This window comes from Bordetella tumulicola, from assembly GCF_054779135.1.
Window position 1 is genome coordinate 113154 of the sequence record NZ_BAAGYU010000011.1, and the last position, 115343, is coordinate 228496.

A 115343-nucleotide genomic window follows, 5' to 3' on the forward strand; every position below is an offset into this window, starting at 1 on the left:
AGTTGGTCTTCGGCGCGGTGTGCCGCAAAGTACGCGATCTGCGGCTTGAAGCTGCATGCGTAGGGCGCGGTGGCGTCCACGATGTCGCGGCAGAACTGAAAAATCGCATCCGGTTTACCGTCAAGCTCACGCGGAAAGCGTTGCGGATCCGGGTCCAGGCCCACCTGCAGCAGGGTGTTGCCGGTAGCCCAGGCTTGTTCGAGTTGTTGAATGAAGGTCATGGGATCAGTGTAGTTTGACGCGTGGATGCGTACGGCGCAGCAATAGACGTGCCAAAGCGAGCGTGCCCGTGCGCCAAATACCCAGCACTGCATGGTGATGCATCAGGTGCAGGCTCATGTACATCAGACGCGCCAGTGTACCGCTGACAAATAGCCCACGTCCTGCCAGTTTGCCCATCAGGCTGCCCACCCCCGTGTCTTGGCCCAGCGATACCAGCGAACCGTGATCGCGATAAACGTACGGTTCCGTGGGCTCCGGCGTTTTACGAATGCGGGCCGTCAGCTTGCGGACTAAATAGCTGGCCTCTTGGTGTGCAGCCTGCGCGCGAGCGGGTACCGTACGACCCTCTTCGCCCGTGGGCACGGCGCTGCAATCGCCCAGTGCCAGAATATTCGGGTCCGGAGATTCGAGCTGGCCGTTGACGATCAACTGGCCAATGCGATTGACGGGCATGTCCAGAGTCGCCATCAATGGCAGGCCCTGAATCCCCGCCGCCCACATACACAGGCCCGCTGCAAACTCGCGTCCATCAGCCGTTCTGACGTGATCGGCCGTGACCTCGGCCACCCGGCAATCAGTCTCTACACGGATGCCCAGCTCTGTCAATCGCGTATGGGCGGCGTTGGAAATCTTCTCGGGTAGTGCGGACAAAATGCGCGGAGCGCCTTCGACCAGCGTAATTATCAAATCCCGATCCGCACGGAAATTCTGCAACCCGTAAGCGGCCACCATGCCGCCAGCCTCATGCAGCTCGACCGCCAACTCGACGCCCGTTGCGCCGCCGCCCACGATGACCACGTTCAATTCGGCAGAGGGGTTTTGCACCTTGGCGTTATCCACCTGCACCATGGCCTTGAGCATGGTCAGGCGAAAAGCCTCGGCGCTTTCGGTTGTGTCCAGCGTCACCGCATGCTCGGCCGCACCCGGTGTATTAAAGAAGTTGGAAACACTGCCCAGCGCCATCACCAACGTGTCGTACTGCAACTCGCGTTGGGGAAGCACGACATCGCCTTGTGGATCTTGTACCTCTGCCACCGTAATGCAACGCCGTTCGCGATCCACGGCCTGGACTTCACCGAGCGTGAACGTGAACCCGCACAGGTTGGCCAGCATCAAGTACGACAGGCCCTCTTGGTAAATATCCAGCGTCCCGGCGGCCGCCTCGTGCAACGAGGGTTTCCATATATGGATAGGCCGGCTATCGACCAACGTGACGTGTTTGGGACCGTGCTTGCGGCCGAGCTTGGCGGCAAGCTCTAACCCACCGGCGCCACCGCCGATGATGATGACATGATGGGGCTCGCCAGAGGTAGCCCGAGAGGACGCTTGGTTCATATGCGAAGTATAAAGTGCGTTGGCTCCAAGCGTGCTGACGCAATAGTCTTTTGACTGCTTCCTTCCCTAAAGGAAAAGGGATTCCCACTTCACAGAACCGAGCCATTTGCGCATCAACACTCATGCACTCAGGTCTTGCCGTTTCTCCATGGGCTAACACCGCCAGCCCGGCGGCTAATACGTTATGTACTGCGTTAAGGATAGAACCGGAACCGGACGCTCAAGTCGGTAGACAGCCGAGCCATCAACTGTTTGCCGTAGCCGGCCCGTCGCTTGCCTTTCCGCTCGGCTTCGACGATCCGGCGACCGATCTCCCACTAACTGGCCGTCATCAGGGCATTAACTCTGCGTGCTGCTGTCTGGCACGAGGCATTGAGCAGCTCCACAATGCCGCCATGGCAGGGGTTGGCAGGGTTGGCGGCTGAACTACGACATCACAAAGCGGCTGATCGCGACGCCTACCCACACCGCGACGGTGAACAACAGCATGAGCATGACTGCCGCGCTACCGAGATCTTTGGCGCGCCCCAACAGCGTATGCGTCTCGACCGATAGGGCATCGGCCACGGCTTCAATTGCGGAGTTCAGCAATTCCACGACCAGCACCAGAATGACCGAGGCAATCAGGATAAAGACCTCGTCCGTGGTGCGCCCCAGAAAAAAGGCGGCCGGGATCAACAAAATCGCCAGCACGAGTTCCTGGCGGAACGCGGCTTCGTACTTAATCGCGGCATGCAGACCCTGCAGCGAATAACGCAAGGCATTCACGATGCGGCGTAGGCCGCCCGAGCTTTTATAGGGCGAAGGATGCGGAGATTGGGACATGAAGGCGACACATAGAAGTAGGCGGGTCGTTTTTAACAGATTCGTATTGCTTGCGTCAGAGGGGGGCGGTTGACGCCTAGCGCAAACCCTAATTGTGAGGCTTCCCCAGTTGGGTGCAAGATGCGGAAAAATTGGTAAGGCCACTTTACCTCTTTGCCTGTTCTCTCTTTTTCCCTTTTTATGCCTTTTCAGCCCATCGAGCCTCGCCGCCTGTACCGCCAGATTGCCGATCAACTGCGCCTGTTGATTCAGAGCGGTGAGTTTCCTATCGGTGCGCGCCTGCCGCCTGAACGTGACTTGGCGCTCAAGCTGGGCGTGTCCCGACCGTCCGTGCGCGAAGCCCTGATCGCGCTGGAGGTCGAAGGCCTGGTCGAGGTCCGCATGGGCTCGGGTATTTATGTGCACAGCCGCGATGCGGCGAACAGCGTGGTGGCCGAAAGCCCGCTGGAAACCATTCGCGCCCGTCAGTTGGTCGAGGGCGAATTGGCTGCTCAGGCCGCCGAGTTAGCGCAACCGACCCAAGTGGCAGCATTACGCGAGGCGCTTCAAACCATGCGGGATGAGGCGGCCGCCGGACAGGTGCCTATTCAGGGGGATCGCCTGTTTCACCTGCGCGTCGCTGAAATGACGGGCAACTCCGTGTTGCTGCGCGTGGTAGGTGATCTATTCGACGAACGTCACAATCCGCTCTCGGTCAAGCTGGGCGACTACTTTGAGAACCCCGCAAGCTGGAAGGCGGCGATCGCCGAGCATGGCCTGGTCGTCGAGGCCATTGCGGCGGGCGACGCGGTGCGTGCACGCGATGCCATGCGCCATCACTTGTCGTGTTCATATGATCGCCTGATGGCCAATTGGGTGCCCACATCAGACAAGGTGAAAACATGACGCTGGCATGCAGAATTCATGGCGCGCGCGACCTGCGCCTGGAGGCCGATGACGAGGCCCCTCTGGCGCCAACCGACGTCGAATTGCGGCTGGGGGCGGCGGGCATCTGCGGATCTGATCTGCACTATTACCTGCATGGGCGTGTCGGCGCCTTTGTGATTCGAGAGCCGCTCATTCCCGGCCATGAGGCATCGGGCGTGGTGCTACGCGTGGGCGCCGCGGTCACGCGGGTACAGCCCGGCATGAAGGTCGCCATTAATCCATCCCATCCCTGTGGTCAATGCGACTATTGCCGCGTCGGCCGCGACAACCTGTGTCGCAACATGCGTTTTCTAGGCAGCGCCAGTGTCTATCCACACGTGCAGGGAATGTTTCGTGAGCGCTTCGTCATGGGCGAACGTCAACTCACGCCCGTGCACGAGGATATTTCACTGGGGGAGCTGGCCTGTGCCGAGCCGCTCTCCATTGGTCTGCATGGTGTGAATCGAGCGGGCCCATTGTTGGGTAAAACCGTGTTGGTCGCGGGGGCAGGCACCATCGGTTGTATGACGGTGATCGCGGCTCGACTCGCGGGCGCGGCGCGCGTGATTGTGACGGATATCGCCGATCGTCCGCTGCGGATGGCGACCGAAGTCGGGGCCGACGAGTCCATACGGTCCGACCAGGTGGCGCCTGCAGATTTAGTAGAACTGGCCGATGTCGCCATCGAGGCCGCTGGCAATCTGGGCGCACTGCAGACCTGTCTGAGTGCGACTCGCCGAGGTGGCCGCATCGTACAGGTGGGAACATTACCCGCAGACGATATTGCTTTTCCCGCCAACAACATCATGGCACGCGAGCTGGATTACGTCGGTGCGTTTCGCGCGGGTCTCGAGTTTGATTGGGCCGTCTCGTTCCTGCGTACGCGCCGGGTCGATGTGCGGCCATTAATGAGTGCGCAATTGCCACTCGAGCGTGCGGTCGAGGCCTTCGAATTGGCGGCCGATCGCAAGCGCAGTACCAAGGTGCAACTTGTATGTGATTCCTGACCACCACCAAAGGCAGCGGCCATTATTAAAAGACACGCCGCCACCTGCTCAACCTCAAGAGAGGAGACAACAATGAAGCAAGGCAACGCCATCAAGTCGCTACTGGCCATCGCTGCCCTGACCGTATCAGGCAGTGCATTGGCGCAGACAACGTTGAAGTGGGCACACGTCTACGAGACCTCCGAGCCATTTCACACCAGCTCGGTTTGGGCTGCAAAAGAAATCGAAAAACGCACCAATGGCCGCTATCACATTGATGTGTATCCCGCCTCGCAACTGGGCAAGGAAAACGACATCAACCAGGGCCTGACGCTAGGCACGGTGGATATGATCATTTCCGGTTCCAGCTTTGCCGCCAAGAGCTTTCCGCGTATCGGCGTGACGTATTACCCGTATACCTTCCGCAGCCCCGAGCATCTGCTGGCCTATACCAAGAGTGATATCTACAAGACGCTGACCAAGGGGTACGAGGAAAAAAGCCGCAACCATATCGTCGCGACGACCTACTACGGCACGCGTCATTCCACCTCCAATCGCGCGTTCACGACCTGCGAGGGCATGCAGGGCCTGAAAATGCGGGTGCCCGACGTGCCCGCTTATTTGGCCATGCCGCGCGCTTGCGGCGCCAACACGTCGCCCATTGCTTTTGCGGAGGTGTACCTTGCCTTGCAAAACGGTACGGTCGAGGCCCAGGAAAACCCGTTGACCACCATCGAGGCCAAAAAGTTTTTCGAGGTTCAGAAGAACATCGTTCTGACCGGCCATATCGTCGATCACCTGAATACCGTCATCTCGGGAAAATTATGGAAAAGCCTGTCCGAAGAAGATCGCAAGATTTTTACGGAAGTGGCTCAGGAGGCTGCCGCCACGGCCTCAATGGAAGTCGTCAAACGTGAAAAAGAACTGGTCGATGTGTTTCGCAAAAAAGGCCTGAACGTTGCGGAAGTCGATACCAATGCGTTCCGCGAGATCGTGCTGAAGAAAGTGCCGTTCGAGCAATACGGCTACGAAAAAGCCGATTGGGAAGCCATTCAGGCGATCAAGTAGATCCGGTGGGGTGCCGCGGTCTGCGGCACCCGCGATACGACATCGATAGGAGGAGCACATGCACGTGAACGCCGGGGCCAGTACGCCCCCCATAGTTCAGTACGGTGCCGATGGCGACGACGATACTGCGGCTCATTCGCACGAAACATCCGTTGAGTCCATTGTCCACAGCTTCGAGGAAGCCGACCAGCAGCATGACGTCGATCTGTCTGGCTACGCGTTTGAAGACTGGTTTTGCCTGACGCTGTTCTGGATCATGGCGGCATTGGTATTTCTGCAGTTTTTCACGCGCTACGTGTTGAACAATTCGTTTGCCTGGACGGAAGAACTGGCCGTCTACGCATTGATCGGTGTGGTGTTCATGGGCTCCGCTATGTGTGTCCGTATCTGCCGTCATATTCAGGTTGATTTCCTGTATCGCTATTTGCCCAAAGGCCTTGCCCGCGTGTTGGCCACGCTGATCGATGTCTTGCGCACGGTGTTCTTCGGCTATGCCGTGTGGCTGGTGTATGTCTACATCGATTTGGTGGGTGTAGAACCCATGACCACCATTATGTGGAACAAGTCCTATGTGTACTGGCTGGCGCTGGCCGGCTTTGTCATGATGTTTGTGCGCTCGATACAGGTCAGCGTGCAGAACTGGCGCCAGGGCTACTCGTCGCTGGAAAACCCCGCCGCCTATCAATCGCTGGACTGACCCACGGCCAAGGAGCTCGTATGGGAATTCTGATCGGAACCTTCCTGTTGTTGATGATCTTTGGCGTGCCGGTGGCCGTGTCGATGGCTGGTGCTTCATTGTTGTTTGTATTGTGGTCGGGCAGCGTGCCTGATGTGGTGATCGCCCAACGCATGATCGCCGGTGTCGAGTCGTTTCCGCTCTTGGCCGTGCCGTTTTTTATCCTGGCAGGCAATTTGATGAATATCGCTGGTATTACCGGCCGTATTTATAACTTCGCGGTCGCGTTAGTGGGTTGGATGCGTGGTGGGCTGGGTCAGGTCAATATTGTGGGCTCGGTTGTGTTCGCTGGCATGTCGGGTACGGCCATTGCCGATGCCGCTGGTTTGGGCACGATCGAAATCAAGGCGATGAAAGATCATGGCTACGACACCGAATTCGCCGTGGGTGTGACGGCGGCCTCGGCCACGCTGGGTCCGATTCTGCCGCCGTCGTTGCCCTTTGTGATTTACGGCATGATGGCCAACGTGTCGATTGGGTCGCTGTTCTTGGCGGGTATCGTGCCCGGTCTCGTATTGACCCTGTTGATGATGTTTACCGTGGCTTATTTTGCCCGCAAGAATAACTGGGGCGGCGATGTACCGTTCGACTGGAAACTGCTGGGCGCCGCCGCGGTCGAGGTGGCGGTGGTGCTGGCCTTTCCGATGTCTATCTGGGGGATGACGGAGTTTGGCGTGTCGGCCAATACGGCGACGCTTGTGGCATTCGTCGCGTTGTTGGCTGCTGACTGGTATTTTGATTTCTCGGCCGTGATGGCGCTGATGGCGCCTGTGATCCTCATCGGTGGCATGACGATGGGTTGGTTCACGCCGACCGAGGCGGCTGTCGCCGCCGTGATCTGGGCACTGTTCCTGGGCCTGGTGCGTTACCGCTCGATGTCGCTGCGCACACTTGCCAAGGCGACATTCGACACCATTGAAACCACTGCGTCAGTGCTGTTTATCGTGACGGCCGCCTCGGTATTTGCGTGGTTGTTGACGACCACCCAGGCGGCCCAGACATTGACCGACGCGATTTTGGCGGTGACGCAAAACAAATGGGTGTTTTTGTTGTTGGCGAACCTGCTGATCCTGGTCGTGGGGTGTTTCATCGACACCATTGCCGCCATCACCATTTTGGTGCCGATCTTGCTGCCGCTCGTGTTGAAGCTGGGTATCGATCCTATCCATTTCGGCTTGGTCATGACCTTGAACCTGATGATAGGCCTGCTGCATCCCCCATTGGGGATGGTGCTGTTCGTCTTGGCGAGGGTGTCAAAACTGTCGGTCGAGCGCACTACCATGGCTATCTTGCCCTGGCTGGTGCCCTTGTTCCTGGCGCTGATCGTCATTACCTACGTGCCCAGCGTCAGCATGTGGCTGCCTGATTTGGTCGGAGGCGGTCGTTAATGGACAGCTTCGGCGATACGCCCGTCATTCGTATTCATCCCGCCGACAATGTCGTGATTGCGCGTCGGCAATTAGTGGGCGGCACACGGTTGCCCACTGAAAACGTCACCGTAGCCGGGCTGGTGCCACCCGGCCACAAGGTGGCGATCAGGGCGATTGCGGCCGGACAACCGGTACGCCGCTACAACCAGATCATCGGCGTTGCGCGGCAAGCGATCGCACCCGGCCAGCACGTACATAGTCACAATCTGGCGTTCTCCGATTTCGAGCGCGACTATGCAGTGGGCCAGGATGCCCATGCCACCGACTACGTGGCCAAGCCCGCTACCTTTGATGGCATTGTGCGCGCGGATGGGCGTATCGCCACGCGCAACTACATTGGCGTGTTGACCTCGGTGAATTGTTCGGCCACGGTGGCGCGCGCGATCGCCGATCATTTTCGTCGCGATGTCCATCCCGATGCGCTGTCCGCTTACCCTAATGTTGACGGTGTGGTGGCGCTGACTCACGGCGCGGGCTGTGCCACCGGTAGCGATGGCGAGCCTCTGCGGGTACTGCGCCGCACGTTGGGGGGGTATGCGCGACATCCGAACTTCGGTGCATTGATGGTGGTGGGCCTGGGATGCGAAACCAATCAAATCGGTGGCTTGATGGAACAAGAGCATCTGCAGGAAAGCGGCCGTCTACACACGTTCAGTATTCAGGGCACTGGTGGCACACGACTTGCCGTGGCGCGGGGCATTGCGCTCATCGAACAGATGCTCGATGACGTTAATCGCGTGCAGCGCGAACCTGTGCCGGCTAGTGATCTGATCGTGGGTTTGCAGTGCGGCGGCTCCGATGGCTATTCCGGTATCAGTGCCAACCCGGCGTTGGGCGCTGCCGTGGACTTGCTCGTACGTCACGGCGGGGCAGCGATCCTGTCCGAGACGCCGGAAATCTACGGCGGCGAGCACCTGCTGACGCGTCGAGCGGTATCGACGGGCGTTGCGGACAAGCTGCTGGCGCGCCTGCGTTGGTGGGAAAACTACTGCGCCCGTAATGATGCCGAAATGGATAACAACCCCTCTGCCGGCAATAAAGCCGGTGGGTTGACCACTATCCTGGAAAAATCACTGGGCGCTATTGCCAAAAGCGGCACCACCAATCTGGTTGATGTCTACGAATACGCGCAGCCCGTCACTGCACGCGGGCTGGTGTTCATGGATACGCCGGGCTACGACCCGGTGTCAGCCACGGGGCAAGTGGCCGGTGGCGCCAATTTGATTTGTTTTACGACGGGCCGCGGGTCGGCCTATGGCTGTGCGCCGTCGCCATCGTTAAAGCTCGCGACCAATACCGAACTGTGGCGACGTCAGGCCGACGACATTGATATCAACTGCGGTGAAGTCGTCGATGGCGAGTGCGATGTGCAAGCCATGGGCGAGCGCATTTTCCGTTTGATGCTGGACACCGCCTCGGGCCGCCGCAGCAAGAGCGAAATCCATGGCTATGGACAGAATGAATTCGTGCCCTGGCAGTTGGGGGCCGTGATGTAGCAAGCACGCAGTACGGGTAAGCGGCGCGGGGCCGCGGATTCATCTACTCAGGTTCTCTATGCAGATCACTAACGCACGTGTCATCGTTTGCAGTCCGGGACGTAATTTCGTCACTCTGAAAATCGAAACCGATCAAGGCCTGACGGGTATAGGCGACGCCACCTTGAATGGTCGAGAGCTCGCCGTGGCCAGTTACCTGACCGATCACGTGGTGCCTTGTCTGATCGGGCGCGATGCACATCAGATCGAAGACATCTGGCAGTTTTTATATCGCGGCGCGTATTGGCGGCGTGGGCCCGTTACCATGTCGGCCATTGCCGCGGTCGATACGGCGCTGTGGGACATTAAGGCCAAGGCGGCCGGCATGCCATTATATCAGTTGCTGGGGGGCAAGAGTCGCACCGGTGTGATGGTGTATGGCCATGCCAATGGCCGCGACATCGAGGAAACCGTCGACGAAGTGCTGCGTTACCGCGACATGGGCTACCGTGCCATTCGCGCCCAAAGTGGCGTGCCCGGCCTGAATGCCGTGTATGGCGTGGGTCGTGGCCGTATGTTCTATGAGCCTGCCGATGCCGATCTGCCGTCTGAACATGACTGGTCAACGGAAAAGTACCTGGACCATGCGCCCAAACTATTTCAGCACGTGCGCGATGCGGTCGGTTGGGACACGCATTTGCTGCACGACGTGCACCATCGATTAACGCCTATCGAGGCGGGGCGATTGGGCAAGTCGCTGGAGCCCTATCGGCTATTTTGGATGGAGGACGCCACACCTGCCGAGAATCAGGAGGCATTCCGGCTGATCCGCCAGCACACGGTGACGCCGCTAGCGGTGGGTGAAATCTTCAATTCGATCTGGGACTGCAAAGACCTCATACAGAACCAACTGATCGACTATATCCGCACCACCGTCGTCCACGCCGGTGGTATCAGCCATCTGCGTCGCATCGCTGATCTTGCCGCCCTGTATCAAGTCCGCACGGGTTGTCATGGCGCTACCGATTTGTCGCCCATTTGCATGGGCGCAGCCTTGCACTTCGATTTGTGGGTCCCCAACTTCGGTATCCAGGAATACATGCGCCATACCGAGGAGACCGATGCCGTGTTTCCGCATGCCTACAGCTTTGCCGATGGCATGATGGTCCCGGGTGATACGCCCGGTCATGGCGTGGATATCGACGAGGCACTCGCCGCCAAGTATCCTTATCAGCGCACCTACCTGCCGGTGAATCGTCAGGCCCACGACGGTACGTTGTGGCATTGGTAGCAGGATGTTTGCGCGTCTGAACAACGCTGCTCTGGGCAGCCTGCCTGCCGACATCGGCCGTCCAGCATACGATCGCACACGCTTGCGGCCCGGCATTGTGCATCTGGGGATCGGCGCATTTCATCGCGCGCACCAGGCGCCTGTCACCGATATGGCGTTGGCGGCTACCGGCGATTTGCGCTGGGGTATCGTGGGCGTATCGCTGCGCAGCGCGGATACGCACGAGGCGTTGGCGCCCCAAGACGGCCTGTACACTTTGTCGCTGCGCGATTCTGACGCAGAAGGGACGCCACGCGAGCAGTTGTCCGTTGTGGGGGCAGTGCTGCGTGTACTCGTGGCGGCCAATGATCCTGACGCCGTATTGGCCCAGATCGCGCACCCCGATACACGCATCGTCAGCCTGACCGTGACAGAAAAAGGCTATAGCTACGAACCGTCCAGCGGACGTCTGCGTCGCGATGATCCCGATATCGTGCACGATCTAGCCCATCCCGAGGCGCCACGCACTGCTCTGGGCATGCTCGTGTATGGTCTGGCGCGCCGCCGCCATGCAGGCCTGCCGCCTATCACGCTGATGTCGTGCGACAACCTGCCGTCCAATGGCAATACTCTGCGCGGCCTGGTGCTGGAATTGGCGAATGCCTGTGATCCCGCACTGCATGACTGGATCGCGGCGCACTGTACGTTTCCGAACGCCATGGTTGATCGCATCGTGCCGCGTACCGTCGATACCGACCGGCAGCGCATCTCTGCGCGTCTACACAGACAAGACGCGTGGCCCGTCGTCGGCGAGCCTTTTCTTGAATGGGTCATCGAAGATCGCTTTGTCGCCGGTCGTCCCGCCTGGGATCAGCCTGGTGGCGCGCGTTTCGTGAGCCACGCGGCGCCCTTCGAACAGTTGAAGTTGCGCATGGTCAATGGCCCACATTCCGCGTTGGCCTACCTGGGGGCATCCGCGGGGCTTAGCACCGTCAGCCAGGTGATGGCCGATCCGTTGCTACATGACTACCTTGATGCCCTGATCAAAGAAGAAATCGTGCCCACGTTACCGCCCGTTCCGGGCGTGGATCTAAAGATGATGCGCACGCGTTTGCTGGCCCGCTTTTCGAATCCGGCATTGCCGCATCGTACGCAGCAGATCGCCATGGATGGCTCGCAGAAACTGCCGCAGCGCTTGCTGGGTACGTTGCGCGATCGTCTGCGCGCGGGCGCCGGTTTTGAGCGTCTCGCACTGGCGGTGGCGGCGTGGATGCATTATCTGCGCGGCTACGACGAGCAAGGCAGGGCCTATCCTATCGAGGATCCGTTGGCTGGTGAACTTCAAGCGTGCTTGACGGCCGCGGCACAAAACGAAGGAGCCGACTTGGCGCGTGCGCGCGCATTGATCGGCTATGAACCGGTGTTCGGCGATCTGGCCGGGCACGGCGAGCTTATTAACGCCGTCGCGCGTCACGCGGCTGTCTTGCGGCAAAGCGGTGTGCGTGCCGCCGTGCTGCAAGTGAACGGAGGGCAATAATATGAATGATGCCGCCACATTGCGCCGCTGCCATGCACCCGCTTTGCGAGACTGGGGCCGTCGCTGCTTGCTTGCCATGGATCTTTCCGATACCGATGCGGGCTGTCTGGCCGACAGCTTGGTACAGACGAGTTTGTGGGGGGTAGACTCGCATGGTATCGCCCGTTTGCCTCACTATCTAAATCGATTGGCGCATGGTTCCATTCTGGCGAGACCCGATCTGCGCATTGTGCGCAGCGGTCCCGCTACCGCTCAGGTGCACGGAGGACAGGGACTCGGCATCGTGGTGGCGCATCGCGCTAACCGGCTGGCTATGGAGATTGCGCAGGAAACCGGGGTGGCTGCCGTTGGGGTCAGCGATTCTTCCCATTGCGGTGCGGTGGGTCTATACAGTCGTGCCGCCGCCGAGCGCGGGTTGATCGGTCTGGCATTTACCCATTCCGATTCCGTCGCGGCCCCCTTCGGTGGGCACCGGCCGTTCTTGGGCACGAATCCCATTTCGGTGGCTGTCCCGAGGCAGGATGGTCCTCCTGTGTGCCTGGATATGGCATCGACCGCAATCCCCTGGAATCGCGTCATGAATGCTCGTCGAGAAGGACATGCGCTGCCCCCTGGCGTCGCCCTGGACGAGGCCGGCGAGGACGCCACCGATCCACAACTCGCGCGCGCCCTACGGCCGTTGGGTGGCCTGGAGCAAGGCTACAAGGGCTATGGGCTGGCGTTGATGATCGAACTGCTGTGCGGCCCATTGAACGGCAATCCCTTTGGCCCGCATATTTCGTCCATGTATGATCAGCTCGATGTCGCTCGGCGCCTGGGCGCTTTTTTCATCGTGATCGACCCCGCCCGTTTTGCCGGTGGACCCATGCTGGCCGCCGTAGTGGCTCAAATGGCCGGTGAATTGGCCGCCCAACCTGGCCAACCCCGCATGCCAGGTGACCCCGAACAGGCCGCCCAGGATCAACGACTGCGTGATGGCATTCCCATCGAGCCCGGACTATGGCTAGAGTTCCAGCAGTGGAGCGCGCGTCTGGGTATAACGCTACCCGATGCGGGCGAGGCAGGCGCGGCTTAAGCGTGCACGATTCGTGCACGCCCGTTTTTTCCGGCTTTACTTTGAGGCCGCCATCAGATCCACCAAGGTTTTCATCCGTTTTTCCAGCTCTTTCAGTCGCTGACTCCATTGCGCACCCGGCATAAACGCCAGCACCGGTGCATCGGCCTTGCCGGCCTCCAGGAAGCCAGGGTCTTTCATCGTGGCCTCCACCGCATCTTGGACACGTTTTGCGATGTCGTCGGGTAGCGCGAGCGGCCCGGCGATACCGCGTTCAGACGAGATCTGCAAGTCATAGCCCTGTTCCGCCAGCGTAGGCACGCCGTTGGCCGCACGCTTGGCGCCCCACAGCGCAACGCCCACTAACGGTGTGCCGGGTTGTCCGAGTTCCAGGGCTTCACCGGTCGTCATCATGACGTAGTCGACATGCTTGCCGATGAGCGAAGCCTTGGCTTCCCCATTGCCTTTGTAGGGGATCGAGGTGAATTTGAATCCCGCGTCCCGGCCGAGTTCCAGCATGCCCAGATGACCCGTGGTGCCGTCGCCCGAGTGGCCTATCGAAAATGAGGTGTTCTTGGCTTGCGCGATGAAATCTTTCAGTGTGATGGGCTTGCCCGCATCGCGATTGCCCACCAGCATGGCCGGGTCATCGACAATGCGTGCGATCGGGCGGATCTGGTCGGGTTGATAGATGGTCTTGCGGTACATCGGCAAAAAGACATAGCCGGGTACGTTGATCATGCCCAATGTGTAGCCATCGGGTTTGGCATTCTGGATATAGTTATTGGAAATCTCGCCGCTGGATCCGGGTTTATTGACGACGACGATGCGGGCCGACTCGCCCAGGCGTTTTTCCATGAAACGCGCCAGGTTGCGCGCCATCACATCCGTGCCGCCGCCAGGCGCGAAACCGACTACCAATTCAATTGGCTTGTCGTCGGGCCACGCCGCCATCGCTGTCTGCGACAGCATGCCAGCACCTATGAAGATGATACTGCCGAGCGTCTTGCCCATGGATTTGTCTCCTGTATGGGTATAGTGAAGGCCAAGCGTTAAGTGACTGGACGGCAGGCGGAGTGCCTGCCGCGTCGTCCGTGCACGTCGTTTTTCTTGATTGCGCTTTTATCAGAATGGTTGCAACCCTAGGGCGGTCCGGAAACGGTTTTTGATGAACGGGCCATCGCGCGGCGGCAGCTTGCGGGGCGGCTCCTCGACTTCAATGAAAACCTGTGCAAAAGCCACGCCGGCGCGAGCCTGAATGCGATCGGTGATGTCATTGCATCCCGCCAGGCTGTCGATGGTGAAGGCGTCGGCGATACCAAACCCCTTGGCGACCGCCACGAGATCGGTACCCAGGCTGGAGTGGCTGCGCTGCATACCTGTCTCGCCAAAATGGCCGTTGTCGAGCACGACGATGGTGAGGTTCTTCGGTTGCTTGGCGCCGATGGTGGCCAGGCTGCCGATGCCCATCAGTTGTTCTCCATCCCCCGTGATGACCACCACGGGCTTGTCGGGCTGCGCTAATGCCAAGCCTAACCCCATGGGAGCGGCGCCGCCCATGGCGCCCCATAGATAGTAGTTACGGTCGCGATCGCCGGCGGCGAATACATCGTAGGCGGCCGACCCCAGCCCGGTGATCACCAGCGCATCGGGAACGCCGACCAGCAATCGGGCGACGAACTCGCGGCGGTCGGCTCGCTGTTGGGTGGTTTGATTCATTATTTGCGCTCCCACTTTTTTCGGCCGATCAGGTTCTGACTCAGCAATACGGCCACTTTTTCACCGGCCTCAAAGGCGGCGTCGAATCCCGCACTTACGATTTCCTCGACCTCGTCCGGATGGGAAACGCGTAGCACGTGGATGCCCATCAGTTCCAGGGCGGCCTGCGTGGCCTTGCCCATGGGGCCCTGCCAAGGGTTGAACTCGGCATACTCGCCGCGCATCGTGACCAAGGTAAAGAACGGAAAATCCGCCGCTTGCAGCAGCGAGAACATGTTCACGCAATTGCCCACGCCGCTGCTTTGCATCAGCAACACGGCCCGCTGGCCGCCCAGCCAGGCGCCACAGGTGAGGGCCACACCTTCTTCTTCGGTGGTCAGCACGATGTCTTCGATATCGGGATCGCCGACCGCACTACGGATAGCGTGGGAGTGTCCGGCATCGGGCACATAGGCAATCTGCCTGACGCCGCCTTGCTTGAACACTTTAAAAATAGCTTCCTGCCAGGCAGGTGACGCAACGGATGCTGGGTTCATGGGATGAGATAGGGTGGTTTAATGACAGAGTCATCATAAAATATGATGACTAAGTAAATAAAATAGAAAATTGGCATGGAACAATCACACTTTTTGATCGGACCATAGCAAGATGGATTTGAAGCAACTACGTGCTTTTCTGACCGTGACGGAGACGGGCAACGTGACACGGGCGGCCGAGGTGCTGAATCTCGTGCAGCCCGCCGTGTCGCGCCAGATACGCCTACTGGAAGAAGACATCGGGGCTCCGCTGTTCGAGCGAGAGCGTCGCGGCATGGTGTTGACCGAGGCGGGCGAGGTCCTGGTGGGATACGCCCGTCGAGCCCTGCTGGAGCTGGATCGGGCCCGTGTCGAAGTCGGCGGCGTCGGGCAGGGCGTGACTGGCCTGGTCACACTGGGGTTACTGCCCAGCAGTATCGACATGTTGTCCAGCCCGTTGGCCTCGGCCGTGGCGGCGGCGTATCCCGGCATACGGATTCGCATCGCCATGGGTTATGCGGGTACGCTGCAGCGCTGGCTGGTCACTGGCGAGGTCGATGCGGCGTTGCTGTACGGCGTCGAGCAAATGGCCCATATCCAGACCATGCCCCTGATCGAAGAGCCGTTGTGGGTGATCGGGCCCAAGAACAGCGACTTGAGCCCTGAGCGGCCGGTGCCGTTAGCTGCGTTGACGCATCAAAAACTGGTGCTGCCCAGCGCGCCTCATGGCATACGCACACTGGTCGAGCAGGCCTGCGCGGCCGCGCAAGTCACGCTGGACGTCTCGGTCGAGACCAATGCGCTGAGTGTGCAACGTAGCCTGGTTTTGGGTGGGCATGGTTTGACGATCTTGCCCCCGATCGCGGTGGCCGATGATTTGCGCGGGCGCAAGCTGAAAGGCGCACCGCTGACAGCGCCGGATATCACGCGCACGATTGTTTTGGCGCTGCCGACGAACCGTCCTACGGCACGGGCTGTACGCTGCACGGTGGATCTGCTGGTCGATGAGGCACAGCGGGCCGTCTCTTCAGGCACCTGGCTGGAGGGCCGCTGGCGGGGGTGAGCGACGCATGCCACATGCTTTTTCCTGCCAGGCGATCGCCTTGGCACGCTTTACCAGTGCACGCCCATACCAGCACTGTAGATCGACTCATTCAGGCTTTCGAATGTGCTGCTGACCTGATTACGGGCATACTTCAGGTACATCGATAGCCAACTATTGACGTTGTAGCGCACACCGACTTCGCCGTTGACGGCGAACTTGGCATCACCCTCCAGGGGGCGCATCAGTTCTCCCTTGGTGAAGAGTTCGAATTCTTTGCCGCTCAAGTATCGCGAGTAATCCCAGCGCAGGCTGGCTGCAAACGATGAATCGCTGCTGCCGTCGCTATAGCCATAATCCACTTTTCCCAGCAACGCCGACATCGAGAAGGCCCCCAGTTCATTGTCCCAGAACTGATAGCCTGGTCCGGTCCCGTAGGCGGTTTGGCGGTTCAGGTCTTCGACCCAATCACGCCGGTGTGCCAGACGGGCCTGCCAAAATGCCTTTTCGGTAAAGAAGCGATCCAGCGTGTAGTCCACCCCGTAGTTGTTGGTATTGACGCTGCCGTCTTCTTTGCTATGCAGATAGATGCCATTGAACTGATGTCGCCACCAGTCGTGGCGCATGGTCGTGTTCAAGGTGACGGAATAGTTCTTGGTATCGGTCGACGCGGTGCGCTGGGTGGCCGACACATCGATGTGCCCGGTGAAAGAGACGTCACGCAAGAAAGGCCGTGGCCGCACCACGGTTTCCAGGGATGCCAGCGGCACATCGACTTTTACGGGCTGGGCGCCGTGCGCATCATGTCGTACACCCTCCAGTATGACTTGCCCGTCCTTGGCGCCGATCAGCTTGGCGCGGTAGTCGTGTTGTACCGACTTGTCGTTGATGACGAGCGGTGTGTCGCTTTGCAAGGTTTTCACATGATCGAACGCAATGCGCAAATCACCGCCGTACTCGGTATTGACGCGCAGATAGCCATTGTCCAGCGACTGAATCTTGCCGGTAATGCGGTCGCCGTTATTCAACCATACTGTATCGGCATGTGCCGGATTGACTGCCAGCGCCAGAGTCAGGGCCAGCAGTGCTGTGTGGGGCCAAAGTGGCCGTGCCGTCACGTCGCCGAAGGGGGCGATTGCGCAGTCTCGTCCTCGGCTTGCCTGCTGCCGAATCGCTCCGCAAACTGCCGCGTGAATACTGCCCCAAAAAAGAAAATCTGCGCGGAATAATAAATCCACAACAACAGCGCAATCAGCGAGCCTGCCGCCCCATAAGCCGATACCGCGGCGCCACGGCCCAGATATAGGCCAATTCCCCATTTACCCACTAAAAACAGGGCGGCGGTCACAATCGCGCCCGGAATGACGTCGCGCCAGGGAATGGTGATGCTGGGGAGCAGCTTGAACACCACGGCGAACAGGGCTGTCACGACCGCAAAAGAAAACAGATTGGACATCCACTCGGCCACGGTGGCAAAAACTGAGCTCGTCCACAGATCGCCGTAATAAGCCTTGGCGCCGCCCAACGCGGCGTTGGTCGCCAACGACAGCAACAAGAACAGCGCCAACACCAGCACCAGGCCAAACGCCACCATGCGGCTGCGAACCATGCCCTGGATACCCGATTTGCGTTGCTGTCTGGCGTCCCACAGTTCATCCAGGCTAGCCTGCAGTTCCGCAAACGCCGTCGTCGCACTGAAGACCAGGATCGCAATTGACAATAGGGCGGCAATCCAGCCTCCGCCGGACTCGTGTGCGCTGGCCAGTACGGTCTGAATGACTTCGGCACCGCGCGCGCCTATCAACCCGTGTACTTGTTCAAACAACTCAGAACGGACGGCCTCTTCACCAAAAAACACGCCCGCGACCGCAATCACCAGAATCAACATGGGCGCCAGCGAAAACACCATATACAACGATAGCGCGGCCCCTTTACTTGATGCGCGGTGCGACGACCATTGTTTGGCCGACTCGACAAGCAGCCCATAGATTTCCGAAGGGCGCAGTAATTTCAACAAGCGAGGCGGGATGGGCATGTCGTACAACGGGTGCGATCAGATTCTTTGCATTGTAGGGGGCGTTTTTGTCGAGTTACAAACCGATCTCTGATGTTTACGCCTGGATACGTCTCGTATGACCCAGCCACTCACTATAAATAAGACCTCCACGCGGCAGCCACTGCGTAGTCTGGCTTGCCCAGCATCGTCCATTAATCCGCGCCTAGCCCAGCACGAAAAACGCGCAACACCGGGCTGCGCGCCGACGAATCGTTAACGCTTTATCGCATCCTCAACGAAGGCGGACAGATCACGATTAAAGCGTTCAGCTTCCTCCAGGAAGGGAGAGTGGCCCGAGTTTGGGTAGAACTTGCCGATCACCCTTGGGTTCAACGCCTTGGCCCGGTTGAAGGAAGGTTCCACTTGAACCAGTGCGTCACGCGCGCCATAGATCAACAACAGCGGTTTGTGCATTGCTCCCAAGCCCTTGGGGGCGTCTAGCGACATTCCATGTACTGCATTTTGCATGTTCTCGGATGCCATGGCCGCATTGGCCAACAGGCGCTGGAAGGTATCGGCGTCAGGCTGCGTGGCAAAGCACAGTCCCACAAACTCACGCTCGGCATCGAGATGGGTCTTCAGATCAGGCGAAGCCATCCTACTGTATGCATGGGGCCGCGGAGTAATTTGTTCAGGTTTCAGCTCGATGACGCCGCCCACATACACAGCGCCAGCGATCTTCTCGTCACCATAAGCCGCCAGGTAATTCGTCGTCACGGCTGCGCCCAGCGACCACCCCACGACGACGGGTTGCCGGGCCCCAGATCCAGCGATTACCGCCGCCAAATCATCGGCCCAACGTCGTCCATCGCTGTAGGCATCGGCACGCTCAGGCTGACCAGAAATGCCATGGCCACGCATATCGTAGGTAATCAGACGGTAACGCTGCAGTTCAGCACTATTGACCTGCTTTTCCCAGCTCAGATGACTGCCAAGCAGGCCGTGAATGAAAATGATGGGCTGGCCGTTCGGGTCTCCCGCTTCTTGCACTGCGATGGATACCCCGTCAGGAGCGGTCACTGTGTAGGGTTCTACACCAGCCCGTGCCAATACGGAGGCGCTCATGAGGGCCAGTCCCACAAACCAGCTGCGCCAGTGGTTGATAGCTTTGAAGGACGTCATTTTTGAACTCCATTGAATTGAAAAATCGCAGCCTAAACCCTGACATCAGTGTCACAGTCAAGGAGGAAGTGATATCGTTCAATCCATGAGCCAAACATTGCCAACAACCATGTTGAAGATCGGTGCTCTGGCACAAGCTACCGGAGCCAGCGTACGCTCCATTCGTCACTATGATCGGCACGGCTTGCTCGCATCCACGCGGGCCGAGAATGGTTACCGCGTATTCCAGGCAGTAGCCATCACGCAGGTGAAGCAGCTGCAGCGTCTGATCGCGGCCGGCTTCAGCCTGGAGGAAATTCGTAGCTTTCCCGATTGCATGCTGTTGATCGAAGGGGCGAAGGCATGCGCGAACATGACTGATGCTCGGCGCAAGCGGCTTGCGATGATCGAACGACAGATAGACGCGCTCGAAAATCAACGCCAACGCTTGCGCGCTATGCTGATCTCAGGCTCTGAGCCTGATCAACCGCCATTGGCATAGCTGAAAAATTCAGGATTTACCGAACTGGCGCGCCGCTCGACGAATTCCCCAACCTCATTGCCTGGCAGGAGCGGCTACTCCAACCCGTGCCAGCGTGGGCAGCGACGAGAGACGAAGTTGAGCAACGTATGACAGGCGTACTTAACGCCGCAGGCTGAATCGGGCTGAGGTGTAGCTCAGCGAAAAAAAACACCCTCGAACGTAAGCTCGAGGGTGTTGATTCGGCATATCCCCGGCACGCCGGGGATACTTCGCGACAATGACGTGGACTTAGAAGTCCATGCCACCCATGCCGCCCATGCCACCAGGCATCTGGGGAGCAGCGGGCTTGTCTTCAGCCAGTTCAACCACAGCGGCTTCCGCCGTCAGCAGCAGGCTGGCCACCGAAGCGGCGTTTTGCAGTGCAGTGCGGGTCACCTTGGTGGGATCCAACACGCCTTGCTCGACCAGATCGGTGTACTCGCCGGTTGCGGCGTTGTAGCCGTAGTTGCCCGTGCCGGCCAGAACCTTGTCGACCACTACGCTGGCTTCTTCGCCGGCGTTGGTAACGATGATGCGCAGGGGTTCTTCGACAGCACGCAGGATCAGCTTGATACCTGCGTTTTGGTCAGGCGTATCGCCTTTCAGGCCAGCGATGGCTTGCTTGGCACGCAGCAGAGCCACGCCGCCGCCAGCAACCACGCCTTCTTCCACAGCAGCGCGGGTAGCGTGCAGGGCATCTTCGACGCGGGCCTTCTTTTCCTTCATTTCGACTTCGGTGGCAGCACCGACGCGAATCACGGCAACACCGCCGGCCAGCTTGGCCACGCGTTGTTGCAGCTTTTCACGATCGTAGTCCGACGTGGCTTCTTCGATCTGCACGCGAATTTGCTTCACGCGGGATTCGATCGACTTGCTGTCGCCAGCGCCGTCGATGATCGTGGTGTTTTCCTTGGCGACTTCGATGCGCTTGGCTTGACCCAGGTCTTCCAGGGTGGCCTTTTCCAGCGACATGCCGGTTTCTTCGGAGATCACCACACCACCGGTCAGGATGGCCAGGTCTTCCAGCATGGCTTTGCGGCGATCGCCGAAGCCAGGAGCCTTGACAGCGGTGGTCTTCAGGATGCCACGGATGTTGTTCACAACCAGCGTAGCCAGGGCTTCGCCTTCGACGTCTTCGGCGATGATCAGCAGAGGACGGCTCGACTTGGCGACTTGTTCCAGCACGGGCAGCAGATCACGGATGTTGCTGATCTTCTTGTCGAAAATCAGAACGTACGGATCGTCCAGAGCGGCAACTTGCTTCTCGGGGTTGTTGATGAAGTAGGGCGACAGGTAGCCACGGTCGAATTGCATGCCTTCGACCACGTCCAGCTCGTTGTCCAGCGACTTGCCGTCTTCGACGGTAATGACGCCTTCTTTGCCGACCTTGTCCATCGCGTCAGCGATGATCTGGCCGATCGACGAGTCGCTGTTGGCCGAGATCGAGCCGACTTGAGCGATTTCCTTGCTGGTGGTGACCGGCTTGGATTGCTTGGCCAACTCAGCCACGGCAGCAGCCACAGCCTTGTCGATACCGCGCTTGAGGTCGATGGGGTTGAAACCCGCGGCAACGTACTTCAGGCCTTCTTGGACGATGGCTTGAGCCAGCACGGTGGCGGTGGTGGTGCCGTCGCCGGCGTTGTCCGAGGTCTTCGAGGCAACGTCTTTGACCAATTGAGCGCCGATGTTTTCGAACTTGTCTTTCAGTTCGATTTCCTTGGCAACCGACACGCCGTCTTTGGTGACGGTCGGGGCGCCGAACGAGCGCTCGAGCACGACGTTACGGCCCTTGGGGCCCAGGGTGGTTTTAACAGCATTGGCGAGAACATTCACGCCACGAACGATGCGAACGCGGGCGTCATCGCCGAACAGGACTTGCTTGGCAGCCATTATGAGCTTCCTTCGAAAATTCGTTCAGGTAATTACTGGATCACGGCGAGGATTTCTTCCTCGCGGATGACGAGCAGCTCTTCGCCGTCGACCTTTACGGCTTGGCCGGCATATTTGCCGAACAACACCTTGTCGCCGGCCTTCAGATCGACCGGCAGAACTTTACCGTCTTCGGTCTTCTTGCCCGGGCCAACGGCCACGACTTCGCCTTGATCCGGCTTTTCAGCGGCGCTATCGGGGATAACGATGCCCGAGGCAGTTTTGCGCTCGTTGTCCAGGCGTTTGACGATCACGCGATCGTGCAGGGGACGCAGGGCCATGAGGAACTCCTGTTTCTATATAAGAAGGTGAAAGTGATCGGGTTCAGGCCGGAAAAGCAGTGTTAGCACTCACCGGCAGCGAGTGCTAATTATAGGGATGATGTCGGCAGGTTCAAGGGGGGGAGGGGGTGTTGTTACATTTTTGATGCAATTAGCGCTGATATCGAAATTCAGCCTAAGTGGAATGTTTCTGCTCTTCGCCGACCAACAATAATATTGGAGATGGCGATAGAAGTGATAACACTCGCGAGGAAACGATGGCTTGCGCGCGAGATAGCCTGCTCAACGATAGTCGATGATGCGCCGCCGCTTCAAACGGGCGGCACAGGCCGCGCAAACTCGGCAATCAGGCGGCCCACCGCGCTCCAGTCTTCATCGGCATGGCCCGTGTTGCACAGGGCCTCGAGCCATTGCAGCGTCGTGGCGGCCACTGGCAGGCAGGCGCCGGCATCGCGCGCGGCTTCCAGCGCCAGGCGCAGGTCTTTGCGCATCAGACTGGCGCGAAAGCCCGGTTGGTAATCGTTTTGCAGCAAGCGCAAGGCGTTTTTTTCCAGAATGGTACTGCGCGCGGCGCCACCCAACAGGGCTTCGCGCACTGCCGCTGGGTCTACCCCACTGGCGCGGGCCAGCGAGAACGCCTCGGCCACGCCCAGCATCACCGCACTGACGGCCACCTGGTTGCAGGCCTTGGCTACCTGGCCGGCGCCGTTGCCGCCCACGTGCACCACGCGCGAGGCAATAGCCTGCAAGTACGGCAGGCACGCCTCGAAATCCGCTTGCACGGCGCCCACCATGCAACTAAGCGTGCCCTGTTCTGCGGCCTGCTGTCCGCCGCTGATCGGCGCATCCAGCAACGCCACGCCCTGCTCGGCCAGGCGCCGCGCATGGTCGCGCGTGGCCGACGCCGAGATGGTGCTGGTATCGATGATGTAGCTGCCGGCGGACAGCGCCGGCGCCAGGCCCTGTGGGCCGAACAGCACGGCCTCGACCGCAGCGGTATCCGACAGGCACAGTATCACCACCCGCGCCATGCCGCCCAGTTCGGCCGGCGTGGCGGCACGGCGGGCGCCAGCTGCGGCCAGTGCGACCTCGGCGTCGCGGCCGCGGTTGTGCACGACCACGTCATGGCCCGCACGCAGTAACGATGCGGCCATGCCTCGGCCCATGATGCCCAGGCCGATGAATCCGAGGGTGGGCTTGGCGTGCGGGGTCATGATGCGGGTCTCCTGTTGCTATTTCGTGGCCGAGCGCGTGGCTTCGAGCGAATTGCCGATCAGCGTGTAGCTGTCGTCGATCTCTTTCTGGAAAGTGGGGCCGTCGGCATAGTCGGTAGTCAGTCCGCTGCGTTCGGCATAGGCCTTCCACGACGGGCTTTGCAGGGCATCGTGGAATACGCGGTTCAGGTAGCGGTACACCGGCTGGGGCAAGTCCGCCGGCGCCAGCAGGCCTTTCATGTTGTCCAGCGCAATGGAGTAGCCCAGCTCGGTCATGGTGGGGGTGTTGGGCAGCGACGGCACGCGCGATTTCGAGAACAGGGCAATGGGCCTGATCTTGCCTGCATCGATCAGGCCGCGCACTTCTTCGGGCGCGCCGAAAGCCATATCGATCTCGCCGGCTGCCAGTGCGGTCAGCGAAGCGGCCGCCCCCTTGTAGGGCACGTGCAGAAAGCGCAAGCCGCTATTGGCCTCGAATGCCAGCATGGTCGAATGGAACAGGCTGCCGTTGCCGGTGGACCCATAGCTCAACGCTTCGGGCTTGCCTTGCGCGGCGGCGATCAAGGCCTTCATGTCGGGGTACGGCGAATTCACATTCACTGCCAGCACCGATGGCAGGCGCGCGGCCTTGAGCACGGGTGTGAAATCGCGGCGCGGGTCGTACGAGATTTTCTGGTGATTGCCCACCGAAGTGGTTTCGCTGCCGCCGCCCACGAACAGTTTGTAGCCATCGGGTTCGGCCGCGGCGATTTCCTGGGCGGCCAGCACCCCGGCCACGCCCGGCTTGTTGATCACCACGACCGGCACCGGCACGGTGTTTTTCACCGCTTCGGACAGTTGGCGCGCAATCTGATCGGCCGAGCCGCCCGGCGCGAAGCCGACCAGTATCTCGATGGGCCGGGTGGGGGTCCAATCCTGCGCGGCGGCAGGGCCGGCCAAGGCGACGGCCAGCGCGGCGCCGGCCAGCCAAGTGAAGGCTGTGCTCATGATGTCTCCTCCGCTTTCAGGAAGCAGGGTTGTCGTTATAGGCCCAGGCACTCTAGCAATAACGATACTCAGAAGAAAGTGATAAATTTCCCTCAACCTTCATCGATTTTCGGCATCAATGCCACGTCCGCCCGCGCAGGCGGCAATCTGGAACCGCCCGCATGACTTTCAAGCAACTCGAGGCCTTCTATGCCGCCGCGCTATCTTCCAGCTTTGCGGCGGCCGCGATGCATATCCATGTGTCGCAGTCATCGCTGTCCAAGCGCATCACCGAGCTGGAAGCCGACCTGGGCAAGGCGCTGTTCGATCGCAGCGGTCACCGTTCGATACTGACCCGCGAGGGCAAGACCCTGCTGCCGCTAGCGCGCGAAATGCTCAGCACGGCCAACCGGGCGCGCGCAGCAGTGGGCACCGACGACGGCCTGCAAGGCGTGTGCCGTTTCGGCATGGGCGAACTGGCCGCCATGAGCTGGCTACCCAAGTTCGTGGCCCGCTGTCGCAAAGACTATCCCGACCTGCGCCTGGAACCCCACGTGGATGTGGGTCAGAGCCTGGAACGCCGGGTCGAGGCCGGCGAGCTGGATTTCGCCGTGGTGGCGGGCTGGTCGTCGCGGCCCTCCATTGCCTCGCATACCATCGCCGAGGTGCGCTATACCTGGGCGGGCGCGGCCACTCAGCTCGAAGGGATCAAGGTGCTGACGCCCGCCAGTCTGCAAGACATGACTGTCATCACCATGCCTCCGGGCGCGGGGTCGACTCGCATCTTCGAAGCCTGGCTGCAAGAAAACAACCTGAGCGTGTCGCGCCAGCTGGCCTGCAACAATATGGGTGCCATCGCCGGCATGGTGGCCGCCGGCGTCGGCGTGGGGTTCTTTCCGGAAGGCTGGATGCGCACCCTGTACGACAAGCATGCCATCCGCGCCATCGAAAGCGATCCGCCGCTGCAGCGGCTGCACTATTCGTTCCAGTGCCGGCGCGACGACATCCGGCCCCTGGTAGCCGCCATGCGCGAACGCGTCATGAGCGAAGTCGATTTCGCGGCCCCCCACCCCTTGTGGTGAACGCAGTGCGCCGCCTACCCCATGGCATGAACCCATGGACATGCGCGCCATCATCGGCACATCGTGGGGGGATTACCCTACAATAATCCGAGACTCTTCAACCAACCCCTTAGATCGTACTTTCGGTCGCTTTAAACGAATGCCATTTGCTCTTTCCCGCTTTATCTTCGGGTTTGGAATGGTCCTGATTATCGCCGTCATCTTGCTGGTAGTCACGATCGCTTGTCTGAAATTTATCCGCTACGCCGTCGGGCACTTAGTCGACGAACGAGATCAGGATATCGCCAACGGTATTGCCGTGTTTGCCGCGACCGTATTGATACTGTTGGGTTGCTATAGCGCGGCTCACATGCTGTCCGAGTTGTTGGGGCAGGGAGCGCTGGCGCAAGGCGTCTCACAGCAGTTCGCAGGTGGCAATCAGATTTCGGCCGCCGTTGCGAGCGGAGCCGCGGTTGCGGTGGGGTTGATGGCTTGCTTACCCAGTTTGCTGCGTCGTCGATACCGTCGGACAGAGGCTTCGAATTCGACACCTGCCAAGAAACCGGCGCGAATCTCCGACAAAAAAGACAAGCAGATCAAAATCCGCCAACCTATACCCAGAACGTCGTACTCGGCAACATTGAACTGGATGGCGATTCTTCTGATGCTGCTGGGTGTCTGTCTGCTTTTATTTGCCTATGTTGTGACCCCATCGGAAATTCGGGCAATGCTTCTTCAAAGCGCAGATGTACTTGATACTGAACAAATCGACAATGTCTCACGCGCGCGATTTGTTTTTTATGTGGCGGGCGCGGTTTTGGGCGTTGGCGCTTTGCTATTGTTGATCTTGCGTTCCGTATATAGATCCGCGCGAGTTTGACGCTGTGTGCTCTCGGGCAAGTTGGAGGTATTCAGTAACTCGCTAAATTTGTGCCCGGCAGGAAATTGCGGATAATCTGACGTATAAGAACAAAGGTCTAGATGGGGATCCATGTAACCATAGCCCTTGAAGTAGGAACACAAGATGCCTGACTCGCTTCCCCCAAGTCGCAGAACCTTTCTGCTTGCATCCAGCGCCAGCATGGCACTCACCGGCCTTGCCATGCCGTTTCATGTCAATGCCAAAGAAGCCCCCATTCAGCTTGATACGTACAAGCCTGAGTATTTCACGCCTGAAGAGTGGAGCTTTGTACTCGCAGCTACAGCCCGTCTGATCCCCTCTGACGGGGATGGCCCAGGGGCGCTGGAAGCCCATGTTCCGGTATTCATCGATCGCCAATTGGCGGGTGAATATGGAAGTGCCAAGGACTGGTACATGGTTGGTCCGCACGACCCAACGGCCAGTCCGGATCGGGGTTGGCAAACCCCACTGAACCCCGCAGAGCTCTATCGCAAGGCGATACCCGCGGTCAGTGCATGGTGTAAGTCGCGTTGGAGTAAGGACTTCAAAGATCTGTCAGCGCAACAGCAGGACGAAGCCCTCACTGCGCTTCAAAAAGGCGAAGTGGAGTTGGACCCAGAGCTCAGTATTTTTTTCGCTACTTTGCTGAGCAACACCAAAGAAGGCTATTTCGCCGACCCCATGCATGGCGGAAATTACGGCATGCAGGCTTGGTCGTACATCGGCTTTCCAGGTGCGCGCGCCAGCTATAAAGAATGGGTGGATCAGCACAACGTGAAGTACCCGTTGGGCCCCGTTTCCATCAAAGGCGAAAGGGCTTGAACCATGGCACGTATCGAGAAAAAGAAGGACGTGGTCATCGTTGGCTTGGGTTGGACGGGCGCTATTGCAGGTATTGAACTGGCCGCTGAAGGGCTGGAGATCGTGGCGCTGGAGCGTGGCCGCGACCAGAGCACGGTGCCTGAATTCAAATACCCCAACCAGATAGATGAGCTGACCTACGGCGTGCGGCTGAAGAACATGCAGCACCCCAGCCAGCAAACAGTGACCATTCGTCGTACAGAAACTGAAACGGCTTTGCCTTACCGGTCCATGGGTTCATTTTTGCCTGCCAATGGCGTGGGCGGTGCTGGTGTCCACTGGAACGGCCTTCTGTGGCGGCCGCAACCTGAAGAAATCCAGTTGTTCAGCTACGTGAAAGCGAAATGGGGAGAGTCCATCATTCCAGAGGGAATGAATTTGATGGATTATCCCGTTACCTACGATGAGCTGGAGCCGTTTTTCACGCAGTTTGACCTGGTCGCCGGCATTTCCGGCAAGGCCGGTAACCTGAAAGGCAAGATCCAGGAAGGTGGTAATCCCTTTGAGGGTTGGCGGTCGCAGGACTATCCCATGCCGCCCATGCCGCCTACTTTTGACTCGACCAAGTTCGAGGCTGCCTGTAAGAGCATGGGGTATCACCCGTTCCCAGCGCCGGCAGGGATCGCGTCCACCGCCTACGTGAACCCGTATGGCATGCAGATGGCGCCCTGTAATTTCTGTGGGTTCTGTGAGCGCTACGGTTGTTATCAGTATTCCAAGTCGTCGCCGCAGACCGCCATCCTCGATGCGCTCAAGCGCAAGCCGAATTTCACATATCGTACGCATGCGGAGGTGCTGCGCGTCGAGAGTTCGTCCGATGGCAAGACCGCTACTGGCGTGACGTACTTCGATGCCACCAATCAGGAAGAGGTATTTCAACCCGCAGACCTGGTGATTCTGTCGTCGTTCCAACTGAATAACGTGCATCTGCTACTGGTGTCCGGCATTGGCAAGCCTTATGACCCGGCCACCAACGAAGGCGTGACCGGCAAGAACTACGCCTATCAGATGAACGGCGGCGTGAACATGTTCTTCAAGGACGCCAATTTCAACCCCTTTATTGGCCACGGTTCGAACGGTATCTGCATTGATGACTTTAGTGTCAACCAGAACGACTTTGGCAAGCTGGGCTTTATCGGCGGCGCCTACTGGCGCTCGGGTACCTTCAATGGACAGCCGATTCGCTCCATGATTTTGCCGACTGACACCCCCACGTGGGGCGCGGGCTGGAAGAAATCCATCAAGGAATGGTATGGCCGCACCATGTCGATCGGCTCACACGGCTCGCACATGTCCTATCGTGCCAACCACCTGGATCTGGACCCCACGTACAAGGACCCGCATGGTCGCCCGTTGATGCGCATGACCTTCAACTGGCAGGAAAACGACCTCAAGATGAACCAGTACATGAAACTCAAAGCCGGAGAGGTGGGCCGTGCTATGAAGCCCGACATGATGCGGCTGGGTTTCAAGGATATAGGCGCGCAGTACGACGTGCGCCCCTATCAGACCACGCACAACACGGGTGGTCACATTATGTCCGACAGCCCGCTCGAAGGCGTGGTGAACCGCTACTGCCAAGCCTGGGACAAGCACAACGTATTCGTCATGGGAGCAGGCAATTTCGTACAGAACACCCAGTACAACCCCACCGGCATGGTTGGCGGCCTGGCTTTCTGGACGGTGAACGCCATCCGCACGTTATACCTGCGCAACCCGCGTCCCCTGGTCTGAGGAGCACACCATGAAAACAGCCCTCCGTATCTTGGGTGTCTTGGTTGTGCTGGTTGTCCTCGCGGCACTTGCTTTCATCTACGTGCCCGTCAAGACCACGCCACCCAACGAAGACCTGGCCTCCGACTGGAAGCCCGAACTTGGCCGTGGCGAATACGTCATGCGCGCTGGTGACTGTATGGCCTGTCACACGGCCGAGGGCGGTTCGCCCCTGGCGGGTGGGCGGGGCATCGCCAGCCCCATGGGCACCATCTGGTCGTCCAACATCACACCCGACAAGGAAACGGGCATCGGCAACTGGACACTGGATCAGTTCCGCGCCGCGATGGTCGATGGCGTCGTCAACGGCAAACACCTGTACCCGGCCATGCCCTATGAGAACTATCGCTTCATGAGCGAGAGCGATATCCGGGCCTTGTACTCCTACCTGATGAACGACGTGAAGCCGGTCAAAAACGAGGTACAAGCCACCGAACTGGACTTCCCGTTCAACCTGCGTTTTGGCATCCGGGCCTGGAACTGGTTGGCCTTGACCGGCGATTCGGCCTTCAAACCGATGGATGGCAATGAGCAGCAAATCCGAGGCCAATACCTGGTCGAAGGCGCAGGCCATTGCGCCGCCTGCCATAGCCCGCGCTCGGCCTTGATGGCACAGGATGGCACCCGCTTGGGTGATGCCAATTTCCTGACTGGCGGTGAACTCGACGGCTGGAACGTTTCCGCGCTACGAGGCTCAAATTCTTCCATTGAAAACTGGTCCACCGCTGATCTGGCAGCCTACCTGGCCACCGGGCGCAATGTCCACTCTATCGCCAACGGAGAAATGGCACTGGCCGTCGAGCATTCACTGCAGTACCTGAATGATCAAGACCTGAACGCCATCGCCATATTTCTCAAGTCCATGGATGGACAACCCATACAAGACGCACCCAAGCAGGTAGCTGCTCCTGGACCTCACGCTATGCCCCCAAGGCCTGCCAATGAGGCCGGGCTGGCCACAGCCAAGCTGCTAACGGCCGCTTCACCCGATATGCCTCTGGGCGCACGTCTGTACCTGGACAACTGCGCCGGCTGCCACTTCGTCACAGGCAAGGGAGCGTCCGAGATATTCCCCGAGCTGCAAGGCAACGCGATGGTCCTAGGCAAGGACCCGAGCCCGCTGGTGTCGACGATATTGAACGGCACGTCCGTGCCGTCGACGAGTCGTCGCCCTATGCATCTGGTCATGCAAGGCTATTCTGACCGTCTGAGTGACGAGGAGGTTGCGACGCTGGCGAGCTTCGTGCGCTCGGCTTGGGGCAATAAGGCCGGTGAAGTGACACCAGATCAAGTGGCCAAGGTCAGATCGGCCAATCAGCATTGAAAGGATGCGGCTTGGTGCGACCACGTCACGCCAAGCCGCACCACAGAAGTTTGCTGAAGCACAATCTCAAAAGCTCCCTGTTTGTACAGCAGTGCTGATTAGTGACGAGCTCACGAGCGCAGGCGAAATTTGCACTCCAGTGACTTTCCATCGTAGTGGCTGTAAAGCGCTTCGATATTCAATGAGAATGCCGGCTAGACGTTATCGAATCTCACGAGGCGGTCGAGTTTCAGGCCGCCCGAGAAGGCTCGATAAACCCACGGACAATCTCCAAAATGCTGGCCAATAGCGGCGATTCGTTATTTTTCAGATAGAAGCAGTGCAAATCCATTGAATACGCCTCATCCACGTTCAATGGTCGATAAATCACGCCCGGCAGTTGCACATTGGTCATCGATTCGGGAACGAGACTGACGCCCACGCCAACTCCGGCAAGTAATGTTGCGGTGACCACGCTATTGGACGGCGGCGTCATGCGCGGTATAAAGCCTGCCTTGCGACAGATCTCGACGAGCTGCGATGCTGCAGTGACTTCGGTGCCTGGAATGAAGGTTTCATGCCGCAGTTCTCCGATGTCAATCCATTCGCTGCGCGCCAGTGGATGCTCCTCGTTCATGGCAACGTAGAGGCGCTCGCCACAGACCCGCAACACCTCGATATCGGATTCCGTGGGCAACATTCTCTCAAACACAATAAGCACCTGATTTCGACGCAACGCCTTTACCTGCTCGGGCGTTTGAGCGTAGTGCAGATTCAATTCGACATCCGGATGCGAGATCCTGAATTGGCGCAGCACCCGGGGAACGGCACCGTAGATCGAAGACCCGTAAAGCCCGACGCTCATCTGGCCAGTCTGGCCAAGTCCGGATTTGCGCACCTTTTCGCGGGCTTGTCGAAACAGTCCCTCAATGCTGCGCGCATCGTCGAGTAAGGCTGCCCCTGCCTGTGTCAGCGACATGCCCGTGGCTGTGCGATCGAACAAACGCACGCCCAGCTCGCTTTCCAGCGCGTGGATATGACGGCTGAGTGGTGGCTGCGACAGACATAGCCGCACCGCGGCGCGACTCAGTTGCCCTTCCTCGGCAACCGCGATAAATGAGGTCAACTGTTTAAGATCCATACTCCTGCCCGTTACGGAATCAGTAAGGCCCATTACTTTTTTAGCATTGGCGAACCGCTTGGCGATGCACCATACTCAATAGCATATACGGCAAAACCCTGGGCCACACACCATAAAATCGCATCCGAGCCCATTTTCGGATGCCTCATTCATCGGAGACTGAAACCTGGGCGCACTCGGTCGCAGGTTGCATAGCAGATACTATGGCCATCCCCATTAAAATTGCCCTGAGTGGCGCAGCGGGAAATCTGGGGCGTATTTTGCGCACAGCATTGCCCGAGCTCGGATACAAAGTACGCAGTGCGGGAGGTCGCACCGAGCTGAGGCTTCTTTTCCCGGATGAAGACATCATGCATGGCGACCTGCGTGAGCCCGAGGTCGTGGACAAACTGCTCGACGGCATCGATGTCTTGGTTCATATGGCCGGGACCAGCGTCGAGCGGCCCTTGGCGGAAATCATCGAAAATAACCTGATTGCGCTGCATGCCGTCTACGAGGGGGCACGTCGGCATCGCGTCAAGCGTATCATTTTCGCCAGCTCGAACCACGCCTTCGGAATGCATCCGGTCGAGCACACGTTGCATCAAGGTACGTGCTATCGGCCAGATGGGTTTTATGGCCTGTCGAAGATGTGGGGTGAAGGCATGGCGCGGATGTACTGGGACAAGCACGGCATCGAATCAGTTTGCCTGCGTATCGGCAGCGCCTCGGAGACCCCACCGGCCAATCGCCGGCATCTGAGCACCTGGCTGGGCGTCGAAGACCTCATCCACTTGGTGCAACGCGCGATTGAGGCCCCCGATGTGGGCTACGCCGAGGTATGGGGCGTATCCGCCAATAGCCGCGCGTACTGTGACATGTCCGAGCCTAATCAGATCGGCTACGCTCCACGGCAGAATGCGGAGCAATGGGCCAGCCAAGCCGAAGGCATCGCCGTGCATGCCGATCCTGTCGCGTCTCAGTATCAGGGCGGCCCATTTGTCGTGCATGACTACACGCCAATGGAGGCACGGCCTGGCCGTGCCTTGGGGGCAGCACCAAGTAAAAAGGACGAATCGTGATCAAATTTGCGGTTATCGGACTGGACCACCGCCACGTCTATCATCTCATCGAAGAACTTCTCGCCGTTGGTGCCGAGTGCATAGGCTATTGGACGCAAACCTCTGATCCGCGTGTGCTAGAGGGCGTACGGGAACGCTTTCCGCAGATCCCGCCCATTGACGACCGTCAGGCGCTGCTGGAGAACCCTGATATCGACCTGATTGTGACGGCCGCTGTACCGTGCGAACGCGCGGCTATTGCCGTCGAGGCGATGCGGCTCGGCAAGGACGTTCTCACTGACAAGCCTGGCATTACCGATGCCGAACAGCTCGCCCTCGTTGAACGTACTACCCAGGAGACCGGTCGGATATTTTCGATTTGCTTTTCCGAACGCATGATTGTGCCCGCGGTGCAAACTGCGCTGCGGCTGGTGACTGAGGGTGCGATTGGCGAAGTCATTCAGACCCTCGGCCTGGGCCCGCATCGGTTGAACCGCGATATCCGCCCCGAGTGGTTCTTTGACACGGCGACCTATGGCGGCATTCTGGTCGACATCGCCTCACATCAAATCGATCAGTTCATGATGTTCAGCGGGTCTAGCGATGCAGAGATATCGCACGCCGCAGTGGGGCATTTCGGTGCAAAGACACCGAACTCGTTCCAGGACTTTGGCGAGATCGCTCTGCGCTCGCCCTCGACAGGGCGGCGCGGCTATATCCGTGTCGACTGGTTCACGCCCGATGGATTGCCGACTTGGGGAGACGGTCGCTTGTTCGTCCTCGGGACCGAAGGCAGTCTGGAGCTGCGCAAGTATCTCGACATTGAGGGCCGTCCTGGTACAGACCATCTTTTTCTCGTCGACAAGAAAGGGACCCACCACATCGATTGCCAACAAGAGCCTTTGGTGTTTTTTCGTCAGTTGGTCAATGACGTACGCGACCGTACCGAGACGGCCATGGGCCAATCGCACGTTTTCACTGTCAGCCGACTGGCACTGGAGGCCGACGCGATCGCGCGACAAGGAGATAAACAATGACCAAGCTCGGCGTTGCGCTCATCGGGCTTGGCCCCGGATCCCAGCCACACGTTGCCAGTCTGAAGGACCTGCGCGACGAGCTCGATCTTCGATGGGCCATTTGTCGCGACCCCGCACGCGTGCCGCCGGGTCTGCTGGACAATTGGGTGACAGCCACCACCGATATCGACCGCGCTCTGAGCGATCCACAGGTCGATATCGTCATCGTTGCAACGCCGGCCGCCACGCATTTAGACATTGCGAGCCGCAGTCTCGCTGCCGGAAAACACACCCTGGTCGAAAAACCACTCGAGGTGTCGCTTGCCCGCGCCGAACAACTTGTCCAGCTTGCGCAGTCCAGCGGCCTGCGCTTTGGCGTGGTTCTGCAACATCGGCTGCGTCCCGGCGCCCAACGCCTGCGTGAACTATTAACTATCGGTGATCTAGGTGAAGTGCAGGCAGCAACGCTGACCGTTCCCTGGTGGCGTTCGCAAGCGGGGTACTACGATGCGGCGGGCCGCGGTACCCGCGCCCGGGACGGGGGAGGCGTCTTGCTTACGCAAGCCATCCACGCCATTGATCTGTTTCGCAGTCTGCTGGGCGTCAGGCAAGTACTCGCGGCGCGGGCCATCACCACCGATATCCACGCGATCGAGACCGAAGACTATGTCACCGCTCTGCTCGATCTGGACAACGGTGCTCCGGGCTCGATCATTGCGACGACGGCCTCTTATCCAGGCCGAGCCGAATCGCTCGAGATCATCTGCCTGCAAGCGACCGCGCGACTTGAGGGCGGGCGGCTGGACGTGAATTTTCATGATGGCAGGCACATCGGTGTAGAGGCCGAGGGCAAGTCCGGTAGCGGCGACAGCATCATGGATTTTTCTCCTGCGGCACATAAGGATTTGATCCAGGACTTTGCACAAGCGGTCAAAGAAGGCCGTCCTCCTCTCGTCACCGGCGGCGAGGCATTGGAAACCCATCGTTTGATCGAATCCATTATTGAGGCCTCGAAGCAGATGAAATAGGAATGGCGCAAACGCGTTTGAAATTTATTAAATAACGAGAGGAGACACAACATGAAGCGCATTGCCATATCGGCTGCCATGATTCTGGCTGCGACCATCACCGCCAGCCCTGCGGTTGCCGCCAGTACTGATTACCCAGACAAACCCATCAGACTTATCGTGCCCTATCCGCCCGGCGGCACGTCGGACGTTCTGGCCCGACTCTTGGGCACCAAGCTCAGTAGTGAACTCAAGCAACCGATCATCGTCGAAAACCGGCCTGGCGCGGCCGAGGCCGTTGGCGCCGGCGCGACAGCCTCGGCTCCCGCTGACGGCTACACGCTGATGCTGGCCACGCTGTCCAGTCTGGCCGTTAACCCCGCGCTGTACAAAGGGTCTCTGACCTACAACCCTGAAAAGGACTTCAAGCCGATTGTCCACATCGCAAGTGTTCCCGCGATCTTGACTGTCAACCCCAAGGTCCCGGCGAATACGCTGCAGGAGTTGACCGCGTACTTCAAGTCGCACTCTGAAAATACCTACGCGTCACCGGGCGTTGGGTCTCCGGGTCACCTAGGCATGGAGATGTACAAGCAAAACGCGGGCATTGATGTATTGCATGTACCTTATCGTGGTGGCGCGCCTGCCTTGCAAGATCTGGTATCCGGCCAAGTTGATGCCATGCTTGTCCTGGTTCCAGAAGGAATGCCGTTTGTTCAGGCAGGGCGAATAAAGGCGTTAGGCATATCGACATTGGAGCGTTCCGCTCAGTATCCGGATCTGCCTACCATGAGCGAGGCCGGCCTCAAGGATTTCGAGATTTTCCTCTGGTATACCTTGGTCGCCCCGAAAGCGACACCGGATGATATCGTCAACAAGCTGAATCATGCCGTGAATGCGGCGTTGAAAGATGATCAGATCCGGGCAAAACTGAAAGAGTTGAGTATTGACCCGGCAGGCGGATCTCCAGAAGACGCGCAGGCACTGATCAATCAAGAGTCGATCAAGTGGAAAAAATTGATCGACGCTCGTGGCATCACGGCTGATTGATAGAGCTGACCCTGCCTGGCTTTCACGTACAGCACGTCTGCAGCCCGTAAACATTCTTCGCTGTTGACAGGGATGAGGCTCCGATGGCTGACTGCAGACGCTGGTGGGGAGAGTTTCTCGCACTAACCACGTTGGTTCAACGCACGGCTGATGTAGTTGCGCGCCACCGTGGTTCGCGGCACCTTGAAAGGAAACCAGGTGCGCACGTCCTCGTCCAGGCCGATACCGTGCATGTAGTTGTAGATAGCCTTCTTTAGTCCTTTCCCGAGCGCGTCATGATCAACCCCCGTGGGATCATGAAAACCGATATCGTTCTTCGCAAACGTGACGGGAGGCAATGGCTCCAACGTCACGCCGTATTCCTCGGGGTTCATGCCTACCGGTGAATGGACGGTACAGACGAAGCGGTGGAAGAAGCCGCTTTGAATGCAATCATTCTCAAATAGTTGTCGCACGTACTCTAGTGCATCGACGGTATCCTGCACCGTTTGCGTGGGGAAGCCGTACATGAGGTAAGCATGCACCAGAATGCCGGCATCGGTGAACGCGCGGGTCACCCGTGCCACTTGCCCGACGGAGACGCCTTTTTTCATCAGGCTCAGCAGCCGGTCCGAGGCCACTTCTAGTCCGCCCGATATGGCGATGCAGCCGCTATTGGCCAACAGCTCGCATAACTCGGGGCTGAAGGTTTTTTCGAAGCGGATGTTGCCCCACCATGAAATGCCGGCGTTGCGTTCGATCAGCTCGGTCGCGAGTGCCTTCAGCGACTTGGGGGGTGCCGCTTCGTCGACGAAATGAAAGCCGGTCTGCCCTGTTTCGTTCACGATGGTGTCGATCCGGTCCGCGAGCACTTTCGCCGAGGCGCCTTCGTAACGGCCGATATAGTCCAGATTGATATCGCAGAAACTACATTTCTTCCAATAGCATCCATGCGCTACGGTCAGCTTGTTCCAGCGCCCGTCGCTCCATAAACGGTTCATCGGGTTCAGCATGTCGAGCAGCGACAAGTAGCGATCCAGTGGGAGGCCGTCCCAGGTGGGCGTGCCCACTTCCGCGAATGCGATATCGGGCTCGACCATGTTCACGTACTGTACGGTTCCAGTGTCGTGATCACGAAGGAAGGTTCGTACCAGACGCTGACGCGAACGCTTGCCTTGCAGATGTTCCAGCAAAGACTGCAAGGGCCGTTCACCGGCGTCTAGCGTGACATAGTCGATGTAATCGAACACGCGCGGGTCTTGCAGTTCGCGTAGCTCGGTATTGACGAAGCCGCCGCCCAGCACGGTGACGATGGTCGGGTCTTGTGCCTTGATGGTTTGGGCGATACGAAAGGCGGCATAAACGGTGCCGGGAAATGGCACCGACAACAGCACCACTGTGGGCGCATGGCGCGTGAGCGCCTCCGTGGTCAGATCGCGCAGGGTTTCGTCCACCAGATTCAATGGGGCCGATAGCGATTGGGCCAAGGGGTCGAAAGTGGGCTGGCTGCCGGCCAGTGATTCGGCATAGCGCACGAACTCGAAACGCGAATCGATGGCGTCCCGCAACACGTCCGCGAGATCATTCAGATACAACGTTGCCAGGTGTTTGGCGCGGTCATGCAAGCCCAGCGCGCCAAATGCCCAAGCCAAAGGGTCACCGCCATCTTCGTCCAGGTACACGTCCAAGGAACTGAAACGCGGCCCCTCGGGTAGAAAGTTACGACTGACGATGCGGTGTGCCAAGGTGGAATCGCGGCCTTGCAAGAACGCGATCACCGGTCCTATTGTCGCCAGGTAACGTGGTTGCTGGGCTACGAACGCTTGGACCGTCGGGCTGTATGTTTTGGCCGGTAGCGCGGCGACACGTTCCGCCACGGCACGTAGGCCGTCAGACGAGAGCAAGCGCAGTACCAGAGCAAGCGCGAGATCCTCTTGGAACGCCGTTATTCCGCGCGACCGCAGAAAACCGGTCAAATAGGCAGTGGACGGATAGGGCGTGTTCAACTGCGTCATCGGCGCAATGATGGACAGCACGCGTAAAGGCAAGGTGGGCATGAGGCACGGCAAGATTGCCGTCGAAGCAAGGATCGTGGCAATTATAGGCAACCGCGGCGCGAGAGCGTGGAGCTCGTGATTCCAATATTGATCCCGAGTTGATCGAAGCCTGTATTCTCGGCCCCTTGTATACGCAAGACTAAAATGAGAGGCTTTTTCCGGCAAAAGGCAGATTTTGGCGATTTTTACGTGCCGGGCTTATTCGGTAAGCGCACGCTGCACCCGTAGGGATGCACGCTGGACTGCGTCGGCGTAATAGTCGCGCCGCTCGTGCACGCGTTGTTCGGGCAACACGATCGAAATGGTCGCCACACACGCGCCCGAGGCATCGCATATCGGCGAGGCGACACATGCCACAGAATAGTCCGACTCCCCGATCTGAATAGATAGCCGATCGCGGAACGCCTGGCCGGCGGCTTGCGCAAGATGCTCTGCATCGGTGTCGGCACGCCCGGTATGTGACGCTTTGGCCGCCAGCGTGAACAATGCCACCCGCTCTTCCTTGGGTAAGTGGCCGACGAGCAATCGGCCCGACGCGGTCCAGTTCAGCGGAATGCGCGAGCCGACCCGGGAGCTAACGTGAAAATGGCCTTTGCCTTCCACCATGCCTACCACCACCATTTCGTAGCCTTCACGAGTACATACTTGCACCGTTTCGCCTACTTCATCGGATAGCCCTTGCATCTGTTGCTTGGCGAGTTCAAGAAAATCTAGCGCCCGCGCATAACTTAAGCCGTATCGGTACATTCGTACGCCGAACCAGATTTTTCCATCGTTTTGCCGTGACAGCAGCTCGCGCTCAACCAACGACTCGATCAGAGGGTAGGCTGTGGATATAGGCAAACCCAACGATTTGGCCATGGCATACGGCGCGGCCGGTCCGTTCGAGGCATGCAGGTAGTCGAACACCTGAATGGCACGGTCGATACCGCTTACGCGCGAACGCGTTGCCGTGGGGGATGGTCGTTCCGAAGAGGATTTGCTCATGATCGATGGCGGGTAGGAGGCAGACGTTCGGAATGAACGCTGATTCGATATTGTGGCATTACATAATCAATTTCGGCTCGGTTTCGGCATCCAGTGGCCACAGCGGATGTGTGATTTTGGTGAACGGAATTTTTGTGAAGTCGCTTACCATGGGGCCGTCCGAATCGATGTAGATCACACTTGCCGCGATAGGGGCATAAGCGGCCATGAAATGATTGTTCGATTTCACCACTACCAGCTTGCGTTGGGTAGGGTCGATACCAACGTTGGTGAACAACTGTAGGCCTAATGCCTGAGTGCGCATGGTCGTTAGCACGACCTCCACACCGCCCACGCGGATGGCGGCGCAATCGCCGAGATCGTTGACGGCCTTAACCAAGGTCTGCTTGCAGTCTGTGCCTAGCCCGACCACCTCTACATAGGCATCGATGGGCATGCCAGACGATGCACCCGTCTTTCCACCAAAACGCAGTTGGAGCCTGCCACCGATCCCCGCCGCAAAGCATAGTTGGACCGCGATCGGGTCCCACAGCGGGCCGACGATAGCGCCTTGTATGTTGCGCGCGACCAATGATCGGATAATCGTCGTGTTGTCGCTGCCTGCCCCTCCGCCGGCGTTGTCGGCGGGATCTGCGATCACGACGGGCCAGGCCGTCGAAGCGAGGGCGTGATCGAGTCCCGCCTCGACTTCGAAATATTCCGGCATGCTGCGACCGCGCAGCGCGATCAGGCGTTCGCCGACTAGCGTAGCGACACGATCGGCCGCTGCTTTGTCGCCATCGGCTATTACCAGAATGCGTGCGCCCAGTTCGGGCACATCTGCATAGGGAAAGGAATGGCAGATCGAAATCGACAGGATATTGTCATGGCCTTCCATGGCGATGATGTCGTCGACCAATTGGCGCATTAGCGTGAGGGTGGTGCGATAACTCCCTAACTGCTGACAATCGAACACTGATGATACCGGCTTGATCTCGCCACGAATGGTTCGTAACACCAGATCCAGAATTTCCTCTGCCCGCTCGACGGTGTCGGTATGTGGATGTTCCTTGTAGAGAATGGTGATGTCAGCGTTCGCGATTCGCTTGCGGGTCAGATGACAGTGCGGATCGAGCTCCACCCCGATGACGCAGGCTTTGCCCACCAACGCACGCACACGCTCAAGGATGTCGCCTTCAACGTCATCGTAGCCATCGGCCACCATGGCGCCGTGCAAACCGAGCAATACGCCATCGAGTGGCAAGGCCGCACGCACTTGGTCCAGAATTTCGTCGCGCATGAACTCATAGGCGGCGCGCGTTGTCGTGCCCGCAGGCGAGGTCTGGAAGCAACTTCCCTCGATCAGCTCGAAGCCATCGATAGCAGCACGCTTGCGCGCCACCCAAAGCGGTGCCGTTTGCGCCAGCGGATGTTCGTCGGGGTGTTCGCCAGGGCGTAGAAATGTACCCGTGCGATAGGCTTCAAGCGAGCAAATGAGCGGCGAGAATGTATTGGTTTCTGTCGCCAGTGATGCCGAAAAGAGTTTCATGCAAGGCTCCAATAGAGGTGTTATTCGGGCCAGTTCAACAGCGCGGCGGCGTTGCGATTGCGTCGCTCATGGACGGGCGTAGGCTTGTGCGTCGACTGCGTGGCAGCGGTCGCGATCGCTGTGCGTAGTGTCTTGGCGACGATGTCAGTCTCGTTATCGCGGACATTGCACGGATCCATTTCGAAATATCCCTGATCGATCTCGTCGTCACGCACAATGACGGGACGCTCGGCTTGCGAAAGTAGGTCCGCTAGCTCCCAGGCAGTGACCTTCGCCTGTGCCGGATCGACGCTGACGCGCAGGCGGCTCAGCGGATTACCGGTGGGATCGGGCAGGATCTCGGTACGTATGCCTGCAAAACCCGCTACCGCGTCTTGCCAGCACACCAGATTGGCGTTCTGACGTTGGCGATCGGCCGCATGATCACGCTTGACCCACGCCTGCAAGGTGGCGGCGGTGGCTAGAATGCCTTCCTTGCCGACCTTCATGCCGCGACCAATGCCAATGTTTTGCAAATATGCGTGACGTACATGTTCACGTTTACCCACCACGATGCCAGCGGTGATTCCGCCCATGAACTTATGTGCGGAGTACAGGCAGATGTCGGCGCCTAGCGCCAGGAATCGACGCAAATCGTATTCCGAAGCGGCATCCACGATCACCGGCACATTGCGTGCATGGCAGACCTCGATAAACTCGTCGAGTTGGATCAATCCGTATTGAACCGCGTGGTGCGATATGACAAAGACGGCTGCTGCCGTGCTTTCGGTTATCGCAGATTCGAGCTGATATCGGCGGCCTGTCGTTGATTGACCCACGGGCACGATGCGCGCGCCCGAGATGCGGATGGCTTGATCCACCGGGGCGCCGTAGTTAATGAGATGCCCCGTCTGAATGAGCACCTCGTTCTTGAGTCGACTCGTATCGGGCAGCCGTTCGACCGCGCCCAAGTCCGGGCCGGTCATCGTGCCTGCCACGGCGATGGTCAAACCCGCGGAACAGGATGCCGTCACAAAGCCGGCTTCGCTTTCGCACACCTCGGCAATGACGCGGCTGGCATACTTTTGCAGTGCGCCAATTTCAACGAATTGCGGCAGGATTTGCGATGCGGCCTCGATCGCCTCCGGAACGGCAATGGATGCGCCCAAGCTGGTCATTGTGCCCGAGACGTTGATGACGCGCCGCAGCCCCAGAGATTCTCTTATGTCTTTCAATGCAGCACCCCAATTCAGTCTGTGTGATCTAAAAAAATAACTTGAATGGCTATGGCTTGATCTCGACGATGGCCTCGATCTCGATCGTGATGTTGTTGGGCAAGGAGCCCATGCCTACTGCAGAACGTGCATGTGTACCCACCTGCGGGCCGAAAACTTCGATCAGGAGGTCCGAGCAGCCATTGACGACGCTGGGATGTGCCACGAAGTCGGGCTTGGCGTTTACCATGCCGAATAGCTTCACTACTTTCACCACGCGACTCAGATCTCCTAGCACTTCATGCAGCACCGCGATGAGATTCACACCCGTCAGGCGCGCATGTGCGTAGGCCTGCTCGGCAGTCACATCGATCCCGACCTTGCCGGTATGCAGAAAGCCCTCGTTCGTGCACGGGCCCTGGCCTGACAGGAACAACAAGCTGCCCACTCTGGTGTGACTCACAAAATTGCCGATGGGCGGCGGTGATTCGGGTAAAACGATACCCAGCTGCGCCAAGCGTTGATAGCAATCGACTACAGGGGTTTCGGGAACTGCGGCGTTCAGATTCAAATCGACTCCAGGGGTCATACAAGTTCAGTCAGTCGGATACAGGCGGCCTTGTGTCCGGGCGTGAGTTGCTCAAGCGCTGGACGGGTCTCGGCGCACGCATCGATGGCGTGCGGGCACCGCGTGCGGAACACGCAGCCTGAAGGGGGATTCAAGGGGCTGGGAATGTCGCCGCGCAATGCGATGCGTTGCGTTTTTCGGTACGGGTCGGCTACGGGCGATGCGGATAGCAGGGCGCGTGTATAGGGGTGGCGAGGCGTGCTGTAGACCTGCTCGCTCGGACCGCTTTCCATGACGCGGCCGAGATACATGACGACAATGTCATCGCAAAGGTGTTCAACCACCGAGAGGTCGTGTGAAATGAAAAGCACACTCAGACCTCGCTGTTGCTGCAAATCCTGGATCTGATTGATGATCTGTGCCTGTACCGATACATCCAATGCCGAGACGGGCTCGTCCGCAATAATGCAATCGGGCTCAACCGCGAGCGCGCGTGCGATACCAATGCGCTGGCGTTGGCCACCCGAGAACTCGTGGGGGTAACGGCGCGCATGATCAGGGCTCAAACCCACCTGTGTGAGGAGGTCGGCAATCCGCGCTTTCTTCTCTGCGCCTTTTGCCAGTTTGTGGGTATCGATTGCCTCGCCAATGATGTCGGCCACACGCAGTCTTGGATTCAGGCTCGAATACGGATCCTGGAAAACCATTTGTAGGCGTCGTCGGTAGGCGCGCATCTGGCGGCTGGTCAGCGAAAAGAGATCGACGCCCTCGAAGTCCGCACGACCGCTGGTCGGCTCCACCAGCCTGAGCAAGCTGCGTCCAACGGTGGTCTTGCCCGAGCCGGACTCTCCCACCAGGCCGAGGATACGGCTGCGACGAAGCTCGAAGCTCACGCCATCGACGGCACGAACCGCACCCGATGGTCCGGGAAATTGCTTGACGAGATCGACCACGTTCAAAAGAATCGACGATGCGGCTGCTTGATTGGAATTGCTCATAGGGCTTCGTGTTTCCTGCAACTGGAGAGGTGGTCCAGTGCACCTGCGCGAACCAGGGGCGGGGCGACTTGCGTGCATACGTCATCGGCATACTCGCAGCGGGGCGCGAAGGTACAGCCTTCGGGCCAGCGACCCGCTGGCGGCACGTTGCCCATGATGGGTCGCAAGCGGATCCGCGTGCCATCAGCGGCACGATCGCGCTTCGCATCGGGAATACAGGCCAGAAGGCCACGCGTGTAAGGATGCTTTTGGTGGTCGAAAAGATCGTGCACCTTGGCATGCTCGGCCACACGACCGGCATAGAGCACCACCACTTCGTGTGCAATCTCGGCCACCACACCCAGGTTGTGCGTGATGAACATAATGCTCATCCCTCGATCTTCTTGCAGCCGGCGCAGCAAGGCGATGATCTGTGCCTGCACGGTCACATCGAGCGCTGTCGTCGGTTCGTCCGCAATCAGCAATGTGGGATTGCAGACCAACGCCATCGCGATCATGACGCGTTGGCGCATGCCGCCGGACATGTGATGCGGATAGTCGCTCAGGCGTTGACGGGCCGCGGGAATTTCGACCAGTTCGAGCATTTCGGCGGCGCGGGCCAAGGCCTTTGCACGTGTCACCGGCTCGTGCAGCATTAGCATTTCGGCGATCTGGTCACCCACCGTGAACAGCGGGTTCAGGCTGGTCATGGGCTCCTGGAAAATCATGGCGATGTGTCTGCCTCGTATTTTCCGCATGCGGCGCTCTTCGAGCGCGGCAAGATCCATGACGTCTTCGTTGCTGTGGCGATATAAAACCTGGCCGCCGGTAATACGGCCGTTATTGGGCAACAGGCGCAACATTGACAGGCTTGTGACCGATTTTCCCGAACCGGATTCGCCCACAACGGCCAGTGTTTTACCTCGGGGTATATCGAAGCTGACGTCGTCGACCGACTTGATCCAGTGTTTGCCATGCGAGAAGCTCGTCTGCAGATTCTGGACGCGGCAAACGACGTCGTCGGGAAGATGAATGGCGCACGGGTTAGCGGTCATCTCTGGTCCTCGGTGATCATAGGGACTTTTGAACAGTCGGATCCAGCAGATCGCGTAGGCTGTCGCCCAGCACCTGTAGACAGAGCGCTGCGATAACAATGGCCAGCCCGGGGTAGAGCATCAGCCATTCGGCGCGCCCGCTGTATTGGCGGCCAGCGGCAATCATCGTCCCCCAGGTGGGCACATCCGGATCGACGCCGACGCCTAGAAACGACAGGCCAGCTTCGGCCAAAATGGCATAGGCGAAGATGAAACTGCCTTGCACCAGCAGAGGCGAAACCAGATTGCGCAATACATGGCGGATCGCAATGCGGACTGTCGATACGCCCAAGGCCCGCGCGGCCTCGATATAGGGCAGCTCGCTGATCACAAGCGTGGACGCGCGCACCACGCGCGCCAGCCGGGGCGTGTAGACGATGCTCAAGGCGATGATGACCGTATGCAACGATGGTCCCAGCGCCGCCACCAACGCGATAGCCAGTAGCGTATCGGGAAATGCCATCATGGCATCCAGCAAACGCGAGAGCAGCATGTCCAGGCGTTTGGACATGCCTGCGATGATGCCCAGGACGACACCGGCCAACATGGATATGACGACCACTGCCAACCCTACGGCCAACGATACTCGCGCGGCAAACACCGTGCGTGTGAACACGTCGCGTCCGAACGCGTCGGTGCCGAACCAAAATTCTCCGGAGGGTGGCTTGAGCCGGTTGACGATGGACAGCTTGTTCGGAAGATAAGGGGTGACCCAGGGTGCCAGCACTGCCGCGAGAATCAGCAGGCAGAGTACGGCCAGCGCCAGTGCGGCCATTTTGCGTGCCATGACGAATGCACAAAATTTTGATAGCCGCGAAGGCGGTGGCGGCAAGATCTGGATGGCGGTGATAGCGCTCATTGGTAGCGTACCCTCGGGTCGACTGCCAGATACAGCATGTCGACACAGAAATTGAACAGCACATAAAGTGCAGCGATCACCAGCAGCGCACCTTGTATGACCGGGTAATCGCGCCGCATGACGGCCGACACCACCAGATTTCCGATGCCTGGAAGGCTGAATACCGTCTCGGTGACTACTGCGCCCGAGATCAGCGCCGCAGCGGTTAATCCGAGCACCGTGATGATGGGAATCAGCGCGTTCTTCAAAGCATGGCGAATGACCACACGCAGTTCACTCATGCCCTTGGAACGTGCCGTACGTACGTATTGATCGTTCAGCACATCAAGCATGCTGGAGCGCGTCGATCGCAGGATAATGGCGCTGGCGCCCGTACCCAGCGCCATTGCGGGAAGAAGCAAATGACTCAGTCGGGTTGTGAACGAGGCGTCTGGTCCGCCATAGCCCGCCACGGGAAGCCAGCCCAGTTGGGCCGCGAATAATTGGATCAATAGCAAACCGAGCCAGAAACTGGGTACGCTGGCGGCCAACATCGCGAAGGTGGTGACGCCCCGATCGATCCAGGAGTCCCGCCGATAGGCCGCCAAAATGCCCAACGGTATCGCAATTGCTGTCGCGATCACCATCGTAAATAAAGTCAGAAACAGCGTCGGTTCACTGCGTTCGTACAAGGCGGTGGTGACCGGACGATGCAAAAAAATCGAGTTGCCCAAGTCGCCTCGTGCCAGTTGTGCGAGGAACAGGGTGTACTGCTTGATCAATGGCGCATCCAAACCGAGATTAGTGCGCAAGGCTGCAATCTCGGTGGCCGTGGCATCGGGCCCGAGCATGATGGCTGCTGGGTCGCCCGGCGTGATCCGCACGATCAAAAAGACGATGGTCAGCACGAAGAGCATCACGACCAGCATGCCCCCTACGCGCTTGAGTATATATTTACTCACTCTTTGTACGCATTCCAGAAATAGGGCCACGGTGAAGGCTTCATGCCCTGGAGCTTGGTGGACTTGGCGGCGAGCGTGTTCAGGTCACCGATTTTCATGAACGGTGCCTGTTCATAGATGACGGCTTGCAAGTCGGCCCATAAGGCTTTGCGCTTCTCGGGATCGATCTCGCGATTCATGGCATCGAACGTGGCGCTGCGCTCTGGCGAAACCCACCAACCTGGATAGCTCTCCGAAAGGGTCGCCATCAACGCCGGATCGGGCAAATAGGGTGTGCTGGTGGCGAAGATATCCCAGAGATCGGGATTGGCACGACGTCCCAGCAGCGTTGCCCAGTCCATGACTTGCAGGTCCACCTTGAAACCGACTGCTTTCAGGTACTCGCTCGCCATCAAAGCCACTTGGTAATTGATCTCGTTCTGGCGTGTAGCGATGATGCGGATTGGCGTGCCGTCGTAATTCTCTTTGACCAGCCGAGTGGCTTTGTCCAGGTCGCCCGTGTTGTAGTGACCGCCCACCCCTTTGTCGGTATGCCAGACGTAGCCCTCGGGGTAAAGTGCGCCATTGGCCGAGTAAAACTCTTTACGCCCGATGGCCACGGCAAGCGTGTCCTCCATGTTCAGAGCGGCCTGCATCGCCTGGCGCAGTTTGACATTGGCGAAGGGCCCCTTCTGAGTATTGAGCACGTACAGATAGAACACAGCTGGCTTGAGCACAAAGGGCTCGGCCTGGCCCTTGATGCGATCTACCGCTTCTGCGCCAATCACCTCGGCATAATCGTATTGGCCTGTCAGCGCACCTTCGATGCGTGTGTTGACATCGGGCACCGGCACGAAACGAATCTCGTCTAAATATTGATGACGCGCGCCGCCAAAATTATTGGGCGCTTCTTCTCGCGACGCATAGTTGTCAAAGCGTGTGAGTTGAAGGTATTGATCGGGCCGGTACTCGTGAAAGGTGTAAGGTCCGGTTCCTATGGGTTGCTTGGGTGCGGCATCGGATGTGCCGGCCGGCATGATCACCGCGGCCGCGTTATTGAAGGCGAGCAGCGAAAGCAGGGGTACGTAAGGCTCTTTTAGCGTGATCCGTACATGGCTGCTGTCGATGGCCTCTATCGTCTCGATGTTGTCGGCGACCTGTTTGCCCCGTGGCGCGACACGGGTCCACCGCTTCAAGGAGTCAACCACATCTTTTGATGTCATCGTTGCGCCGTTGTGAAACGTCACGCCCGAACGTAGTGCGATGGTGTATTGCTTACCGTCGGCGCTGATCTCCGGCAGGGTAGCGGCCAGTAGGGGAGTGACCTCCCACTTTGAATCGAAGGTGAACAGTGTCTCGTAGTAATGCTGGGTGATGACACCGACCAGATCGGCGGTCGATGCCATGGGATCGAACGTCGGCACCTCGCCGATGACCGCTACGTTGGCGACGCCGCCGCGTTTCTGAGCACTGACTGTCGCTGGTGCGAGTAAGCACGCCGCCACTGCCATTACACATGCAGCTTGCCATCGTTTGAGATATCGCTTCATGACTTCCCCTGAGAACACTGGTTTAGGCTTACGTTATTACGGATGTTCAGGCGTTATAAGGGAATATTATCTAAAGCAGTTGCTTATGAATAGGCCGGGATTACACCAATGCCTTGGTGGTTGCGTAGACGTGTGCTCGGTCTAATCAGGCGAACGTTTAGGTGCCACTTTTGCAACCCGTCGACGCTTTACTCGAATGTTTTTGAATTTACCGGCAGAGGCGTTAACGAAGTCGCAGCAGGTATGGACGGGCACATCGCGAGATCGTGCAAAAATTTGGTACTTTGCAGGATGGTCAATGAGAATTTCCCCCGTAGTCCGGTTCATCGTCTGAACCTTGTCCTTCGGTCTCGGTCTATCCCGCATCGACAGGGGGAATGAGCGCATGGATACGACATATCGAGTGCAGGCGAGGTCGCTGCAGCCACTGGTGGGCAATGGGCACATCCACGCGCATCAGCCCGATGGGCAGGCGCTGCAGACGCATTCGTTGTATGGCGGACGGGTTACCGTCGATCGTCGTCGCTGGACTTGCCGCGAGGCGGAATTTAGCTGGACGGCGCCACAGCATGTCATTATCTTGACCGAGCGGGGGGCCACCGCCCGCACTCACATCCGTAGCGGCACGAAGCCGATTTATGACGGACGTGACCGCTCAGGGGCGGTTAGCTTCGTGCCCGCCGGGGTCGAACGTAATGGTTATTTCCGCGATGCCGACCTGGTCTATACCGCTTTGTGGGTCGATCCCGGTTTGGACCTGCCGGGCTGTTCGCAGCTATCCGCCCTGCCGCTGCGCGTCAATACCAGCGACCCCGTGATTCGGACCCTGCTGGCCTCGCTCGGTGCCGAAATGGCCGCGGGCCAAGTGCCGGAGGCTGTCTACCTGGAACATCTGCTGGCCTTGATGTCGCTGCGCCTGGGCGGCGGCGGTGGCGTCAGGGGGCGTGCTTGTGCCGATCCTCCGGCCAAAGTGCATCGCTTGGGCCGTGGGGTTGTCAAGCGACTGGACGAATACATCGAATCCCATATCGACGCCGGGATTTCGCTAAGCGAACTGGCCCAGTTGGCCGACATGCCTGTCGATACTTTTGCACGGCGCTTCAAAGCCGAGACCGGTATGGCGCCCTATGCCTATGTCATCGAGCGGCGAGTGTGGAGGGCCGAAACGCTACTGCGTGCCGGTAGTATGCCGATCAGCGCCATGGCTTTGGAATTGGGCTTCTCCAGCCAAAGCCACTTTACGTCGACCTTCCGGCGCCTGACCGGCATCACCCCCCATGCCTACCGGCAAGGCATGGGTTTCCAGGATTCTGACATCGCTTCCTGATTCCTGAAAGAGCGGCGCGGCGATCTTCCTCATACTGGGCGCCTGCTACCTTCTTTCAGGAGATAATCATGGATGACAAGGCTCCAGCGCGTCCGTCGCGACGCGCTGTTCTGCAGGCCGGCGCCGCGACAGGTCTGCTGGTCGCAAGCGGGGTGCCGACCATGGTTCGCGAGGCGCTCGCCACCCACGCCGTGCCAGACACTGCGAGCTCGCTGCCGACTCGCCCGGTGACTTTGCGCATCAATGCCGCCATGTATGAGCTGTCGCTTGATCCGCGCACCACCCTACTGGACGCGCTGCGCCACCAGATCGGCCTGACAGGTTCCAAGAAGGGCTGTGACCACGGCCAGTGTGGCGCTTGCACCATATTGGTCAATGGCCGCCGTATTAATGCCTGCCTGACGCTGGCGGTCATGCATGAGGACGATGACATCACGACCATCGAGGGGCTTGCCAGCGGTGACACGCTGCATCCTATGCAGGCCGCTTTTATCGCGCGTGACGGCTTTCAGTGCGGCTATTGCACACCCGGCCAGATCTGCTCCGCCGTGGGCATGTTGCAAGAGGTGCGCGCCGGCTGGCCCAGCCATGCCAGCCAGGATGTGGCAGCGCCCATGGCGAGACTGACCGATGTCGAGATCCGTGAGCGCATGAGCGGCAACATTTGTCGCTGCGCCGCGTATCCCAACATTGTTGCCGCCATCCATGACGTGGCCCAGGAGGCCTGATCCCATGATGCCCTTTACCTACGAGCGAGCCTCCAACCCGGCTCAGGCTACAGGAGCCGTCGCGGCCAATCCGCAGGCGCGCTTTATCAGTGGCGGCACTAACCTTCTGGACCTGATGAAGCTCGAAATCGAAAAGCCCGATCATCTCGTCGATATCAGCCGCCTGCCCATGGCCACGATGCAAGACACCGCCGAGGGTGGTCTGCGTATCGGGGCCCAGGTGCGCAACAGCGACTTGGCGGCTGACAGCCGTGTGCGCAGCCGCTATCCCTTGCTGTCGCAGGCGCTGCTGGCGGGCGCGTCGGGCCAGATTCGCAACAAGGCCAGTACCGGTGGCAACCTGCTGCAGCGTACGCGCTGCCCCTATTTCTACGATCCCAATATGCCCTGCAACAAGCGTGAGCCGGGTGCCGGGTGCTCGGCCCTCGAGGGCCATAACCGCATGAACGCGGTGATAGGAGCCAGCGGCGACTGCATCTCGGTGCACCCGTCGGATATGGCCGTGGCCCTGACCGCATTGGATGCCACGGTGCAAACGATCATGCCCGACGGTCAGACGCGTAGCCTGCCCATTACCGAGCTATACCGCTTGCCGGCGACGACTCCGCATATCGAAACTCAGTTGGCCCAGGGCGAGATGATTGTGGCCGTCACGCTGCCGCCCGCGCCGCCGGGCCATCAGCTCTACCGCAAGGTGCGCGACCGCGCCTCGTATGCTTTTGCTCTGGTCTCGGTAGCCGTGGTGATGGATGCCGAAGGCGGCCAAGTGCGAAGTGCACGTATCGCACTGGGTGGCATTGCCCCCAAGCCATGGCGTGCCGTGGCTGCCGAGCAGGCTCTGGCCGGGCAGCAGGCCGCCGCACGGTCGTATTCTGCTGCTGCCGAGGCCGCCCTGGCGGGGGCACAGGGCCACGGTGGCAACGATTTCAAGATTCCGCTGGCCAAACGGACCCTGCAACAAGCGTTGGCGACTGCCGCTCAGACCCCGAGAGCCTGATCATGACGACATCCACGCAAGACTCGCGCTTCATCGGCCAGCCCGTCGACCGCGTCGATGGCCGGCTCAAAGTGACCGGCCGCGCGACCTATGCCTACGAACAGACCGAAGCCGGGCAGGCCGTCCACGGCTACATCCTGGGGGCGTCCATCGCCAAGGGGAAGATCCTGGACATCGATGACCGCGACGCGCAGCGTGCGCCGGGGGTCTTATATGTAATGACTCATCGCAATGCGCCCGCACAGCCGGCGTTCGGCCCTGCCGTGCCGCCTAATGTGCCGGACGTTTTCACGCGTGCCCGACCTGCATTGGCCAACGATCGCGTGCGCTATTACGACGAACCCGTTGCCCTCGTCGTGGCCAAAACTTTTGAGGCCGCACGCGCGGCGGCCCGCCTGATACGCGTGCGCTATGCCGAGGAAAAGGCTGATTTCGATTTGGTTTCGCGCCTGGGACAGGCTTATACACCGCCACGCGTCAATGCGGGCATGGCGCCCGATAGCGCGGTGGGAGAGTTCGAGGGCGCGTTCAAGGGAGCAGCGGTCGCATTGGATGTCACCTACACGACCCCGTATCAAAGTCATAATCCCATGGAGCCGCAGGCCACCATCGCGGTATGGCGGAGCGATGACCTGACCGTGTACGCGTCAGCGCAGACGTTGAATAATTTCCGCGCCACCCTGGCCAGCACACTGCGCATCGCGCCTGAGCGTATCCGTGTTATCAGCCCCTACATCGGCGGAGGCTTTGGAGCCAAACTGATCCCCCATGCCGATGGCATTCTGGCGGCCCTGGCCGCGCGCGTGTTGCAACGTCCCGTCAAGGTCGCCCTGACGCGGCAGCAGATGTATGCCAATGCAGGCTATCGCGCGGCCATGGTCCACCAGTTGCGCCTGGGCGCCGAGCCGGACGGCAGGCTGATTGCGATGGGCTACGACGTTTACTCCGCCACCTCGCGCTTTGAGGAGTTTTGCGAACAGACGGCGGTATTCGCACGCCACTTATATGCTGCGCCCAACCGTCTGACACGGCATCGTCTGGTACCGGTGGATCTGAATCGTGGCGAATGGATGCGTTCGCCCGGAGAGGCACCCGGCATGCTGGCCTTCGAGTGCGGCATGGACGAACTGGCCGAGCGCGTGGGATTGGACCCGATCGAGCTGCGCGTGCGCAACGAACCCGACCAGGACCCCGAACGCGGCGTGCCGTTTTCCACTCGCAACCTGGTCGAATGCATGCGCACCGGTGCCGAGCGCTTTGGCTGGGAGCGCCGTCATCCCAAGCCCGCCAGCGTGCGAGAGGGCCGCAAGCTGATCGGCATCGGCATGGCGGCCGCCATCCGGCCTAACTACATCGGCGCCTCCAGCGCCCGGGTGGCGATCGACGCGCAAGGGCGGGTCACCGTCAGCATGGATATGACCGATATCGGTACCGGCACCTACACGATCCTTACACAGGTTGCCGCCGAAAGCCTGGGTGTACCCATGTCGGCGGTGCGAGTGCGGCTGGGTGACAGTCGCTATCCTCGCACCGCTGGTTCGGGTGGCTCGTGGGGCGCCGCCAGTGCCACTAGTGCGGTGCTAGCGGCCTGCCAGGCGATCAAGCGCCAGATTGCTGAGGCCGCTGGTTCGCCTTACCGAGAGGCCGACGTGGCCACGCTGCGCTTTGCCGGCGGTAATGTCAGTGTGGGCGATCAATCCGAATCTATTGCCGCGCTGATGGCTCGCGTGGCGCCCGGCGGCCTGCAAGCCGACGGCAGCGTGGGGCCGATGGGTGAACCGTACAAAGCGTACTCGCAGCATTCTTACGGTGCGCATTTTGTCGAAGTCGAGGTTGATATCGACACCGGCGAAATCCGCATGCGCCGCATGCTGTCGGTCATCGGTGCAGGGCGTATCCTCAATGCCAAGACCGCGCGATCGCAGATATTGGGTGGTATGGTCTGGGGCATAGGATCGGCGTTGATGGAGCAGAACCTGCTCGATACGCGCCACGGGCATTTCGTCAATCATGATTTGGCCGAGAACCTGGTGCCAGTCAATGGTGACATCGCGCAGATGGAGGTGGTGTTTCTGGAGTTGCCCGATGAGAATGCCAATCCGTTGGGCGTCAAGGGCTTGGGCGAGCTGGGTGTGTGCGGCGCGGGGGCGGCGGTCGCCAATGCCGTCTACAACGCCACGGGTGTTCGCGTGCGTGAGTTCCCGGTTACGCTGGACAAGGTAATGGCAGGCTTGGGGGAGGTGGCCGCCTAGGGAAGGTCTGCATGGTGCCGAGTTACCCGGTTCAAGAGCCCGACATATATCAGTGGGAAGTATCCGTTTTTTCTTGACTGGAGATGGACATCAGCTTTTATGGCAAACGCTATGTTCGATGAGTATTTGGAGCGATGGGGGCTGACCCTGGACGGCGAGGCTTTCGGTTCCATGAATGGAAATCTGCTTCCCGTTCGGCAACGAGGTTTGCCAGCCATGCTCAAAATCTCAGAAGAGGTCGAAGAACAGGCAGGTAGCTTGCTTATGGTCTGGTGGGACGGTGAGGGTGCGGCGCCAGTGTTGGCTCATGACGGTGCGGTCTTACTTATGGAGCGTGCATGCGGCTCGGCGTCGCTTACGCATATGGTGAACTGCGGTCAGGATGACGAGGCCACTCGTATCCTCAGTGCTGTAGCTGGTCGTCTTCACGCCCCACGCGAAAAGCCGCTTCCCACTTTAGTTCCACTGACGCGATGGTTCGAAGCGCTATGGAGCACAGCGGCTACGCACGGGGGAATTTTTGAGCAGTGTGCAATGGCCGCCCGTGAACTGTTGGACGCTCCTCGCGATATGACAGTGCTACATGGCGACATCCATCACGGCAATGTGTTGGATTTCGGACCGAAGGGATGGCTCGCGATCGATCCAAAAGGGCTTTACGGTGAGTGTGGCTTCGATTACGCGAACATTTTCTGCAACCCCGATGGGAAAAGCGCTTTGGCACCAGGCCGTTTTGTGCGCCGGGTCGAGATCGTGGCACAGGCCTGCGGCATTGATCGTCGCAGGCTACTGCAATGGGTGCTTGCATGGACAGGGCTATCAGCCTCTTGGATGCTGGAGGGGAACCATGAGCCGGGCACTCCACTCGAGGTGGCGAAGCTCGCAGCATCGGCGCTTGGTTCTTGATTCTTCAGAAGCCACACCGGCTAATTGGCGGGGCGATATCTGTCCACACGCTCCCGGCAGAGACTCACAATGTGACTGACTGGCGGAGGCTGCGTCACGTAACGCCTACCGCCAGGCCAAATCATCCGGCCGGCACTAGCCCCGTGATGCCAAGCTCCTTGGCCGTGGTCGACGTCGGCATGTCACCGCCCCAAACCGACCGTGGAGACTAGCTCGTTGGTGGCGTTGCTTTCGTTGGTGCAGGATCGCGACTATATTGCCACATTGGCGAGTTCTGTTGCGCACATGTATGAGCAGCTCAGTCTCATCAGCATCGTACGAATGCCCTCCCGCTTGGAGTTCGGTCCCATCGGAATGTTGTGAGCAGCTGATTCCCCAAGCATCGTGCTACCGGCCTTGCGCGAAACATTGCGAGGTATTGCCGTAGAGCTGACCACCGGCGAATCCGGAGATACCAATCTGTTCGGTCGGTGTTTTCTGGACTGAATCATTAACAAGCAATTCTCCTGGAGCATCTGATGACTGAACCGAAGAAGCCTGAATGGCGGCTTGAAACCGTGGCTGTGCATGGCGGCTACCGTCCCGATCCGACCACGCGCGCCGTGGCGGTGCCCATCTACCAGACCGTGGCGTACGCGTTCGACGATACGCAGCATGGCGCGGACCTGTTTGATCTGAAGGTGCCGGGCAATATATACACGCGCATCATGAATCCGACGACCGACGTGCTGGAGCAGCGCGTAGCGGCTCTGGAAGGCGGCATCGCCGCGCTGGCGCTGGCGTCGGGACAGGCCGCGGTGACTTACGCCATACAGACGATAGCCGAAGCGGGCGACAACATTGTGTCGTCCAGTACGCTGTACGGCGGTACTTACAATTTGTTCGCGCACACGCTGCCGCAGTATGGCATCACCACGCGCTTCGCCCAGCCCGCCGACCTGGCCGCCTTCGAAGCGCAGATCGACGAGCGCACCAAGGCTATCTTCGCCGAATCCGTCGGCAATCCGCTGGGCAACATCACTGACATTGCCGCGCTTGCCGAACTGGCACACCGTCATGGTCTGCCGCTGATCGTGGACAACACCGTGCCATCGCCGTATTTGTTGCGTCCCATCGAGCACGGTGCCGACATTGTGGTGCAGTCGTTGACCAAGTATCTGGGCGGCCATGGTACCAGTCTGGGCGGCGCCATCATCGACTCGGGCAAGTTTCCTTGGGCCGAGCACAAGGATCGCTTCAAGCGCCTGAATGAACCGGACGTCAGCTACCACGGCGTAGTCTATACCGAGGCCTTCGGCCCGGCGGCCTACATTGGCCGTGCTCGCGTGGTGCCGCTACGGAATACGGGGGCGGCGATTTCGCCATTCAACTCGTTCCAGATCCTGCAAGGGATAGAAACCCTGGCGTTGCGGGTGGATCGCATTGTCGAGAATGCCGTGAAGGTCGCGAACTACTTGCGCGAACACCCGAAGGTGGAATGGGTCAACTATGCTGGATTGCCGGACCATCCGGATCACGCGTTGGTTCAGAAGTATCTGGGTGGTAAGGCGCCCGGGCTGTTTACGTTCGGGGTCAAGGGCGGTCGCGATGCCGGCGCGCGCTTCCAAGACGCGCTGCAGCTCTTCACGCGCCTGGTCAATATCGGCGATGCCAAGTCGTTGGCCACGCACCCTGCCTCTACGACGCACCGCCAGCTGAATTCGCAAGAGCTGGAAAAGGCGGGTGTACGCGACGAAACCGTGCGCCTGTCCATCGGCATCGAGCACATCGATGACCTGTTGTTCGATCTGGACCAAGCGCTGGCGAAGGTGTAATCGGAGTGACGCTGCGTCCCACAGCGTCTTATTGAAATTTGCCACGAGAGGACCACTAGCGCGTATTCATTCCGAGGACATCCGGGTTTATAGGTGTATTGATCGGGCGAGTTTTCCTTTACATTGACTGGCCTGACCACTCGACCACTGGGATGTGCTGGACATGATTCCCCTTCAAGCCGTCAGTTCTCCTCGTCTCTATCGGATCATCGCGGGGCAGATCGCCGGGCGGATCCGCGAGGGTGAGTTCGCGCCCGGCGATCGGCTTCCTTCGGAACGAGACTTGGCCGAGCATCTGCAGGTCAGCCGGGCGTCGGTGCGCGAAGCCTTGATTGCGCTGGAGCTTGAGGGTTATGTCGACGTCCGGGTGGGAACCGGTGTTTTCGTGACGAACACACAGGCGGGCGAGCGGCGCGAGATCAAGGGGGTCCCCTCCATCCATGATGCCGGCGGCAATGATATGGGGCCGTTCGATCTGCTGGAAACGCGCCTGCTGCTGGAACCCGAGTCCGCCTCGCTGGCGGCCCAGGTGGCCTTGCCCGCGCAGATTGTCGCAATAGAAGCGGCGCATCGGGCGATGAATACGGCCGACGCGCCGGGGCGTCATGATCGCGCCTTTCATCTGGCGATCTCCGCTTCTTGCGGCAATGCGGCGTTGGCTTCGGCGATTACGCATTTATGGAGCCTGAGCCAGAGCAGTCCGGTTTATTCGCGTATGGAGACCCATTTCGTCACACGGCACGTATGGGAGCAAGCCAAGCTGGAGCACGAGCAGATTCTCAACGCTATCGCGCAGCGCGACCCGGGACGAGCACGCCATGCCATGCATGATCACCTTGTCGGCATCCTGGCGCGCCTGCGGGCGGATTTTGGACGAACGTCGCTGTAAAGCGCGTATTCAACCCGACACATGGATCAGCATCATGTCGCTCCCTAATCCCCCCGGCAATCATTCCAGTCTCGTGAGCCATGAGGCCCGCGCCTGCCTGCCTGACGGCGTTTCATCGAGATCTCGAAGCTGGCTGTTCGTGTCGGCGCTGGACAGTGCCGCCCAGCGTCGCGCATTGGGCTCTGGCGCCGACGTCCTGGTAGCCGATCTGGAAGAATTGACAGCGCCGCAAGATAGACAGGCGGGATGCATTCGCGTGGTGGATTTCATGGCGGAATGCCGGCAGGCTGGCGTGGTGACGGCAGTGCGCATCAATTCCCTGGACGAGGGTGGCCAAGGACAGCTCGAGAAAGTCATCGAAGGCGGGCCGGCCGCCGTGTTGATATCGCAGACTGAGGCGGCGCGGCATATCGAGGAACTCGATGCGTTGCTAGGGGCGTGTGAAACCCGGCTGCGGTTGCCACTGGGGCATACTGCCATCGTGCCGGTGCTGGCTTCGCCGTTGGCCGTCGTGCGCACATTCGAGGTGCTCGCCGCCAGTTCGCGCGTCAAGGCAGGTATGCTGGCGGGCAGGAGGCTGGCCAAGGTCTTGCAAATGGAAAATCCGGACGACGCGACGGCGCTCAGACATGTGCGTAGCCGTTTCGCACTGGAATGTGCAGCCGCCGGATGCCTGGCGGTCGACAGTGGGTACGCTTATCCGGACGCCCAGGCGCTGGCGGACGATCTGGCCTGGGCGCGCGGCGTCGGCCTGAGGTCGAAGCACGCGATATCTGAAGATCAGGTGGCCGCGCTGAACCAGGCGTTGTTGTCGTCCAGGCAGATACCGGAGAATTAGCTTGAACGCCTGCGCTGAAGTGAGGCTGACGATATGATCATCTCTGATCTGTTGGCTTTTTCCCTTGAAACTTTGGACTATAGATTGACGTGAACATCATTTTTGCCTCTACCATGGATCTGGACGGTGACGCCTGGATCAAACCGCTGCAGGCCGCCATCCCGTCTGCCCGCATTCATGGCTGGTCTGCTAACAGTGCCTCAGTGGGCGCGGATATCGCGATTGCCTGGAATCCTCCCAAAGACCTGTTCCAGCGCGAAACCGGGATACGGGCTGTGTTCAATCTGGGAGCCGGGGTCGACGCGTTGTTTCGCTTGCCGGGTCTGGGCGACGACGTCTCCGTCGTCCGCATCGAAGATGCGGGTATGGCCGTGCAAATGGCGGAGTACGCGGTATATGCCCTGGTGCGGGCGTCGCGCCAGTTCGACGAGTACGAACGTCTGCAAAAGCTCAAACGCTGGGATCCGCAACCCGATATACAACGCGCTACATGGAGCGTAGGGGTATTAGGCATGGGCGTGATGGGGACACGGGTGGCTCAGACGATCGCGAGCCTGGACTATCCCGTGGCGGGCTGGTCGCGCAGCGGCAAGGAACTGCCGGGCGTACAAAAATTTGCGGGTCCGGATGAATTGCCCGCGTTCCTGGCGCGTACGCGTGTCCTGATCAATACCTTGCCCCTTACCGATGAAACGCGCGGTATTCTTCGCCGGGAAACCTTGCAGCAATTGCTGCCGGGCGCTTATCTGATCAGCATGGGGCGCGGCGCCCATCTGGTCGAAGAAGACCTGCAGCCATTGTTGGATTCAGGTCATCTATCGGGGGCGACGCTCGATGTTTTCGGAGAGGAGCCTTTGCCGCAACAGCATCCGTTCTGGTCGGATCCACGCATTACCATCACCCCGCACGTGGCTGCCGCCAGCCTGCGCGAGGAAACCATTGAACAGGTATCGGACAAGATCAATCGTTATCTGCGCGGTGAGCCGCTGACCGGTGTGGTGGAGCGCGACAGGGGATATTGAGATTTGGGATTTACAGTATCTGTATAAGGAAAGGGCGCGAATTTCAGCGCAGGTTGAAATAGGTAAGACCCGCTGTAAATCAGTGGGCGATGCCGTTTCGCCGTGCCGATCCACGGATGGGCTGCTTCGCTAAAATCATGTTTGCGGCTTCGAGGCCTCTCGAGAGTGTTTCAGCACCTGCGTTGCGCCCAATAGAAAGCTGTCAACACGCATGTCGATCACTCGTCCGAGATCCTTCGGCACTGGCAATCCATAGATCCACCTGCGCATACCAATATAAAAGACGCCCGAGTGCATGGACCAAATCAATTCGATTTCGTCTTCAAGTTCGTCTGCATTGCGCGGTTCAGGAATGCCGAATTCTTTGCGCATTTCACGCGCGATCACAATGAAGTGGCGCTCACGCAGCAGCGCCACGTATCGCTGGTTGATGCCTTCACGGGTCAGACCTGCCGAGATAAAAATCCTTATCCAATCGTTCTTCAGAACAAATTGCGCATAGTCTTTTAAATAGTGCTTCAGCCTATCTGCCAACGGCCGGCTGCTATCCGAAAGCCAGTCTTCCCAGACTGGATCCCACCTGCGAACGAATACTTCGTCGTAGACACGATCAACCAGTGCTTCCTTGGTCGCAAAGTGGTTGTAGAGAAGCGGTTGGGTGATGCCTAGTGCGCGGGCGATCTCGTGCGTGCTGACACTGAAACCACGTTCAGCGAACAACTGGATGGCCTTCTGAACGATCTGTTGTTCGCGAGCTTCCTTGGACAGTCGCGGCTTGGAAACACGCGGTGCGTCGACTGTTTTTTTCCCTGCTGCAGACTTATTTGGTCCTCGTTTGGCAGTGGTGGGCTGCTCGATTTGGTCTGTTGTCATTCCGGTCCCAGTGGGTTTTTTCCCAAAGAAGGGCGTGAAGCTGTCATCCAAGTTCAGTATAGCCCGGCTCCCCACTGCGTTCGTGATCGACTCATTAGCAATACACGCGTTTTCCCTAGTTAAAAAGTGCTTGGTCATCATGAAAAGCAGAAGTATTATTTATCGAATGATAAATTAAATAGTGGATACTGCTTTGAGGCTTTCGACTAAAAATTGGTGCTTATAGAAATAAATCATCTATAGAACTGATGTTTTATTTTATATAAATTATCAATCAATCAATAAAAGGATTCTTTCGTATGCCAATTCGGAAATTGGGCCACTTCTCAGTCCGAACGCCCCATCTCGAGGAGTCGATGCGCTTCTATGTTGAGATTCTGGGTCTTCATATCGGCTACCGTCCTCCATTGCATTTTCCTGGTTATTGGCTCTATCAAGGCGGAGACGAAGCAGATTTTGGCGTGGTCCATCTCATCGGCACCGGAGGAGGCGGGTCAGGCCTTGCGGACTACCTAGGCGAAAGGAAAGAGACGGGGCACGGCACCGGTGCGCTTGACCACCTGGCTTTCCTAGCAGATGACATCGATGAGTTTCGTGAGCGTCTCGATAGCAACGGGATTGCTTATCAGCAAAGGAATGTGCCTGGTCTGGATCTTCGCCAGTTGTTCTTTGCAGATCCCTCTGGAATCACGATCGAGATGAACTTTTCTGGTGCTCAAGGAGTGTGAAATGGACCCTTTGGTAAGAAAACAAATAATGAACTTATCCAGTCAACTTGATGGCGTTGATCTCGTTGCAAAAGCGACGGCAATGATCCCCTTCCTTCGTGAAAAGGCGGATGAAACCAATTCGCTGCGACACCCGCCTGAGGAAGTCAGGCTACGCCTGAAGACTGACGGCGTGGCGCGTCTATGGCAGCCAAAGCGATATGGTGGGGCGGAGGGCGGACTGATCGAAGGCGCAGACATCTTGCGAGAGATAGGTCGCGGTTGCGGTTCGACAGCGTGGATTCTCGCTCAGAACATTATGCATAACCTGATGCTTGCGAACTGGCCGCAGCAGGCTCAGGATGAGATCTGGGCTGGCAGCCCGGACGCGCTTGTCAGTGGGATACTGATCCCGGGTATCGGCAAGGCAGTGAAGTGCGATGGCGGTTATATGCTCTCGGGCCGGTGGCCATTCGTCAGCGGATGCGAAATCGCTGACTGGATTATTTTCACGGGTGAATGTGTCATCGACGACACTGCAGAAAAGAAAGAACTTCATTTCGTTCTGCCCAAGGACCAAGTCAACATTCTAGATACTTGGTACACGATTGGACTACGAGGCTCATCGAGCCAGGATTGTGTTCTGTCGGACGCTTTTGTGCCCGAGCACATGGCTGTCACGCTGGACGATCTCAAAGGGAAAGGTTCTAGTCCCGGCTCCAAGGTCAATACGGGCTGGCTCTATAAGGTTCCCCTTTACAGCTTATTCGGCTGCTATATCGGCAGCGCGGCACTTGGCGTTGCTGAGGCTGCGGTCGACTACTTCCTTGAGAATGCCCGAAAGCGCGTATCGACCGCGTCAGGCAGCAGTGTCTCAAATTTCACCACGCAGCAGGTAAAGGTTGCTGAGGCGAAAACCGCTGTGCTGGCAGCACGCCAACTCATCTACTCGGTCCTTGCCGACGCCGAAGCGCTGTTCAAACGGGGTGACATTTCGACCGTCGAGGATAGGACGCGCTATCGGGCTATCGCGACTTACGCGGGAAAGCTTGCCGCATCCGCGGTGAATCTTGTGCTGGACGCAGGCGGTGGCGGCGTGATTTACGAACGAAATCCCATCGCTCGATGCGTATCGGACGTCACCGTGGCCCATCGCCATATCACCCAGAATTGGGACGTCAATGCTTCGACCTACGGCCGCGTTCTGCTCGGACTTCCGTGTGGCGTCGACGCGTTGGCGGATTAGCAGGAGTGCTCAGATGATCGAACCCCTTGGCCCCACCGTCGCCGTGAAGACGGCGCGTTCAGCCGCTTTGGAGTCGGTGTCTCGCGACACCTTTCTCTCGGCGATGCGTCAAGCCGCATCACCTGTCTGCGTCGTGACGACGACCAGCAATGGTCAACGGATGGCGTTGACCGTCAGCTCATTCCTGTCGGTCTCGGCAGATCCGCCTTTGATCTCGGTGTGCATCAATCGTGATAGTCGCATGTGCAGCGCAATGACCGACAGCGGAATTTTCGGTGTGCATATTCTTGCAGCTGATCAAGCGCACATCGCAGACTGCTTCGCCGGCCGGCCCAAGACCGGGCAAGCCTACGATTTTTCATGCGTCGAGTGGATCAACCAGAGCGACGGTCGGGAGCCGATGATGTCAGGCGTTTCCATGTCGGCCGAGTGTTCAATCGTATCTGCCACCGACGCGGGTACGCATCGCCTTTTCATCGCCGCGGTAAATAGTCTGACAACCAACGAAAAGCGACCGCTCCTTTACTGGAACAGGCTGTATGGATTTCCTGCGCACGCATCGGAAGTTTGAGTATCTGAACTCAATTTCAAGGGGACATCGTGAAAAATCGCTGGGCAGCGCTAGCCATCGTCTTCATCTCCTTTCTCCAGTTCACTATTAACTGGTTCTGTATCGTGCCCGCCTTCGACGGCATCGTGACGGACATGGAGATTTCCTTCGCCCAAGTGGGCATCATTGTTGGTGCCTTCATTGCAGGATATGGCCTCGCGCACATTCCGGGCGGGTGGTTGGCGGAACGCTTCGGCATGAGGGCCGCCATGCTTTCCGGGATAGCCATCCAGACTGCCGGTGCGGCAGTATCTGCAACGGCGCCATCTTTCGAAATACTGTTAGCGGGTCGATTCCTTTGCGGCATTGGAGGTTCGATCTACATTGGCAGCGCCATCGGGTTGACCGCAGCCTGGTTTCGCGGAAAAGAGCTGGCGACGGCTAATGGCATCATCCAGGGTGGCGCTTTCACACTCGGTGCAGCCATCGGGATTTACGCTTGGAGACCGGTGATCGTGGCATTTGGATGGCAGGATGCGCTAATGATCGGCGCACTGATCGGCGTGGCCACATGGGTGTTTGTTCTGCTTTTCTTTCCGACGCCTCCAGGCAGTAGCGACGATGTGCTCGAAGGTCACCATCTAGGAAAGGACTCGCTGAAACGCGTTTTTGGCAATCCGGCCTTATGGATCATGGGGATCGCCCTCCTGGGCGCGTACGGGAGCTACTTCAGTGCCGCTCAACTGCTGCCGCACTACGCGCAAACAACATTCGACGTCGATGCCTCGGCGGGTGACGCCATCAGCGTGATTCTGATGTTGAGCGGAATCGCTGGCGGCATTATCGGGGGGGTGTGTGCCGACCGCTTCTTTGGTGTGCTACCGACCTTCATTGGCGCTTGTACGCTGCAAGGGCTCATGTTCCTCATGGTCCCCTACGTTGATCTGTTCGGTGTCCAAGTGGCGGCAGGCGTTATCGGTGCGTCCTTGATCGCCGCATTCGTACCGTGGGTATCGATACCAGGTCAACGCGACAGTGGATTCCTGATTTCGGACGTTCCTACGGCTATAGGCCTTATGTTGACCATCGTCGCAGTGGGCGGGGCAACGGTTGCGCCAGTCTTTACCCGGATTGCAGCAACGTGGAGCTTTGATGTGGCATGGATTTTTCAGGGCGTCATCACCATCGGCTTTGCGTTCCTCGCCTTGCTCGCCAAGTCTAGGCGCGCTCCAGCGGTCGAGGTGGGTCGAGGGGCGGAATTCAGTTAATTGCCGGCGACAAGGGATATTGATCGGGCAAGGGGTAGGCCCGTATGGGCTCAAGCCGACGGGGTACTGCGGCGGGGTAGGACGAGAAAGACGCCCGCCGCGGTGATCAGCGTAATGCCCATCATCGCCAGCGAGTCGGGTGGCCGGTTGAACAGGAACGTGCTAAATGCCACAGCCATGAGCAACTGGCCATAGTTCAGGGGAGCTAGCGTGGACGCGGCCACGCGCTGGAAGGCCGCGATCAATAGCAGATGCCCAGCGCCGTTGCTGATGCCCAGGCTCAAGATGAACAGGAAGTCGGGTAGATCGGGCCAGGGGTCGGGCAGGAAGAAAGGTGCTGGCAGGCCCGTGATTACCAGGCAGACGAAGGCGGTGTAGCCGTATTGGATGTGCCCAGGCACTTTGCCCGCGAGCTTGCGCGTCAATAGCTGAAAGATGGAAAAGCTGATGGCCGAGACCACCATCAGCGCAGTACCCAGGACGGGTAAGTCGTTGCCCGGCCGTACGATCAGCAGCATGCCGACGAAACCGGCGAATACGGCCAGCCATTTGGCGAACCCGACTTTTTCTTGCAGAAACCAGCGCGACAGCACGACGACGATGAGCGGCGAGGTGAAATAGATGGCAGTCGCTTCGGCCAGCGGCATCCAGATCAGGGCAGTCATGAAGCAGGTACCCACAGTGCCTAGCGCAACGCCCCGCGCGATCAACAGCCCTTTGTGCGGCGCGTCGCGCAGCCTCGGCCCGCCATGCTTGATCAGTATGGCGACGGCCACGAGCGCCACGGTGGCATAGCGCATGATGTTCAGGAAAGGCGCAGGATAGGTCTCGAGCAGATACTTGGAGGACGCGTCGAAAATGGAAAATGTCAGCAGGCCGCACAGAAACAGCAGAACGCCCACCTTCTGTGAGGCGGGCGCCGCAAGCGTGGATACGGGTGTGGAGCTCATGGGTGTCAGGCGGGTGTGCTTATTCCGGATTCCTTGCGGATATCAGGATTGAGTGGCTCTCAGGCCCCGCAATAGCGAGCCCAGGGCTTCACCGATGACCTCCAGCATGTAGCCACCCTCTTGGACGACGACGGTGGGCAGACCCAGTGAGCTGATCCGTTCGCCGATTTGACGATAGGCGTCGAGATCCAGGCTGAGGACACTGATGGGATCGTCGCGGTAGGTGTCGAAACCCAATGCCACGACCAGCGCTTGGGGCCGGAAGTCGCGCAGAGTGATCAGGACCTCGTCCAGTGCGCCGATGAATCCCTCCGTCGTCGTGCCATGAGGCAAGGGTACGTTGACGTTGTAGCCGTGCCCGCTGCCGTATCCCTGTTCGTGGGCATAGCCGGAATAGAAGGGGTAATAATCGCCCGGATCGGCATGCAGGGACACGGTCATCACGTCCGAACGCAGGTAGAAGATGTTCTGGGTGCCGTCCCCGTGGTGGGCATCCACGTCCAGGACGACGACGGAGGAAAAGGTTTCCCTCAGGCGCTGCGCCGCAATGGCGCTGTTGTTCAAATAGCAGAAACCGCCCGCCCGATCATAATGCGCATGGTGCCCGGAGGGGCGGCACAGTGCGTAGGCAATGTCCTTGGTCGCGCTGGCCCAGTCGGCTGCGGCAATGGCAGCGTGCGTGGAACGTAAGGCGGCCTGCCATGTGTGTGGCCCGATGGGGCAGGAAAGGTCGCTGAGATAGTATCCAGCCTGGGCGATGATGGATGTCGAGGGGCAGGGACCGCGTCCCGCTTGCTCGATGCGACCATTGTGGTACGGAGACATATTGGGCAGGACTTCGGGGCCAGGCTCCAGGCCAGGCCGTTTTAAGTGCTGCCATCGGGAATAGGCATTTTTCAAGAATTCAAGGTATTCCAGGCTATGCACGGCCAGCATGGCGTGCCCATAGTCCGGCGGGACTTCGCTCGCAATTCCCATCTGGGCGAGCATGTCGTTCAGCACGCGTGCGCGGGCCGGGACGTCGGTGGGTGCACAGATACGCCCGGCGCGCATGAATTGCTGCGGCTGATGCAGCAATTGCTCTTCAGAGAAAAATGCTTTCATGTTGATTCCGAAAAAACTCGCCGCTTACTTGATTTCGACTTCGACGAACACGAATTCGGTTTCCGAGGGATTGACGACATTGTGTTCCACGCCCACTGGCCTGAAGTACGAGACGCCCGAGGTCAGTTGGCTTGTCACTTCGCCATCTGGCGTTTCCAGCAGCAGCGGGCCGCTGGTTTGCGGGATAACCACGTAATTCATGCCGTGGCGATGCCAGCCGGTTTCTCCGCCGGGAGGGAAGCGCCATTCCGTCACCTTGACGGTGTCATTGTCTATTTGCACGGTGGGAATTGCTGCCGGACGCGTCATGGTTTACTCCTGATGTTCAACCGCAAGACTAATGTTTTCCTTGGCTGCGCTATGCCGTTTCCGATTGGGTCGGATCCCAGTGCTTGCCCGGCACGGCGGCGATCAATTTCTGCGTGTAAGGATTCTGGGGGGCATCGAAGATCCGAGAGGGCTGGCCATATTCGACGATCTTGCCCTGATGCATGACCACGACCGCATTGCAGATCTGAGCTGCCACGCGCAGGTCATGTGTGATGAAGATCATGGCGATTTGCAGTTCCCGCTGAAGCGTTCGGAGCAGATCCAGCACTTGTGCCTGCACGGAAACATCGAGGGCTGACACGGATTCGTCCGCTACCAGCAGCTTTGGATCCAGGGCGAGTGCGCGGGCAATGCCAATGCGCTGGCGTTGCCCGCCTGAAAATTCATTGGGATAACGATTGAAGGCGGAGGCGTCCATTCCCACCAGATCCAAGAGCTCGCGCGCGCGCGTTTCGGCGCGGGCGCGTGGCTTCCCGTTGGCGACTGGGCCATCGCTGAGAATTTTGCCTATGGGGTGACGTGGATTGAGCGAGGCGAACGGATCCTGGAAAATCATCTGGATATTGTGACGCATCGGGCGAAAGCGGCCTTCAGACAGGGGTGCGATATCTTCGCCCTGGAAAAGCATTTGCCCGCTGTCGACGCGGATGAGCTTGAGTAAGCATTTCCCGACTGTGGATTTGCCCGAGCCGGACTCGCCCACGATACCCACGGTCTCGCCACGGCTGACCGTAAAACTGACGTCGTCGACCGCTCGGACGATGCGCTTGACGCCCAGCAACCCGCCGCCGGAAACGTAGGTCTTGTGCAGATTGCGGACCTCGAGGACAGGCACGGGTTTTTCCGCAAGTGGGCTTTCGTCCATGCGGCGGTGGGGCACCGAGGCAATAAGGCGCTTGGTATAGGGATGCCGGGGTTGGTTGAGCACGTGTTCGACGGGCCCTTGTTCAACCAGTATCCCTTTCTCCATGACGGCGACGCGGTGCGCGATCTCCGCGACCACACCGAAATCGTGCGTCACGAACATGACGCCCATGCCTTTCTCTTTCTGGATGCGGGCGATCAGCGCGAGTATCTGCGCCTGGGTGGTCATGTCGAGCGCAGTGGTGGGCTCGTCGGCAATCAGCAGGGCAGGCTCGAGTGCCAGCGCCATGGCGATCATGACGCGCTGTCGCTGGCCGCCTGACAGGCGGAAGGGATAGACGTCGTAGAGCGTGCCGGGATCGGGCAGGCCCACGAAGTTCAATAGATCGAGCACGCGTTTCTTGCGCTGTTCTCCGGGATACTTGTCGTGCACCTGCATGACTTCGCCGATCTGCTTGCCGATAGTCATGAGCGGATTCAGGGCCGACAACGGCTCTTGGAAGATCATGCCGATCTCTTGGCCGCGCATGGCCTGCAGTTGGCTTTCGGGCTGTGTGAGCAAGTCGACGCCCTTGAAGAGGATGCGTCCCTGCGTGGGTTTGAGGTAGTCGGGCAACAATCCCATGATGGCATTGGCGCTCATGGATTTCCCGGATCCGGATTCGCCGACGATGCATAGGATTTCGCCAGGGAAAATGTCATACGAGACATCTTCGACGGCGTAGGGACGGTCGCCGCCGACGGGAAGCGGAATGGAGAGATTCTGTACCGAGAGCAGGGGTGTCTTGCTGTCCATGTCGCGCTCCTTATTCGCCGCGCTTGCGCAGTTGCGGGTTCAAGGCGTCGCTGAGACCTTCGCCAATCAGGTTGATAGCCAGCACCGTGATGAGGATCGCCACGCCTGGCCATACGCTCATCCACCAGGCTTCACGAATCATGGTGCGCGCCGCGCCGATCATGAAGCCCCAGCTCATCATGTTGCGGTCGCCTAGCCCCAGGAAGGACAGCGCCGATTCCGTGAGAATGGCCGTAGCTACCATGAAGGACGCCGATACGATGATGGGTGACATGGCGTTGGGAAGGATCTGCGACCAGACGATGCGAGAGGGCTTTTGGCCGATCACGATGGCGGCCAGAACGAACTCGCGCTGCTTGAGTGTCATGAATTCAGACCGAACCAGGCGCGCGGCCGGCGGCCATGACACCACGGTGATGGCACCCATGATGGAGTAGATGGAAGGTCCCATGACGGCCACAATCACCACTGCCAGCGCCAGTTGCGGAATAGTCTGGAAAAACTCGGTGAATCGCATCAGCGCGTCGTCGATGCGGCCGCCGCAATAGCCAGCCGCTGCGCCGATCGCAATGCCGAAGGCCAGCGCGATGGCGGTGGACAGCAGACCGACCATCAGGGAAACACGCGCGCCCCATACCAGGCCGGCGGTGATGTCGCGGCCCAGCATGTCGGTGCCGAACGGATAGGCCGTATCGGTGAAGGGCGGGATGAGTGGCGAGTCGACCATCATCCAAGGGGAGCTCTCGTAGAGATAGGGGGCGGCGACCGCCAGTGCGGCCACCACGAGGATGATGCACAGACCGAACACGGCGCCGTAGTTGCGCGCATATCGTTTCGCGAATTTCTTCATCATGCGGCTCCCGGTTCGCCACCGGCCGAAATGCGCGGATCGACGAGTCGATACGTGATGTCGGTCAGGAGATTGAAGAGGACGACCATGGTCGATGTGATGAGGAAAATGCCCATCAAAAGCTGGTAATCGCGTTGCAGGAGCGCATCGAACATCAGCCGGCCGATGCCCGGCCAGGCGAACACCGTTTCAGTGAGGACCGCGCCGCCCGCCATCTGCCCCAACTGGATGCCGGCGAAGGTAATGACGGGAAGCAGCGCGTTGCGCAACACATGGACGCGGATGATGCTGCCGGGCGGTACGCCTTTGGCCCGGGCCGTCTTGATGAAGTCCATGCCGATGACTTCAAGCATCGAGGCGCGTGTGAGCCGCACGTAGAAGGCCATGAAGAAGCAGCCCAGGGTGATGGTGGGCAGGATCAGATGCATGGCGATGTCTTGCGCTCGTGCAAGACCCGTCAGGTTGGAGCCGACGGACTCCATGCCGAAGGCGGGCAGCCATCCGAGCACGACGGAAAACAAGAGGATGCCCATGAGAGACAACCAGAACAGCGGCGTGGCGTACAAGACCAGCGCGCCCGTCATGACGGTGCTGTCCAGCCATCGGCGCTTGTTGCTGTAGCGGGCTTTGGCCGCTACGACACCCAGCAGGACGCCCATGATGATCGAGAACAGAAAGGCGCAACTCATCAGCAGGAAAGTGGCGGGCAGGCGTTCCAGGATCAGGTCGAGGACAGGCACGTGGTTGCGGTACGAAAAGCCGAAATCCAGTTGGACGACACCTTTGAGGTACAGGTAAAGCTGAGTGAGCAGGGGCTCGTCCAGTCCAAAGGATTCACGCAGGCGTGCAACATAGGTGGGATCGCTGGAGCCGGCCTGGCCGGCCAGCACTGCTGCCGGATCGCCGGGGGCAAGCCGGATAAGGAAAAAATTGACGATTACGACGCCCAGGATCACGAAGAGTGCCTTGGCTAGCCGCGAGACAAGAAACGAAAGAGATAATTTCATGGGCGTGGCACCGGCATGCAGGGAAGATGGGTATCTGGACGGGCGCACTGCGCCCGTCCAGAAAGGCTTACTTCTCTATGTACACATCATCGAACGATTCGTTCAGGCCGATCGCGGTCTTAACGAGGTTCTTGATCTTCTTCCTTGACAGCGTGGGGAACTCCATGTCGACCAGATAGCCCAGCGAAACGTCTTCGACCAGTTTTTTCTGAATCTGGGTATACAGCGCCTGGCGCTTAGCCGGATCGGTTTCCGACGCGGCAGCGTTCCAGACCTTGTCCAGTTCGGGATTGTTGTAGCCTTGAACGTTGGCGAAAGGTGAGCCTTTTACGATGTTGGAGGCGATGTGAAAACGCTCGACACCTAGCGCCGGATCGCCATACTGGTAGGCGTAAGAGGTGGTCAGGTCAAAGTCCCAGTTGCCCGTGCGGCTGGCCCAGCCGCCGGCATCGGTGGCTTCCAGGTTGACCTTGAAACCCAGTTGCTCCAGGCTTTGCTTGGTGTATTCGTCCAGCCGTTCCCAGGTGGCGCCATAAGGAAAGCTGAGCAGCCTGATGGTGTAATCGCCCGGGTTCAGGCCTGATTCCTTAATCAGCGCGCGCGCCTGCTTCATGTTGAAATCCATGGGCGGCATATTCTTGTCGTAAAACATTTCCGTGGCGACAAAGGGGCCGGTGGATATCTTGCCCAAGCCGAAGAAAATATTGTTCACGATCAGCTTGCGGTTCATGGCGGCCATGACGGCACGCCGTACCTTGACGTTGTCGAACGGCGGTTTGCGTTCGTTGAATATCAGGTAGGCTTGCGGCGAGAACATTTCCCAGCCCTTCGTGGTGTAGTCCACGTCGGGGAGGGCGCGCAGGCGCTTGATATCGACGTTATCGACGTCGCCGCCGCGCAGGACGTCGACCGTGCCCTGCTCGAAGGCCACGGCCCGTGAGGCCGAGTCGGGAATGACGTTGAAAATCAGCTCATCCAGATAGGGTTTGCCTTCTTTCCAGTAGTTGGGGTTGCGCTCGAGTTTGATGTACTCGCCCCGTTTCCATTCTTTGAACATGAATGGGCCTGTCCCGATGGGTTTCTGGTTGGCCGGATTCGTGGCGTAGTCAGAGCCCGCGTATATGTGCTTTGGCATCATCGGTGCAAAGCCCGGCTCGAACATGATCATGAAGGCCGAGAAGGGGGTCTTGAGCTTGATCTTCACGGTCAGGTCGTCGACCTTCTCGACGGAGTCAACATATTTGGCCAGAATGACACGGGCGCGCCCGTGTGTCTTGGGCAACATCTCCGCTAGCGAGAACACCACGTCGTCAGCGGTGAACGGCTTGCCGTCGTGCCATTTCACACCCGAGTTCAGATGGAAGGTGTAGGTCATGCCGTCGGGGGAGGTTTCCCAGGACTTCGCCAGTCCGGGCTGCGGCTTTAGATCGTGCGTGTAGGTCAACAGGCTTTCGTAGATCTTGCCCGCGACGTACTGGGTGGGAGCCTGCTGATTGAGCGCGGGAATCAGTATCGGAGGTTCGGGTTGGACAATCATGCTGAGCGAGCCGCCCGGCGTCTGGGCGATGGCGCCGTTCACGGCCAGGCTCATCGCCATGGCACCCAAGCTTAGTTTGAACCACTCTTTCAATCTCATAGGGATCTCCCTTCAGGAATCCTGCAAATGGGTATGGATAGGTGCGACAGCTTGTTGTGGTACTGCGGGTGATACGTCAGGGGTGTTTGAGTTCTTGTACGCCGCCGAGCGCTTCGATGGCCGCCGTGATCTGTGTGGTAGTCAGCTTCAATGCCCATCCCCTCGAAATCTTTCTTAGATGTCTCGCGATGCCGAGGCACAAAAGTAGATGACATTTGGTACTCTATAAAGGTCCATTACCTCGATTATTTGCGGGGCCATTATGCGTGAAGTGATTTTGTCAGAATTTCTACTGCAAAAACTGGAGCGCAAAGGGGCCACATCGCTCGCTCGCCAGCTATATGACGTTCTTCGTCAATTGATCCTTGCGGGTGACCTTGGCGCAGGAACCAAATTGCCCGCCAGCCGCGTGCTCGCCAAGGAAACGGCCTTGTCGCGCAATACCGTGCTGGGCGCTTATGAGCAACTGCAGTCCGAGGGCTACGTGGTATCCACGACGGGGAGCGGTACTTTCGTTTCCGATACGGTGCCTTCCTTACCCCTGCGTCATTCGGACCGGACCGATGTGGCGGCAGTGGTGCCTGCGCATCTGGCCTTGTCGCGGCGAGGGGCAGACTTGGTTCGGAATGCGCAAGCCTCCAGTGTGCAGTGGGGAGCATTCACGCCGGGCGTGCCCGATGTCTCGCTGTTTCCGCATGAGATCTGGTCTCGCCTGACCAGGCGGCGTTGGCGCAAGCCCGATCCGGCGCTGCTGACGTATTCCCACGGGCCGGGCTACTTGCCTTTGCGCACCGCGCTGGCACAGCACTTGCGGTTCGCGAGATCCGTGGATTGCGAGCCGGATCAGGTGATCGTCACAAACGGCGTCCACCAATCGCTGAGCCTGATTGCGGGCCTATTGGGCGACAGCAATGAAGTTGCCTGGATCGAGAACCCGGCATATTGGGGTGCGCGCACCGTATTGAAAGCAAACGGACTTCGTGTTCAACCCATTCATGTGGACGATGAAGGCATGGCGCCTAGCGAAGAGCAGATGCAGACGCCGCCGCGCTTCATGTTCGTCACGCCTTCTCACCAGTACCCGCTGGGCACGGTCATGAGCCTGAGCCGGCGGCGCATGCTGCTGGAATACGCGCATCGCAACAATAGCTGGATCATTGAAGACGACTACGACAGCGAGTTTCGTTACGATGGTCGCCCGATCGCGTCGTTGCAAGGGCTGGATAGCAATGAGCGCGTTATCTATCTGGGTACGTTTTCGAAGACACTGTTTCCCGGTTTGCGGCTGAGCTTCATGGTGGTCCCCAGGGTATTGAGCGTGCACTTTGGAACGGGGCTGTCCGAGCTTTACCGGGAGGGACGTTTGATCGACCAGGCCGTGCTGGCCGATTTCATGAACGATGGCCACTATGCCAGTCACATACGGCGCATGCGCACCCAGTACGCGCGTCGCCAGACGCTGTTGCGCGACGCAATACTGGCGCAATTCGGCGGCGGCTGGCCGATTTCCACACACGAGGCGGGGCAACACCTGGTCATGCACTTGCCCGAAGGCACGGACGATGTCGGTATCGTGCTTGCGGCACGATCCCTGGGTATTTCTCTCAGGCCGCTATCTCGCTACTATGCCGGAGGCGGGGGACGGGCAGGACTGGTTTTGGGGTATGCCTGCGTACCCGACGATGTCATCGGGCCCGCCTTCCAAAAGCTCGTGCCCGCTATTGTCCCGGCGCTGGAGCATGTCAGCCGCTCGCGTCAGCAGCCCCGCAAATCCAGCAACATGATCAACGAAGGCGCATGGAGCGGGGCATGATGAACGCTGACGATAGCGGAGTTACGTGGTCAGTGTGTTCGCCAGGATGTCCAGCGCGCGGTCGAACTGCTCGTCAGGAATCGTGAGCGGATACAGAAACCGTAATACATTCCCGTAGACGCCGCAGCTCAGCAATATCAGCCCCTGTTCGATCGCCTTGTCCTGGATCTGCTTGACCCGCGCGGCATCCGGCACACCTGTGCTGGGATCGTTGATCTCGAGGGCAACCATCGAGCCCAGGCCGCGCACGTCGGCGATCGCAGGACAACCGCCCCGCAGGGTATTGAGGCGATTCATGAGTTTTTGCCCGAGCTGGTTCGCGCGCTCGCACAATTTTTCATCCTCGATGATATCGAGCACAGCGTGGGCGGCGGCGACCGACAGCGGATTGCCCGCATACGTACCACCGAGTCCGCCTGCTGAGGGGCTATCCATGACCTCGGCGCGGCCGACCACACCAGAAATGGGCATGCCACCGGCCAGGCTCTTGGCAATGCACATGATGTCGGGCTCGACGGAATGGTGTTCCATGGCGAACAGTTTGCCGGTCCGGGCAAAACCCGTCTGCACTTCATCGGCGATCAGCAGTATGCCGTGTTCGTCGCAGAGCAGGCGTAGTGCCGTCATGAGTTCCGGCGGCGTGATATTGAAGCCACCTTCGCCTTGTACGGGTTCAATGATGATGGCGGCGACGCTTTTGGGGTCGATGTCGCTCTGGAACAGCAGGTCCAGCGCCTTGAGGGAATCTGCCACGCTGACGTCCTGCGTCACAGTGGGAAAAGGGACATGAAAGATATCGTTGGGCATTGGGCCAAAGGAAAGCTTGTAGGGCGTTACTTTCCCGGTAAGGCCCATGCCCAGCAGCGTGCGCCCATGAAAGCTGCCCGTGAAAGCCACGATGCCCGACCGCCCAGTGTGACTGCGGGCGATCTTCACGGCGTTTTCTATCGCCTCGACGCCGGTGGTGAAGAAAGCGGTTTTCTTCAGCCCTGAAATCGGCACGATGGCGTTGATGCGTTCGGCCAGCGCCACATAGCTTTCGTACGGCACGATCTGGTAGGCGGTATGCGTGAACTGATCCAGCTGCTTGGCAATGGCGGCTTTCACCCTGGGATGGCAATGGCCCGTATTCAGAACCGCGATGCCGCCCGCGAAGTCGATGTACTCTTTGCCCTCCGCGTCCCACAGTGTCGCGTTTTCCGCGCGCGCCGCATAGAAATTGCACATGACGCCTACGCCTCTAGGCGTGGCAAGCGAACGGCGCGTATTCAAATCAAGGTTTTTCATGGCGATCTCAGCAAGTCCGTGGATTGCCCCCAGGGCAAGGTGGAAATCCTGTTTTCAGCAGGTCTCTACCTATTAAAGGGCAGTTTGGACCCATACATAAGAGCCATTTATTTAAATTTGATGGTGCCATTTCAGGAAAACGTCATTGGACGCCGTGATCAACGGTCCGACTCGGCGTTGATCAGTTCATTGGCTCAATGATTTCGCCTTTCGTGGGCTCGCCTCGTTTGACTAGGTTGCGGTTGGAGCGGTAGTTCACGAATTGGGCTGGCAGGCCTTCACCCTGACCAAGCGTCGGACTGGTTTGCAGATGAAAATGCAGATGGGGCTCGGAGGTATTGCCGCTGTTGCCACATCGGCCGACCTCATGTCCCGCCTGGACATGATCGCCTTTATGGACCGTCACCGTGCCTTGTCGGATGTGAGCCAAAAAGCCGTATTCGTTGTTTCCGAAATCGATGACCACATGATTGCCGGCTGGATGCGCAGGGTCGGTGCTGCCGATACGTTGATCCGGCAAGCCATCGACGGCATGCACGACTGTTCCATCTGCCGACGCTAGAATCGGCTGATTCCAGCAATGGTAGTTTGCCAACACGGCTGGATCACCCGAATGAGTCTTGCCATCCCTGACGATGACCAGATCGATGGCAAAACGCTGTCCGCGATCAACGGCATGGTAGTTATCGTCCAGGCCGCGCCCACCCCAGTACACATACCACGGGCCTTCGATCGGCAGGCGTAGATCGGCGCGAGTCTCGTAATCAAGGAATCGACTGGACGCCTCGGCAGCCTTGGGTCTGACAAAAAAGCCTGAAATCCTGTCATCTGGATCGAAGGCGACCACGAGTTCGATCGGTGCGGATGTCCCGCTCCAACGGGAAAGCCGCGTGTATACCTGGTGAGAACGCTGCGGTGCCACCACTTCTGACAACACTTCTGTCTCCGTGCCAAAGCGATGCCGCACCTGATCGCGCACGGTCATCAACGCCTCTGCTGACCTTAGCGCGTCGTGCATTTCGGGCGTCATGTCTTTCCAGATCGATTGAACGTCGCCTTGCGCAAAAGATCGAGCGACGGCTTGTCCGCGCGCGAGCGGATCAGCAGTGGCAGGCGACGAAAGCGTGATGCAAGCAAAGGCCGCCGCTGTGCAGGCCAACCAACGAATCATCGGTGCTCCAGGTCGTTCTTCTCACGTTTGAATGTACCTTCGTTTTGCTGAGAATTGCATGCAAGCCGAGACAGAGGCCTGGGAAAAGGTCATCACTGCAAGAAAAATTTTCTTGCAGTGAGCGCGTCCCAACGACCGCAAATTTTGCCTGGCTCTGCGTGGTTCTGAAGATGGTCGGTTCTTATCTGGATGCTTTGATCGCGACTTTCGTGTTGGTTTGCCCTGCGCCGACCTCCACGGTTGGCGTCACCGACATTCCGACACGAAGCCGCGCCGCGTCTGCTTGGCCGGCGGCCAAACGGATGCGAATGGGAAGACGTTGGACGATTTTCGTGAAGTTCCCCGTGGCATTGTGTGGTGGCACCAGGGAAAAGCTCGATCCGCTCGCGGGCCCCAGGCTCTCGACCGAGCCGTTCAGCCGAACGCCGGGAAGTGCATCCACGGTGATGTCTACCGATTGGCCGATTTGCATGCGGGCAAGTTGGGTTTCCCGGAAATTGGCTTCGATATAAACCTTGTCAAGCGGAACGATCGTGAGTTGTGCCTCGCCAGCGTGGGCATAGCCACCAACGCGAATGTGTCGCTGCGCGATGACGCCCGAGCTCGGAGCGATCACCGTGGCATAACTTAGTTTGATCTCGGCGTCGGCCGCCATCGCGCGGGCTTTGGCGAGCTCGGCATTGAGTACGACAACCTGCTGCTCTGCGAATTGCAGTCCAGCTTGATCACGTTCGAAGGCGGCGCGCTGGACAGCCAGATCGGCCTCGGCTTGTTGTTGCGCCTGAATTGTGCCCGATCCATCGCGTGCCAGATTCGTAAACCGTTTGTAATTCCTCTCGGCTAATTTGACATTCGCGCTGGAGGCGGCCTTCGCTGCGCGTGCCTGGGCGATCAAACTTTGTTGCCGGTCTAGTTGGGCTCGCAGACTGTCTACCGCGGCTGTCGCGCTGTTCAGATCCGCTCGCAATCCACGATCATCAATATGAAAGAGCGGATCTCCCGCTTGTACCCACTGGTTGTCCTCGACGGCAACCGTTGTGATGACACCGGATACTTGAGGCGCGACGACAGTCATATCCGCTCGTACGTAGGCGTCGTCAGTACTTTGTGAAAGCGCGCTGGACTCAGGTTTGTTCAGAATCAGCACCGCTGCCGTCAAGACTACGAGTGCGACAAGACCGATACCGGCTTTTAGATGGAAATTCTTGCTCATTTCTTCGTTTTGGTTAGCAAATTCAGGTTGTAGGACCGGCTATGGCGGGGGAGGCGACGGCACGTGAGGCGCGAGGTACCACTGGAGCAGGGATGTACCGGAGTTTCAGCACGACGGGGATTAACAGCAATACCATGAGGCCTATCACTCGATAGACATCGGCTGCGGCCAGCACGCTTGCTTGTCGGGTAATGAGCTCGACAAGCTCGTGAGACGGAATATCAAAGCCGCCCCATCGACCCATGGCGTTACCTGCCTGATCCCGCAGTGTTTCGTAGTGAAAACGGGTCCGTACGACATTCAATTGGCCAATGACGGCACCGGCAAAGATCGTACTGATGACCCGGACGATGTTGACCAGACCTGCTAGAAATGGGCCTTCTATTGGCTGTATGACGCTTACGATCAGAAAGAGCATGGCAACCATGGCTAATGGCTGGCCAATAACGTGCAGTAGCGTGGCCCCCAGGAACTGTGGAACCATCCACTCATCGGTGACGTAGGATGCCAGCCAGCACGCGGCGGCCATACAAGCCAGTCCAGCGGCGAACACGTGTCGGGCATCTATCCAGCGCCGATATAGAAGCGTGGCCACCGCGGAGCCTAAAACAAGTTGCGGGGCACCAATCATTAAACCCAACGACGCGGTTTGTTCCAGTCGAAATCCATGGAGCCCAGCAAGCACATTCGCTGGCAGACCGGCGCCGGAAAACATGGCCACCAGGAGTCCGATCAGGGTGACGAATCCTAGCCAGATATTCCGGCGCTTTAATAATTCGAGTTGCACGAAGGGTGCGGGATGGCACCACTCGCTTATTAAAAATAATGCCGTGAACGTCAGTCCGATTCCGAGCGCGACGGTGATCACGGGCGATTGAAACCAATCCAGACGCACGCCCTGATCGATGCCGACCGCGAGCAGCATCAAACCTGGCATTGCGAACACCATGCCAAACCAGTTCGCCTGCTTGATCCGAGGTAAGGCCATCGGCAATTTTGGAATACCCCAGGCCACCATCGCCATGGCGATCAGGCCGAGAGGAATGACATGCCAATATGCCCATCGCCAGTCGTCCATGCGGTCCGCGCATAATGCCGCCAGCCAAAGTGCAATATTTGGGGATAGCGTGGCTGTCATCGCGAAAAGCGCCAGGCCATGTAGCCGAATCGGCGCGGGCAGAAAACGTAACGCGGCCATCATCAAAATGGGAACCAGCGATCCGGCGCACAGACCATGTAGGGTTCGCAAGAGCAGCAGTACATGCAGATCGCGAATGAACGGCAGCACCGTCGTCAATGCCATCGCTGCAGCAAGCATGGCGATATGAAAACGGCGCATAGAGAAAGTGATGGCAAACCATGCGGCAAAGGGCATCGCGGCGAGTTCGCCCGCCGAATAGGCCGTCGTTAACCAGGATATGTCGTCCTTGGAAAATCCAAGCCCACCCTGTATATCAATCAGCACCAGCGAAGGAACGCGACCGCTTAGGCCCGACACCATGGCGGCAAGCAGGATCCCCAGCAGCCCAACGGCCAGACGAGGTCCGAACGCCGGTTCGGAAGGCGGGGCCGACGGTGTGCTGGCGGATGTGGGGGCGTTCATGACGTTGCCTTCGGTGCGGCTCCGGTATTGAGTTCAGGCGACCAACCACCGCCCAAGGCTCGATATAGCGACACCACCGCAAGCGCGGACGCCGTGGCGGAGTCGGTCAGATCAGCCTGGCTTGCGAGAAGCGTGCGGCGCGCGATCAGGACAGTCGTGAAATCAGCCGCGCCCTGCTGATAGGAGCGCCGGGCGATGGTCAGCGCGGTCTGGTTGTCGCGCATCGCCGATTGAAGCTGTTCATGTCGCTTCAGTTCACTGGCATAGGCGCCCAGCGCGTCGTCCACCTCGTGCCAAGCTTGTAAAACGGTGTCCTGGTAGGCGATTGCCGCCAAGCGATGTCGGACTTCGGTCAGTTCTAGCTGGCGGCGGAGCCGGCCGCCTTCAAAGATCGGCAAATACAAGGAAGGGCCGAACGCGTATTGCCTTGATGCCCAGCTTCCCAAGTCGGACAAGTTAAAGGCTTGCATGCCTATCGTGCCGGTAAGACTGATGCGGGGATAGAAGTCTGCCTTTGCGGCACCGATATCCGCGACGGCCGCACGCAATTTAGCCTCTGCCTGCAAGATATCGGGACGTTGCTTGGCGAGTTCCGAGGGAATGCCGATCGGTAGCCGGGAGGGCATGCTGGGCAACGGCGCCGTCGCCAACTGCGCGTCGAGTTCGCGCGGGGCCTTACCCGACAGGCGTGCCACGGCGTTCATCAGCGCGGCGCGTTCGTGGTGCAGCTGCGTTGCACGCGCCTCTAGGGCGGACACATCGGCGCGGGCAGACACGGCATCGAATTTGCTGACGACTCCGTTGCGCTGCCGGCTTTGCGCCAAGCGCACCAGGTTACGGGCAATATCGAGATTTTCATTGACGATCGATTCCTGCGCCTGCAAGCCTCGCAGCACCAGATAGGTACGCGCAAGTTCAGCCGTGACGGATACTCTGGCTGCCTTGCTGTCGTAGTAGGTGGCTTGCAGGTTGGCCCGCGCGGACGCGCTGAGATGCTGTAAATGTCCCCATAGGTCGATTTCCCAAGCGGCCTGCAGGCCGAGCGACCACGTGTCATATCCCGCTGTGGGCGCGCCAAGCTGGTGAATCGGCGAGTTTTCGCTGATGGCATCCCTGGCGTACCCTGCGTTTGCGCCCACGTTAGGACGACGCCGGGCATCTGCCAGGCCAAGTTGCGCCCGGCTTTCCTCGATGCGCAATGCAGCGGCCCGCAGCGTCAGGTTTGATTCGATGCCGACTTCCAAGTCCGTCAGAGTCGAATCATTGAACAAATCCCACCAGCGCTGCGGCGCAGACGCCTCGTCCAGCGCGGGCTGGCTGGCGATGATGGACTCGCGCGAATTCAGGGCTGCCGATGCCGGCCCGATGGACGGCGTGTCGAACGGCTGCACGGCCACACAACCCGCCAACAAGACGGCTGACGCAAGCGGAGCGAGGCAGATGGATGCCCTTTGAGCAGGACGGTGCATGTCATTCCTTAACTGAGTTCAATACCGCTTGGTCTCCTGATCCTGTCTTCGCATTGAAAGGTCAGCAGGTGCCAGTATCAAATAAAAGAAACCGATCGGTATCTTAAATCTTAAAATTTCAACCAGTCAAGCAAAAACATAGGTAATAATCATTGATTAATAACGATACCGAAAGGTATACTTGCCAAAATTTGGAGCCTTCAGTGATCGATACAGCACATCCTCACCCCGACAAGAAGCAGGTGATTCTGGACGCAGCGGCATCGGTTTTTCTGACCCATGGGTTCAGCGCAGCGACGACCGACACAATTCAGCGCGCGGCGGGGGTTTCCAAGAAGACGCTGTATGCCTGCTTTCCAAGTAAGGAAGCCATGTTCCTGGCAGTCATCGAGCGGCAATGTGCCTCCATGGACGCGACGGTCCGGTCGATTAAGCCCGCGCCCGGTGACCTCAGCAAGACGTTGACGGATGTCGGCAGGGCCTATTTGGATATCGCCTTGTCCGATATCGGCGTGGCGTTGTTCCGCGTAGTGATCGCCGAGGCGCCCAGATTCCCACAAGCGGGCAGGTACTTCTATCTTGCGGGGCCGCGCGCGGCGACTGTGATAGTGGCTGATCTCCTCAGCGCGGCTTCCCGAGCGGGCGATATTGACATCCACGCCATCGGCGCCGAAACGGCGGCGTCGTTGTTCATCGGCATGCTCCGCACGGAAGGTCAGTTGGAATGCTTGCTACATCCCGGATCAAAACCCTCGGAAGAAAGCCTTGATCGATGGGTGCGGTTGGCTGTTGATACCTTTCTAGGCAGGTTCGAGACGAGCGGCAAGGCAAGCGCTGCGGCGGACCGCGGAGGCGGCGAGCGATGAGAAAACATATATCTTTAGATGACGTCCGGTGTTTTGTGGAAGTCGTCAGGCGAGGCACGTTCACGGCCGCGGCGGACGCGATGGACATGTCTATCGCGACATTTTCTCGGCGTGTCGGGTTGCTGGAACAAGCGCTAGGTTTTACCCTCTTGCTCCGCTCGACTCGCAAGGTGAGTCTGACGCAGGTTGGCGAACACTTTTATCAGGAGTGTATTGAGGGTATCGATAGCATTCTGACCGCCAAGGAGACCATTCAGACTACGCTTGAACGTCCCGAAGGGAGGCTGAAGGTTTCCATTTTGCCGGGCTTGACCGCCGTTGTTCCAGGCGTCGTCCAAGATTTACGTCGGCAATATCCGCAGCTCACTTATGAAATTGAACTCGGGGGCGTGGCGTCACCGATCGAGCATACTGGTTTTGATGTGAGCATACGCGGAGGTATGCAAAAGGACTCAAAACTCATTCAGAAGCCACTGGCCGAAATGAGGCGGATCCTGGTGGCGTCGCGCTCCTACCTTGCCCGAGCGGGTCGTCTGAAAGCACCGTCAGATCTCTTGAATCACGAGATTATGGGTTCGGGCGATGAGACGATGTGGGAGTTGCGGCGAGACGTGGAAGTTCAACGCGTCCCGGTGTCTGCCCACTTTGCCAGCAACAGTACGCTGCTGGGGGTGGAGATCGCGGCGCAGGGAGGGGGGATCGCCTGGGTGCCTTGCCACATCGGTGTCGATAAGACAATCGATGCGCATGATCTGGAACGCGTACTTCCTCAATGGGAGTTGAGCCCGATCACGTTGTATGCGCTTTATGAGAGTCGGGTCATCTCCGCACGCGCAAAGGCCTTTCAAGACACGTTGGTACGTCATATGACCCATGCCGTGTCCAGTCCGATTCTTAGGTGAGTCCACACCGGGCTAGCGGGTCTCTAGTTCCCGTTATTTGTGGGGTCGCTGTGGACGCCACCTGGCTACGTAACGTCCGATGCCAGTGCTACGGCGGCGCCCTGTATATGGTGACGTTGCAGGGCCTGGGCCACGAAGCCGCTGGCTTTCATCTCCTCGACGAAAGCGCTGAGCGTCGCGGCGGCGGCAGGGCTGCGGCCCTTGGGTAGGCCCATGGCCTGGCGGATCACCATGAAGCTGCCCGGCAGCATGCGCAGGCCTGAACGGCGGGCCATGTCGGCTTCCAGTTGTTGTTTGACGCCGGCTGCCACGTCGGCGTTTTCGGCCAAAAAAGTATCGACGACGGCGGGCGAGGTGGGCGCGCGCAGGATCTGCGCTTGCTTGAGTTCACGCGTGAGGTACAAATCGTACGCGCTACCTTTGCCTACCATGACACTGATGCCTTCGCGGTCGACGGCGTCGCGCTCGCGCAGGGACGAGTCGTCGCGCACCAGATACGCTCCTTCGATCAGGACATAGGCATCGGTGAATGTGATGCCGGCGCCGCGCACTGGATCGATAGCAAAAAAACCGATGTCGGCTTGCTCATCCGTGACGGCCTCGACGGATTTACCGGCGCTGTCCCAGACGACCAGTTCCAGTTCAACACCCAACTGCTCGGCGAACGCGCGGGCCAGATCGATGGATACGCCTGCCGGCTCGCCGGTGTTCGGGTCGCGGCCGGCCAGGATGGGATTGCCCAGGTTGATGGAGGCGCGCAACCGCCCAGTGGGAGTGAAGGCGGCGATGATCTTGGGATCGAGAGTCATGCTAGGTCCAGTAATAAGGTCAGGTGCTGTAGCGGGCGGTTTGCTCGGTGTGGCATAGGTCGATAAGGGTGCGTTCTATAAAGTATCGCCGAACCCGGCGTTCAGCGCAGCCTGCCGGCTCGCTGGGGCCGCCGGATTCGCCTGTGTCATGCCTGCGCAGCGTGACGCTGCAGCAGTGTCAGCACGGCCGGGTCGACCACGATGCCGTCACGCTGTTGGCGCGCCATATTGGCCAGCTCAATCTCGCCGGGCACGATGACAGGCTGGTCGGCCTGGGCGGGCGGGCTGCCGTGCAGGATGGCGGCAAAGTCCGTCATGCGTTCGGTCAGCCAGGCTGCCGACCCCAGACGCGTGGTATCGATCAGGATGAAGAAATGCCCCAGGTTTTGCGGCTGGTCGGGCGTATCGACCCACGATTTCACATGCGTGAGATAGGCGGCGTTGGACAGTACGCCCGCAAACATATCGACCAGCAACGCCAAGCCATAGCCCTTGTGTCCGCCGATCGGTAGCAGAAAGCCATCGAGCGCTGCGGCGGGATCGGTGGTGGGGCGCCCGTTGTGGTCGGTTGCCCACGTGTCGGGGATCGTCGCGCCGCGCTTGAGCGCGTTGCGGATTTTGGCGCGTGCCACCACGCTCATGGCCATGTCCAGCAGGAATGGCGGGCCGTCGGGATTGGGCACGCCGAAGCCCAACGGGCTGTTCCCCAGCCGGGCGTCGCTGCCACCCCAGGGCGCGATGGTGGTGGTGGCATTGCTGCCGATGATGCTGGCAAAGCCCGCCTGGGCCGCGATCAGCCCGTACGGCGAGATTGGCCCAAAATGGTTACTTTGGCGGGCAAAGGCCACGCCGACGCCACATGCTTTAGCGGCTTCCATTGCGGCGCGCAGGGCGTGCATGCCCACCAGGGGCCCGATGCCGTTGTCACCGTCGATCAGGCGCAGCGCTGGCGCGGGGCTTTGCACGGAGATCCGGGCGCGGGCTTGGATACCGCCTACCAGCAGGCGCTCGCCATACGATTCAATGCGACTCAGACCATGGGTGCTTAGGCCGAACAGGTCGGCCTGCACCAGCACGCGTGCTACGTCGGCGGCGTCTTCCGGGGGAAGGCCCAGGCCCATGAAGGCTCGCGTGCCTAGATCCAACAATTGGGTTTCAGAAAAAACGGTGGAAGAGGTCATTGCTGCGTTCATGTGAGCGAAAGTCCTGTAGGGATAAATGGCGGCTGTTATTCGGTGCGCAGGTTGGCGCGGCGCACGACCTCGCCCCAGCGCGAGCCTTCGGCCTGGATGAAGTCCGCGAATTCCTGTGGTCCGAGCCCCACGGGCTCACTGGAGTCGTGCGCCAGGCGGTCGCTGACGGATTGCGAGCGCAGGGCGATCAGGGCGTCTTTTTGCAGGCGGGCGATCACGGGTGCGGGTGTGCCGGCCGGTGCCAGCAGGCCGAACCATTGCGAGCTCTCGAAACCGGGGTAGCCTTGCTCGGCTACCGTGGGCACGTCGGGCAGCACGGGCAAGCGCCGCGTCGAGCCGACGGCGATGATGCGCACGTTACCCGCCTGCGCGTGCGGCAGCAGTCCGGGCGTACCGGCCGAGGCCGCGTCGATGTTGCCGGCCAATAGGTCGGTGGTTTGCGCGCCGGTGCCTTTGTAGGGCACGTGCATGACGTCGATGTCGGTGGCTGTCTTCAGCATCTCGAACGCCAGGTGACCGGCACTGCCGTTGCCGGCCGAACCGTAGTTCAACACCCCCGGCTTGGACTTGGCCAGCGCCACGAACGAGGGCAGGTCCGTGGCGGGCACCTTCTTGCCCACGGCGAAGATCATGGGCACTTTGGCTAGCAGCGCAATGGGCGCGAAATCGCGCTGAGGGTCATACGGCAGCTTGGACATCATGGCCGGGTTGACCGCCAGCGTGCCCACGTGGCCCAGCAGCAGTGTGTAGCCGTCCGGCTCGGCGCGAGCGGCTTCCATCGTCGCGATCACGCCCTGGCCACCGCCCTTGTTTTCGACGATGACTTGCTGGCCCAGGGTCCGCGACATTTCCGCAGCCATGGCGCGCGCAATCACATCCGAGCTGCCACCCGGTCCGTAGGGCACCAGTAGACGCACAGGACGCTGCGGCGACCATTCCTCGGCGGCCGTGGCGGCCCCGCAGGCAAGCAAGGTCAGGCTGGCCAGCGCCAAGGCTGGCGCGGCGCGCCACTGCAGAAATCGGTGCATCAGGTTCATCGTTGTCTACCTCCGTCTTGGATACCGCAACGCGCGGCTTGATGAGGCGAAATGATGCGCAAACCCGAATATCCAGTAAAGTGCAAATATTCGATTGATTATTGATAAAAACGCATGAAATTCGATCTGGCTGATTTGCGTGCATTTCTGACGGTCGCTGACTTGGGCAGTTTTCGCGCGGCATCAGAAGTACTGCACCTGTCGCAATCGGCCCTATCACGGCGCGTCGGCAAACTGGAGCAGGCCTTGGGCGTGCAATTGTTTACGCGCACCACACGCAAGGTCGAGCTCACCACCATCGGCCGTGGATTCGTGCCCCGCGCACGCAATGTCCTGAATGAACTGGAAAGCGCGCTGGTCGGCATTCAGGATGTGGCCGAACGCATGTCGGGGCAGGTCACCATCGCGTGTGTGCCTTCGGCCGTGGCGTATTTCCTGCCTGCCGTTATTCGTGAATACCACCGGCAGTACCCGCGCATCCGCATCCGGCTCGTCGACGAGTCATCGTCGGTGGTTCTGACCGCAGTGGCCGGCGGCGACGCCGACTTTGGTCTGACGTATATCGGCACACAGGATGCCGACATCGAATTCCAACCATTACTGGAAGAGCCGTTCGTGGTGGCGCTGCGCACAGACCACCCGCTGGCGCGTCGTCGCCGGCTAGCCTGGCGCGATCTGGCGAATTGCGAATACATCAGCTTGGCCCAGGGCAGCGGCAACCGTTTCCTGATCGACCAGGCCCTGGCGCACCGTCCCGATCGGCCGCGATGGTTCTGCGAAGTGCAGCATGTGCCGGCACTGGTCAGCATGGTCGAAGCGGGCCTGGGGGTGGGCGTGGTGCCTCAGTTGGCAATGCCCCCTGTAGGGCATACGGCCCTGGCCAGCGTGCCATTGCTCGATCCCGTCGTCAGCCGCACCATCGGACTGATTCATCGGCGCGGACGGGAATTAAGTCCGGTAGCCAAGCTGCTTTATGAGATGGTCGTGAAAATGCGGGGCACAGGCGCGTGATGTCACCTTCTAAATCGGCACCGACATTCCTGTTTTGACCCGATCCAGAGCCACAAGCGTCTTGAATGCTTTTACGTTGTTGTTGTCGTGGAACAGACTACGAGTCAATGCGACGTACTGCTCCATGTCGCGTACCAAGAAAATAAGCACGAAGTCGCACTCCCCCGCGACGTAGTAGCACTGCTGGATCTGGGGGCAAGACGTAAAGCTGCGCTGCATCTCTTGTAGCAACTCAGCGCGTTCGCTCTCTACCTTGACCTCCACAATGATGGTGAGGCCATGGCCTAGGGCTTTGGGATTGAGACAGGCAACATAGCGTTCGATTACGCCGGCATGACTCAACAGCTTGAGTCGCCGATTGACGGCCGCCGTCGACAAGTTGGCGAGTTCCCCTAAATCACGCTGCGCCAAGCGCGCGTCGTTTTGAATCGCAGCAAGCAAGGTCCGGTCATATCCGTCCAGCTCCATTGTCATGAGGAATTCCTTTCCAGTAACGTGCGAGAAATTCGTAAATTATTCAAATTTATGGGCAAATTTTCAGCTGTTTAGACACCCTTGGGGAAATATTATTTCATCTATGGACTATGACGGGAGTTCTTCGATGCCGTCATCTACTTTCCCTCGGAAATTCCCAAGGACGCTATGTTTATCCTGAATGCCCACCCTGACCACAACTCTGCCCTGGAATATGCAGATGAAGGCATGTTCAATGCCGATTCGATTCACAAAGCCGCAACGTACATTGCTGCCCGTCCAGGCTACGCAGTTACTCCGCTGGTTTCCTTGCCTGGGCTGGCGTCTGACGTTGCGGTGGCCTCCATTCAGGTGAAAGACGAAAGCGCTCGGTTCGGCCTGGGTAGTTTCAAGGCGCTTGGAGGCGCCTACGCGGTGATTCGTTTAGTTCTTGAAATGGCGGGAAAGCGTCTTAACCGTGTTGTCGATATGTCAAACATCGAGGAAGAAGACGTTCGCGCGGTCGCACGCGAAATCGTCGTCGCATGCGCCACCGACGGTAATCACGGCCGCTCCGTGGCCCAAGGCGCCCAGGTGGTCGGAGCCCGATCAGTGATTTTCGTCCACGCCGGCGTCAGCGAGGCACGCATTGCCGCCATTGAAAAATTGGGCGCTGAAATCGTTCGGGTTCAGGGCAACTACGATGATTCTGTGGCCCAAGCCACATCTACGTGCGAACGAGAGGGCTGGATGGTGGTGTCGGACACCTCATGGCCTGGGTATGAATACGTTCCTTTATTGGTCATGCAGGGATATACCGCCATGCTCACAGAGGCGATCGAACAATTGGATGCGCCGCCAACGCATGTGTTCGTTCAGGCCGGTGTTGGAGGTATTGCGGCTGCAACGGCGGCGTTCTTCTACTTAACGTACGGCGAGCGACGACCGCAGTTCGTGGTCGTCGATCCGGCACGCGCTGCATGTCTTTACGAAAGTGCCCGGCTTGGGGCGCGCACGCGTGTGGCAGACGCTGGCCCGACTATCATGGCAATGCTGGAGTGCTACGAGCCTTCCTTGGTGGCTTGGCGCATTTTGACCCGCTGCGCGGATGCGTTCATGACGGTGGATGAGGATGACGCGGTCAATGCCATGCGCTTGCTCGCAAAGCCGCACGAAGGTGATCAACCGATTGTTGCCGGCGAAAGCGGTTGCGTAGGTTTAGCAGGCTTCTTGTCCGCAATGCGTGATCCTGAAATCAAGGTAGCGCTGGGCATTGATGCCGAGTCGCGCATCTTCGTGATCAATACTGAGGGTGCGACAGACGCGACCCTATATGAGCGGCTCGTGGGGCAGGCGCCGGAGGAAGTGTTGATAACACGTTGAGGCCGTGCCTCTATCTAGTAATTTTTGGTACGCAATCTTCCTAAAATCTGGATATCCGTATTCTAAGACGGATATCCCACGGTATTAGTCAACGTTCCCACCTTGCTGATCGTCACCTCGACGCGATCTCCTGGGCGCATCCAGACTGGAGGCGTACGACCGCTGCCAACGCCGGCCGGCGTACCGGTCGCGATGATGTCACCACACTTAAGCGGTGCGATGGTCGAAAGATAAGCAATGAGTGCGGGTAACGTATAGGTCATGTTGCTCACTTGATCGCGTTGCACTTCGCGGCCGTTCAAACGAGTGGATATCACAAGTGTTTCGGGATTGCCGACGGCATCGGCCGTGGTTAACCAAGGGCCGCAAGGGGCTGTCCCCGGAAAATTCTTTCCGGCAGTGACCGACTGCTTCTGCCAATCGCGCACGCTGATATCGTTGAAGCAGGTGTAGCCGGCAATATGCGTCAGTGCCTCGGTCTGCGCGATGCGCGAGCCGCCACGACCGATCACCAACGCCAGTTCCCCCTCATAGTCCAGGCATTCCGACACCTCCGGCATTGGAACCTCACCGTTGTGCCCCAGCAGCGTATCGCCTGCTCGCAGGAATATGCTGGGATGGCGTGGCATTTCTCGGCCGACCTCTTCGACATGGGCACGATAGTTCAGACCGACACAAAGAATTCGTCCCGGTAGGGCGACTGGTGGCAGCAGGGTTAACTGTTCCAGAGGGAGTTGGCATAAGGACGGGGCAGAGAAATATTGTGCTAGCTCACTGCCTGACTCGGTGAGCACACGTATCATCTCACTGGAGCGAAGCGCGGCCGGCGCTTCGACGAGGACGCCCTTTTCCTCCAATACCAGCCCCCAACTGGTGCGGTCTTCTGTACGGAAGCGAGCCAATTTCATGCGGATACCTCTTCAGCAGGTAACGATGGATCAAATTCGAACAGAGAAGTCGTCGATAGAGTGGCAATGCGCCAACCTGAATCCGTGTGCTCGAAGCCAATTTTTACGTCGGACATTCGCCAGGGACCGCGAATCAATAGTGGCAATGTGGCGTTCGGTGATGCATGTGAACGGACCACCGTCATATACAAGTGGCCACAGGCGGCTCCGTTCGTTTCGGGGTCGATGGTCAAATTGCTGATGACGTGCCGTGTCCGTAGCGTCGCTGCGCGTTTTGACAGGGCAGTCCGAATGGCGGTCAAGCCTGCATGGCCGTTTCCCATTCGGGTCATGCTGGCATTCGCTGTGAAAATGTCTTTCAGCGGCGCGTAGTCATGTGTGTCCAGGCTACGGTAAAAGCGATACACCAATGCAGTACAGGCTTCACGGTCGGTAGGGCGCTGCATGATCAGCCTCTGTTGATATCGGACTGGCCGATGGAGCGTTTCCAGAATGCCGATTCGCCGGCCACGAAATTTGCAAAATCGGTGGACGATCCGCCTTGTGGGACGTTACCCGCGTCATGCATGGACTTACGCACGGCGGGATCCGTCAGCGCTATGTTGATTTCTCGATTCAGCTTGGCGGTTAGCGGTGCAGGCAGATTGGCTGGAGCCATAATCCCGCCCCACGCCTGGACATCAAAGCCGGCAATGCCACTTTCGTCCAGGGTTGGCACGTCGGGCAGCATTTCAGCTCGCTTGATCGAGGTGACAGCCAAGGGCCGAATTTTTCCATCACGGATAAAGGGAAGCGGTGCAGTGAGATTATCTATCATCAAGTTGACCTGCCCGCCGACCAGATCCATCAGGCCGGGCGCACTACCTTTGTAGGGAATATGGCGCAGCTCGATGCCGGCAGCTCTGCTCAAGAGTGCGATAGCCAGATGCTGAGAGCTGGTTTGTCCGGGGGATGCATAGGTAATCGTATCCGGCGGCTGTTGCTTCGCATAACGAATAAGGTCAGTGATGTCTTTTACGGGCAGTGAGTTGTTGGCAGTCAACACCAGCCCGGCACGGCCGATCAATGTGATGGGCGTGAAATCATTCAGCGGGTCGTAGCCCAGTTTCGGATTGAAGTGCGGGGCAATCGCATGGCTGCTGGATGTCGCGTATAGCAATGTATAGCCATCGGGACGCTCGGCAGCCACTGCCTGGGCGGCAATGGCGCCGGATGCACCCGGACGATTTTCCACGATCACGGGTTGTCCTATTTGCTTTTGCAACGCGGCGCCTAGCAGTCTTACCGTGTTATCCGACGATCCACCCGGCGGAAAACCTACGATGATCTTCAAGGGCCGAGATGGGTAGTCCGGTGTGTTGCCACGAGCCAGTAGGGGAATCGAAATACCAATGGCCATGGCCGTGATGAACTGTCTGCGTTGCGTCATGTTGTCTCCATTTTTTATATATATGTTCAATCCAAAACGCACACCTTCGATTACACAGAGAGCGTCGCGAGCAGCGCAGCGGGCTCACAAACGGCGTTCCATCGTAGTTCGCGAACGTGTTGCTCCGAGTCGAACGGCGTTGCTCGATGCATCGTGCAGCTGTCATCCCAGCAGATCAGATCGTAAGGCTGCCATGAGTAGGAAAAAACGAACTGTGACTGCGTCGCAAAATCTGTCAGTTCGGCCAACAGTGCGCGACTCTCGTCCTCCGGCATGCCAACCACGCAACCGGCATGGGACGACAGGTATAGCGATTTTCGTCCGCTACGGGCGTGAGTGCGAACCAGAGGCTGAATAGCCGGGGGCGCTTTGTCCCGTTCCTCGGCGCTGAATTCCGTGAACCCGGCGCGGGCCCGTGAGGCGAAGATACTGTGTTCCACACGCAGCCCTTCAAGTGCGCGTTGTTGCTTGGGCGGTAACGCATCCCAGGCGGCACGCATGTCTGCGTATTCGGTGGCGGGCGGTACAGGCGGAAGTTGGCGAGCCGATAGCACCGTCATCCGCGCCGGCGCAGCCATAAAAGACAGATCCGTATGCCAAAGCTGGTTGGCGTCGCTGAATTTTCGGCGTTCAGAATCTTTGGTCAGCAGCCCGCCGTCCTTGGCAATATTCGATACGTCGCCAAAGCGCGCATCGGTGAGACGTCGTCGCGCGGTATCCATGACCGATTGATGTACGCGGCCAAATCGGCTGGAGAATGCCAACTGTTGTTCGTCGCTGACCTTTTGATTTCGAAAACTCAGCAGTGAATACTGCGCCAGTGCTTGCTCAATCGTTTCGAGACTGTCGGGATCCAATGTGCGTGTCAGATCCAGTCCCTCGATTTCGGCCCCAAAAGTGGGTGTAAACGGAATAACGCGGACGCTCATATCTATTTTCCCCATGTTGTTCAAGCGGGCTCGACTACTGCGTTCCAGCGCAGCTCTCGACGCTGGTTACGCGAGTCGAAAGGTACGGCACGGTGCATGGTGCATGTGTCGTCCCACATCAGCACGTCAAATGGGTTCCACTGATACGCAAAGACGAACTGCGGTTGCGTGGCGTATTCGATCAGATCCGCAAGCAGGGCACGTCCCTTTTCAACGGGCCACCCGATGATGTGCGATGCATGCGAAGCCAGATAAAGGGATTTTCGGCCGCTGCGAGGATGGCGTCGCACGAGTGGATGTGTCACGGGCGGCAATACCTTGCGCTCGGCCTCGGTAAATCGTGTGTAGCCGGTCTTGGCGCGGGAGGTGAGAACGCTATGCTCGACTTGCAAGCCTTCGAGTTCACGTTGACGATCGGTAGGTAGTGCGTCCCAGGCAGCGCGCATGTCGGCGAATTCGGTGGGCGGTGGCTCCGCGGGCAGTTCGCGGGCCGACAGAACCGTAATGCGCGCTGACGCGGCAACAAAGGAAAGATCGGTGTGCCAGAGCAGATTGGCATCGCTGTAGGCGCGCTCCCCACTGCGGGCGATTTCGCCTTGAAGATTCAGATTCGAGACATCTTGAAAATTCGGGTCCTTTATCCGACGTTGCGCCGGGTCACGGCTGGCCTGATGCAGCGGGCCAAATCCCGAAGAAAACTGCACTTGCTGGGCGTCATCGATGGGTTGAGAGGGAATGCCAAGCACGCCATATGTGGCTAAGGCATCCTCGAGCTTTTCATAGGTATCGCGGGAAAGCGGCTGCCGCAAATCAATGCCGGTTACCTGCGCGGCGAATAGAGCGTTGAAAGGGCGGACCTGCAGCGTCATATGGGTCTCCTGTCTGATAAGAAGAAGTCGAACTGCCTATTGCTGTGGAATGTTGGCGTCGTGCACGAGCTGTTTCCAACGGCCTATGTCAGCGGCAACCAGTTCGGCGAACTGAGACGGGTCCAGTGCAAGTTCGTCGTGCCCGAACCCAGCCAGCTTTTCGACTGTCTTAGGGTTGGAGAGGACGGTGGCCATCGCTGAATGCAGCTTTTGCACGATGTCCGATGGCGTACCAGCGGGCGCCATAATTCCAATCCAGGACACGAGTTCGTAACCTGGAAGGTATTCGCCCATGGCCGGAATATCGGGCGCCAATTGCGACCGTTTTTGTGCCGTGATGGCCAGAACTTTCAGCTTGCCTGCGTTGTGGGCCATGATTGCCACGCCCAAAGGTAGAAAACAGGCATCCAGTCGTTTGGCCTCGACGTCGATCATTGCCGGTTGTAGTGACTTATAGGGGATGTCGTTGACGTCTATGCCGCCTTTGGTCTCGAGTAGCGCCACGCAGGCCCGGGAGCTTGCCGAGCCATGCGCCACCGTTACCGCGCCAGGTCTCTCGGACGCATAACGCAGGAACTCGGGTACGTCTTTGGCAGGAAGGTCGGGGCGTACCGCCAGTGCCCAGGGAGCGGCGCTGATGGCGCCGACCGGCGTGAAGTCCTTAATCGGGTCGTAGGGTAGGTTCTTGAACAGCGCGACGTTACCGGCATGAGAGCCGTTCGACACGAATACGAGGTTATAGCCGTTGGGAGTCGCGCGCGACGCGACTTGTGAACCCACTGTGCCCCCGGCACCGGCCCGGTTTTCAACAACGATGGATTGGCCGACGATCTTGCCCATTTCGTCCGCCATGTACCGCGCGATCGCATCAGTGGAGAGGCCGGGTCCGAACGGGACAATCATCGTGATGGCTCGGGCGGGATAGTCCTCATTGGCGAGGGCGAGAGTCGGGGCCAGGCCTATCGTGGAAAGGAACAGGCAAAAATGTCTCCGTTGCATAGCGTTGTCTCGTCGTTGTAATTGATAATGGGGCGCGAAAATCGGGCAAAGGATCAGCGGCGTGCTATGCAATGCGGCCCTAGTTCGGCGATGCTGCGACAGCCCATGAATGCCATGGTTCTGTCCACGTCGTCCGCCAGGATTTGCAATATGCGGGTCACCCCACCTTCGCCGCCGGCAGCCACGCCATATAGCGGAGCACGGCCCAGCAGCACGGCATTTGCGCCCAAAGAGAGTGCTTTGACGATGTCGCTGCCTTGTTGAAAGCCGCTGTCCACTAACACCGTGCCGTGGTCGCCTATGGCTTCAGCCACGGCGGGTAGCGCGTCAATGGCCGCGATACCCGGATCGAAATTACGGGCTCCATGGTTCGATACCACCACGCCGTCAGCACCGCAATTCATCGCTGCCCGCGCGTCTTCCGGGTGTATGACGCCTTTGACTAATAACGGCCCTTGCCAGCGTTTTCGCAGTTCACGCAGGTCTTCCCAGGTAAGCGTCTCGTTCTTGGGTGTTCCGCGCACATGCCTTGGCCTTTCCATCAGGGACCGACGCAACGCTTCTGGATAATTTTGATGACGGGGAATGCCGCTAGTTAACAAGTAGCGGGCCATGACGCTTAACATCCAACGTGGATGCAGCGCCACGTCCAGTGCATTGCGCCGATTGATGCGAATCGGTACCGAGAATCCATTGCGATGGTTGTAGTCACGCTTGGGAGATACAACCGTATCAATAGTGACCAGCAGGGCCTCGTACCCCGCTGCCTTGACGCGATCAAGCAATTGATAAGACATACGTCGATCCGGCCACATGTAGAGCTGAAACCAAAGTCGTCCCCCTGCTTGATCGGCTACATCCTCCATCGAGGTGATGGACGCGGTGGAGAGCGTAAAGGGAACGCCTTGCGCTGCGGCTGCCCGTGCCAAAGCAATTTCGCCGTGATGCCACAACAACCCAGCGGCGCCTGTGGGTGCGATAGCGAAGGGCTGCGCCATCGTGCGGCCAAACAACGTCGTGCGCGTATTGCGTTCACTAACGTCGACTAGGCCCCGCGGCCACAGTCGAACGCGATCCAGCGCCTCGCGGTTGCCACGTAAAGCCAATTCGGCCTCGCTGCCTCGATCGACGAATTCGAATAGACCTAGCGGCAAGCGACGTCGAGCGATGGCACGTAGATCAGCAACGGTTTGTGCATCCGGGAAAGAGGGCGTTGACCCTCTGGATGATTGGGGCAGATCTTTTGAGGACGCATTCCGATCGAGTCGGGAGCTTAGTGGCATGACACGCCTTGAGCTGATTTGGTGATGTCGTGCTATTTAAAGCCTAAATTAATAAAAGAAAAAATCACTTTTAATTTTCCAATAACATAAGAAATTATTATGTTGATGGAATCTTCACACCCTATGTCACGCCCTACCTTGCTTAACTTGGAAACCGCGCTTTGGGTTAACCGTCTTGGCACCTTTGCAGCCACGGCACAAAAAATGCACACGACTCAGCCGGCAATTTCGTTGCGCATACGTGAACTTGAGGCGTCGCTGTCCACGACATTGTTCGAGCGTAAAGGCCACCGTATGGAGCCCACGGTGGAAGGGCGAAAATTCCTTCATCGCATCGAGCCCTTGGTGGCTGAAGTTCAAGAGGTGCTCGGCAGTGCCCGTGACAGTCTCGCCACTCAAGGGGTAATCCGGATAGGTTCCGGTGATATTCCGATGACTTGGTTTGGAAATTTAGTCGGCCAACTGCAGCGCGAAATGCCGGACGTGACCTACGAGCTTCATATTGGCATTGCCCGCCGATTGCTCGCTCAATTGGAGGACGGCCGATTGGATTTTGTTCTCATGGCGGGCAGGGTGGAATACCCGACACTGACGAGCACCTCGCTAGGGTGCACGCCCATGCTCTGGGTGATGGCACAGGATCGTTGGCGCCTCTTCGGTGACGGCAACCTCAAGAAGCGAGCGCTGGCTTCTTTGCTTAATGCCGGGCCCATTTGGTTGATACCAAGAGATTCGCCATATTTCGCGGGGCAGGTCGAGATGCTGAAATCAAAGGGGGCCGATCTGCGCAATGTGAATAGCTGCGACAACATGAACACGCTGATCGATCTTGTGGCACGCAACGGCGGGATGGGTTATCTGCCGAGAGTACTGATCGAAGAGCGGCTAAAACGTGGAGAGCTTATGGAAGTGATGGGCATGCCTACCACTGGCCAGGTCGAGTACTTCATCGTGACGTCGCGAGCGCGTCAGGCCCGACTCGTACAGCAAGTGGTTGACTTGACTGTACGCGGGAGTCAGTTCTCAAAATGCCGTGACGCCGGCGATTCATAATTTTCAACAAATGTGCTTCAAATGTAATTTTCATTAACAGTCATATTCTTGGCATCTTGGAAATCTAGTATCCCTCTCGAAAGTGCCACAGCCGGAGCAGGTGTAGCCGTGCCTAACGCCGTTGAATAGAGTGGGGATCATGAATCGAGTCGTCGTCGCTGAGACCGCCTTAGGGGCGGCATTGAAGTTCAAAAGCATGCACGGACAAGAAACATTGTCCAAACTGTATGAGTTTGAAGTGGAACTCGTGGCGGAAACGGCCGAAATCAGTGCTACCTCTGTGTTGGGTAAGCCCCTGACGCTGGAAATAGAAACGCAACCTGGCGCCAAGCGTTATTTAACCGGCGATGTCACCCGATTTTCCTATGTTGGGCAGGAGGCGGGCGGCGTGCGCCTGGCGCGATACCGAGCAACCGTGTGCCCGTGGTTGTGGTATTTGACGCGGAACCGCGATTGCAAAATCTATCAGAACAAGAGTGTCGTCGAGATACTGGACGAAGTTTTGGGCTCGTACTCGGGTTGCACCTACGAGAAAAAACTACAGGGTTCGTATCGAACCCGTGAATATTGTGTCCAGTACGAGGAAAGCGATTTCGACTTTATCAGCCGGCTGATGGAGCATGAAGGTATTTATTATTACTTCAAACACGAAAAGAATCAGAACACGTTGGTGCTGATTGATGACATCGGCGAGCATGAGCCTCTGCCAGACTACGCCTCGCTGGATTACCTGCCTCACGAAAACAATGCCGTGATCGGCGATGACGTCATTTACACGTGGCGCAGTGAAGAGGAACTGCGGGGGGTCGAGTATGTTGTCAACGACTACGACTTCAAGAAATCGAGCCTCAATCTGCAAAGCCGTCTCAAGGATTCCTACCCGGTAGAACAAGCCAATCGTGAGATCTACGACTGGCAAGGGGGGTACGTTGATGTCCAGCATGGCGAACATTACGTCAGGATTCGGCTTGAGGAAACACGTTCCGCCAGCGAGCGCAGCAGCGGTTGCGCCACTGTGCGTGGGCTAGCTCCCGGTTATACGTTTAGTTTGCGCCGAAGCCCCCGCAAAGTGGATATCCGGGAATATCTGATTGTTTCGGTCAAATATTTTCTGACTGAGGCCGGCTATCAGTCGGGAGAGGGCGAAGGGGAGTACCGATTCGAGTTCTCGGTTCAGCCCACCAGCCTGCCTTTCCGCGCGCCCGTGGCCACGCCCGTTCCTAAAACGACGGGTCCCCAGACGGCCGTGGTGACAGGGCCGTCGGGCTCGGAGGTTTATACCGATGACTTCCAGCGCATAAAAGTCCATTTTCGTTGGGACCGCTACAGCCAGCCTGACGAAAACAGCTCGTGCTGGGTCCGCGTATCGAATGATTCTGCTGGTAATGGTTATGGTGCGGTCAGTACGCCGCGCGTGGGTCAGGAAGTGGTAGTGGACTTTATCGGCGGCAATCCCGATCGCCCAATCGTCACGGGTCGCGTCTATAACGATCGTCAGATGCCTGCGGGGGGATTCAGCCCGTCACCCACTATTGTCGGTTTCAGCAGCCGTTCTCATTATGGTAGTCCGGCCAACGAAAGCCACATGTATATTGAGAACAAGCTGGGTGGCGAGTATGTGAAGCTGCATTCGGAGAAAGATCTGCATGTCGTGGTTGAAGGGCTGGAAACGCGTGACGTAGGCGAATCCCGCACGACCACGATTGGGACTTTTGAAGACAATGATATTGGCGATTATCAAAAGAACTTGATTGGCGGCTACCGGGATACAACCGTAGATGGCGGTGTCGATACGCTGAAGGTTACCTCCGGCGATCGCGTAGAGACTTTCTCGCAAAAATATACCAATACCACCACATCAGATATTGATATGACCTCCACTAGCGGCCATATCAAGATCAAAGCCGATTCTGGCTATGGCGTATTCGAGGCGGACGGTTTTGTGCGGGTTAAATCGACCGGCGATAACACGGTTACCCTGGAGAAAGGCGGCCCTGATCATCAGTTGATGTTCAGCGGCGACAATGCGTACCTGAAGGCGCCTACGGATGTCATGATCGACGCAACCGCAGGTAAGGGTGATTTCACAACCGCCACGACGATGAAATTGCTGGCGGATGCGGGCCCACTGGATATTCAACGCGGCGATGCTTCACACTCTATCAACATGGCCGGATCGAAGACGACGCACCAAGCGCCAGACGCCATCGAGTTCAAAACGCCCGAGTTGCTGTTGAATGGGGCAACAATCAAAGAAACCAGCAAATCTAACTTCACACACGGTATTTGGAAAGGTGAGGCTTACGTAGAGGTATTTCAATTCCGCGCGTTCCATCAGTCTTTTTCGGCCGCTCGGCATCAATTCAATCTTTCTCAGAATACTATCTACGGCAAGAAATCGGACCTCGGGTACGTCAAGGTTGATATCGGCGCGGTGTCTGCCAAAGGTTTTGGGATAGACGGGAAATTTGGCGAGCTCAAGACGGTGTTCAAAGCGCTGTTCTTGATTATTTGATCACTGTGAAATTTGTTGTTGGTTAATGAACGTCATCAAACCCAATCGCCTGTCCTGCCTGACTCGTCCATATAAATATCTGAACAAGGATTATCTGGCTGTCACCGCTTACGCGATGGTGGATTTTTCATCCGGGCTTTATCTGGATACCGAGCAGCGGCTATGGGGCACGTTCAAGGATGAATCTGTTCTGAATTTCGGCACGGAAGCGCTGGACTTCGGTATCCCCAAGCACACGCCGGAAATTATCCTCAACGCCCATGGATTTGGGGTATATGCCGTCAATGGCAGGACGGCCGTGTCGGTATCGGTCAACAATGTCAGAAAAGACTTGTGGGTGACCGGCGATCGTTATTGGTCAGATGGCAAACCTACCCAGGCGATTCCGTTTGAGAGCATCCCCATCAATTGGCGCAATGCCTACGGTGGCGCGGGTTATGAGGATAATCCGGTAGGAAAGGGGCATCACGATACTGAACTTAATGGCCTGTCAGTTCGATTCCTGCCAAATATCGAAGACCCCGCCCATCCCGTGATTCACCCGGGCAAACGCTACGCGCCTGCCGGGTACGCCGCCATACCCATCGAGACTCCCGGTCGGCATCTGATGTTGGGTACCTATGACGACCACTGGCGGGTGCATGAGTTTCCCGGTTTTGCCCGGGATATTGATTGGGAGTACTTCAATCAAAGCCCGCCACGGCAGCGACTCAATCGTCTCGAGACGGGAGACCAGATTGCCTTTACGCATATGCATCGCGATAAGGAAAAACTGATCACGACCGTGCCGCCTTTGGTTGTCAGGGCATTCATTAAAATGGCGGAGGTCGTCGCCCAAGAGTCGGGTTTTCTCAGGGAAGTGCCTCTGAAACTGACCACTTATTGGGCCTACCCTCATCTCGAAAAGGCGATCCTGATCTATCAGGGCGCGGTGCTTATCGGTGAGGATGACGCCAGCGACGTTAGTCATATTTTGTATGCCGCGGAGCATACTGATTTAGCCAGGCCGCAGGCGTATTACGAAAAAGAGTTTCATGAGCGACTGAATCCGCAAACGGCCGCGTTTTCCGCGCTGTTGGATAAGGCGCTTGTCGATACGCGTTTTATCCGCGTGACGTCAGACGATGAGATCGAGCTTTCTCCGTTGTTGCAGAACAAGTTCAGAAAGTTAGAGAAAGAGTTGGCGCAGAACACGCTACGCGCGGAGGCAGGTTCGACCAAATCCGAAGAGACTGCTGAGGTAGAGAGAGAGCTGGCCTGGCTGAAGAAAAGTCGGAACGGGAAAATCTCTCGCGATGAAGTCATTGAGGACATCCTTAAGCAGCAGCGGCAGGGCAAGATGAGCCTGAAGGAGGCCAAGCAGCAGTTCAGGAAACGTCGTCAAGCCTCTAAACCGAGCACCGAAGAGCCGTCCAAGAAAACGGCTGATGAGCGTCAGCGCTATCTGCGAGAGCATCGAGAGGCTCTGCTGGTCTCTTTGAAAGAAGACGCTGAGAAAAGCATTTCGCCTGGAGAAAGCCCGCAGACCGCGGCAAGTCCCGCCGCACAAGATCAATTACGGCAACTTCGGTTACTGCAGCTAGAGCAGTTTGAGGATAGCTCCTCGAGAGCGCTCACTACAACGCCGCCAAAGCGTGATTGGTCCGGTAGGCCGAGGAAGTTATATCGAATCTTTGGTTTGAACCAGCTCATTACTGACCCACTGCCGGCAGGTGATGACGGCTACGAGTTGCATGGATTTGTGGCCACGGAGGCATCCTATGCCGGCTGGAGTTTGAATGGCCTGACAATCACGGAAAGCCGCGTTTCTCGCTGTAATTTTTCGAAATCGCAGATGGCACGGTGTGATTTCTATCAAGTCGTTTTCCATGGCTGCGATTTTTCGTCAGTGGACTGGAATCAAGCCATTTTCAAACAGTGCCAGTTTATTGATTGCCGGCTACCTGATGTGCAGTCGGACAAAGCGCAATTTGAAGATTGCCGCTTTGTACAGTCAGATCTGACTGCGTGGATGCATTTCAAAATCAGCTTGAAAAACTGCATTTTTGAGCAATGCCGTTTCGTTAATTTTGCCTACACGCGCAGCCGGTTGGAGAATATCACCTTTGAAAAATGCCACTTTCTACGGCACGGTTTTCTCAAAGGACGGATAAAAGGGCTGCGTATGGACGCTTGCCACATTGACTCTATGTCATTTGCCGGCATAACGGCCATACAAGGATTCCATCTTTCCCAATGTCAGGCGTCAAAGCTTTATTTTGCTGCGGACACGATGCTACAAGATCTCGATATTTCCCATTCGACGGTCTCGGCATCCAGTTTTAGAAAAGTCGACTTCAACCAAGCCACGATCATGGCCAGTGATTTAAGTACGTGTGATTTTTCGGAAGCGAAAATGCAGGAGACCAGTATTGCGGATAGTTTCTTCAAACGCTGCCTGTTTGTTCGATCCGATTTGTCCAAAGCGCATATCAATAATTCCGATTTCAGTGAGGCGCAAATGAAGTCGGCCGACTTCACTTGTACCGACATGCGGCATGTGTCTTTTTTTAGCGCTGAGCTTGCCATGATCAAGGCCGATGCAAATACGATTCAGCAGGATATGTTGATGGATAGGTCTAATGTCTATCCATTGCGTAAATAAATGATGGGGCTAGACACGGCACAGCAACACTTCCTGTCTTTGGTGCATGACGGGGAGTCGATTACCGATTCTTTATGGAAAAATTTGTCTTGGCAGGGCTTGGCGTGGCATGGCGCGGAGATTCGACAGTGCATCTTTGAGAATAATGCGTTCTCTGAAATGGACTGGCGGTCTTGCCATGTCGATGAGTCCGTATTCGCCGGCGTTCGCTGGTCGGATACGGCGCTCAAGGACTGCGTGTTCTCCAGTTGCCGGTTCGTAAATTGTGTGTTTGAAAGAGGCACATTCCATACAAACCAATTTCTCGGGTGTGCATTTGAAGGCTGTGTGTTCAGCGAGTGCCGCTATAACGAGGGCATGCTGGTCAAGGCGCCGATACTTGATTTGCAAATCGAGGCGTCCCAGATAGAAAAGCTCGTGATGTCCCATAATGAGCAGGTACGGTTAGGGTTTAAGGACTCCGATTTTCAGCATTTGGTAATGACGGATTTCAATTTCGAAAACCTGACGCTGGAGAACACACGCTTCACGAATCTGATTGCGCTGGAATGCACGGCGAGAGATTATAGTTTTCAGGGCATGCATCTTGTCCAGGCTCAGTTTACCGACAGCGATATGGCGGGCAGCGATTTTTCGCAGGCGGATTTATCTCAAGCGTGTTTAAAGGGGTGTGACTTGCAGGCCTGCCGATTTGACCGTGCCACGGTTCGGCAGGCGTTAATCATAGAGGCCAATGCGACCAACGCGGTATTTGCCGGCGCGCAGCTTGAAAGCGCAAATTTCTCTGGCACTAACTGCGAGGGTGCCAACTTCCGGGGTGCCGATATGACGATGACGATCTTGAATCGCAGCAATTTACAGCATGCTGACTTTTCTGATTGCAGCATGTCATTTACGGATTTCTCGTACTCCAATATCAGCTACGCCAATTTTCGTGGCGGGCGTTTCATGCGAAGCAAGCACCACGCGGTCATTGATCATGAGACCCGCTATGGGTCCAAGAGTGGCATTTTGTCGCCGGATCATGCGTTGTTGCAGGCGGAGCAATGGGTCAAATTATCATGAACCTTCGTCAACAGGATAATGACGTTCGCGCCAGTGCCGATGGCGAGATCGATGCCAAGACGGGGCATTTGGACCCGCTGCTTCAAAAGACGGCAACTGCGTTTGGTGGCGACACGCATGTGCACAGCGCATTTCTGGTCGACGCCCATGATAATGTTTTTTTTACGGTCAGCAATCGCGAGCACGGGCGTCAGTATCAGGTCAAGCGTGCGGCGAGCTGCCTGCTGCGTCCGGATCCCGGTGACAAAGTATTGGTATCGGGGGACGTGGCAGGTGGGCTGTACATTATTGCGGTACTGGAGCAGGGCACCCGAGGACGCATGATCTTGCAAGTCGATGGTGAGCTTGCCGTATCCGCCGACACGCTTTCGCTGACGGGCCGTGACCGTCTGACGATGCAAACGGACGCTTTTAGCCTCGAGGCCGACTCGGGTGCCGTCAACACGAAAGACTGGTCTATCAAAAGCCTTGATTACACGCTCACTAGCGTTGAACTGAACGTGGTGTCGGTAACGTCCAGATATACGGGTGATCAGCGAGAGTCGTACTACCAGTCCGTGAGTGAAACGACGAGCCGGTCCGCACGTTACGTCACCGGCACCGACACGGTGAAAGCGATCAATATCGACTATGCCGCCGATTTCATTGCTCGGCTAAATGGAAACACCACGTTTATTAATGGTGAAACGATCATGAAAGTCGACGGTAAGCAGATTCTGATGGGCTAGGACGCCACGTTTGGCGCAGCACGATACAGCCCCCACGCGAGGAGAAACTCATGTTTGCAAATGCACAATTCGGCGGAATGGATTTAGGTTTTCCGGATGTATGTAAGACGCCGCTTCCTCCGATTCCGTATCCCAATATGGCCTTCGGGCCTTTGACGATCCCGATCGCATTCAATATTCTGTGCGGTGGCGGGCCATGGCATAACTTGATGAGCGCCCGCCCGCTGACGGTGGGGGACACGCCGGGCATTGGGTTGGGGTTGATTTCACAAACGGTGATGTCCCGGCAGCAGCATCTCACGGGAGCATTTACGGTGATTGTCAGGGGAACGCCCAGCACACGGGTCACCAGTCTCGGGCCGGCAAACTTGATCAACTGCCCGCTATCGATCCGCATCGTCCCCAGTCAGCTTAAAGTCCTGGTGTTGTCTCCCTAGCAACGGGCAATTCCGCAACGCTAATAACCGATAACGCAGGGTCAGGATTCATATGGCGGAAACTCTAGTGTCATGGCTGGTCTGGATGATGGATAAGGTCTGGCCATTCCCCGTTTTTATTATTGCGCTCGTACTCATCATCCTGCTGGTTTCCCGGCTGATGGGCGTGCCCTCATCCAGCACACCGCTACTCGTGGTCGTGTGCGTCTTGATGATCGGTATTCCCTTTGGAACGCCAGTGCTGTTCATGTTTGGTCATTACGTGACGGCGCCACTGATTTATCACTATGGCGTCCCCGGGCAAGCAGTGGTCGTCTCCGTCAAAGATACCGGCAATATTCACAACAATCAGTCCGTCGAACGTTATTCGGTCATGTTGCAGAAAGCCGATGGCGAGCGGATAGAAACGCACTTCGATAGTTCTAATTTCAATGTGTACCCTAGCCGCGGCCAAGTACGCTATCCCGCCGTAGGCCAGCCATTCGAGGTGCATTATCTGGCCAGGCAGCCGCAGAATTTTGTCATTTTGCTAGAGGGCAATAGCCCTTATGCGAAGCAACAGCGTTGACATCGTCAGCGCCAGGCGCGATAGGGAGTGTGCTCGCTTGTGAGCGGTGGTGGAGAAGAAGTGAATTGCTTTATCTGTTATGATAGAAATTAGCTATAGCGTGAAGCATAAATTCCAATTGGCTTATATAAATAATAATAATTATCGTTTACTTAAGTTCATTCACGTAAGAAGCCCGCCATGTCCCGCTTTCGCCAACTCCGTCCCGAAACTTCGCGCATGCTGCTCAAGACCGGTAGCTATTACTTTCTGCACATTATGGTCGCAGCCGTGGTGGCCTACGCCGTGACGGGCAACTGGTTGGCGTCACTCACGCTGAGTTTGTTGGAGCCCACGGTCCAGGCGTTTGCTTACTTTTTCCACGAGAAAGCATGGGAACGGTCGCGGAGCCGTAAACTAGCCCGAGAGCAGGCTATTCCTAACCATATTGTTGCGGAGTCCGTGTGAAAAAACTCATCAATGATCCTCGTCACATCGTCCGGGAAGCACTTGAGGGTCTGGTCGACACCACCGGCCACCTCGCACTCGTTCAGGGCGAGAACATTGTTGTTTTACGCGACTTACCCCAGCCCGATCAACGCCCGGTCGCGGTTTTGTCCGGGGGAGGCAGCGGCCATGAACCTGCCCACGCGGGCTACGTTGGGGCGGGCATGCTCAGCGCGGCGATTGCAGGTGACGTGTTTACCTCTCCTAGCGTGGATGCGGTGCTGGCGGCCATTCTGTCTGTCGCCGGCCCTGCTGGCGCCTTGTTGGTCGTCAAAAATTACACAGGCGATCGCCTGAATTTCGGGCTGGCCGCTGAGTTGGCACGCGAGAAGGGCATCCCCGTTGAGGCCGTGGTGGTCGCCGACGATGTGGCGTTGCGCGATATCGTTCCGGCCGAACGCCGTCGCGGGATTGCCGGCACCGTATGGGTGCACAAGATTGCCGGTGCGGCAGCGGCCAAGGGCTGGTCGCTGAACAAAGTCGCCGCAGTTGCGGCACGCGCGGCCGCGAGTATTGGGTCCATGGGCGTGGGGCTGGGAGCCTGCACCGTGCCGTCAGCGGGCACACCGAGCTTCTCGCTAGGCGAGACCGAGATCGAGTATGGACTGGGCATCCATGGCGAAAAGGGCGTGCGGCGTGTCAATATGAAACCCGCTGACGCGATCGTGCAGGACATGCTCGAGCAAATATTAGCCGAGATACCGGGTGATACCCATCAGGTCGCGTTGCTGGTCAACGGCTTGGGCGCGACACCTCCTCTCGAATTACAGATCGTCGCACGGCACGCGCTGGCGACCCTACGCGCAAGGGGTCTTACACCCACGCGTGCCTGGGTCGGCAATTTCATGACCGCACTCGAAATGCCCGGATGTTCGCTGTCGGTGCTGTCATTGGATGGGGAACTACTGGAACTATTGGATGCGCCCTGCGCTGCGCCGGCGTGGACGGCTTCGGCTCGTCTTACTGAAGAGCGCGCCACTGTTTCGGCGCCCGCAGGTCTGGAGGTGGAATTCACCCTTACGCCTGAAGGCCCACTGACCGCGACACTCCAGCGAATCGCAACAGGGGTCGCGCATGCGTTGATCGCCGCCGAAGCCGAACTCGCTGACCTCGACGCGAAAGCAGGGGACGGAGATCTGGGCGCCAGCATGGCGCGTGGCGGCCAGGCCATTCTTGACTTGCCGCCCGAAGCGTTCCATACGCCTAATCAGTTTTTCGCTTCACTGGCGCAGAGTATGCGGCGCGCGATCGCCGGTAGCTCCGGGCCGTTTTATGCGGTTGGGCTATTGCGTGCCAGCCGAGAGCTGGCGGACGTGGCACAACCCACGCCTACGCAATGGCAGACCGCCTTTGCCGCTGCCCTGGATGCCGTCATGGAGATGGGCGGCGCCAAACCGGGCGATCGCACAATGGTCGATGCTCTTGCGGCGGCCAGCGACGCCTGGCACTCGGCGTTGAGCGCCGGCACGGATGGCGTAGAGGCATTCAGCCAGGCGGTTGACGCCGCGGGCAAGGCGGCCGAGGACACAGCCAACATGCAACCTCGTCTGGGCCGGGCAAGTTATCTGGGCGAGCGCGCCGTTGGCATACCGGATGGCGGCGCCGTCGCGGTAACGTGCTGGCTGCAGGCGCTACGCGTGGGGTTGAAGCGTTAAATAGACACAATTCTCCAACGGGTTCGAACGTACTCCAAGCCGTAGGTTCGAACGCGGCGCAAAGTGGCATTACGGCAACCCTGACCGCTGCGTATGCATCATGCAGCCATCTGGTCGCACTGTTCGGCGCATTCCTTGCACATGCGTGCACAATCGGCCATTCCGTCCAGGCCCTCGCAGCTTCGCGCGCAGTCCTCACATATCACGGCACATGCGCCGCAGACGAATTTATGGTTTTCGACTCGGACAAGCATCATGTGCGCCGCGGTTCGGCATAGCTCAGCACATCCCATCATCAAGCGGAAGTGGGTGGGTTGGACGTGCATTTCTCCTTCCTCGAGGCAGTATCCCATGGCGGTTTGTACGCAGCGTCTATAGCAGGCAAGGCAACTGTCTATGCAGCGCTCCATTTGGTTTTCTGTGGGCGTCATAGTGGCTCCTCATAATGGTGGATTCCCTTGAGAGACAGCATTTTTCATACCTGCGACGTGGAGTCGTGGTGGCTTTGTTGCCTCCCTGTGGCTGGTACGTTGTTTGCGAGTATGCGTACATACTCAGGTCCAGCGTGCATTGTTGATGTTGGGCGACCAAGTCAACCAGCACGGATGCGTCAATTAAGGGGTGGCACGAATGACGGAACGGCTTGGCCATGCCATGGTCAGTGCTCAACCCGCTGCGGCGGGTCGGATATCGATCGTTGTTCTGACCTATAACCGGTGCGAGGAAGTTTGCCGCACACTCAGGGGTTTGTCGGCATTGCCCGTTGCCTATCCTGTGATCGTTGTGGACAACGGTAGCACCGATGACACAGCACCCCGCATCGAACGTGAGTTCCCGAGCGTAACCCTCGTAAGCGTCGGCGCCAATTTAGGGGCCGCCGGCCGGAACCAAGGCGTGGTTAAGGTCGCTACGCCTTATGTCGCGTTCTGTGACGACGACACATGTTGGATGCCGGGCTCACTGGAAAAGGCCGTTGAAATCCTGGATGCGCACCCCGGGATATCCGTATTGAATGCTCGGATTTGGGTTGGGGAGGATGCTCGGCCAGACCCGGCTTGCGTTGCCATGGCGTCGAGTCCGCTGCCGTCTGTCGCTGGCGTCGGCCCGGAACTGACGGGTTTTATGGCGGGCGCAAGCGTCATGCGAACCCACGCATTTCGGCAAGCGAGAGGATACTGGGCGCCTTTTTTTATCGGTGGAGAAGAGGCGTTGCTGGCGCTGGACATCTTGGCACAGGGCGGCACCATCGTTTATGCACCGGCTGTGCAGCTCCGCCACTGGCCTTCCATTTCCCGCGATACGTCATTGCGTCGGCGTTTGTTGGCGCGCAATGCGCTATGGACAGCTTGGCTGCGCCTTCCGCTACCGTTGGCGCTGGCGCGCAGTTGGCATCAACTTTCCTTTCTACCCGATTGGAGGACCCGGTTCGCGGCGTGCCGGGATGCACTGGTCGGATGGCGGTGCGTCCGGCGTCACCGCCGGGTGCTTGACGCCGCCCTTTGCCGCAAGCTGGCGGCCGTCTGGCGTGACGAGGCGGGTCGCTAAAGCTCAGCGACTGCGGTTGCGAGCAAAGACCTGGAGCCGGCACTTCTTACCCGTGTGTGTAAGAAGTGCAAAGCACGCCATGTCGTACATGAGAAACCCGCAGCGGACGACGTTTGGACAGCCGTTCGGCACACCGTTTGCTCTTGCACAGACCGAACTCGCGAGTGCTCGAAACTCAGGTGGACGAGACTGCACACGCCGTCAGGAGGCGGAACGATGGACTGTGATCAACGATATTCTGGCCGGGGTAACGATGACGATTTCAACCTGAATACGGGTGTCGGCGTCGAGGACCCCATGCATGATGCCGATTATCAGAGCAAAACAAGGACGCGAGAATGGCGACAGTGCGCTCATGTCCTATGCATTCGGTTGGACAATATGGGCGATGTTTTGATGTGTACGCCGGCCTTCAGGGCGTTGCGCCAGTCAGGTGCGCGGCGCCTGTCATTACTGACTTCGCCCTCGGGGGCGATCGCGGCGCGATTTATTCCCGAAATCGACAATACGCTGTCTTACGATGCCGCCTGGATCAAGAATGCGTCGGATGGCCGAGATCAGGATATCGATGCGATCGGACGATTGCGTGCACTGAGGCCCGACGCGGCGGTGATCTTCACGGCGTACAGCCAAAGCCCGCTACCCGCCGCGCTGCTGTGTCACTTGGCCGGCGTTCCGCGCGTCCTTGCTCATTGTCGCGAAAATCCCTATCGACTGATTACCGACTGGGTTCGGGAAACGGAGCCCGCGGATGGCATCCGCCATGAAGTTCGGCGCCAGTTGGATCTGGTGGCGAGCGTTGGCGCGCACAGCGACGATTTGCGTCTGTCTTTCCATGTCAAAGAGATCGACCGCCTGTCGCTGCGGACGAAGCTCTATCACGAAGGCGTGGCCGACGAGGAGGAGTGGATCTGCGTGCATGCTGGCGCGACCGCGCCTTCGCGACGCTATCCCGCACGGCAAATGGTGCAGGCGCTGGTAGAACTGCGCGGCGACGGTCGCCGAATCTTACTGCTAGGCGCGCACGAGAGCGAGTCATGGGCTGCCGAGCTGCGGGAGGCGCGAAAGTGGCTGCCGGGTTTGATAGACCTCTCTGGCAAGTTGTCCTTGGGGGAGCTTGGCGCCGCGTTGGAAGGCGCGGTCGTGATGATCTGCAACAACAGCGGCCCGGCGCATATTGCGGCCGCTCTCGGCATCCCTGTTGTCGACCTGTACGCTCTGACGAACCCGCAGCATACGCCCTGGATCACCGCCTCTCGTATTTTGAACCACGATGTGCCGTGCAAGTATTGCTATCGAAGCATTTGTCCGGAAGGCCATCACGCCTGCCTCGCGGGCGTCGAGCCGCGGCGCGTGGCGATGGCGGCGCGAGAGTTGATGAATGGCCGCCGTCCGTTCGTCGAGAAATCGCAATGAAGCCGGTCACGGGTTCCATTCTGGTGTCGGTGGTCGTGCCGACGTACCTGCGTCCACAATTGCTGGCCCGCTGTTTGAATGCATTAGTCCGCCAGCAGTTTCCGCGCGATACCTACGAAATCCTGGTGTGCGATGACGCAGCAAGCATCACGACGCGACAGCAGGTCGAGGCGCTGCGCGAGCGGTGCTCCGGCAAACCTGAGATTCGCTACCTGGCTGTAGAGGACAGCCGTGGGCCTGCTGGCGCACGCAATGTGGGTTGGCGCAGCGCAAAGGGTGCGATTATTGCTTTTACCGACGACGACACGATTCCCGATGAAGATTGGCTGGAGCATGGTGTGAGCGCCTTATCTCCCACTGTAGCGGCAGTAGTGGGCGACACCGACATGCCGATGCCGGATCCGCCCAGCGATTATGAACGCGACGCTTGTGGCCTGACCCGAGCCGAATTCATCACCGCTAATTGTTTCGTGCGCCGTTCGGCGCTGCAAGCCGTCGGGGGATTCGACACTCGCTACACCATGGCATGGCGTGAAGACTCCGACTTGCACTTTGCTCTGTTGGACCGAGGGTTTCGGGTTGAACGCTGTCCGCCGGCCCGCGTGCTGCATCCCGTCCGCCCCAATCGCTTTGCCGCCGGTCTTGGCATGCAAAAGAAAGTCATGTTCGACATGCTGCTGAGGAAAAAGTACCCCCTTCTTTATCGCAACCGCATTCAGGCTCATCTTCCATGGTTCTATCTTGGCGTGACCGTCGCGCTTCTATTGGCCGCTGTGTTGGTCATCATGGGGTACGAGTTCGCGGCGCTGTGCGCCGCTGGTGTCTGGATAGTGCTGACGACGTTCTTCTTCGTAAAGCGTTTGCAGGGCACCCACAAGTGCGCACGCAACGTGATGGACTTGGCGATTACCTCGGCGTTTATTCCGTTGCTCTCCATCTATTGGCGGCTGGTGGGCTTGGCACGGTTTAGGCGGATTGGCTCATGAGGTCGCTGGCTTTGGCCTATGCCGGGAATGGCGTTTGCTACTGTTTTTGTACTTTTGTACATACCCGACTTTTAATGTCAGGAGGACTCGTGCCATGAAACCGAAAGAAGGAAAGTCCAACCCCTCGACCGATGATACCCCTCGTGAAGCCCAATCCAGTCATCGCGACACGCAGAACCGTACCAAGAAAGAAGGCCATGCCACGCAGATCGGAACCGGGCAAGATCAACAGAGCCAGCGAAACCGCGGAGGCGGTGCAAGAAACAAGTCCTGACACCGCACATGACTTCCCAAAGGGATGGGGTAGTCGGTCCGCCTACGGCACCCTCTATCTGGGTGATCGGCGACGTGCATGGCTGCGCAGCATCTCTGAACGCACTGTTGTCGCGTCCCGAAATCGCAGACGATCCAGACAGTCGGTTTTGGTTCGTGGGTGACTTGGTGAACCGAGGGCCGGCTTCGGCCGCGACGTTGCGCCGCATCATGGCGCTAGGCGAACGCGCCACAGTCGTGTTGGGAAATCACGATCTCCGGGCATTAGCCATTGCGGCGGGTTGTCTACGACCGGCCCGGCGTGACACGCTCGACGATCTCCTGACTGCTGCCGATCTGGACGTTTTGCTGAATTGGCTGCGTCGTCGTCCGCTGATGCATTCCGAGGCAGGCTACCTCCTTGCTCACGCGGGGATCTATCCGCAATGGGATGCGACGTTGGCAATGTCGCTCGCACGAGAAGCGCAAGATGTGCTCAGAGATAGCCGATGGCGTGATTACATACGCACGCTCTGTGGCTCGGCCGGCTCGACATGGCATACTAAATTGCAAGGTGAACGCAGGTTGCGATTTATTGTGAATGCGTTTACGCGGATGCGCTTGTGTACGCAGACAGGTGCGTTGGTACCAGGGGCCAAAGCTGCGCCCGGATGTTGGCCATCCGGGACCGTGCCTTGGTTCGATGTCCCGAGCAGGCCTACCGAACACACGCCGATCGTGTTCGGACATTGGGCGACGCTAGGCCTGTACGTGCGTACGGATGTCACGTGTGTAGATACCGGTTGCGTAACAGGCGGTGTGTTGACCGCCTTCAGGCTAAAAGATCGCAAAGTGGTGCAGGTGGGGCGGGATACGCTTGCGCCCGCTTTTGAGGCGCCGGGAGCGACACCGCATTACTGTGACTGGATCCAACCCCGGTCGCGCCATGCGTGGCCATTTCAGGCAAGTGGCCGCTAGGGTAGCGGCCGCAGAGGCTGACTCAGGGCGTCTTGCTTACGCTCTGCTGGAGTGTTTGGGCCATTTGAAGATGTTGCTGCAGCGTTGGCAGGGTCTCAGACGCGAACTGCTTGACGTCCGCATCTTTGGCGTCAGTCGATGCTTCCTGAAAGAGCTTGACGGCGTCCTCGTGAGCGGAAACCCCGATTCCATCGGCATATGCTTTGTCAAAGCCTTCTTCTCGCAGACCAAGCGTCTTCAGCTTGGCTTGTTGCATCAACGATGGTTCAGTGGGGGCCTCAAATCCCTTTTGTTTGGCCAGATCCGCCAGTTTCTGTCCCGCCTTGCCATGATCGTCGACCATTTTCTGTGCGAAGTCTTTTACTTCTGCATTGCCCGATTTTTCCAAGGCAAGTTTGCTTCCTTGGACTTCCAGATGCCCTGACTGTGCGGCGCTTTCCAGGAAGCTGCGATCATCGGCATCCAGTTCTGAGTCCGAGTTGATTGGTGTTTTCGTCGCGGCCGGCGTGTCCGATGTGCCCGGCGTACTCGGTACGCCTGGCGTGGGTTGTGCGGGCTGTGTCGTTTGCGCGACGGCGACGTGTCCGCCATTTAGCGCCGCTAGGGCAAGTAGGGTGGCTGCGAAGTAGCGAGCATTCATGAGTTTCTCCCGAACGTGGCGCTTGACGCCGTTGACAGTAATTCGTCCGGGAAATTCAGCAAGCAGCGTGCCTGACTTACGTGGGTTGGACAGCGGGAATCCAAATGAACTATGAGGTCGCCTGATGTAGTGTCACACCAGCGTTCGGGGCTGACGCTCTCAGAATCGCACCCGATGTCGACTCGGTGCAGTACAGCGTGCGTCGTTCCTTGCCGCCAAACGCAATATTGGTGGTCAATGAGCCTTGATTGCTGCGCCATACCCTGATGGGTTCGGCCCGATCATTTAGCAGCCAGACATAACCAAGCCCCGGGTTGGCGACGACAAGGTTTCCCGTTTCGTCCACCGCCAAACCGTCCGGGCCGATAGGACCATACGACGTGAAGAATTGGCTGACCTTGGATACGCTGCCGTCGGCAAGCAGCGGAACACGCCAGACGCAGTTGCCCCGCGTGACACCAAGATATAGAACGCTGCCATCCGGGGAGAGGGCGACGCCGTTCGGGCTGGGCACATTGATGAGCAAGGTGTCGAGCTCGCCGTTTGGCTTTAACCGATATAGGCGTCCGCTGGGGTCGTGCAGGCCACTTTGACCCTGATCGGTGAAATACAGATTACCCTTGGTGTCAAACACCAGATCGTTCACGCCCTTGAACCGTTCGCTGTTGCGTCGTTCCAGATAGGGTGTGACATTTCCGGTGCCGATATCAAGCTGCATCAGTCCGTTCTTGTAGTCGGTGATGAGTAGCGTATTGGCATTCATGAACTTCATGCCGTTGGGTTCGCCATCATATTCTGCGACCAGAATCCATTCCCCTGACGGAGTAATGCGAAAGACCCGGCCCCAGGGAATATCGGTGACATAAAGATTGTCATCACCGTCAAATACCGGTCCTTCCAGAAACGAGTCAGCCATAACGCCGCCACGGTTAGCATCGGCCCAGGCACTGCGTTCGCGCCGTCTGAACGTATCAGGCATAGCGGAAAACAATTCGAAGTCGCCCACTTGTGGCGAAGCAAGTAGAAACATGGCGGCGTACCTTTTTTAACGTTGTCGAAAATTGATACTTGACGCGATATTGCCCCACATTGCGCTCGTGTCTGCAAGGTTTTTTTGAACTCTGCGGCTCAGCGCCGCGTGCCTGTATACCCAAGCCCTCGGCGAACGTGCCTACGTCCCGAGCTGCCAAATCGTCGCGTCACGCGTCACGATACGTCGGGGCAGGAGTTTGTTCACCAAAAACACGTCGGCGATCTGTTGCTGCCGGTCGAGGTTCTCAAGGGAAACGGACCGCACATCGTAACTGCGTCGTTTATTCGCAGCCACGATGATCGTTTTATCCAGACCCCACACCGGAGCCAATAGACTGGCCGCATCGTCCGGATTTTGTTTGGCCCAGAGGCCCGCGGTCCGCAACGCATCAAACACCTGATTGACGACTTTAGGATTGTTTTCGGCATATGGCGTGGACGCCAAGTAATAGCGTGCATAGTCGGCCAGCCCATCGCGGCCGTCGATCAAGACCCGTACACGTTCGTGCTGCTGCGTTGCCGCGTAGAACGGATCCCAGATGGCCCACGCGTCGATCGAGCCATTGCCAAATGCAGCGCGTCCATCGGCGGGCGTCAGATACGCCTGCTGAATGTCGGCCAGCGGCACGCCCGCTTGTTCCAGCGCGGCAATCACCAGGAAATGTGCGCCGGCAGCACGCGCAAAGCCCACCTTGCGGCCTTTGAGATCTGCCACGCTGCGAATCGGCGAGTCTTCTTTAACGATGATGGCCTGGGCGGACGGTGCAGGCGTTTCGCGAGCGTAATAGGTCAGTGCGGCACCCGCCGCTTGCGCAAACAGTGGCACAGTATCCGCGACATCCGCGCTCAAATCGATCGCACCTACGTTCAGAGCTTCCAGCAAAGGCTGACCGTTCGTGAACTCGTGCCAAGACACGGTGATGCCTTGATCGGCCAATTGCTTTTGCAATGTACCTTGGGCCTTGACGATGGTGATCAGGGTCGAGGATTTTTGATAGCCGATGCGCAGTTTCTTGTCAGCGGCGGCTAGCACGGCGCGAGGGACGGTCAACGTCAATCCGACGGCGCCCGCGACGGTTAGGAGTTGACGGCGAGTTGGCTGAAACAAAGGGGATGTCATGGCAGCGGTTGATGAGGATAGGGTCTGCCATCATCGACGGCGATGCTGCGCATGACAAATACAAAAATGGGATAACAATATGGGTGAGAAACCCTCAAGGCCCGCTTACGGCTTCACATTACGGTCCAGAAACTCGCGCATCGCCTGCGCAATGTCATCGCCGTGCGTTTCAAGCGCGAGATGCCCTGTATCCAGGAAACGTACTTCGGCGTTCGGGTTGTCTCGCTTAAATGCCTCGGCGCCCGGTGGCGTAAAGAACGGATCATTCTTGCCCCAGAGAGCCAGCAGGGGAGGTTGATAACGGCGGAAGTATTCGTGCAACTGCGGGTATTGCTTGACGTTCTGTCCATAGTCCAGCAGCAGATCCATCTGCGCGTCGACGCCAATGCGCTCAATGGCTGCGGAGGCTAGTTGGTAGCTCTCCGGCGGGATCAACGTCGGGTCCGTGACGCCCTCGGTGTATTGCCACTTGATCATGTCCGGGGTGTTGAACCGGCGCAGCGTTTCGCGGTTGGCAGCGGTTGGCTCGGCCCACGCGCGGCGCATGTCTGCCCAGCCCGCACTCAATCCTTCTTCATAGGCATTGCCGTTCTGGCTCACGATGGCAGTGATTTTCTGTGGGTGTTTTACCGCCAATCGCCAGCCTACGGGCGCGCCGTAATCGAACACGTATATCGCGTAGTGGTCTAGATTTTTGGCTACAGTGAAATCGTCGATCACCGACGTTACGTTGTCGAACGTGTACTTGAACTCAACGTCAGGCATGACCGTCGTCTGCCCAAAACCGGGCAAGTCTGGCGCAATGACGTGGTATTGACGGGCGAGTTGCGGGATCAGGTCACGAAACATATATGACGAGGCGGCAAACCCGTGCAATAGCAGGACGGTTGGCGCAGTCGGTGATCCGGCTTCGCGATAGAAGACGTTGACGCCCTGGATTTCTATATGACGGTAATGGACTTGCGCGGGGCTTTCTGCGGCCTGGGCGGTGAGGGCGGTGGCGAGGGTCGAGGCGGCAGCAAGCAGGTTTCGGGTGTTCATGGCATTCCTTGGAGTGGCGTTCGATGTTCCAGATGAATAACCTATATAATTAATTTAAATAGGTTACTTTGCGCCTAGTATGAGCACGATAAAGTAACCTGTCAAATTAATTTTTAAAGGTTATCAAATGGCGGGTGTAGAAACGCGGCTCGATGGCAACCCGGGAGAGGCCCCAATGGTGGGTGATCATCTCGCAATGGATTTGCTCAATACGGAAGCACGCGTCAATGGGGTGGCCGTTGATTACTGGAGCAGCGGTGACGATGTGCGCCGATGGCTGGCGCGTTGCGGCGTAGTCCCCCCGTCGCCGGGCAAGGCGGTCGACCCCGCCGAGTTGCTGGCGCATGGAACCGCACTGCGACGACTGGCGCGTGCGTTGATCATTCAGCGCAAGCAGAGCGCCATCGGTGAAATTAGTGCGTTGAACCGGTATTTGCACGCCAGCCTGAGTGCCCCGCATTTGGAGCACGACCGTGACGGCAATCTGGTGTTGGCACGCCGCGCGTGTGGCGACGGGGCCGACGCATTACTCGGACCCGTCGCGGAATCCGTGGCGCAATTGCTGGTTGAGGGTGATTTCGGCCTAGTCAAACAATGCGAGCATCCTGACTGCGTCTTATGGTTCTATGACCGTACCAAGGCACACAAGCGCCGCTGGTGCAGCATGGCCTTGTGCGGTAATCGCTACAAGGCCGCACAGTTCAGGAAGCGGCGTAGCGGCGATACGTCGTAAATTCAGTTCCAACACCGCTTCCTTCGGGACGTCCCAAGTCAGCGTGCCTTTAATGTCCCGCCGCTTTGCGCCACTGGCCAGGTGATTGCCCCGTATGGGCCTTGAAGGCGCGCGACAATGCCGCTTCGCTGCCATAGCCGACGTCGGCGGCGATGAGTTTCAGGGGCTGACCTTGGCGCAGGGCGCGTTGGGTCAGATCGATGCGCCAGCCCTGAAGATACTGACCGGGCGTGATGCCCACTACGTCACGAAATGTGGTGGCGAACGCGCTGCGTGACATACCGGCGTTACTGGCCAGATCCTCTAGCGACCATTCTTTGGACGGGTTTTCGTGCATTGCCACGATGGGGAGGCGCAAGCGGGCATGTGCAAGTCCGGCCAGCATGCCGCTTTTCATCTGTTTGCTTTCCATCAACTGCCGCAGGATCTGGATGATAACTACCTCGAAGAGCCGATTCACGACGGCATGCTTGCCGCAGCGCTGCTCAAACGCCTCGTCGAACAGGATCCGTAATACGTCTGCCGAATCGTTGATCGACGTGAGCGGAAGGCAGATTACCGGGGGGAGGGCGGCGCTGATGGGGTTGTGCATGCCACCCTCGAATCGCAGGTTGGCGCACACCATATCCGCACCCGCTAAGGGATCCGAGAGAAACCGGTGCGCCATCGGCCGGGGATATAGCAACAGACTGGGTTCCGCGATAGTGAGCGAGCTATCGTCATGAATGACCTCCACCGACCCGCGTCGTATGAGATGCAACTGACCCAGGCCGGGTTGTGCCTCCAGCAGGTTATCGCCGCATAGCGTTCCGGCGTGAAACACTTGCGCGTTAATCGCGAAGCGATGCAGTAGTTCGGCTAACCGATCGGTCATTTTGTACTTTAGGTAGTGTTTTTTGGATTTTATATCACCAATCGTATTGTTGGACCAAGCAGAATGTCGTTAAGCCACTTCGGCCTCCAACGATTGACTACAACGAGGTTCACCATGAACACTATTTCCAAAGCGGTTGCGACAACACTACTGGCTGTTGCTGTACAGGCCGGTGCGCCGGTTCAGGCGGCATCGACGGACGCCTCTGCCGTGGCTAGCAGCATCACCAAAACCGGTAGCTACGTGACGACGAACGACGGTGTGCAGATTTACTTTAAGGACTGGGGCCCCAAAGACGGCCCCGTGGTCACCTTCAGCCATGGTTGGCCTTTGAGTTCGGATAGCTGGGAATCACAAATGATTTTCCTGGCGTCGCAAGGCTACCGCGTGGTGGCCCACGATCGACGCGGTCATGGTCGTTCCAGCCAGCCTTGGGATGGCAATGACATGGATCACTATGCCGACGATTTGGCCGCGGTGATCGACGCGCTGGATCTGAACGACGTCACGCTGGTGGGCTTTTCTACCGGCGGCGGTGAGGTAGCACGCTATATTGGTCGTCACGGCACCAGCCGCGTAAAAAAGGCCGTGCTGGTCAGCTCGGTGCCGCCGCTGATGCTCAAGACCGCCGACAATCCTGGAGGCCTGCCTATCGAAGTTTTCGATGGTCTGCGCAAAGCATCTCTGGATAACCGCTCGCAGCTCTATCTGGACATCGCCTCAGGTCCGTTCTTTGGTTTTAATCGTCCCGGCGCCAAGCCTAGCCAGGGCCTGATCCAGGCGTTCTGGGTGCAGGGTATGCAGGGCGGCCATAAGAACACGTATGACTCGATCGCCGCATTCTCGGCAACCGATTTCCGCGCGGACTTGAAGAAATTTGACGTACCTACGTTGGTGATCCATGGCGACGATGACCAGATCGTCCCGATTGATACCTCA

At 58.5% G+C, this 115343-nt stretch carries 107 protein-coding genes and 1 pseudogene (2 of these 108 cut by a window edge); 54 read left to right on the forward strand and 54 right to left on the reverse strand.

The genetic code is table 11. The features are described 5' to 3' along the window. The 4 genes and pseudogenes from pyrF to ACYVDM_RS22730 all read right to left on the reverse strand — a co-directional run. On the reverse strand, positions 1–221 hold the 5' end (the start) of the coding sequence (gene pyrF, locus ACYVDM_RS22715) for an orotidine-5'-phosphate decarboxylase (RefSeq protein WP_415789860.1). Its footprint begins 598 nt before the window's first position; the window shows 221 of its 819 coding nt (coding positions 1–221); its start codon is at positions 219–221; the stop codon falls past the left edge of the window. Positions 222–225: 4 nt separating this feature from the next. Next, the gene (locus tag ACYVDM_RS22720; protein WP_415789862.1) at positions 226–1557 is read right to left on the reverse strand and encodes an NAD(P)/FAD-dependent oxidoreductase; all 1332 of its coding nucleotides are present in this window, start codon (positions 1555–1557) and stop codon (positions 226–228) included. Between the two features lie 209 nt (positions 1558–1766). Next, positions 1767–1946 (reverse strand): annotated as a pseudogene (locus ACYVDM_RS22725) (DUF1016 N-terminal domain-containing protein); the annotation flags it as partial. Between the two features lie 37 nt (positions 1947–1983). Continuing rightward, the gene (locus tag ACYVDM_RS22730; protein ID WP_415789864.1) at positions 1984–2382 is read right to left on the reverse strand and encodes a diacylglycerol kinase; all 399 of its coding nucleotides are present in this window, start codon (positions 2380–2382) and stop codon (positions 1984–1986) included. A gap of 180 nt (positions 2383–2562) precedes the next feature. On the opposite strand from ACYVDM_RS22730, the gene ACYVDM_RS22735 reads away from it, so the two are divergent. From ACYVDM_RS22735 to ACYVDM_RS22775, 9 genes are all read left to right on the forward strand, one after another. After that, positions 2563–3267, forward strand: coding sequence for a FadR/GntR family transcriptional regulator (locus tag ACYVDM_RS22735; protein ID WP_415789866.1), 705 nt, complete (start codon positions 2563–2565; stop codon positions 3265–3267). Beyond that, positions 3264–4295: an L-idonate 5-dehydrogenase gene (locus tag ACYVDM_RS22740; protein WP_415789868.1), complete on the forward strand. Its 1032-nt coding sequence runs from the start codon at positions 3264–3266 to the stop codon at positions 4293–4295. The genes ACYVDM_RS22735 and ACYVDM_RS22740 overlap by 4 nt, the downstream gene beginning before the upstream one ends. A 72-nt stretch (positions 4296–4367) precedes the next feature. Continuing rightward, on the forward strand, positions 4368–5342 hold the full coding sequence (locus tag ACYVDM_RS22745) for a sialic acid TRAP transporter substrate-binding protein SiaP (RefSeq protein ID WP_415789871.1): 975 nt from the start codon (positions 4368–4370) through the stop codon (positions 5340–5342). A 58-nt stretch (positions 5343–5400) separates the two neighbouring features. After that, the gene (locus ACYVDM_RS22750; RefSeq protein WP_415789873.1) at positions 5401–6039 is read left to right on the forward strand and encodes a TRAP transporter small permease; all 639 of its coding nucleotides are present in this window, start codon (positions 5401–5403) and stop codon (positions 6037–6039) included. Between the two features lie 20 nt (positions 6040–6059). Continuing rightward, positions 6060–7466, forward strand: a complete 1407-nt coding sequence (locus ACYVDM_RS22755) for a TRAP transporter large permease (protein ID WP_415789875.1) — start codon at positions 6060–6062, stop codon at positions 7464–7466. Next, a complete protein-coding gene (locus ACYVDM_RS22760; RefSeq protein WP_415789877.1) occupies positions 7466–9004 on the forward strand; it encodes a UxaA family hydrolase in 1539 nt (512 codons plus the stop codon). The genes ACYVDM_RS22755 and ACYVDM_RS22760 overlap by 1 nt, the downstream gene beginning before the upstream one ends. A gap of 58 nt (positions 9005–9062) precedes the next feature. Next, positions 9063–10274, forward strand: coding sequence for a D-mannonate dehydratase ManD (manD, locus tag ACYVDM_RS22765; RefSeq protein WP_415789879.1), 1212 nt, complete (start codon positions 9063–9065; stop codon positions 10272–10274). 4 nt (positions 10275–10278) lie between these two features. Then, on the forward strand, positions 10279–11790 hold the full coding sequence (locus ACYVDM_RS22770) for a mannitol dehydrogenase family protein (protein ID WP_415789881.1): 1512 nt from the start codon (positions 10279–10281) through the stop codon (positions 11788–11790). Between the two features lies 1 nt (position 11791). Then, a complete protein-coding gene (locus ACYVDM_RS22775; protein ID WP_415789883.1) occupies positions 11792–12865 on the forward strand; it encodes an Ldh family oxidoreductase in 1074 nt (357 codons plus the stop codon). 36 nt (positions 12866–12901) lie between these two features. On the opposite strand, the gene ACYVDM_RS22780 is transcribed toward ACYVDM_RS22775, so the two are convergent. The 3 genes from ACYVDM_RS22780 to ACYVDM_RS22790 form a co-directional block, all read right to left on the reverse strand. Continuing rightward, on the reverse strand, positions 12902–13858 hold the full coding sequence (locus ACYVDM_RS22780) for a tripartite tricarboxylate transporter substrate binding protein (protein WP_415789885.1): 957 nt from the start codon (positions 13856–13858) through the stop codon (positions 12902–12904). A gap of 111 nt (positions 13859–13969) precedes the next feature. Continuing rightward, positions 13970–14563, reverse strand: a complete 594-nt coding sequence (locus tag ACYVDM_RS22785; protein ID WP_415789887.1) for a thiamine pyrophosphate-dependent enzyme — start codon at positions 14561–14563, stop codon at positions 13970–13972. Next, positions 14563–15099 carry a phosphonopyruvate decarboxylase gene (locus ACYVDM_RS22790; RefSeq protein ID WP_415789889.1) on the reverse strand — a complete coding sequence of 179 codons (537 nt, stop codon included), beginning with the start codon at positions 15097–15099 and terminating at the stop codon, positions 14563–14565. The genes ACYVDM_RS22785 and ACYVDM_RS22790 overlap by 1 nt, the downstream gene beginning before the upstream one ends. A 112-nt stretch (positions 15100–15211) precedes the next feature. On the opposite strand from ACYVDM_RS22790, the gene ACYVDM_RS22795 reads away from it, so the two are divergent. Next, a complete protein-coding gene (locus ACYVDM_RS22795) occupies positions 15212–16141 on the forward strand; it encodes a LysR family transcriptional regulator (RefSeq protein WP_415789891.1) in 930 nt (309 codons plus the stop codon). A gap of 50 nt (positions 16142–16191) precedes the next feature. Here ACYVDM_RS22795 and ACYVDM_RS22800 read toward each other — a convergent pair whose 3' ends face one another. From ACYVDM_RS22800 to ACYVDM_RS22810, 3 genes are all read right to left on the reverse strand, one after another. Further along, positions 16192–17238, reverse strand: a complete 1047-nt coding sequence (locus ACYVDM_RS22800; RefSeq protein ID WP_415789893.1) for a DUF481 domain-containing protein — start codon at positions 17236–17238, stop codon at positions 16192–16194. Then, entirely contained in the window at positions 17235–18155 is a 921-nt protein-coding gene (locus tag ACYVDM_RS22805) for a YihY/virulence factor BrkB family protein (protein ID WP_415789895.1), read from the reverse strand. The genes ACYVDM_RS22800 and ACYVDM_RS22805 overlap by 4 nt, the downstream gene beginning before the upstream one ends. 234 nt (positions 18156–18389) lie before the next feature. Next, a complete protein-coding gene (locus ACYVDM_RS22810; protein WP_415789897.1) occupies positions 18390–19298 on the reverse strand; it encodes an alpha/beta fold hydrolase in 909 nt (302 codons plus the stop codon). Between the two features lie 85 nt (positions 19299–19383). Here ACYVDM_RS22810 and ACYVDM_RS22815 point away from each other — a divergent pair, with 85 nt between their 5' ends. Further along, positions 19384–19779, forward strand: a complete 396-nt coding sequence (locus ACYVDM_RS22815) for a MerR family transcriptional regulator (protein WP_415789900.1) — start codon at positions 19384–19386, stop codon at positions 19777–19779. A 270-nt stretch (positions 19780–20049) separates the two neighbouring features. On the opposite strand, the gene groL is transcribed toward ACYVDM_RS22815, so the two are convergent. From groL to ACYVDM_RS22835, 4 genes are all read right to left on the reverse strand, one after another. Continuing rightward, positions 20050–21690, reverse strand: coding sequence for a chaperonin GroEL (gene groL, locus ACYVDM_RS22820; RefSeq protein ID WP_415789903.1), 1641 nt, complete (start codon positions 21688–21690; stop codon positions 20050–20052). A 32-nt stretch (positions 21691–21722) separates the two neighbouring features. Next, a complete protein-coding gene (gene groES / locus ACYVDM_RS22825; RefSeq protein WP_209156792.1) occupies positions 21723–22010 on the reverse strand; it encodes a co-chaperone GroES in 288 nt (95 codons plus the stop codon). A 311-nt stretch (positions 22011–22321) separates the two neighbouring features. After that, on the reverse strand, positions 22322–23224 hold the full coding sequence (locus tag ACYVDM_RS22830; protein WP_415789906.1) for an NAD(P)-dependent oxidoreductase: 903 nt from the start codon (positions 23222–23224) through the stop codon (positions 22322–22324). A gap of 18 nt (positions 23225–23242) precedes the next feature. After that, on the reverse strand, positions 23243–24211 hold the full coding sequence (locus tag ACYVDM_RS22835; protein WP_415789908.1) for a Bug family tripartite tricarboxylate transporter substrate binding protein: 969 nt from the start codon (positions 24209–24211) through the stop codon (positions 23243–23245). 161 nt (positions 24212–24372) lie between these two features. Here ACYVDM_RS22835 and ACYVDM_RS22840 point away from each other — a divergent pair, with 161 nt between their 5' ends. The 5 genes from ACYVDM_RS22840 to ACYVDM_RS22860 all read left to right on the forward strand — a co-directional run bounded on the left by ACYVDM_RS22840 (position 24373) and on the right by ACYVDM_RS22860 (position 30110). Then, positions 24373–25272, forward strand: coding sequence for a LysR family transcriptional regulator (locus ACYVDM_RS22840; protein ID WP_415789910.1), 900 nt, complete (start codon positions 24373–24375; stop codon positions 25270–25272). Between the two features lie 34 nt (positions 25273–25306). Next, positions 25307–26131, forward strand: coding sequence for a hypothetical protein (locus tag ACYVDM_RS22845; protein ID WP_415789912.1), 825 nt, complete (start codon positions 25307–25309; stop codon positions 26129–26131). 144 nt (positions 26132–26275) lie between these two features. Beyond that, positions 26276–26974: a gluconate 2-dehydrogenase subunit 3 family protein gene (locus ACYVDM_RS22850; RefSeq protein WP_415789914.1), complete on the forward strand. Its 699-nt coding sequence runs from the start codon at positions 26276–26278 to the stop codon at positions 26972–26974. A 3-nt stretch (positions 26975–26977) separates the two neighbouring features. Next, complete coding sequence (locus tag ACYVDM_RS22855; RefSeq protein WP_415789916.1) at positions 26978–28747, forward strand: GMC family oxidoreductase; 1770 nt, start codon at positions 26978–26980, stop codon at positions 28745–28747. A 10-nt stretch (positions 28748–28757) separates the two neighbouring features. Beyond that, positions 28758–30110, forward strand: a complete 1353-nt coding sequence (locus ACYVDM_RS22860) for a c-type cytochrome (protein ID WP_415789918.1) — start codon at positions 28758–28760, stop codon at positions 30108–30110. A 229-nt stretch (positions 30111–30339) separates the two neighbouring features. Here ACYVDM_RS22860 and ACYVDM_RS22865 read toward each other — a convergent pair whose 3' ends face one another. Then, positions 30340–31230, reverse strand: a complete 891-nt coding sequence (locus tag ACYVDM_RS22865; protein ID WP_415789920.1) for a LysR substrate-binding domain-containing protein — start codon at positions 31228–31230, stop codon at positions 30340–30342. Positions 31231–31433: 203 nt separating this feature from the next. Here ACYVDM_RS22865 and ACYVDM_RS22870 point away from each other — a divergent pair, with 203 nt between their 5' ends. Genes ACYVDM_RS22870 through ACYVDM_RS22885 form a run of 4 tightly spaced genes read left to right on the forward strand, consistent with a single transcriptional unit; the run spans position 31434 to position 35343 of the window. Then, positions 31434–32291 carry an NAD-dependent epimerase/dehydratase family protein gene (locus tag ACYVDM_RS22870; RefSeq protein ID WP_415789922.1) on the forward strand — a complete coding sequence of 286 codons (858 nt, stop codon included), beginning with the start codon at positions 31434–31436 and terminating at the stop codon, positions 32289–32291. After that, positions 32288–33307, forward strand: a complete 1020-nt coding sequence (locus tag ACYVDM_RS22875; protein WP_415789924.1) for a Gfo/Idh/MocA family protein — start codon at positions 32288–32290, stop codon at positions 33305–33307. Before ACYVDM_RS22870 ends, ACYVDM_RS22875 begins: the two co-directional genes overlap by 4 nt. After that, a complete protein-coding gene (locus ACYVDM_RS22880) occupies positions 33304–34314 on the forward strand; it encodes a Gfo/Idh/MocA family protein (RefSeq protein WP_415789926.1) in 1011 nt (336 codons plus the stop codon). The genes ACYVDM_RS22875 and ACYVDM_RS22880 overlap by 4 nt, the downstream gene beginning before the upstream one ends. Before the next feature lie 51 nt (positions 34315–34365). Next, positions 34366–35343: a Bug family tripartite tricarboxylate transporter substrate binding protein gene (locus ACYVDM_RS22885; protein WP_415789928.1), complete on the forward strand. Its 978-nt coding sequence runs from the start codon at positions 34366–34368 to the stop codon at positions 35341–35343. A gap of 122 nt (positions 35344–35465) precedes the next feature. Here the strand turns inward: ACYVDM_RS22885 and ACYVDM_RS22890 are convergent, their stop codons facing one another. The 10 genes from ACYVDM_RS22890 to ACYVDM_RS22935 form a co-directional block, all read right to left on the reverse strand. After that, positions 35466–37379 (reverse strand): B12-binding domain-containing radical SAM protein, encoded by a 1914-nt coding sequence (locus ACYVDM_RS22890; protein WP_415789931.1) that lies wholly within the window; start codon positions 37377–37379, stop codon positions 35466–35468. Positions 37380–37577: 198 nt separating this feature from the next. Then, positions 37578–38366, reverse strand: coding sequence for an IclR family transcriptional regulator (locus tag ACYVDM_RS22895; RefSeq protein WP_415789935.1), 789 nt, complete (start codon positions 38364–38366; stop codon positions 37578–37580). A 58-nt stretch (positions 38367–38424) separates the two neighbouring features. Further along, positions 38425–39894 (reverse strand): M81 family metallopeptidase, encoded by a 1470-nt coding sequence (locus ACYVDM_RS22900; RefSeq protein ID WP_415789938.1) that lies wholly within the window; start codon positions 39892–39894, stop codon positions 38425–38427. Positions 39895–39914: 20 nt separating this feature from the next. Next, positions 39915–41108 (reverse strand): aminotransferase class V-fold PLP-dependent enzyme, encoded by a 1194-nt coding sequence (locus ACYVDM_RS22905; protein ID WP_415789941.1) that lies wholly within the window; start codon positions 41106–41108, stop codon positions 39915–39917. Positions 41109–41157: 49 nt separating this feature from the next. After that, positions 41158–41676 carry a RidA family protein gene (locus ACYVDM_RS22910; protein WP_415789943.1) on the reverse strand — a complete coding sequence of 173 codons (519 nt, stop codon included), beginning with the start codon at positions 41674–41676 and terminating at the stop codon, positions 41158–41160. Beyond that, entirely contained in the window at positions 41673–42653 is a 981-nt protein-coding gene (locus ACYVDM_RS22915; protein WP_415789945.1) for an ABC transporter ATP-binding protein, read from the reverse strand. Before ACYVDM_RS22915 ends, ACYVDM_RS22910 begins: the two co-directional genes overlap by 4 nt. Then, positions 42650–43687 (reverse strand): ABC transporter ATP-binding protein, encoded by a 1038-nt coding sequence (locus ACYVDM_RS22920; RefSeq protein ID WP_415789947.1) that lies wholly within the window; start codon positions 43685–43687, stop codon positions 42650–42652. The genes ACYVDM_RS22915 and ACYVDM_RS22920 overlap by 4 nt, the downstream gene beginning before the upstream one ends. A 16-nt stretch (positions 43688–43703) precedes the next feature. Next, positions 43704–44513: an ABC transporter permease gene (locus ACYVDM_RS22925; RefSeq protein ID WP_415790330.1), complete on the reverse strand. Its 810-nt coding sequence runs from the start codon at positions 44511–44513 to the stop codon at positions 43704–43706. A gap of 68 nt (positions 44514–44581) precedes the next feature. Beyond that, the gene (locus ACYVDM_RS22930) at positions 44582–45526 is read right to left on the reverse strand and encodes an ABC transporter permease (protein WP_415789949.1); all 945 of its coding nucleotides are present in this window, start codon (positions 45524–45526) and stop codon (positions 44582–44584) included. Further along, positions 45523–47055, reverse strand: a complete 1533-nt coding sequence (locus ACYVDM_RS22935) for an ABC transporter substrate-binding protein (RefSeq protein WP_415789951.1) — start codon at positions 47053–47055, stop codon at positions 45523–45525. The genes ACYVDM_RS22930 and ACYVDM_RS22935 overlap by 4 nt, the downstream gene beginning before the upstream one ends. A 385-nt stretch (positions 47056–47440) precedes the next feature. Between ACYVDM_RS22935 and ACYVDM_RS22940 the strand changes: the two genes are divergently transcribed. From ACYVDM_RS22940 to ACYVDM_RS22980, 9 genes are all read left to right on the forward strand, one after another. Then, on the forward strand, positions 47441–48382 hold the full coding sequence (locus tag ACYVDM_RS22940) for a helix-turn-helix transcriptional regulator (protein WP_415789953.1): 942 nt from the start codon (positions 47441–47443) through the stop codon (positions 48380–48382). 68 nt (positions 48383–48450) lie between these two features. Then, positions 48451–49110, forward strand: a complete 660-nt coding sequence (locus ACYVDM_RS22945) for a 2Fe-2S iron-sulfur cluster-binding protein (protein WP_415789955.1) — start codon at positions 48451–48453, stop codon at positions 49108–49110. Positions 49111–49114: 4 nt separating this feature from the next. Then, the gene (locus tag ACYVDM_RS22950; RefSeq protein ID WP_415789957.1) at positions 49115–50107 is read left to right on the forward strand and encodes an FAD binding domain-containing protein; all 993 of its coding nucleotides are present in this window, start codon (positions 49115–49117) and stop codon (positions 50105–50107) included. 2 nt (positions 50108–50109) lie between these two features. Then, complete coding sequence (locus ACYVDM_RS22955) at positions 50110–52359, forward strand: molybdopterin cofactor-binding domain-containing protein (RefSeq protein WP_415789959.1); 2250 nt, start codon at positions 50110–50112, stop codon at positions 52357–52359. Between the two features lie 99 nt (positions 52360–52458). After that, a complete protein-coding gene (locus tag ACYVDM_RS22960) occupies positions 52459–53265 on the forward strand; it encodes an aminoglycoside phosphotransferase family protein (protein ID WP_415789961.1) in 807 nt (268 codons plus the stop codon). A gap of 518 nt (positions 53266–53783) precedes the next feature. Continuing rightward, entirely contained in the window at positions 53784–55079 is a 1296-nt protein-coding gene (locus ACYVDM_RS22965) for an O-acetylhomoserine aminocarboxypropyltransferase/cysteine synthase family protein (RefSeq protein ID WP_415789963.1), read from the forward strand. A 163-nt stretch (positions 55080–55242) separates the two neighbouring features. Beyond that, on the forward strand, positions 55243–55968 hold the full coding sequence (locus tag ACYVDM_RS22970; protein WP_415789965.1) for a FadR/GntR family transcriptional regulator: 726 nt from the start codon (positions 55243–55245) through the stop codon (positions 55966–55968). Positions 55969–56002: 34 nt separating this feature from the next. Then, entirely contained in the window at positions 56003–56806 is an 804-nt protein-coding gene (locus tag ACYVDM_RS22975) for an aldolase/citrate lyase family protein (protein WP_415789967.1), read from the forward strand. An 89-nt stretch (positions 56807–56895) separates the two neighbouring features. Then, positions 56896–57828 (forward strand): 2-hydroxyacid dehydrogenase, encoded by a 933-nt coding sequence (locus ACYVDM_RS22980; protein ID WP_415789969.1) that lies wholly within the window; start codon positions 56896–56898, stop codon positions 57826–57828. A gap of 135 nt (positions 57829–57963) precedes the next feature. On the opposite strand, the gene ACYVDM_RS22985 is transcribed toward ACYVDM_RS22980, so the two are convergent. Continuing rightward, the gene (locus ACYVDM_RS22985; RefSeq protein WP_415789971.1) at positions 57964–58842 is read right to left on the reverse strand and encodes a TetR/AcrR family transcriptional regulator; all 879 of its coding nucleotides are present in this window, start codon (positions 58840–58842) and stop codon (positions 57964–57966) included. A gap of 215 nt (positions 58843–59057) precedes the next feature. On the opposite strand from ACYVDM_RS22985, the gene ACYVDM_RS22990 reads away from it, so the two are divergent. Genes ACYVDM_RS22990 through ACYVDM_RS23005 form a run of 4 tightly spaced genes read left to right on the forward strand, consistent with a single transcriptional unit; the run spans position 59058 to position 62472 of the window. Continuing rightward, complete coding sequence (locus ACYVDM_RS22990) at positions 59058–59429, forward strand: VOC family protein (RefSeq protein ID WP_415789973.1); 372 nt, start codon at positions 59058–59060, stop codon at positions 59427–59429. Position 59430: 1 nt separating this feature from the next. After that, on the forward strand, positions 59431–60654 hold the full coding sequence (locus tag ACYVDM_RS22995) for an acyl-CoA dehydrogenase family protein (protein ID WP_415789975.1): 1224 nt from the start codon (positions 59431–59433) through the stop codon (positions 60652–60654). Positions 60655–60667: 13 nt separating this feature from the next. Further along, on the forward strand, positions 60668–61225 hold the full coding sequence (locus ACYVDM_RS23000) for a flavin reductase family protein (protein ID WP_415789977.1): 558 nt from the start codon (positions 60668–60670) through the stop codon (positions 61223–61225). A 29-nt stretch (positions 61226–61254) separates the two neighbouring features. Beyond that, a complete protein-coding gene (locus tag ACYVDM_RS23005) occupies positions 61255–62472 on the forward strand; it encodes an MFS transporter (protein WP_415789979.1) in 1218 nt (405 codons plus the stop codon). 50 nt (positions 62473–62522) lie between these two features. Here ACYVDM_RS23005 and ACYVDM_RS23010 read toward each other — a convergent pair whose 3' ends face one another. The 7 genes from ACYVDM_RS23010 to ACYVDM_RS23040 all read right to left on the reverse strand — a co-directional run bounded on the left by ACYVDM_RS23010 (position 62523) and on the right by ACYVDM_RS23040 (position 70009). Next, complete coding sequence (locus ACYVDM_RS23010) at positions 62523–63422, reverse strand: DMT family transporter (RefSeq protein ID WP_415789981.1); 900 nt, start codon at positions 63420–63422, stop codon at positions 62523–62525. A 42-nt stretch (positions 63423–63464) separates the two neighbouring features. Next, complete coding sequence (locus tag ACYVDM_RS23015) at positions 63465–64526, reverse strand: histone deacetylase family protein (protein ID WP_415789983.1); 1062 nt, start codon at positions 64524–64526, stop codon at positions 63465–63467. Positions 64527–64550: 24 nt separating this feature from the next. Next, positions 64551–64835, reverse strand: coding sequence for a cupin domain-containing protein (locus ACYVDM_RS23020; RefSeq protein ID WP_415789985.1), 285 nt, complete (start codon positions 64833–64835; stop codon positions 64551–64553). Positions 64836–64884: 49 nt separating this feature from the next. Continuing rightward, positions 64885–66516, reverse strand: a complete 1632-nt coding sequence (locus ACYVDM_RS23025) for an ABC transporter ATP-binding protein (RefSeq protein WP_415789987.1) — start codon at positions 66514–66516, stop codon at positions 64885–64887. Between the two features lie 10 nt (positions 66517–66526). Next, on the reverse strand, positions 66527–67366 hold the full coding sequence (locus ACYVDM_RS23030; RefSeq protein WP_415790332.1) for an ABC transporter permease: 840 nt from the start codon (positions 67364–67366) through the stop codon (positions 66527–66529). Next, entirely contained in the window at positions 67366–68373 is a 1008-nt protein-coding gene (locus tag ACYVDM_RS23035; protein ID WP_415789989.1) for an ABC transporter permease, read from the reverse strand. Before ACYVDM_RS23035 ends, ACYVDM_RS23030 begins: the two co-directional genes overlap by 1 nt. A 67-nt stretch (positions 68374–68440) precedes the next feature. Then, positions 68441–70009 (reverse strand): ABC transporter substrate-binding protein, encoded by a 1569-nt coding sequence (locus ACYVDM_RS23040; RefSeq protein WP_415789991.1) that lies wholly within the window; start codon positions 70007–70009, stop codon positions 68441–68443. A gap of 262 nt (positions 70010–70271) precedes the next feature. On the opposite strand from ACYVDM_RS23040, the gene pdxR reads away from it, so the two are divergent. Beyond that, positions 70272–71822 (forward strand): MocR-like pyridoxine biosynthesis transcription factor PdxR, encoded by a 1551-nt coding sequence (pdxR, locus tag ACYVDM_RS23045; protein ID WP_415789994.1) that lies wholly within the window; start codon positions 70272–70274, stop codon positions 71820–71822. A gap of 21 nt (positions 71823–71843) precedes the next feature. Here pdxR and gabT read toward each other — a convergent pair whose 3' ends face one another. From gabT to ACYVDM_RS23070, 5 genes are all read right to left on the reverse strand, one after another. Continuing rightward, positions 71844–73109 (reverse strand): 4-aminobutyrate--2-oxoglutarate transaminase, encoded by a 1266-nt coding sequence (gabT, locus tag ACYVDM_RS23050; protein WP_415789996.1) that lies wholly within the window; start codon positions 73107–73109, stop codon positions 71844–71846. Positions 73110–73290: 181 nt separating this feature from the next. After that, positions 73291–74280, reverse strand: coding sequence for a M23 family metallopeptidase (locus ACYVDM_RS23055; RefSeq protein WP_415789998.1), 990 nt, complete (start codon positions 74278–74280; stop codon positions 73291–73293). Positions 74281–74461: 181 nt separating this feature from the next. Then, positions 74462–75493, reverse strand: coding sequence for an HlyD family secretion protein (locus tag ACYVDM_RS23060; RefSeq protein WP_415790000.1), 1032 nt, complete (start codon positions 75491–75493; stop codon positions 74462–74464). Between the two features lie 22 nt (positions 75494–75515). Beyond that, on the reverse strand, positions 75516–77096 hold the full coding sequence (locus ACYVDM_RS23065) for an MFS transporter (RefSeq protein WP_415790002.1): 1581 nt from the start codon (positions 77094–77096) through the stop codon (positions 75516–75518). Then, entirely contained in the window at positions 77093–78565 is a 1473-nt protein-coding gene (locus ACYVDM_RS23070) for an efflux transporter outer membrane subunit (protein ID WP_415790004.1), read from the reverse strand. Before ACYVDM_RS23070 ends, ACYVDM_RS23065 begins: the two co-directional genes overlap by 4 nt. A 203-nt stretch (positions 78566–78768) precedes the next feature. Here ACYVDM_RS23070 and ACYVDM_RS23075 point away from each other — a divergent pair, with 203 nt between their 5' ends. Next, complete coding sequence (locus tag ACYVDM_RS23075; protein WP_415790006.1) at positions 78769–79431, forward strand: TetR/AcrR family transcriptional regulator; 663 nt, start codon at positions 78769–78771, stop codon at positions 79429–79431. Then, positions 79428–80333 (forward strand): LysR family transcriptional regulator, encoded by a 906-nt coding sequence (locus tag ACYVDM_RS23080; RefSeq protein ID WP_415790008.1) that lies wholly within the window; start codon positions 79428–79430, stop codon positions 80331–80333. Before ACYVDM_RS23075 ends, ACYVDM_RS23080 begins: the two co-directional genes overlap by 4 nt. Before the next feature lie 65 nt (positions 80334–80398). Here ACYVDM_RS23080 and ACYVDM_RS23085 read toward each other — a convergent pair whose 3' ends face one another. The 3 genes from ACYVDM_RS23085 to ACYVDM_RS23095 form a co-directional block, all read right to left on the reverse strand. After that, the gene (locus ACYVDM_RS23085; protein ID WP_415790010.1) at positions 80399–81142 is read right to left on the reverse strand and encodes an ABC transporter substrate-binding protein; all 744 of its coding nucleotides are present in this window, start codon (positions 81140–81142) and stop codon (positions 80399–80401) included. A 146-nt stretch (positions 81143–81288) separates the two neighbouring features. Continuing rightward, the gene (locus ACYVDM_RS23090) at positions 81289–82323 is read right to left on the reverse strand and encodes an Ldh family oxidoreductase (protein WP_415790012.1); all 1035 of its coding nucleotides are present in this window, start codon (positions 82321–82323) and stop codon (positions 81289–81291) included. 47 nt (positions 82324–82370) lie between these two features. Next, positions 82371–83372 (reverse strand): Bug family tripartite tricarboxylate transporter substrate binding protein, encoded by a 1002-nt coding sequence (locus tag ACYVDM_RS23095; protein WP_415790014.1) that lies wholly within the window; start codon positions 83370–83372, stop codon positions 82371–82373. Positions 83373–83486: 114 nt separating this feature from the next. Between ACYVDM_RS23095 and ACYVDM_RS23100 the strand changes: the two genes are divergently transcribed. Further along, positions 83487–84383: a LysR family transcriptional regulator gene (locus tag ACYVDM_RS23100; RefSeq protein WP_415790020.1), complete on the forward strand. Its 897-nt coding sequence runs from the start codon at positions 83487–83489 to the stop codon at positions 84381–84383. Positions 84384–84392: 9 nt separating this feature from the next. Here ACYVDM_RS23100 and ACYVDM_RS23105 read toward each other — a convergent pair whose 3' ends face one another. Next, positions 84393–84857, reverse strand: coding sequence for an Lrp/AsnC family transcriptional regulator (locus ACYVDM_RS23105; protein WP_415790023.1), 465 nt, complete (start codon positions 84855–84857; stop codon positions 84393–84395). Positions 84858–85025: 168 nt separating this feature from the next. On the opposite strand from ACYVDM_RS23105, the gene ACYVDM_RS23110 reads away from it, so the two are divergent. After that, the gene (locus ACYVDM_RS23110) at positions 85026–86219 is read left to right on the forward strand and encodes a diaminopropionate ammonia-lyase (RefSeq protein ID WP_415790026.1); all 1194 of its coding nucleotides are present in this window, start codon (positions 85026–85028) and stop codon (positions 86217–86219) included. Between the two features lie 62 nt (positions 86220–86281). Here ACYVDM_RS23110 and ACYVDM_RS23115 read toward each other — a convergent pair whose 3' ends face one another. Genes ACYVDM_RS23115 through ACYVDM_RS23145 form a run of 7 tightly spaced genes read right to left on the reverse strand, consistent with a single transcriptional unit; the run spans position 86282 to position 92636 of the window. Then, a complete protein-coding gene (locus ACYVDM_RS23115) occupies positions 86282–87127 on the reverse strand; it encodes a fumarylacetoacetate hydrolase family protein (protein WP_415790029.1) in 846 nt (281 codons plus the stop codon). Beyond that, positions 87124–87573, reverse strand: coding sequence for a nuclear transport factor 2 family protein (locus tag ACYVDM_RS23120; RefSeq protein ID WP_415790032.1), 450 nt, complete (start codon positions 87571–87573; stop codon positions 87124–87126). Before ACYVDM_RS23120 ends, ACYVDM_RS23115 begins: the two co-directional genes overlap by 4 nt. Positions 87574–87575: 2 nt before the next feature. Continuing rightward, entirely contained in the window at positions 87576–88556 is a 981-nt protein-coding gene (locus ACYVDM_RS23125; protein WP_415790035.1) for a Bug family tripartite tricarboxylate transporter substrate binding protein, read from the reverse strand. A 50-nt stretch (positions 88557–88606) separates the two neighbouring features. Next, entirely contained in the window at positions 88607–89485 is an 879-nt protein-coding gene (locus ACYVDM_RS23130; protein WP_415790037.1) for a TauD/TfdA dioxygenase family protein, read from the reverse strand. Positions 89486–89505: 20 nt separating this feature from the next. Beyond that, positions 89506–90354, reverse strand: coding sequence for a TauD/TfdA dioxygenase family protein (locus ACYVDM_RS23135; RefSeq protein WP_415790040.1), 849 nt, complete (start codon positions 90352–90354; stop codon positions 89506–89508). Between the two features lie 36 nt (positions 90355–90390). Beyond that, positions 90391–91353 (reverse strand): Bug family tripartite tricarboxylate transporter substrate binding protein, encoded by a 963-nt coding sequence (locus ACYVDM_RS23140; protein ID WP_415790042.1) that lies wholly within the window; start codon positions 91351–91353, stop codon positions 90391–90393. Positions 91354–91406: 53 nt separating this feature from the next. Further along, on the reverse strand, positions 91407–92636 hold the full coding sequence (locus tag ACYVDM_RS23145; RefSeq protein WP_415790045.1) for an alpha-hydroxy acid oxidase: 1230 nt from the start codon (positions 92634–92636) through the stop codon (positions 91407–91409). 123 nt (positions 92637–92759) lie between these two features. Between ACYVDM_RS23145 and ACYVDM_RS23150 the strand changes: the two genes are divergently transcribed. The 14 genes from ACYVDM_RS23150 (at position 92760) to ACYVDM_RS23215 (ending at position 108964) form a co-directional block, all read left to right on the forward strand. Then, a complete protein-coding gene (locus ACYVDM_RS23150; RefSeq protein WP_415790047.1) occupies positions 92760–93689 on the forward strand; it encodes a LysR family transcriptional regulator in 930 nt (309 codons plus the stop codon). 139 nt (positions 93690–93828) lie between these two features. Next, positions 93829–96204, forward strand: a complete 2376-nt coding sequence (locus ACYVDM_RS23155) for a type VI secretion system Vgr family protein (RefSeq protein ID WP_415790049.1) — start codon at positions 93829–93831, stop codon at positions 96202–96204. A gap of 25 nt (positions 96205–96229) precedes the next feature. After that, positions 96230–98848 carry a DUF2169 family type VI secretion system accessory protein gene (locus ACYVDM_RS23160; RefSeq protein WP_415790051.1) on the forward strand — a complete coding sequence of 873 codons (2619 nt, stop codon included), beginning with the start codon at positions 96230–96232 and terminating at the stop codon, positions 98846–98848. Then, positions 98849–99913: a pentapeptide repeat-containing protein gene (locus tag ACYVDM_RS23165; protein WP_415790053.1), complete on the forward strand. Its 1065-nt coding sequence runs from the start codon at positions 98849–98851 to the stop codon at positions 99911–99913. Then, on the forward strand, positions 99910–100641 hold the full coding sequence (locus ACYVDM_RS23170) for a DUF3540 domain-containing protein (protein WP_415790055.1): 732 nt from the start codon (positions 99910–99912) through the stop codon (positions 100639–100641). Before ACYVDM_RS23165 ends, ACYVDM_RS23170 begins: the two co-directional genes overlap by 4 nt. A 50-nt stretch (positions 100642–100691) precedes the next feature. Further along, positions 100692–101078, forward strand: a complete 387-nt coding sequence (locus ACYVDM_RS23175; RefSeq protein ID WP_415790057.1) for a DUF4150 domain-containing protein — start codon at positions 100692–100694, stop codon at positions 101076–101078. Between the two features lie 52 nt (positions 101079–101130). Beyond that, on the forward strand, positions 101131–101646 hold the full coding sequence (locus ACYVDM_RS23180) for a hypothetical protein (protein ID WP_415790059.1): 516 nt from the start codon (positions 101131–101133) through the stop codon (positions 101644–101646). Between the two features lie 180 nt (positions 101647–101826). Continuing rightward, complete coding sequence (locus ACYVDM_RS23185) at positions 101827–102093, forward strand: DUF2061 domain-containing protein (protein WP_415790061.1); 267 nt, start codon at positions 101827–101829, stop codon at positions 102091–102093. Next, positions 102090–103787, forward strand: coding sequence for a dihydroxyacetone kinase family protein (locus tag ACYVDM_RS23190; protein WP_415790063.1), 1698 nt, complete (start codon positions 102090–102092; stop codon positions 103785–103787). The genes ACYVDM_RS23185 and ACYVDM_RS23190 overlap by 4 nt, the downstream gene beginning before the upstream one ends. 630 nt (positions 103788–104417) lie before the next feature. Next, on the forward strand, positions 104418–105332 hold the full coding sequence (locus tag ACYVDM_RS23195) for a glycosyltransferase family 2 protein (RefSeq protein ID WP_415790065.1): 915 nt from the start codon (positions 104418–104420) through the stop codon (positions 105330–105332). Positions 105333–105548: 216 nt separating this feature from the next. After that, entirely contained in the window at positions 105549–106748 is a 1200-nt protein-coding gene (locus ACYVDM_RS23200; RefSeq protein ID WP_415790067.1) for a glycosyltransferase family 9 protein, read from the forward strand. Then, a complete protein-coding gene (locus ACYVDM_RS23205) occupies positions 106745–107734 on the forward strand; it encodes a glycosyltransferase family 2 protein (protein ID WP_415790069.1) in 990 nt (329 codons plus the stop codon). Before ACYVDM_RS23200 ends, ACYVDM_RS23205 begins: the two co-directional genes overlap by 4 nt. Before the next feature lie 94 nt (positions 107735–107828). Then, entirely contained in the window at positions 107829–108008 is a 180-nt protein-coding gene (locus tag ACYVDM_RS23210; RefSeq protein WP_415790071.1) for a hypothetical protein, read from the forward strand. Positions 108009–108016: 8 nt separating this feature from the next. Further along, entirely contained in the window at positions 108017–108964 is a 948-nt protein-coding gene (locus tag ACYVDM_RS23215) for a symmetrical bis(5'-nucleosyl)-tetraphosphatase (protein WP_415790073.1), read from the forward strand. A gap of 22 nt (positions 108965–108986) precedes the next feature. Here ACYVDM_RS23215 and ACYVDM_RS23220 read toward each other — a convergent pair whose 3' ends face one another. The 4 genes from ACYVDM_RS23220 to ACYVDM_RS23235 form a co-directional block, all read right to left on the reverse strand. Continuing rightward, the gene (locus tag ACYVDM_RS23220; RefSeq protein ID WP_415790075.1) at positions 108987–109604 is read right to left on the reverse strand and encodes a DUF4142 domain-containing protein; all 618 of its coding nucleotides are present in this window, start codon (positions 109602–109604) and stop codon (positions 108987–108989) included. A 109-nt stretch (positions 109605–109713) separates the two neighbouring features. After that, positions 109714–110634 carry an SMP-30/gluconolactonase/LRE family protein gene (locus ACYVDM_RS23225; RefSeq protein WP_415790077.1) on the reverse strand — a complete coding sequence of 307 codons (921 nt, stop codon included), beginning with the start codon at positions 110632–110634 and terminating at the stop codon, positions 109714–109716. A gap of 141 nt (positions 110635–110775) precedes the next feature. Further along, positions 110776–111756 (reverse strand): aliphatic sulfonate ABC transporter substrate-binding protein, encoded by a 981-nt coding sequence (locus tag ACYVDM_RS23230; protein WP_415790079.1) that lies wholly within the window; start codon positions 111754–111756, stop codon positions 110776–110778. A gap of 105 nt (positions 111757–111861) precedes the next feature. Then, a complete protein-coding gene (locus ACYVDM_RS23235) occupies positions 111862–112797 on the reverse strand; it encodes an alpha/beta fold hydrolase (protein WP_415790081.1) in 936 nt (311 codons plus the stop codon). 127 nt (positions 112798–112924) lie between these two features. On the opposite strand from ACYVDM_RS23235, the gene ACYVDM_RS23240 reads away from it, so the two are divergent. Beyond that, the gene (locus tag ACYVDM_RS23240; RefSeq protein WP_415790083.1) at positions 112925–113530 is read left to right on the forward strand and encodes a CGNR zinc finger domain-containing protein; all 606 of its coding nucleotides are present in this window, start codon (positions 112925–112927) and stop codon (positions 113528–113530) included. A 49-nt stretch (positions 113531–113579) separates the two neighbouring features. On the opposite strand, the gene ACYVDM_RS23245 is transcribed toward ACYVDM_RS23240, so the two are convergent. Continuing rightward, the gene (locus tag ACYVDM_RS23245) at positions 113580–114404 is read right to left on the reverse strand and encodes an AraC family transcriptional regulator (protein WP_415790085.1); all 825 of its coding nucleotides are present in this window, start codon (positions 114402–114404) and stop codon (positions 113580–113582) included. A gap of 114 nt (positions 114405–114518) precedes the next feature. Between ACYVDM_RS23245 and ACYVDM_RS23250 the strand changes: the two genes are divergently transcribed. Further along, positions 114519–115343, forward strand: the 5' portion of a protein-coding gene (locus tag ACYVDM_RS23250; RefSeq protein WP_415790087.1) for an alpha/beta fold hydrolase. It continues 126 nt past the right edge of the window; only the first 825 of its 951 coding nucleotides appear in the window; its start codon is at positions 114519–114521; the stop codon falls past the right edge of the window.

Excerpts from the sequence above, each read along its gene's own strand:
- ACYVDM_RS22720 (WP_415789862.1), bottom strand. The coding sequence starts at position 1,557 with ATGAACCAAGCGTCCTCTCGGGCTACCTCTGGCGAGCCCCATCATGTC.
- ACYVDM_RS22730 (WP_415789864.1), bottom strand. The coding sequence starts at position 2,382 with ATGTCCCAATCTCCGCATCCTTCGCCCTATAAAAGCTCGGGCGGCCTA.
- ACYVDM_RS22735 (WP_415789866.1), top strand. The coding sequence starts at position 2,563 with ATGCCTTTTCAGCCCATCGAGCCTCGCCGCCTGTACCGCCAGATTGCC.
- ACYVDM_RS22740 (WP_415789868.1), top strand. The coding sequence starts at position 3,264 with ATGACGCTGGCATGCAGAATTCATGGCGCGCGCGACCTGCGCCTGGAG.
- ACYVDM_RS22745 (WP_415789871.1), top strand. The coding sequence starts at position 4,368 with ATGAAGCAAGGCAACGCCATCAAGTCGCTACTGGCCATCGCTGCCCTG.
- ACYVDM_RS22750 (WP_415789873.1), top strand. The coding sequence starts at position 5,401 with ATGCACGTGAACGCCGGGGCCAGTACGCCCCCCATAGTTCAGTACGGT.
- ACYVDM_RS22755 (WP_415789875.1), top strand. The coding sequence starts at position 6,060 with ATGGGAATTCTGATCGGAACCTTCCTGTTGTTGATGATCTTTGGCGTG.
- ACYVDM_RS22760 (WP_415789877.1), top strand. The coding sequence starts at position 7,466 with ATGGACAGCTTCGGCGATACGCCCGTCATTCGTATTCATCCCGCCGAC.
- manD (WP_415789879.1), top strand. The coding sequence starts at position 9,063 with ATGCAGATCACTAACGCACGTGTCATCGTTTGCAGTCCGGGACGTAAT.
- ACYVDM_RS22770 (WP_415789881.1), top strand. The coding sequence starts at position 10,279 with ATGTTTGCGCGTCTGAACAACGCTGCTCTGGGCAGCCTGCCTGCCGAC.
- ACYVDM_RS22775 (WP_415789883.1), top strand. The coding sequence starts at position 11,792 with ATGAATGATGCCGCCACATTGCGCCGCTGCCATGCACCCGCTTTGCGA.
- ACYVDM_RS22780 (WP_415789885.1), bottom strand. The coding sequence starts at position 13,858 with ATGGGCAAGACGCTCGGCAGTATCATCTTCATAGGTGCTGGCATGCTG.
- ACYVDM_RS22785 (WP_415789887.1), bottom strand. The coding sequence starts at position 14,563 with ATGAATCAAACCACCCAACAGCGAGCCGACCGCCGCGAGTTCGTCGCC.
- ACYVDM_RS22790 (WP_415789889.1), bottom strand. The coding sequence starts at position 15,099 with ATGAACCCAGCATCCGTTGCGTCACCTGCCTGGCAGGAAGCTATTTTT.
- ACYVDM_RS22795 (WP_415789891.1), top strand. The coding sequence starts at position 15,212 with ATGGATTTGAAGCAACTACGTGCTTTTCTGACCGTGACGGAGACGGGC.
- ACYVDM_RS22805 (WP_415789895.1), bottom strand. The coding sequence starts at position 18,155 with ATGCCCATCCCGCCTCGCTTGTTGAAATTACTGCGCCCTTCGGAAATC.
- ACYVDM_RS22810 (WP_415789897.1), bottom strand. The coding sequence starts at position 19,298 with ATGACGTCCTTCAAAGCTATCAACCACTGGCGCAGCTGGTTTGTGGGA.
- ACYVDM_RS22815 (WP_415789900.1), top strand. The coding sequence starts at position 19,384 with ATGAGCCAAACATTGCCAACAACCATGTTGAAGATCGGTGCTCTGGCA.
- groL (WP_415789903.1), bottom strand. The coding sequence starts at position 21,690 with ATGGCTGCCAAGCAAGTCCTGTTCGGCGATGACGCCCGCGTTCGCATC.
- groES (WP_209156792.1), bottom strand. The coding sequence starts at position 22,010 with ATGGCCCTGCGTCCCCTGCACGATCGCGTGATCGTCAAACGCCTGGAC.
- ACYVDM_RS22830 (WP_415789906.1), bottom strand. The coding sequence starts at position 23,224 with ATGACCCCGCACGCCAAGCCCACCCTCGGATTCATCGGCCTGGGCATC.
- ACYVDM_RS22835 (WP_415789908.1), bottom strand. The coding sequence starts at position 24,211 with ATGAGCACAGCCTTCACTTGGCTGGCCGGCGCCGCGCTGGCCGTCGCC.
- ACYVDM_RS22840 (WP_415789910.1), top strand. The coding sequence starts at position 24,373 with ATGACTTTCAAGCAACTCGAGGCCTTCTATGCCGCCGCGCTATCTTCC.
- ACYVDM_RS22845 (WP_415789912.1), top strand. The coding sequence starts at position 25,307 with ATGGACATGCGCGCCATCATCGGCACATCGTGGGGGGATTACCCTACA.
- ACYVDM_RS22850 (WP_415789914.1), top strand. The coding sequence starts at position 26,276 with ATGCCTGACTCGCTTCCCCCAAGTCGCAGAACCTTTCTGCTTGCATCC.
- ACYVDM_RS22855 (WP_415789916.1), top strand. The coding sequence starts at position 26,978 with ATGGCACGTATCGAGAAAAAGAAGGACGTGGTCATCGTTGGCTTGGGT.
- ACYVDM_RS22860 (WP_415789918.1), top strand. The coding sequence starts at position 28,758 with ATGAAAACAGCCCTCCGTATCTTGGGTGTCTTGGTTGTGCTGGTTGTC.
- ACYVDM_RS22865 (WP_415789920.1), bottom strand. The coding sequence starts at position 31,230 with ATGGATCTTAAACAGTTGACCTCATTTATCGCGGTTGCCGAGGAAGGG.
- ACYVDM_RS22870 (WP_415789922.1), top strand. The coding sequence starts at position 31,434 with ATGGCCATCCCCATTAAAATTGCCCTGAGTGGCGCAGCGGGAAATCTG.
- ACYVDM_RS22880 (WP_415789926.1), top strand. The coding sequence starts at position 33,304 with ATGACCAAGCTCGGCGTTGCGCTCATCGGGCTTGGCCCCGGATCCCAG.
- ACYVDM_RS22885 (WP_415789928.1), top strand. The coding sequence starts at position 34,366 with ATGAAGCGCATTGCCATATCGGCTGCCATGATTCTGGCTGCGACCATC.
- ACYVDM_RS22890 (WP_415789931.1), bottom strand. The coding sequence starts at position 37,379 with ATGCCCACCTTGCCTTTACGCGTGCTGTCCATCATTGCGCCGATGACG.
- ACYVDM_RS22895 (WP_415789935.1), bottom strand. The coding sequence starts at position 38,366 with ATGAGCAAATCCTCTTCGGAACGACCATCCCCCACGGCAACGCGTTCG.
- ACYVDM_RS22900 (WP_415789938.1), bottom strand. The coding sequence starts at position 39,894 with ATGAAACTCTTTTCGGCATCACTGGCGACAGAAACCAATACATTCTCG.
- ACYVDM_RS22910 (WP_415789943.1), bottom strand. The coding sequence starts at position 41,676 with ATGACCCCTGGAGTCGATTTGAATCTGAACGCCGCAGTTCCCGAAACC.
- ACYVDM_RS22915 (WP_415789945.1), bottom strand. The coding sequence starts at position 42,653 with ATGAGCAATTCCAATCAAGCAGCCGCATCGTCGATTCTTTTGAACGTG.
- ACYVDM_RS22920 (WP_415789947.1), bottom strand. The coding sequence starts at position 43,687 with ATGACCGCTAACCCGTGCGCCATTCATCTTCCCGACGACGTCGTTTGC.
- ACYVDM_RS22925 (WP_415790330.1), bottom strand. The coding sequence starts at position 44,513 with ATGGCACGCAAAATGGCCGCACTGGCGCTGGCCGTACTCTGCCTGCTG.
- ACYVDM_RS22935 (WP_415789951.1), bottom strand. The coding sequence starts at position 47,055 with ATGAAGCGATATCTCAAACGATGGCAAGCTGCATGTGTAATGGCAGTG.
- ACYVDM_RS22940 (WP_415789953.1), top strand. The coding sequence starts at position 47,441 with ATGGATACGACATATCGAGTGCAGGCGAGGTCGCTGCAGCCACTGGTG.
- ACYVDM_RS22945 (WP_415789955.1), top strand. The coding sequence starts at position 48,451 with ATGGATGACAAGGCTCCAGCGCGTCCGTCGCGACGCGCTGTTCTGCAG.
- ACYVDM_RS22950 (WP_415789957.1), top strand. The coding sequence starts at position 49,115 with ATGATGCCCTTTACCTACGAGCGAGCCTCCAACCCGGCTCAGGCTACA.
- ACYVDM_RS22955 (WP_415789959.1), top strand. The coding sequence starts at position 50,110 with ATGACGACATCCACGCAAGACTCGCGCTTCATCGGCCAGCCCGTCGAC.
- ACYVDM_RS22960 (WP_415789961.1), top strand. The coding sequence starts at position 52,459 with ATGGCAAACGCTATGTTCGATGAGTATTTGGAGCGATGGGGGCTGACC.
- ACYVDM_RS22965 (WP_415789963.1), top strand. The coding sequence starts at position 53,784 with ATGACTGAACCGAAGAAGCCTGAATGGCGGCTTGAAACCGTGGCTGTG.
- ACYVDM_RS22970 (WP_415789965.1), top strand. The coding sequence starts at position 55,243 with ATGATTCCCCTTCAAGCCGTCAGTTCTCCTCGTCTCTATCGGATCATC.
- ACYVDM_RS22975 (WP_415789967.1), top strand. The coding sequence starts at position 56,003 with ATGTCGCTCCCTAATCCCCCCGGCAATCATTCCAGTCTCGTGAGCCAT.
- ACYVDM_RS22985 (WP_415789971.1), bottom strand. The coding sequence starts at position 58,842 with ATGATGACCAAGCACTTTTTAACTAGGGAAAACGCGTGTATTGCTAAT.
- ACYVDM_RS22990 (WP_415789973.1), top strand. The coding sequence starts at position 59,058 with ATGCGCTTCTATGTTGAGATTCTGGGTCTTCATATCGGCTACCGTCCT.
- ACYVDM_RS22995 (WP_415789975.1), top strand. The coding sequence starts at position 59,431 with ATGGACCCTTTGGTAAGAAAACAAATAATGAACTTATCCAGTCAACTT.
- ACYVDM_RS23000 (WP_415789977.1), top strand. The coding sequence starts at position 60,668 with ATGATCGAACCCCTTGGCCCCACCGTCGCCGTGAAGACGGCGCGTTCA.
- ACYVDM_RS23010 (WP_415789981.1), bottom strand. The coding sequence starts at position 63,422 with ATGAGCTCCACACCCGTATCCACGCTTGCGGCGCCCGCCTCACAGAAG.
- ACYVDM_RS23015 (WP_415789983.1), bottom strand. The coding sequence starts at position 64,526 with ATGAAAGCATTTTTCTCTGAAGAGCAATTGCTGCATCAGCCGCAGCAA.
- ACYVDM_RS23020 (WP_415789985.1), bottom strand. The coding sequence starts at position 64,835 with ATGACGCGTCCGGCAGCAATTCCCACCGTGCAAATAGACAATGACACC.
- ACYVDM_RS23025 (WP_415789987.1), bottom strand. The coding sequence starts at position 66,516 with ATGGACAGCAAGACACCCCTGCTCTCGGTACAGAATCTCTCCATTCCG.
- ACYVDM_RS23030 (WP_415790332.1), bottom strand. The coding sequence starts at position 67,366 with ATGAAGAAATTCGCGAAACGATATGCGCGCAACTACGGCGCCGTGTTC.
- ACYVDM_RS23035 (WP_415789989.1), bottom strand. The coding sequence starts at position 68,373 with ATGAAATTATCTCTTTCGTTTCTTGTCTCGCGGCTAGCCAAGGCACTC.
- ACYVDM_RS23040 (WP_415789991.1), bottom strand. The coding sequence starts at position 70,009 with ATGAGATTGAAAGAGTGGTTCAAACTAAGCTTGGGTGCCATGGCGATG.
- pdxR (WP_415789994.1), top strand. The coding sequence starts at position 70,272 with ATGCGTGAAGTGATTTTGTCAGAATTTCTACTGCAAAAACTGGAGCGC.
- gabT (WP_415789996.1), bottom strand. The coding sequence starts at position 73,109 with ATGAAAAACCTTGATTTGAATACGCGCCGTTCGCTTGCCACGCCTAGA.
- ACYVDM_RS23055 (WP_415789998.1), bottom strand. The coding sequence starts at position 74,280 with ATGATTCGTTGGTTGGCCTGCACAGCGGCGGCCTTTGCTTGCATCACG.
- ACYVDM_RS23060 (WP_415790000.1), bottom strand. The coding sequence starts at position 75,493 with ATGAGCAAGAATTTCCATCTAAAAGCCGGTATCGGTCTTGTCGCACTC.
- ACYVDM_RS23065 (WP_415790002.1), bottom strand. The coding sequence starts at position 77,096 with ATGAACGCCCCCACATCCGCCAGCACACCGTCGGCCCCGCCTTCCGAA.
- ACYVDM_RS23070 (WP_415790004.1), bottom strand. The coding sequence starts at position 78,565 with ATGCACCGTCCTGCTCAAAGGGCATCCATCTGCCTCGCTCCGCTTGCG.
- ACYVDM_RS23080 (WP_415790008.1), top strand. The coding sequence starts at position 79,428 with ATGAGAAAACATATATCTTTAGATGACGTCCGGTGTTTTGTGGAAGTC.
- ACYVDM_RS23085 (WP_415790010.1), bottom strand. The coding sequence starts at position 81,142 with ATGACTCTCGATCCCAAGATCATCGCCGCCTTCACTCCCACTGGGCGG.
- ACYVDM_RS23090 (WP_415790012.1), bottom strand. The coding sequence starts at position 82,323 with ATGACCTCTTCCACCGTTTTTTCTGAAACCCAATTGTTGGATCTAGGC.
- ACYVDM_RS23095 (WP_415790014.1), bottom strand. The coding sequence starts at position 83,372 with ATGAACCTGATGCACCGATTTCTGCAGTGGCGCGCCGCGCCAGCCTTG.
- ACYVDM_RS23100 (WP_415790020.1), top strand. The coding sequence starts at position 83,487 with ATGAAATTCGATCTGGCTGATTTGCGTGCATTTCTGACGGTCGCTGAC.
- ACYVDM_RS23105 (WP_415790023.1), bottom strand. The coding sequence starts at position 84,857 with ATGACAATGGAGCTGGACGGATATGACCGGACCTTGCTTGCTGCGATT.
- ACYVDM_RS23110 (WP_415790026.1), top strand. The coding sequence starts at position 85,026 with ATGTTTATCCTGAATGCCCACCCTGACCACAACTCTGCCCTGGAATAT.
- ACYVDM_RS23115 (WP_415790029.1), bottom strand. The coding sequence starts at position 87,127 with ATGAAATTGGCTCGCTTCCGTACAGAAGACCGCACCAGTTGGGGGCTG.
- ACYVDM_RS23120 (WP_415790032.1), bottom strand. The coding sequence starts at position 87,573 with ATGCAGCGCCCTACCGACCGTGAAGCCTGTACTGCATTGGTGTATCGC.
- ACYVDM_RS23125 (WP_415790035.1), bottom strand. The coding sequence starts at position 88,556 with ATGACGCAACGCAGACAGTTCATCACGGCCATGGCCATTGGTATTTCG.
- ACYVDM_RS23130 (WP_415790037.1), bottom strand. The coding sequence starts at position 89,485 with ATGAGCGTCCGCGTTATTCCGTTTACACCCACTTTTGGGGCCGAAATC.
- ACYVDM_RS23135 (WP_415790040.1), bottom strand. The coding sequence starts at position 90,354 with ATGACGCTGCAGGTCCGCCCTTTCAACGCTCTATTCGCCGCGCAGGTA.
- ACYVDM_RS23140 (WP_415790042.1), bottom strand. The coding sequence starts at position 91,353 with ATGCAACGGAGACATTTTTGCCTGTTCCTTTCCACGATAGGCCTGGCC.
- ACYVDM_RS23145 (WP_415790045.1), bottom strand. The coding sequence starts at position 92,636 with ATGCCACTAAGCTCCCGACTCGATCGGAATGCGTCCTCAAAAGATCTG.
- ACYVDM_RS23150 (WP_415790047.1), top strand. The coding sequence starts at position 92,760 with ATGTCACGCCCTACCTTGCTTAACTTGGAAACCGCGCTTTGGGTTAAC.
- ACYVDM_RS23155 (WP_415790049.1), top strand. The coding sequence starts at position 93,829 with ATGAATCGAGTCGTCGTCGCTGAGACCGCCTTAGGGGCGGCATTGAAG.
- ACYVDM_RS23160 (WP_415790051.1), top strand. The coding sequence starts at position 96,230 with ATGAACGTCATCAAACCCAATCGCCTGTCCTGCCTGACTCGTCCATAT.
- ACYVDM_RS23165 (WP_415790053.1), top strand. The coding sequence starts at position 98,849 with ATGATGGGGCTAGACACGGCACAGCAACACTTCCTGTCTTTGGTGCAT.
- ACYVDM_RS23170 (WP_415790055.1), top strand. The coding sequence starts at position 99,910 with ATGAACCTTCGTCAACAGGATAATGACGTTCGCGCCAGTGCCGATGGC.
- ACYVDM_RS23175 (WP_415790057.1), top strand. The coding sequence starts at position 100,692 with ATGTTTGCAAATGCACAATTCGGCGGAATGGATTTAGGTTTTCCGGAT.
- ACYVDM_RS23180 (WP_415790059.1), top strand. The coding sequence starts at position 101,131 with ATGGCGGAAACTCTAGTGTCATGGCTGGTCTGGATGATGGATAAGGTC.
- ACYVDM_RS23185 (WP_415790061.1), top strand. The coding sequence starts at position 101,827 with ATGTCCCGCTTTCGCCAACTCCGTCCCGAAACTTCGCGCATGCTGCTC.
- ACYVDM_RS23195 (WP_415790065.1), top strand. The coding sequence starts at position 104,418 with ATGACGGAACGGCTTGGCCATGCCATGGTCAGTGCTCAACCCGCTGCG.
- ACYVDM_RS23200 (WP_415790067.1), top strand. The coding sequence starts at position 105,549 with ATGGACTGTGATCAACGATATTCTGGCCGGGGTAACGATGACGATTTC.
- ACYVDM_RS23205 (WP_415790069.1), top strand. The coding sequence starts at position 106,745 with ATGAAGCCGGTCACGGGTTCCATTCTGGTGTCGGTGGTCGTGCCGACG.
- ACYVDM_RS23210 (WP_415790071.1), top strand. The coding sequence starts at position 107,829 with ATGAAACCGAAAGAAGGAAAGTCCAACCCCTCGACCGATGATACCCCT.
- ACYVDM_RS23215 (WP_415790073.1), top strand. The coding sequence starts at position 108,017 with ATGACTTCCCAAAGGGATGGGGTAGTCGGTCCGCCTACGGCACCCTCT.
- ACYVDM_RS23220 (WP_415790075.1), bottom strand. The coding sequence starts at position 109,604 with ATGAATGCTCGCTACTTCGCAGCCACCCTACTTGCCCTAGCGGCGCTA.
- ACYVDM_RS23225 (WP_415790077.1), bottom strand. The coding sequence starts at position 110,634 with ATGTTTCTACTTGCTTCGCCACAAGTGGGCGACTTCGAATTGTTTTCC.
- ACYVDM_RS23230 (WP_415790079.1), bottom strand. The coding sequence starts at position 111,756 with ATGACATCCCCTTTGTTTCAGCCAACTCGCCGTCAACTCCTAACCGTC.
- ACYVDM_RS23235 (WP_415790081.1), bottom strand. The coding sequence starts at position 112,797 with ATGAACACCCGAAACCTGCTTGCTGCCGCCTCGACCCTCGCCACCGCC.
- ACYVDM_RS23240 (WP_415790083.1), top strand. The coding sequence starts at position 112,925 with ATGGCGGGTGTAGAAACGCGGCTCGATGGCAACCCGGGAGAGGCCCCA.
- ACYVDM_RS23245 (WP_415790085.1), bottom strand. The coding sequence starts at position 114,404 with ATGACCGATCGGTTAGCCGAACTACTGCATCGCTTCGCGATTAACGCG.